Here is a 115,343-nt window from a genome sequence, read left to right on the forward strand (position 1 = left end):
GTTTGCCGTTAAAGTCAAAATGATACAGATGTTTGTAACCATCGCGCTCAGAAGCCCAGATAAAGCCTTGTTCGTTATCGAGAAAATGCAGATCGTCGTGCAGGTTTAGCCAGGTTTTACTACTTTCGCTAAGCAGTACTTTTTGCTGATTGTTGCTTAAATCGACCAACCGCAGCTCCAGTTGCTGCTGGTTACGGCTTTGCCACTGGTAACTTAAATAGCGGGCACTTTTTGTCCACTCTACCCGCGGTAAATAAATATCTTCGTCATCGCCGTGCGACAACCAGTTAACACTGCCGTCTTTCAACGTTACTACGCCCAGCTGAATCTTGGCATTCGCCGTGCCGGTATAAGGATAACGCTGATTAAACAGTTTTATTTCATCGGCATAAATCTCGTTGCGTACCACCTCTGCCACGCCGCTTTCGTCAGTGCGGGTAAAGGCAATTTTACTGTCATCCGGTGCCCACCAATAGCCGGTCATACGGCCCATTTCTTCCTGGGCCACAAATTCCGCCATGCCGTTTTTAATATCGCCGCCACCGTCTGTGGTCAGTTGGGTTTCTTTGCCGCTGGCAATCTCCAGCACAAACAGGTTTTGTGCGCGGATAAAAGCAACATAACGTCCGGTTGGCGAAATCGTCGCATCGGTTTCAAATTCGCTGGTATCGGTCAGCTTTTTTGCGGTTTTGCTGCTTAGTTGGTAGTAGTACAAATCGCCGTTTAACGGAAATAACAGCGCCTCACTGTTTTTCGACCAGCTGTAACTGATAATGCCGGAAGCAAATAACCGCATGCGCTCACGCCTGGCTTTCTCTTCATCAGATAAGGTTTCAGCGCCACTGATTAAACTGTCGGCATCGACCAACAGGCTGTGTTTGCCCTCTTTAATATGGTATTGCCATAAATCCAGCCGGTTGGCATCTTCTGCTTTGCCTTTAAGATACGTAACCCGACTGCCATCCGGCGCCATACTTAACGAGCGCGGTGTGGCGCCACTTAATGCCGGATCAGCAAATAAGCGTTCTAACTCCAGTTGCTTCGCCTCTGCCATACCGCTGCCTCCGAATAGTAAACACAATGTCAGTACAAAACGTGGTAATTTAACGTGCATTATTGTCCCTGCGACTTTGATTTAATTTTGCTTGCCGTTTGTATAATGCTTCAGGCTAAACTGCAAGAAAAAGCCGCTTGCGTTATGCTTAGCTGCGATAAAAAGAGGATTTAACAGATGAAACTGACCGAAGTTACCCATCCGCTGGTAAAGCATAAAATTGGTTTACTGCGCGCCGCTGATATCAGCACCAAGCAGTTTCGCCAACTGGCAGCCGAACTGGGTAGCCTGCTAACCTATGAAGCTACCAAAGATTTAGCGACAGAAACTGTGACTATCGATAGTTGGAGTGGCCCGGTTGAGATTGAGCAAATTCAGGGTAAAAAAGTTACCATAGTGCCGATACTACGCGCTGGCCTGGGAATGCTTGATGGCGTGCTCGAGCTTTTACCCAGTGCCCGCATCAGTGTAGTGGGCATTTACCGCAATGAGCAAACCCTGCAACCGGTGCCCTATTTTCAAAAACTGGCATCGGATCTGGACCAACGCCTGGCAATAGTAGTCGACCCTATGCTGGCTACTGGCGGATCGCTGATTGCCACCATTGACTTGCTAAAACAACACGGCGCCCTGCATATTAAAGCCCTGGTATTGGTAGCCGCGCCCGAAGGTATCGCAGCACTGCGCCAGGCTCATCCTGATGTCGAGCTGTACACAGCGGCCGTTGATCGTTGCCTGAATGAGCACGGTTATATACTGCCAGGCCTGGGTGATGCAGGTGATAAACTGTTTGGTACCAAATAGCAGATGGCTCTTGTCTGAGCTGGCAAAGCGTGGCACTTTAACGCCGTTTTGCCTTTGAAGGAGAGTGCATTGCAATTAGTTCCGTGGTCTTACCATACGTCACTGGGGTTTACCCTGAGAGGATATCGCAGCGAAGCCAGCGGAAAGCCGGTGCTGCATATGCTGCATGGCAATGGTTTTTGCAGCCGGATGTACCAACCTATGCTGCAGCTGTTAGCAGCAGATTATGACTTGTTTTTATCTGATGCCCAAGGCCATGGCGACAGCGATCACGGCGGCGATTTTGTTGGCTGGAATAAGAGCGCGGAACTGGCAGCAAAAGCCTGGCAGGCACACAAAACCTTGTATAAAGAGGTGCCGGTATACGGCGTCGGCCACAGCTTTGGCGGCATTTTAACCGCCCTGATCCATACCTGCAGCCCCAGTCCTTTTTCCGCCGCTATCTTGCTTGATCCGGTGCTGTTTACTCCTGGTATGCTAACAGTGATGGGCACCTTACAGGGTGTACGTTTATACCATAAAAACCCAATGGCCAAAGCCGCGCTGCGCCGGCGTCAGCACTGGCCGGACAGAAACAGCGCACTGAATTATCTTAACAATCGGGGAATGTTTACTAACTGGCATCCCGATGCCCTGGCCGCCTATATTGAGCATGCGCTAAAGCCGTCTGAGCATGGCCTGAGCTTAAAATGTTTACCGCAACGCGAAGCCGATATTTTTGCCTCTTATCCGGCTAAACTGTGGCAACAACTGGCACAGCCATGCCCGCCGGTACATGTGATTTATGGTGATAAAAGTTATGATTTTATCGGCAAATCACTGGGTAAATGGCAAAAACGTAATGCTGCTGTCAGTGTTGAGCAAGTCAGCGGCGGCCATTGCTTTATGCAAGAACATCCACAGTTAGCCGCACAGTATATTCAGCTTGCGGTTAGATCACTGAATTGTCAGTTGAAATAGCTGTTAATGCTCAGCCTGAATTCCGTTATAATAGCGAAAATATTAACCTGGGACCCCAGATGAAAAAGCGCTTATTAGTTACCGCACTACTGTTGTCTGCCTGTAGTCAGTTGCCGTCGGAGCGACCTGCAGACGCTACTCCTGTTGCCGTGAAACCACAGCCTGTCGTGGCATCAGAACCTGAAGAGATAGTAATAGAAAATTCCGATACTGCCGAGTCTGTCGCTACTGATTTTGAACATATTTTTGTCGATAGCGATATGACATTCAGCGGCACCCTGCCCTGTGCCGACTGCCCGGGTATCAGCTATCATATTAACCTGTACCGTGACGGCCGCTTTGAGGTGCGTCAGGAGTATCTGGAGCGTAATCAGGTGAATCTGGTTAAGGGGATCTGGTTACTGGAAAATCGCAGCCTGCATCTGGTGAATCAGCAACAAACTCTGCCCGCATTTCATTTTCTATCTAACCGGCAATTAACTATGCTGGATTTGAGCGGCAAGCCTATCAGTGCTAATCAACAGTATCAGTTGCAACGTGAAGCCGAATTTAAAAAGCTTGATACCCGTCAGGCCATGCTCGGCTTGTATATGCTAAGTAATAATCAGGCAACCTTTACCAGTTGCCGCAGTGGCGACAGTTTAAATGTGGCCAATACCCAGCATCATTTACCGGTAATGCGCCAGTATCAACAGGATGCGCGCTTTAACGGTAATGCCATTATTGCTACGTTAGTAGGCCGCAGAGGCCAGGACGATCAGGCTAATACGCTGTTTATTGATAAATTTGAGCAATTCTGGCCAGGAGCTACCTGCCCGGATCAGATCCAACCCGGCAAAATGCAGGGTATTGTCTGGCGTGCAGAGAAGCTGACAGATCGTTATGTACCGCAACAACTTAATGTCAGGGTAATTTTTGATCAAAATGACCGCTTATATGGTTTTGCCGGCTGCAATAACTTTAATGGTAACTACAAGCAGCGCTCTAATCAGCTAACCGTACAACCGCTGGTTAGCACCCGTAAGTTCTGCGCTGAAAGCAGTGAACTGGAGCAACAGTTTACCCGTTCCTTGCAATCTGCCGATCGCGCCGAAGTAAATGGCGATAAACTACAGCTGTTTAAAAACAACCAGCTTATTTTGCAGTTTAAGCCCGCGGTTAACTAATCGCGGCAATTAATCACTGAATATCAGACATAAAAAAAGCCACCTTACGGTGGCTTTTTTATTGCTGCGTAAATTACGCGGCTAAGGCTTGTTTCGCTTTGCTCACTAAAGCAGTAAAAGCTGCTTTATCGAATACGGCGATGTCAGCTAAAATCTTACGGTCGATTTCAACAGAGGCTTTTTTCAGGCCATCAATGAAACGGCTATAAGATAAACCATTCATACGTGACGCAGCGTTAATACGCGCGATCCACAGTTGACGGAACTGACGCTTACGTTGACGACGGTCACGGTAAGCATATTGGCCTGCTTTAATAACGGCCTGGAAAGCAACACGATAAACACGACTGCGGGCACCGTAGTAACCTTTGGCCTGGTTTAACACCTTCTTATGGCGCGCGCGCGCCGTTACACCACGTTTAACTCTTGGCATGTCAGACTCCTAATTAATTATGCGTATGGCATGCAACGGACTAAGCCCGCGATGTCTACTTTAGCGACTAAGGTTTTTGGACCTAACTGACGCTTACGCTTAGAGGTCTTCTTCGTCAGAATGTGGCGAAGGTGTGATTGCTTACGTTTAAAGCTACCAGAAGCGGTTTTTTTGAAACGCTTCGCAGCACCTTTATTGGTTTTCATCTTTGGCATAGTTAAAAACTCGCATTGTTAAGTTACAACGAATAATAAGGCGTTAACCCCACACCTTGCAGTGCGGGGTTACACTTGAAAGCACCTATTACTTCTTATTTGGGGCCAGCATCATGATCATCTGGCGACCTTCCACCCGTGAAGGGAAAGATTCGCACAAGGCAATGTCTGATAAATCTTCTTTAATCCGATTTAACATATCAATACCAATGTCAAGATGCGCCATTTCACGACCACGATAGCGCAGCGTTACTTTAGCTTTGTCACCCTCTTCAATGAAGCGACGCAGGTTGCGTAGTTTTACCTGGTAATCGCCTTCATCAGTTCCAGGCCGGAATTTTATTTCCTTAATCTGGATCTGTTTTTGCTTCTTCTTCTGCTCTTTAAGAGCTTTACTCTTTTCAAACAGGAACTTACCGTAGTCCATCAACTTACATACTGGCGGTTCGGCTGTCGGGCTAATTTCTACTAAATCATTGCCACTGTCTTCGGCTAATTTAATAGCGTCAGCAATACTTACTACACCCAGTTGCTCACCTTCAACACCAATTAACCGTACCTCTGGCAGGTTAATTTCTTCATTGATCCTGTTAGGACGGTTTGCAGGTAATGTTTTCTTTCCTACTTTAATAGTATGTTCCTCCGAAAATTATTCTTATCGCTTAACTTGGTTTAAACCCGGGTTTTAATTTCTGTTGTCAGCTTTTCTACAAAAGCTGCAACCGACATTTTACCCAAATCTTCACCCTTGCGCGTTCTCAGTGCAATATCACCGGCTTCCATTTCTTTATCACCAACGACAACAAGGTAAGGAATGCGCTTAAGCGTGTGCTCGCGAATTTTAAAGCCTATCTTCTCATTTCTCAAGTCACTTATGACTCTAATACCGTGAGATTTGAAAGTTTTTACTAAATTCTGAACATATTCGGCCTGATTATCGGTAATGTTCATCACTACCACCTGTGTTGGTGCCAACCAGGCAGGAAATAATCCGGCATATTCTTCAATCAGAATACCGATAAAACGTTCAATTGAACCCAAAATGGCGCGGTGGATCATTACTGGTGTTTGCTTTTCGCCACTTTCAGCCACAAAAGTGGCACCTAAACGGCCCGGTAAGGCAAAGTCTAACTGCACAGTACCGCACTGCCAGGCCCGACCTAAACAGTCGTGCAGGGTAAATTCAATTTTAGGGCCGTAAAAGGCGCCTTCGCCGGGTTGCAGGTCATAAGCAATGTCATTGGCTTTTAACGCTTCGGTTAAGCCCTGCTCGGCGCGGTCCCACATTTCGTCGGTACCGATACGCTGTGCCGGCCGGGTCGACAGTTTTACTGCGACGTTTTTAAAGCCAAAGGTGCTGTAGGTATCAAACACCATCTGGATACATTTGGTGACTTCAGCCTGCACCTGATCTTCCGTACAGAAGATGTGCGCATCGTCCTGGGTAAAGCCGCGCACCCGCATTAAACCGTGCAAGCCACCTGATGGCTCGTTACGGTGACAACAACCAAACTCGGCCATCCGTAGCGGTAAATCGCGGTAAGACTTTAAACCCTGGTTGAATATCTGCACATGGCCAGGGCAGTTCATCGGCTTGATGGCGTACTCGCGGTGCTCTGACTGGGTAGTAAACATATTATCGGCATACTTTTCCCAGTGGCCGGATTTTTCCCACAGTACGCGGTCCATCATTAACGGGCCTTTTACTTCGTCGTAGTCGTATTCGCCCAGCTTTTCACGCACAAAACTTTCCAGCTCACGGAAGATAGTCCAGCCGTCGTTGTGCCAGAACACCATGCCCGGTGCTTCTTCCTGCCAGTGGAATAAGCCCAGCGCCTTACCAATTTTACGGTGGTCGCGCTTTTCCGCTTCTTCCAACTGCAGCAAATAAGCCGCAAGTTGCTTTTTATCGGCCCAGGCGGTGCCGTACACGCGCTGTAGCATTTTGTTTTTCGAGTCGCCGCGCCAATAGGCACCGGCCACTTTCATAATTTTAAAGTGCTGGCAAAAACGCATATTCGGCACATGCGGGCCACGGCACATATCAATATATTCTTCGTGGTGGTATAAACCAGGCTGATCGTCTTTACTAACGTTTTGCTCAAGAATTTCCAGCTTGTAGCTCTCGCCACGCGCTTTAAAGGTGTCTACCGCTTCTTGCCAGCTGACCTTTTTCTTAATAACGTCGTATTCGGTTTTCGCCAATTGCTGCATGCGCTGTTCCAGCTTAGCTAAATCGTCGCTGCTAATCGGCTGGTCTAAATCAACGTCGTAGTAAAAGCCGTTATCAATTACCGGACCGATTGCCATTTTGACATTCGGCCACAGCTGCTTAATGGCATGGCCTAATAAGTGCGCGCAGGAGTGGCGGATAATTTCCAGGCCGTCCTGATCTTTACTGGTAATAATGCTTAAAGTTGAGTCTGTGGTGATAGGATCACTGGCATCAACCAACTGGCCATTCACCTTGCCGGCGATGGTGGCTTTGGCTAAGCCCGGGCCGATGTCTTTGGCAACATCCATAACTGAAACAGCATGATCAAAAGCGCGCTGGCTGCCATCTGGCAGAGTAATAACTGGCATGATAAATCCTTATACAGTGGTGGCCCAAACCAAGGGTCACTTGTTTAGTTTTGTTGGGAGAGGCTTTACCACCCTGCACAACCAGTTAATGACTTACACGAAAAGTCATAAGATTGTACCATTGGGGGAAAACGATAAAACAGCCGCTATAGTAGCAGTTGTCAGGATAAGCTTAAAGCGGCCAACTGGAACTAGTCTACAAATATTACCGGCTAAAATTAGCAAACTTGTCCTGTATGCGATGTTGTTGCTGGTTATAAATAACAAAATACTCATCATCCATATCACCAGCACCACTTTTCATGGAGTACGCTTTTTCAATGCTTTTGATGATATCAATAGCAGTTGCCGCGTCACCACTGCGCAGGCAAATCGCATGCTTAATCTCATCAGATACGTTTAATTGGTTAACAAACTCTGTGGGGGTAACACCAAACAAAATATCAACACCAGACAATACAGCCGTGAGAAAGAACTGATTTTGTTTTGCCTCGTCCGCATGCCATAACATCGCCAGCTGCTGTGCGGTGTAAGCTCTGGTTAACACCAAACCGGCAGCCGCGGGGCAGCAGCGATTTAATATTGAAAACATCAAGATCCATTTTCTGGCCAGGTCAAGTCCAAGCCGCATAGTCAGCTCTTTTACTGAGCTAACTTCGCGCGTCTTACGATATAAGGGGCTATTAGCAATACGTAACATGCCCATTACCAGAGCTGGTTCATCGGCAAGCTGTACTGATAACTTATTGATGTCAGGCTCGGCCTGAAATAGATTATTAATCAGCTCAGCTATTTTCAGGGCAGCCGGTGGTACTGTTTTGCCAGTTACCACCTCAGGTCGCGCTAGAAAATAACCTTGAAACAAGCTAAAACCCAAAGCTTTATATTGCTCCAGTTGCTCAGGAGTTTCTACCCGCTCTGCCAGCCAGGTTAACTTATACCCCCGTAAGCGATGCATCTGTGACTTAACTTCGGCAATGCTATGTTGCAGAATATCCACTTTGATAATGTCAGCCAGAGCTATAAGCGGTTCCCAGTCGGCAGTAAACTCAAAATCATCCAATGCAAATCTGAAGCCACGCAGTTTCAGAGCAGCAACACTGGCAACAAACGCCGCATCGGGCGTAATACGTTCAACCAGTTCAATGACGACTTTGTCAGCTTCAAGAGGTAAAAAGCTGCCAGACAACAGAAAGTCAGCACAAACATTAATAAAAACCGGTGCATTATATTGCTCGCTTTGGGCCGAGATACCACTGCACAAGTTGTAAATCAGCTCCGTGGTAGCAAGATTGTCACCCAGCTCCAGCGCGGTAACCCCATTGTCACTGCGATACAATAGTTCAACGGCTACCCTGTTATTATTTCTATCAAATATAGGCTGCGCTGCAAATAAGCTCTGAGTGTCCTGCCCAACACTGACGCCACTACTGCTTTGTTGCCTCATGAACTTCTCCACCTTAGGAATAACACAACAACAGGATATACACTGTTTAGCAAAGTCTCAGATAATATTACCTGTTGCTTAAGTATAGGGGATATAAGACTATCGTCCACTGTCCGCAATAGCACGACAGCACAACGTACACTTATATACTCGCAACATCAGCTATCGATCAGTGATTTTTCTGCTTTATCAGCCATACTTCATATTAAGCGTTTACGGAGGCAGCACATGTGGCAGGCAATTGCTGAACATATTAGTGGCGAATTAGATGCAGACTTTCATATTGAACAAAAAACGCAGTTAACAGGTGGCAGTATCAACCTTGCCTGGCATATCAGCGGCCAGGGGCAGCATTTTTTTGTCAAAATTAATCAGCGTGAGCAATTGGAACAATTTGAAACAGAAGCGCTTAGCTTACAAGCTTTGCAGCAAAGCCACAGTATTAGAGTGCCAAAGCTGATTTGCTCAGGCCAGACGTTGGATAAAGCCTTTCTGGTGCTTGAATATTTACCTCTGAGCGGACAAACCACAACCGGTTGGCATGATTTGGCCCGGCAACTGGCGCAACTGCATAAGCAACATGATCAGGCAATGTATGGTTTTGACTGGGACAATATGCTTGGCAGCACGCCACAACCGAATAAATGGCAGGCAAACTGGAGTAGTTTTTTCTCAGAGCAGCGGCTGGGCTGGATCTTACAGTTGCTACTGGAACAAGGCTTCGGCTTTGGCAATATTGACCAGTTAGTAGAGCAATGCCGCCAACGCCTGCATCATCACCAACCCGCCCCCAGTTTACTGCATGGCGATTTATGGCGCGGTAATGTTGGCTTTACCGGTGATAACGCGACAGTATTTGACCCGGCCTGCTATTTTGGTGACAGAGAAACAGATCTGGCTTATAGCACTTTGTTCGGCCGCTTCCCGGAAGATTTTTATCACAGCTACCAGCGACACTACCCGCTGGATGATGCTTACAGCGATCGTAAAGATCTTTATAATCTGTATCATATACTTAACCATGCTTATTTATTTCGTGGTGCATATCTGGTGCAGGCACAGGAGATGATTAAGCAGTTATTCCACTAAATTTATTGCAACTGGTTATTTTAAAGCCAAAGCAGTACCTGACTTTACGGAAAACTATTTATGCAAATAACCCAGCAACCTGTGGCACTGATCACCGGCAGTGCCAAACGGCTTGGCCGGAAAATGATCGAAACCCTGCACGCTGATGATTACCGGGTAATAATACATTGCAACCATTCACGCTCAGAGGCAGATTCTCTGGCACTACAGCTAAACAAACACCGCCCTGACAGTGCCGCTGTGCTGCAGGCAGACTTACTGGATGAAACCTGCTGGCCAGAGCTGGCAAGGCAAGCGGTGGCGTGCTTTGACCGGTTAGATGTGCTGGTAAACAACGCATCAAGTTTTTACCCTACCCCGGTCGAAGACGCAAATACAGCGCAATGGCAGGATTTATTTGGCTCTAACGTTAAAGCACCGTATTTCTTAAGCCAGGCACTGGCGCCCGAGCTGGCGCGTAATAATGGTGCTATTGTTAATATGGTCGACATTCATGCAAGCAAACCTTTAGCAGGCCACAGTATTTACTGTATGGCAAAAGCTGCACTGTTAATGATGACAAAGTCACTGGCGCTTGAGCTCGCACCGGCGATAAGGGTAAACGGTATAGCGCCTGGTGCTATTTTATGGCCTGGGGAACAATCTATCGTGCTAAAAGAGCAAGATAAAGCAGCGATACTGGAACAAATTCCGTTGCAGCAACTGGGCACTGCAGCAGATATCGCCCAAACGCTGTTATTTCTGCTCAAAGCGCCTTATATCACTGGGCATATTATTACGGTTGACGGCGGACGCAGTTTAAGTGGGGCCAGTAAAGCCTGACCCTGAACAAACAAACCGCCCGGAGGAAGTTGCTATGAGCGTACTGCAAAAAACTGTCAGGTGCCCGTTTTGCGGCCACCCTATGCATTTAAGTGTTGAGGTGACTGACGAAGATCAGGAATACACTGAAGATTGCAGCAACTGCTGCAACCCTATCCATGTGCGGGTACATAAAGACGAGCTGCACCATTCAGTGCAGCTGTTTGTTGATGCAGACGATGAGCAGTATTACTAACCCAGCGTCGCACTAAAACGCTCTGCCATAATACGCTCTACTGTTTGTACTATGGTTTGCGTTTGCTGGTCCAGTTCGATATTCAGCATATCGCCCGGCCGCTTTTGCCCTAAAGTAGTAATGCTGAGCGTTTCGGGGATCAGATACAAACTAAAGCCATCAGCATAGGTTTCGCCCACAGTTAAACTGCAGCCCTCCACTGCGATAAAGCCTTTGCTGAGAATATAACGCATATATTCCGGCGCCAGTGTCAGGCGCATCGCACAGTTATTGATGCTTTTATCCACTGCCGTTATCGTCGCCGTGGTTTGAATATGGCCGGAAACAATATGGCCGCCCAGTTCACTGCCAAAGCTTAACGAACGTTCAAAGTTAACCGCATCGCCCACCTTTAAGCCGCCCAGGTTAGTTTTACTTAAGGTTTCGGCTATTACATCAAAACAAACCCAACCGGCGTTGCTATCAAAATCAGTTACCGTTAAACAAACGCCGTTGATAGCAATACTGGCACCACGGTTTAAGTTTTGCAGGTGTGCAGCGCCCGGCTGCAGGGTTAACTGACGAAATGCCGCTTTGTCGGCAACGGCTGTTAACTCAGCCTTAGTTTGAACTATTCCGGTAAACATAAGCCCTCATTTGTGCTACATTGCGCGCCATTATACGCTGCTGATACAACAAGCTTACTATGTTACCTTTTTCCCGCTTCGAAGCCAGAACCATACTAAAACTTTCCGGCCCCATAGTGCTGGCACAGCTGACACAAACGCTGATGTATTTTGTCGATACCGTCATGGCGGGTCGTTACAGCGCGGTTGATATGGCCGCGATAGCAGTGGCATCCGGTTTATGGTTTCCGGTGGTAATGACAATGCAGGGCCTGTTGCTTGCACTAACGCCAATAGTGGCGCAGTACTACGGCAGCAAACAAACCAAACCGGTCACTCACTTCACCGTGCAGGCAATGTATCTGGCCATGGCTCTGGCCGCCGCCATGTTTGTATTGATGCTGTATGTGAATGTGCCGATTGATCTGCTAAACATGGATGAAACGCTGCGGCAAAAATCGCTCGACTACTTATATTACGTTAGCTTTGGTTTATTTCCAGCTGCGGGTTACATGGTTGTGCGCAGTATGTTTGAAGGTATTGGTAATACCAAAGCCAGCATGTGGATCAGCTTTGTTGGTATTCTGGTGAATATTCCGGCCAACTATGTGTTTATTTACGGCAAGCTTGGCATGCCGGCGCTGGGCGGCGCTGGCTGTGGTATCGCTACGGCGCTGGTGTTTTTTGCTATGTTTATCGCCATTTTAATTTACGGCTGGTTTAGCCGCACCACCAGGCGGTACCGGCTACACCCCGAAAGTTATCGTATTAACGTCAAAGACATCTGGCAAATTGTCTGCATCGGCACGCCTATCGCCTTTTCCATTTTCTTTGAAGTCACCCTGTTTGCCTGTATCCCACTGGCGATAGTACACCTTGGCCCTATTATGGTTGCCGGGCATCAAATTGCACAAAATTACAGTGGTATAGTGTTTATGCTGCCGCTGTCGTTAGGCATGGCCACCACGATCCGTGTTGGCCATCTGGTAGGCCAGCAAAGCATTATGGAGCTGAAAAAAGCCGTATCGACGGCCATCATACTGGCGGTGCTGATGTCATTGGTTATTGCCAGCCTGACTTTTGTCCTGAAAAATAGTATTGCGGCACTGTATTCACCCGACCCTACCGTTATAGCGCTGGCGGCGTCGTTATTAATTCTGGCCTGCTTTTATCAGGTGTCAGACGCCATACAGGTGGTGTCAGCTTGCGCGCTGCGCGGTATGAAAGTAACCAAACCGGTATTTTTTATTACCTTTATTGCTTACTGGCCAATCGGTTTTGGCCTGGGTGCCGTACTGGGGTTAACCAACTGGCTGGTACCGGCAATGGGGGCCCATGGTTTCTGGATTGGTATTATTGTTGGTTTAAGTGTGGCCGCCATATTGTTGGCTATTATCTTAAAACGCACACTGCTTAAGTTAGAACAGCAAGCAGGTTAGAATATGAGGCCCGTTTAGACGATGAAGTTATGGCTGCTACCACTGCTGCTGATTAGCCTTATTGCCTGCTCAGACAATAACGGTACGAAAGCACTGCAAAACTACCAGCAACGTCTAAAAAGAGTGCTGGATATATCACAGAAAGATACCGCACTACCCGACGCTGCGCCCCTGGCAGCACAACGTGATTTAAAACAACCGCTGCCGGATTTACGGCTTGATCTTACCGATGCCTATGCTACACGTCGCTGCAGCCTGGATACCTTAATTGGTGAACGTAATAGCAGTCTGGGCAAAGTATACAGTGCCAGCAAACAGCTAAGTTATGAGCTACGTTTTTTAAGCCAATTGCAACGCTGTCTGGAGCAAAGCTGGGACGACACAACACTGCTAAACCAATTACAGCAGGTGTATCAGCAAAAACAGCTCAGCATTGATATTGCCTTTAATAATATGCTGTTAACCGATGATACGCTGCGCAAAGAACTGCTGGGTAAACGCGAAGCTCTGCCGCTAAAAGCAGCGCCCGGTTTTAGCGAAACCTGGCAAGCTTTAACCGAACTTAACCAGCTGCAGCAGTTTATAGCGCAGCAAAACTGGCAGGCTGCCAGTCAGATTGATATTGAACAACAACTGCAGCTGCTGTATCGCTATAACTTTATTGGCCGGCTGCAATACAGCTTACGTACCGCCAGCCATCAGTTGGCACAGCTTAACCAACTCACCGAAGCCGTTGCGCCAACAGCGCTGTGCCCGCAGCAACGCGACAGCGAGCAGCTACAGATACTTGCTAATATATTTAGCAAATATTTTGTCACTGAAGTACAGCTGTACACCAGCGAGCTAAGCCGCTATCAGCAGCAGTTGTGGCCTTTATTGCAACAGCTGTATCACGATACCGAGCTTAACACCCCGCTCACATTACGCTTTGAAACAACCTATCTGGATATGCGCACCAAGCTAAGCAGTCATGTAAAGTGGTGGCAAGCACTGAACCGCCAATGCCCACTTAACTTAACCGCACAGCAGTAAAGCGCTAATACAAAAGAAATACAGGTATTGCCACAAATGTCAGAGCAGCAATACCTAATTTTTATTTGCTATTTAGCAGTGCATAGTCGAAATCTGGCCAATAACGCTGCAAAATGGCCCGGCTATTTTTAAACGGCAACTCTTCTGCCGTAAGCACCCTGCCATACTTACGCCCGGTAAAATCCAATGGTTTGCCCTGCAAATCAACAGAACCATATTCACGCCAACCGGCATTGACTCCCGGCATAACGGGGTTAGCCAGTGGTTCGTGGTTTACAGGCCCAGCCCAACCTTGTGCACCAATGTGGTTGTCCAGTTGATTATTTAGCATCAGTACGTTGTCCACATACATTTCACGACCGGCACTTCTGGCAATAAAGGTACTGCCAGGGCGGATGCGGTTTCCAGTTGGCCCTGCGGCACTGGTAAAACGGTTATTAATAAAAATAAAACCAGGAGCATCCTCACTGATGGTGCGGGCCTGCAGTATATAGCTGCCTTCTGCGTACTCTGAGCCAGGGTTTTTAACAGAATTGCCAACAGAGCGGATTTCGTTCTGCTCAAACAGGCTTAGGTAGTTTTGTCCCCAAATAAAGTCTACATTGCCGGCAATAAGGCAGCGGTAAAAATACGACAAACCTTTTAACATCAACGTATCTTGCTCGCTGACAAACACGCTGTCGGTCACAATCAGCTTACCATTGCTGTTAAAATACAATGTCTCTGCCTGATTACGCACACCTTCGCGCCGTTGGTGCAGGTTTTTAATACTCAGTTGCTTAAGTACTAACTGTGCCACATCTTCAACCATAAATACGCTGCGCCCACCGGCACTATGCCCGGCCACAATATTAAACCCAAGGCCCAGCCCGCTATTTAGTGAGTCGTAATTAGTAAATTCAATGTGTGACTGCGAAGCACCTGCACCTTCGATGGTTAGGTTTTTAACCCCGTATAGATACAAAGGCTCATGATACACCCCCGCGGCGAGTTTAATTTTTTCTACCTTGTCGCCATCAGCCGCACTCATAACAAAATCCAATGCGCCCTGCAAAGTATTAAAGTCGGCTGAACCATCAGCCGCTACGTGCATTACGGCGTTGGCCGCCGGTGCCGGCTTTACCGAAAAGCGCCAGTCGGCATCGGCTCCTACCCCCAAAAACGGCGCCGTATCGTTATGATAACTAACTAAACCGGCCGACACCCGCACCTGATACTGTTTACCCGGTTCCAGCTTGCCACTGTGTGGTTTGATCAGCAGTGTATTGCCGCTGCTCCAAATCAGGCGGCGGTTTAAAGAACGGTATTTATTGTCGCGCAGGCTGCCAAAAGCATCTATTTCCGGCCCGGCCTTAATTTCATCTACCAGCGCGGTAGGCTTGCCATTTTCTAGCTGATAAATCCTCACGGCGCCGTTATCGGCCAGATTAATATCCTGCTCAAATGTCAGCCGTAATAAAGTATCGGCCGACACGCGGCTGTTACGCGGCGGATAGGCAGAATCAAGTAGAGTTGCAGCGGTTTTAGCCGGAAACTGCAACGCCGGCAGCACCCTGATATGCAGTTGTTTAAAAATATGCGGCTGACTTTTACTTTGCAGTAGCACACTGCCCTGCCCTGGCTGCAAATACTGCAGGATAAAACTGCCATTCTGTGGTAACAGCTTTACGACGCTGGGGCTGAGGTTTTTTAGTACTATATCCTGCGCTGCACCGCCAGATACCTGCCATTGGACAGGCTGGCTTTGCTCATGCTGATAACCAACCAAGGGCTGATTTTCATGTTGCTGTAAATCGATATGTGGTGTGGTTAGCTCACCGTTGCCCACCTGCAGATAATCCAGTTCAAAAGATCGGTTGTAGCTCCAGATACCAGGCTGCTGCAAGCGCGTATCGCCAATGCTGTCATCGCTGAGCAGTAACTCACTGTTCAAATAAACCTTTAGCATGCCACCGCGCCGCTCCAGCCGCAGCAAATACCATTGCCCATCTACATCATCCTGAGCCCCCAGCACAATGGGTAACGCCTTTTCAGCTAATACCTGTACCTTGTTGTCCTGCACAATGCCAAGCTCAAGTTTTGATGTATAAACACTGCTACCCACTTTTAAACCTGCGGCATAATAGCGATCGCTGTTGCTGTCTTTTAGCGTCAGGTAAAGCGTTTCTCTGTCAGTGGTGCTATTGGCATAAGGGCGCAGCAGAACTTCATAGAAAAAGTCATTCATGTCAACGTTATGCAGTGCTTTGGCATCCACCTGAAGCAAATGCCCACCAATACGCCCGGCCTTAAATTGTAAACTGTGCCGCTGCGAATGCACGGTCAGCTTTCCGTTTGGCTGCCCGGCCGGAGCGTCAGTTGCGCTGAAAAATGTCAGGCCGGTGGCTAGTTGCTCAAATGACTGGCAATAACCAGTGCTGCCCTGCTGACATTTATAGTCAGGATATTTATAGTCAGAATAGTGCTGCAGATTTTGTGGTTGCTCTGCACCAACAACAAAGCTACAGCACTGCGCCAGGAAAAAAAATACTAGCAATAGCCTATGTCGCGGTAATACATTTAAGCGAGACGGTTGCTCAGCCATTGAACCTCCATTTAATAACAATAAGATTTGTTATGATTTTTCTAACATTAAAAGTGAACAGAGCTACCTTTGCAGCTCTGTTTAATTTCACTGCCTTAACAACAGGGGTAGCCTTAAAATGTGTAACGTGCTCCGAAGAAGAAATTGCGGCCGGTGTGGTTGTACTCGCGGGTTAAATCCATTGTGCCATCACCGTTACCATAAATACGCTCGTGCTCATCGGTCAGGTTGATCACTTCAAACGTCAATGTTAGATTTTCAGTAACGTTATAAAATGATGAGAAATCAATGTGCGTTGGGCCATATTTCATTTCTGCTAAATGGCCGTTGCCGCCAGGCACACTGAGTATATAGTCGTCACGCATATTTGCTGACAGCCGCAAACCAAACGCATCCTGCTCGTAATAAACGGTAAAGTTATACGAGTTTTCCGATAAGCCGGTCATATCTTCAGCAGTTACCCGGGTGTAATTGGTTACAACACCCAAGTTTGACAACCAACCGGGTAAAAAGCTAAACGGCTGCTGATACACCAGCTCATAGCCCTTAATGACAAAGCCGTCATCAGTGTTCACCGGAATATAATGGGTGTAAGGTACAGTTTGTGGGTCAGAATTATAAGTAGGGCTATACCGCGGATCAGCATAAATAGCGTCGTAGTAGGCCGGGTCTATCAGCTTTTCTACTATATCTGTTGTCAGCGACGACACCACATCTTTGCGAAACACAGTCGCGGATAACAGAGCTTCTTCGGCGAAGTACCATTCAACACCTAAATCAAGATCATTTGATTTGTAGGGGGCTAAATCCGGGTTGCCCATACTCACCGTGCGGGTTTCATAGGTAAAATTTGGATTAGCAATATTCAGCGAGTTTAAGCCAGCCCGCGTCATAGTGCGTGCGGCTGCAAAACGCACCAGCACATCGTCGGTAACTTCCAGCGCCAGATTCATTGACGGCAGAAAGTTGCTGTAATCATTTTTAACTTCTACTTCACTACCGTTCAAATAGCCGGTTGATGTTGTATCTGTTCTCACATAGCGTGCACCAAAATTAGTACGCAGTACCATTTGCGCAATATCAAAGCTAGCAGTAGCTTCGCCATAAGCAGCATAGGTTTTTTCGCCAACTATCCAGGCTGCACCTAGGTTGTCGGTATATTGATGGCTTAACAGATCGCGGTTAGCCGCGCCAAACTCCACGACAGGAAATGGCAGCAGATCACCGTCCAGTCCCTTGCCAAAATCTGAATAGGGGAAGTCTTCAAAGTAGCCCACTGCAGAAACAGGGGTAAAATAATCACCATTGCCGCTGCGATATTCAACACTGCGATCGTTGTAAGCCACGCCGGTTTTAAGCTGAAATGCGGCAAATTCGTAAGTTAAATCAAGACGTGATGTCAGGTTCTCCCGGTTAACATCATGCGAGGTAATAGACGCAGGCCTGATTTCATAGTTCGCTGGGTCATAGTAGTTATAGCCTGAGCCAAAAGATACCGTCGGCACATTAGCATTGGCAGAGAAATCAAAGGAGTATATGTGCGGTACCGACACACTGTAGAGGCGATTCTCCTCCCGGTGGGCATCCGACGTTGCCGATCCCACCATTGCGTCTACCGTCATATTGTCGGTTAAACGGAATTTACCGGATAGAACAAACTGACTAAAATTAGTGTCAGAGTCTTGCTGCCGGCTTTCAATCCAGGATTCAACATTGTCAAAGCTACCGGCAATAACTTGCTTGCCGTCCGGCGATATGGTCAACGCCAGTGGTGTAATGCTACCTGGCGTTAAAAACCATTCCATTGAGTTATAGCTGGTGCGTTGGTTCTCCAGTTTCGAGTGCAGCGCATCAAATGTAATAAGCACATCACTGGATGGCCGGTACTGCAGTGCAGCTGTCATACCAACCCGCTTTTGTTCATTGCCAAAAAAGTCGGCTCTGGGCAAGCGTGGTAACCATAAACAGTTAATTGCCGCCACTGAATTGTCTCCAATCTGACAATCACTTACCGCAGGGGTACCAGTGATCTCAGGTGTGGCAGATGCCGGAAAAGGCTGGTTAGCTAACTGAGGTGTAGTCCACCTTACCGTTCCAAAACCTTCCTGGCGCACTGTGCGCTCTGATGCCGCCACGGAAAACAGTGCACCCAACGTGTTATCTGCAAAGGTATTACTTAGCATTAATGCCACCCGGGGATCATGCTCGCTGCTCAGAGAGTTATAGCCATCCTGCACAGACACCAGCGCTTTAAAACCATCGTAATCGAATGGTTTTGCAGAGTATAAGTCAACAGTACCGGCCATACCGCCTTCTTCAATTGAAGCCCGGCTGGTTTTTTGAATATCAACGCGGTTAAATAATTCCGAAGCAAAAATATTGAAATCGAACGAGCGGCCGCTGTTAATACCACCACCGGAATCTAAACCATCGGTACTGGCGGGTACTTCCATGCCATTTAATGTAGCCCGGGTAAAAGACGGGCCTAAACCACGCAGCGTAATTTGCCGCCCTTCACCGCCTTCGCGCGAAATAGCCACCCCCGGCACACGCTGAATAGCCTCTGCAATATTCAAATCTGGAAACTTGCCCATGTCTTCGGCCAAAATAGATTCTCTGGCGTTAACAGCATTACGTTTTTCGTCCAGCGCCTCATAAAGCGCCCCCCGAAACCCGCTTACCTGAATAACCTCAATGTCAGTACTTTCTGCGTCAGCTGTGTCAACGGCTTGCTGCGCCATAACAGGCAAAGCAGCAAAGGTACCCGCCGCTAACATACAGACAACAATTTTTTTTAACCGCAAGTGTTTTACACTCATTACATCACCCCCTGTTAATTTTTATCTTGGGCACTTCCCCAAAATGCCACCGGTGGCAAAGGCAAGATAGATTACCGCCACCGGTGGCAAAGTTATAGACTAACTAAATTATCAGGTCAACATTTAAACAAATAGCCGGCTAACTATTTTTTAGTTTATAGCTTTGCTGATACAGCTGGCACCATTTTACGCTTTGAGCCAGGTTATCTTGACATGCCCCCCCCCCCCCTACTAAGCCGCAAAGTAATGGCAAGCACTTAACAGCCAATGCCCGGTTAAACTTACCGCCCAGCAGTAAGCCGCTAATACGGTGAAAAATACACCAAACACACTGCCTTAGCAGAAAAACACTTGCCATTGCCCCAACAGCGCAATAACATAGCCGCCGTTGTCTGCCAAGCTACGCGCTGGCTTACAACAAAAAGTGTGCGTCCTTAGCTCAGCTGGTTAGAGCACTACCTTGACATGGTAGGGGTCGGTGGTTCGAGTCCACTAGGACGCACCAACAAATTCAAACAAAAAACGCCCCTCTTTGAGGGGCGTTTTTTGTTATTTATTACATAACCTGCGCCAGGGCCCAGCGTAACAGGCGGGCATATATCCTTTGCCGCAGCCCCTTGGGCTGTGCCAGCCCCATACGGGATAACGCTTCAGGTGCATCAGGGCCGCCGCACAGCAACGCGCCCAGCGCTTGTAATTTTAAGTGTTTCAATCGTCGCAGGCGCTGCAACGCCGCCACCAGCTGTTGTTCCAGCTCAGTAAAATCACTGCCAAAAGGGTAACGGGGTAAGTTGCCTGTCAATCGAAGCGTATTTAAACGGGCCCCAAGGCTTGCAGGGGTATTTGCAGCAGCAGCGGGAATAGTCCAGTTCGCATCCAGTTTACCGGCGGCCACTGCTTTAGTTCTTAGTTTTTGTTGGAAGCGGCCATCACTGATACAAATCAGGGCTTTTATACACTCTTCGTCTGTCGCGCCACGTAAATCCGCAATACCGTATTCGGTAACAACAATATCCCGCAGATGGCGCGGAATAGTGCAATGCGGATATTCCCAGACAATACCGGATGTTAGCTTGCCACCACTTTCGCGGGTACTACGCAGCAGCAGGATCGAGCGACCACCCCGCATGGCATGCGCCATGGCCACAAAGTTGTATTGCCCCCCTACACCGGAGACCAGCTGATGGTCTTTCAGGCCATCAGACGTTGCCGCGCCGGTTAAACTTACCATCATGCAGGTATTGATAAAGCGGGCTTTTTGCCGCTGTAATTTCTCCAACGTTGGGTTGCCACCATATAACTGGTTGATCCGGCCAACCGAGCTCATCCTGAAACGGGGCCACTGCGCTTCAGTCAACTGACGTAACCAGCGATAAAAATCTTCAGAGCCGAGAAAAAATGCCGCGTCTAATAAAGCACCTTTGCCCTGGGCACCGGCGTGTTCAGCAATACGCCCGGCATTGGCCAGGCTCTGCAAGCGCTCGTCGTCGAATACTTCGCGCTTGAGGATCCCGGCTTCATGCAAATGCATAAAGCCATCGAGAAACATTTCACTGGCGCCATACAGCCCGGTGTCAAAGCTGTCATGGCCACCGATAGCATTAACTAGCGCCTGGCCGGGCAACGCCTGGTTAAAATAGCCGCGATAGGCTTCGTTGTTCTGCTGGCGCTGGATCAAACTGTACACCAGAGCATCGCTGAGTGAGCCAATACCAATTTGCAGCGTACCTCCGTCGGCCACCAGCGCGCTGGCGTTCATTCCGACACAGTAATCCTGGGTAGTAACAGGGCTACGGGGCAGCGCAAACAGCGGTTGCTGCGGATCATCGTTGATGATTTGGTGAAAAAAATCCTCGCCAACCAGCGCATCGCCGGCCATAAACGGTAAGTCCGGGTGCACCTGTGCCAATATCAGGCACTTTCTGTCAGGACGATGGCGCAGTTCTTCTGCCAGATCCAAGGTAACATCCGGGTTGCTGCTCAAACTGTACTGCCAGCCTGACTCTGTCGCCCGCCTGGCGACCAGTTGCAAAATCAGATTAACCCCACGGTCGGCCAGATCCCTCGCTACATGGGTGTAGTTACTGGAAACATAGTGGCGCTGAGCATCAGCATTACCCAGCATGCTGCCCGACTGAAAATAAAATTCGGTAACGGTAATATTGGCCGGTAGCTGTTGTGAAGCCAGCGCATCTGCATAGGCCAGCCGTGGATAGTCTTCACCAAAATGTCGTTTAACGAAGGGCTGTAAAAAGCGCTGTTCCAGTTCACTGCCGGCTTTAGGCGGATTAAGTGACAGCGCAGTGAAGATATCCAGCCGGATACTGTTGTCCTGACAGGCCCTATGGTAAAACGCATTGATTAAACGGTTAGGTTTACCCAGGCCCAGTGGCAGGCCAAGAACCACATGATTGCCAATTTGAGCTAAAACCTGATCAACGATATCAGCATAATCATTATTGCTCATTGCTTTAACCCCATCTTCGTATTCTGTACCACAGCATTACTGCACTGTACTACATTGATCAAAAGATTGATTGACCAAACATTGCGTTGCGCCAAAGATTGGGTTAGCCCAAAGCGCCAATAACCAGACACTACCAAACATTAGCAGACAATATTCCCCCCTAGGGGTGCTGTTGATTATTCCCTTGCGTATCGCCTTGTTTATCAAGTGGAATACGATTAATAACGTCGTCATATTGGGTTAAATCGAGAAAGGCGATAACTTCAGTTGCGCGCAGATCCTGCATGCGGAAAATCCAGACAAAACTGTTGTTATAAGGCGCCCCGTCAGCGGCAACCCCTGCGCCATCCCAGTAAACCACAACGTCATTACCATCCGCCCAGATGTCGTTCACTGTTGGCTTAACAAACGAAGAAAGACGTGCTGCAAATGGTGCTACTGCCTGCTTAATAAATACATCGCGGCCCCGGTAAGTACCCGCGGCTGGGCTCGTGCCCTTGATAGTCCAAACCACATCGGGTGACAGCACATCCTGAAAAAATGTCCCGCCACCTTCAGCCCAGTGTTGAAATGCTTGCGCAATAAATTGCCTGTTTCGCTCGGTTATTGCAGCATCAGGCTTAGCTAATGCAAAATCACTGGTTATCAGGGCTAAAACCAACGCCACCGTGGTAATAAAGCGTCTTGGCATTTTCATATCGGTTCTCCTGTTGTTGAATTTCTCTGCTGTTTCTCAATATGTTTTGTGCAAAACACACTTTGGCTCAACGAGAATGGAGAGCGATAGCATAAAAGTCTTAAGTTATTGCATGATTATCTGAGCCGGGCACCTGATTAAGCCCAAACCTATACCTATGTATATCAATTGCATATGGCCGGAAACAAGCTTAGAGGATAAGCTAAGTAAAACACAGTAAATGGAGACAGTGTATGCGATGGGGACAAACAGTAGTTGGTTTGGCAGTGCTCGTAGCAACGGCCTGGGGTTGCCTGGCATTGTGGTTTCAACAACCCTATCAGCTTAGCCTTCTGAATTTGGTGGTACTGGCCGTGTGGGGCCTGCTGGGTGCGATTTCTGCTTTCACGCTTTTTTGGCGTTATCAAGCGCGCTACCGCCGCACTTTACTTGGCGCTTATATGCTGTCGGCGGCGCTGTTACTGGTTTGGTGGCATAACATTACCCCTTCGCACAACCGGGATTGGGCCGATGATGTTGCTTATCTGCTTGAATCTGAAATACAAGGTAACGAGGTCACGTTACACAATGTACGTAATTTCGAATGGCGTACTGAAACTGATTACACAGCGAACTGGGAAACCCGCAGCTACAACTTAAACCAGCTGGTTTCTGCCGATTTGGTTCTGTCCTACTGGATGGGTCCGCATGTTGCGCATACGCTAGTCTCATTTGGTTTTGCCGACGGCCAGCAACTTGTATTTTCGCTGGAGATACGTAAAGAACGCCATGAGTCTTTTTCTGCTATCGGTGGTTTTTTTCGCCAGTTTGAGCAAGTGCTCATTGCCGCAGACGAACGTGACCTGATCCGCACCCGCAGTAATGCCCGGGGCGAAGATGTTTATTTGTATCGCCTTGTCATCCCTCCTGAGCAACTACGCACGCTGTTTCTGGGTTATCTGGAAGCCGGCGAAGGGCTGCGCACCAAACCTGACTTCTACCATACTTTAACCAGCAACTGCACAACAATAGTGTTTGATTTAGCCCGCCACATAGCACCGGGGATCCCCCTGGACTACCGGCTGGTATTATCAGGCCACTTTGCCGAGTATGCGTATGATTTGGGTGCACTGGTACCGGAGCATAGCTATACGCAATTACAGCAACTGGGGCATATCAATACCCGCGCTAAAAGCAGCGATAACAATGATAAACACGACTTTTCCCGACTTATCCGCCTGGGTGTCCCAGGAGCGTCTGTTAACAACATTCCGTGAGTTCAGATTGAAGTTTTGCTTGAAAAAATGCAGTACGTTCAACCACGTTAACCAGCTTTGTCGCCTGACAAGCTGAGCTTTAGCTGCCTGCTGTAGGTTCTGCTGACTTTCAGCGATTTACTGTTCACTAACGTCAGGTTGTACTCTGAATTGATTAACGGTTCGAGCCTGGCGACATGTTGCAGGTTAACAATGGTTGATTTGTGAATACGCAAAAAGCCATCAGGCAACACGTCGTTGATCAGGCTTTTTAATCTGGCCCGCATCACAAAGGTATCATCCCGGGTGTGCACACACATATAGTCGCCGGCGGCATCTATCCATAAAATATCGGCATAGGGGATCAATTGTGCCGGGTGGTGCCCGTCCTGAATCACCAGCTTTTCCTGTTCAATGCGATATGCGCTGCCAGGCTCAGTTTGACGGGCGGTGTCACCATTTAGCAAAATGTCGCGTACTTCCAACATATGCTGTTTGTTGGCCGGGCTATCCAGCCTGGATGACACCCGGGCAATGGCTTCTGCCAAACGCTCTTTTTTTACCGGTTTAAGTAAATAATCCAGCGCCCGTACTTCAAACGCCTTAACGGCATATTGATGAAAAGCCGTAACAAAAATAATCGCCGGGCACGATTCCGGCTGCAGCTGTTTAATCAGCTCAAAGCCTGACTTACCGGGCATTTCAATATCGAGGAAAATTAAATCCGGCGCAGTTGCACTGATTAATGTCATGGCTTCGTCAACACTGCGCGCATGTCCAACGATGCTGATCTGCGAAAATGCCGCCAGCCGAATGGCCAGCCCTTCAATAGCACTGTATTCGTCATCTACCAGCAAGGTTTTCAGCTGCTTCATATAGTGTTCTCTGACAATTCCAGCGGGATTGAAATGTTGATCCAGGCACCACCCTTTTCATCATTGCCCAGCTTAAAACAACTGGCCTGCGGATACATCAGCTGTAGTCTGTCCTGACAGTTTTTCATGCCAATGCCACGCGAGGCCGGCTCTGGCAGATTAAAACCAGTACCGCTATCACTAACACAAATATGTAACCGGCCGTCGTCACAGCTAAAATTAACGGCAATAGCAATATTATTCTTGTTGCCAATACCGTGTTTCAAGGCATTTTCAACCAGCGGCTGCAACAATAGCGATGGCATCAGCGCAGAATTACAGCCTTTGTCTGCACTGATCTGTACATTAAGTTCACTTTGAAAGCGGCACTGCTCAATATCAATATAGGTTTGCAACAGCGTTATTTCTTCTTGTACCGTGATTTTTTCCAGCGGATCGGTATATAAGCTGTAACGCAAAAAATCACAGAGTTTTTCCAGCATAGTTATCGCATTGGCATTGTGCTGCTTCAAAATCAGGGTACAGATAGCATTGATACTGTTAAACATAAAATGCGGGTTCAGCTGGTAGCGCAACATTTTAAGCTGCGACTCTTTTGCCAGATGCAGCGCTTCAGCCGCTTTATGCTTTTGCTCGGCATTATCCAGATAGATTTTTATACCATAGTAACCGGCGGTCCAGGTTGCCAGCATGGTTAACGACGCCGATGTCCAGGTGCCAAAGTCGAACCAGGTCATCTGCTGCCACCAACTGCCATAAAACCACTGCAAGCTATGCCATTTAAACTGGGTCCACAGCAGTGACGCTGCCAGTAAACAGATAATATGCAAGCAAACGCTTACCCCGACCGGTTCCTGCCTGAACCAGGCATATAGCCGCTTTAGCAGCAGAGTAATAAAAAAACCGCAGCAGGTATCCAATAGCAAATGCGGCAGATGAATGCTCCACGGCTCCTGGCCGGGCATTTTAATCATCAGTTCGGTAAGCACAGCGTAGGCTACCCAACCACAATATTGGCATAACCAGAACAGCTGTGTTTTTGATTCTAACTTTATCAAGTTACTTTCACTTCACTATCACTTCACTGCCTTAGGCTTAGCGCTAAATATTGTGCCGGGCCTGTTATTACCCGGCACGATATCACTGTATTTACTGCGCGCAGTCAAGTACCTGTGTGGTTTGCGCCACACTATTCACCAGCGCTATATCCGCCAGCGCCACGCTAAACGGCTGTTTTGTGCTTAGCCGCATGGCATCTTCTGCTACTTGTGGTGCCCCGGCACCTTCGCAATGCAGCGCCAGTGCGATAGTATGCCATTGACCGCGCTCAAGACCAGTTAAAAGCGGCAGCAGCGATTCTGAGCGCAGGCATGAGGACTGCTGACACATCAGCTCTATGCTGACATCTGCAGAGGGTGTTTGATCAAGCCGGATACTCATCTGCATAAATTTACTGTCACCAAGCACCGTTAATGGCTGCGCCGCGGTGTATCTCAGGCTGACTGTGGCGCTTGCACTTGCATTGGCATTGCCACCCTCAGTTTGCCAGACAAACTTACGGCCATCTTCCTGATAAGCCAAATTAACTGACTGCATTGATAAACTTTTACCATCGCCACTCACTGCAGCAGACGCATTAACCGTTTTTTGCCCTGTTGTACTGTCTGATAATGCCCAGCTCAGGCCATCGGCCAGATTTCTGACAAACAGCGGCAGCTGCTCGCCACGGTTTTGTTTTGCCGCTGCGCGGGTAACTTCTGAAAATTGCGCCAGCCTGGTGTTGTCGGCATAGGTAAGGCCGTAGCCATAAGCAAACAACGGTTCATACTGCGCATCTTTGATATTAAGCAGGTACTGATCATCATACTTCGGCCAGGAGAAACTGAGCTTACCGCTAAAGTCATGCTGTATATTGCCCTTGCTGTCGGTCAACAACACATCAGCAATACCCTGCCCTTCAGAGCCCGGTAACCAGGCTGCCACAAAGGCCTCAGAGGCATTAAGCTCTTTATTTACCCACAACGGCCGGCCGCTTAAAAACACCGTTACCACAGGAATATTCTGCTGCTTTAAGCGTTGCAGCAGCGCTAAATCGCGTTTGTTGCCATGCTGATATTCCAGTAGCTGAATATCGCCAAACCACTCGGCATAGGGCTCTTCGCCAATAACCACTATGGCAATATCGGGCTTGCTGCTGTATTGCCCCTCTTTACTCAGTTCTACCGTACCGCCGGCGGCTTCAATTTGCTGGCGTAAGCCGGCGTAAACTGATGTGGCATTGGGAAAATCAGCATTGGTGTTATCAGTACCCTGCCAGGACACGCTCCAGCCACCGGCCTGTTTGGCAATATTGTCGGCGCCGTCACCGGCAATCAGTACCCGGCTTTTTGGCGAAATGGGCAGAATGTTGTCGTTGTTCTTCAGCAGCACCAGCGATTTTCTTACCGCTTCTCTGGCCAACTCACGGTGTTCCGGCGCATTAAACCACTCTGGCTTTAACGATTCCGGCCGCGTTGAGGGTTTACCACGCTTAAATACGCCCCAACGTATTTTGGCGCGCAAAAACCGCCGTACCGCATCATCCAGCCTTGTTGTTGCAATAACACCGTCTTTTACCTGCTGTACGGTATTGTGGTAAAAGGCTTCAAAGTGCTCCGGCACCATCATTACGTCTACGCCGGCATTAAAGGCCGCGGCGCATTGTTCTAAATCGCAGCCATCAACAAATTTATGCGCGTTCCAGTCACTGATGACAAAGCCATCAAAGCCCATTTGCTGTTTCAATACTTTGGTCAGCAGGTAGTGATCACCATGCACCCGCTTGCCGTTCCAGCTGTTAAAGGATGCCATCACCGACTGCACCCCGCTACTTATCGCCGTGTAGTAACCGGCAGCATGAATATCACGCAGGCTTTGCTCATCGGCCAGCGTATCGCCACGGTCAAGGCCGTTTTCGGTGCCACCATCGCCGATAAAGTGCTTGGCGGTAGCAATACGGTGGTAAAAGCTTAAAAAATCATCGCCAATATCGCCTTGCACCCCGGTTACCATCGGCCCGGCATAGGCCGCGACGACTTCAGGATCTTCAGCGTAACTTTCATAGGTGCGGCCCCAGCGATCATCTCTTACCACTGCAACGGTAGGGGCAAACATCCACTCAATACCGGTTGCCGCCACTTCTTTGGCTGTAGCCCGGCCAATGCGGTGAATTAAATCAGCATCTCTGGCGGCTCCCAGGCCAATATTGTGCGGAAACAGCGTAGCGCCAAACACATTGCTGTGGCCATGCATAGCATCGGTGCCCCAGATGGTTGGAATGCTGCTGCCATCTTCGCTGCTGTCGAGCGAGGCGGCATACATTTCATCGGCATACTTTAGCCAGGTTTTGGCATCGGCCTGCTTTTGGCCATAGGGTGCAGTGTTACCACCATTAAGATAAGAGCCAAAGCCGTACTTGCGCATTTGGGCAACACTCAGATAGCCAATTTCCGGCTGGACTATTTGTGCCACTTTCTGCTCTACGCTCATATTTGCCAGCAAGACATCCAGCTGTTGCTCTGTCGCCGCATCGGTTTTTAACGCCGTGCCGGCCTTTGGCCAGCTAACTTTAGCTGTATCTGCGGCTGCATCTGCAGAGAGCCCGCTTAGCGGAAACAGCAGCGAGCCTAACAAAAATGTTTTGCGAAGCACTGCATCTGATAGTGAAAACATAACGGGTTCCTTCGTCTGCACAGACCACGCAATAAAATTGCCGCGGCAGACACTTGCTGTTTAATAGGGAATATATTCAATGAAGTCGTAATAGGCCCAGGCGTTACCGCCAAAGTACTGGCCGGGAAAGTAAAAGCCGTCTTGCGAGTTGTCACCGTGCCAGTGGTTAAGCATAATTTTGGTGTTATCTACCGGCCAGGCATAAGCCGGTATTTCATCAGCTGCCAGATAACCATCACCATTATCTTTATAAACCGTCCGGATAGTTTGCTCATTACCCGCAGCATCAAATACATACCAGCGAATTTGGTTTTCACGCCAGTCAAAGCCTATTGTCAGCAGGTCTTGCTGAATATTCAGTCCGTACTGGCCAAGATCGATGTCCTGCTCCCAACTTTGATAGGTACCGCCCTGTGGCTGGTAAATTACGTTGGTATGCACCACATTGCCAAGCGAGGGCAGAAACTCGATATCAATTTCCTGCCAGGCCCGGCCGGGCGCATCCCACCAGGAGGTATAGGTAAAAATTGATGCGACAGTACCGGGGGTATTACCGGTTTTCAGTGCGCCCTGCACTTTGCCGTAACCGTAACTGCTGCGGCTTTGCAGCTCTGAGCAACTGCCCTGGCTTAGTGCCAGCGTAATGCCATGCGAGCTGGGTGAAACCATGCCGGGTGTAAAGGTACAACCAAAAGGCGAGCCATTACTGCCCGTTCTGGCAGACCAGATACCGCTGTTAAAGCCCCAGCTAAAGTCGTCTTTAAAGTAGCCGGCGTGGGCCGACGTCGTGCTAACAAAACAAAAAGCAGCACAGATGAGGTTGGTAGTGTTTTTCATCATGATGTCCTGTCTGTTGTGGGATAGAGCGCCCGCACCGAAAACGTGCTGATGCGGGCGCAGTATTACAGAAGGCCGCGGCTAGAAATTAAAACCGGCACGGATGCCGTAGTAACGTGGCATACCAAAGCTGCCTTTGTTGATGCCTTTGCCGGTGTTATTCCAGTACTGCACCATTTCATCAGTAGCATTATTAACAAACACTTCGGCGTACCAGGCCTGGCTTTGCGGTTCATATTTTAATGACGCATTAACCATGGTATAGGCGTCACGTTTATCGGTAATGTACTGCGCCGCTTCATCGCTTACCGCGAAGTCCATGTCATCCAGATGTTTATCCAGGTTCCAGATGGTAGTGTAAGACTTATCTTTCCAGCTCAGATTAAACCAGCTGTGTACATAGCCAAAGCGGCCTAAATCAAAGCTGTGGGTATAGCTGATATTAGCGGTAAAGCGTGGCGTCATGGCCAGATCATTGCCTTTGAGGTTAGTAGTCAGCTGGGTATTTTCCGGGTCTATCGAGTCTTCATACGACAAGCCAAACAGGTATTCCGGGTCGTAATCCCACTTGGTGATCCAATCGTCGGTAACACGGGCATGGGTCCAGGTGGCATAACCGGTAATACGGCCATTCTGGTATGGCTTCCAGTCAAACTCAAACTCAATGCCCTTAATGGTAGAGCCCGGCACGTTTTGCGTGTAATAGGCAATAACCGGCTGGTTTTGGAAATCCAGCACCGGCATGCCGTTTTCATCAAGAATGGGCGCGCCGTTTTCGTCTTCAACGGGCGATAAACGCTCGACATTGCCGATTGAACCGACTGAGGCATACTGCATATCGGTATAGTCGGTGTAGAAAAACGCTGCTTGCAGATTTAGCGAGTTATTCAGGAAGCTTGATTTGGCACCAAACTCTAACGTCAGCACTTTTTCCGGATCAAACTGAGTTTCAAACCGGCTTACCTCACCGGTTCTGTCGTTTACCACTTCAAATACATCACCGATACCGCCGGCTTTAAAGCCTGACGCCAGATAGCTGTACAACATGGTGTCCTGGCTCAGGTTATAATCCAGGCCAATTCTGAAGTCGTGGTTACGCCACTGGCCTTTATTATCGTTTTCAAAGTACGAGGCATACAGCGCCGGATCATTAAAATAATCCACCGGTAACTCATTAAGTACAGTGCGGTTTAACCAGCCCGGCGCACAGCCATCGGCATTCGAGCAGCGATAAGTGCGGCCGCCTTTGTCTTGCTTGGTCTCATGGCTGTAACGGTAGCCAAAGGTGGCATGCAAGTCAGCAGTAATATTGTAAGTTGCCTGGCCAAACAGCGCATAAGCTGTGGTAGAGCGGTCTGGCTGATCCCAGAATGCTTTGTCATCCATCGGGTTATCGTAATAACCCAGTGTTGTCGTCTTCTCATAGAAGTAATTCACGCCGGTTATCCAGACCAGGTCGCCAAATTCGTCAGACTGCAGCTGAATTTCTGTCGAGTAAGATGTCGCACCGGTACCTTTGAGGAAATAGATAGCGCCATCCCAGGGGTCAAGGCCGGTTTCACTGTCCTGGGCAGACGATCTGTCCATGTCCTCATAGCCCACCTGCCACACCAGGCTTAATTCATCATTAATGCTGTAGTTCAGTGTATTGCGCAGATAGGTGATATCCAGGTTCAGTTCACCCGGTACGTTAACCACTGCCTGATAGGTATTGTCGCTGGGTAAAAACGACGAACAATCACCGCCATATTCAGCCGGCCGGCCGCGTAGCTGATCGCAGTTAACCAAGTCGAGCGTGCCGGCACTGTTGTTCACATATTGCTGAAACACGGTATGGTTGCTAAAAAGCCCGTGTGCCGGTTGCCACAGCGTGCTGATGCGAAACGAGTGCTCGTTAGCATTATTATAAAAATCTGCTTTATCGGCTGGTGTCAAAGCACGCACCCGCTGCGCCTCCGGATCGGTGCCGGCACCGTCTATCCACCAGTTTTCCCGCTGTGTCACGGTAGAGCCAATGCCCTGGTAAGAGTCTTCAGAAATCACCGGCGCGTTTAGCACATCCTCGCTAAGGCGGCGTATGTCGTACTGGTTTGGATCCCAGTAACCTTCCAGGTAAGAGTCACGTTTTAAGCCTTTTGCCGCAATACGCACAGCAAATTCGTCATTTAGCGGAATATTAATAAAACCGCCGAGGTTTTTGCTGTTAAATCTGCCCGCTTCAGCATTAATATTGCCAGCAAAACCAGTGAAATCAGGCTTGGCTGAAATAACATTAATACTGCCAACGGTTGAGTTGCGGCCAAATAAGGTGCCCTGCGGCCCGCGTAGCGCCTCAACCCTTTCAACGTCGTACATCAGTGCCAGCGCGCCCTGCATCCGCGGCGAGTAAATGCCATCTAAATGCACGCCAACAGCCGGGTCGCCCAGCTCGGTAATATTGGTAGAGCGCACACCCCGCATAGAAATAACCGGCGCTGCCTGATCTGTTGCAGTTGAAATATCAAGCCCCGGCACTAAATCGGCAATATCTTTTACGTTATTAACCCCGCTTTGCCTAAGCTGCGCTTCACTTAGCGCGGATATCGCCACAGGCGTTTCCATCAATCTGGTTTTACGCTTGGTAGCCGTAACCGAAATCACTTCAATTGCGGTGTCATTTTTTGCTGATGCTTGTTTTACTGCATCATCCGAAGCCTGTTCAGTTTCCTGTGCAGCCAGCGGCAATGAAAAAGCCATTACAATGGCCATGGTTATAGTATTAAGCTTTAGCATGTCTTATCCTCCCCGGATCTACTTAGTTTTTTGCAGGCACAACTACCCTGCTGTTGTTATTTTTTAAGCACTTTAGTCGGGGTATCTAAGAGAAGGCTATATCATTTCGGTAAAGCGAACTGCTGGTAATACAACACGATATTTCTGCTATCAGAGGGCGTAGTTCTGGTGCAATAAGACGCAGCAATAAACCAATAATTTCAGCCGGCTGATAGCAACTGCAGTAAATTAAATTGAGCCGCGATGTTACACCGGCTCAAGCACCTCATAATGGATTGGCTTGTATTTAAAATTGTTAGACTGCCCGGCAGAACACGCGGTTAAGCCGACGATCAAATCCATTTTTGCGGTAAAGATGGTGTAGTCGCCGGCTGTACTTTTCGGTGGCAGTACTGTAATGCGGCCGTCGGCGGCGATGCCTACATGCATAAAGGTATTAAACGTGGTGCCAATAACATGTTCAGGAATGCCAAAATCGGCAAAAGCGTTGGCTAAGTTGCCATAACAACCCGGCACCGCTGCTTCATCAGGATAAAAATGCCTGAACGTAGCTTTACTGCACGGCGTTAACAGAAAATCATGGCTTTGCACTGTGTCTTCGGTAATTTCAAACATCACATTGCTGAAATTCGAATATAACTTGCTGCCACTGCGAAACTGCACGGATTCGTTATAGTCCAGTGACCGACCGGAGGACAGGTATTCGTGAAAATCATGCTGGTTAAAGCAATACAGATCGGCAACTTGCTCGCCAAGCGGATCTATCACTTTTAATAGTTGGCCCGCCTTCATGGTAAAGGCGACACCGCTGCGCGGTGGTATTACATTAGTCATTATTATTCCTTACGGTAAAAGGACATTGCCATTCTTTTGCCACCGCCCTGCCACTGTACTGACGCGCTTCAGACTCGTCGCCATGGTCGGCCAATGCGGTATTTAACTTGCCGCAAAACACGGTATCGTTTTTGCGGATTTTATTTTTCATACTGTCAAACTTGTTTTCATCTTTAAGACGCTGAAACTGGCTGTGTAAATTAAACACCATAGCCGGGTAGCGAAACTTTCTCGAGCGGCGATTGCTGTATGGGTTTAAACCGACGATAAAGAAGCCTTCTCCACCGAGACTAAAGCTAAAGTCTGGATCAGCAGGACTATTGCTAACCCGCGCATCCCAAGCGTATTTTTCGCAGTCTTTGTCATGCAGCGCCTGCAACCGCGTCCACAACGCACGTTCAAACCCTGCTTCACTGCCCACCTCACAATCGGTGAATACCGCTACAAAACTGAAAAACATCTGTTTCTGCCGATGGTAACGCGCAATGAAATCATATAGCCGTTCCAGCAACAACGGGTCTTCGCTATCGTCGTAGATATTCTGAAAACTATGCAGCTCGATCCGGCCTTTATTATGCGCAATCCTTGCCCCGACACAGGGATAAGCCGCCCTGTTCATAAATTCGTTAAAACTGCTCATCACCTTTAAATCTGCGGACATTCAATAACCTCCGGATGGTAGTAATACCCAAACGCGTTGCGCGGCGCATCAGTAGGGACTCTTAAATTCATTAATACTTAAATTCATTAATACTTAAGCGAAATCTGTACCAGACGAAGAACGAGCGGTTATTTGTTGCCGGTAAGGTTATTTTGCGGTTTAGCAGCAATAACTTAAAAGCCGGCGGGGTTACGAAAACAGCGAGCATATCGCGGCTTTTGCACAGCGATAAAGGGTAAATTGTTCATGGACTTTGTAAGTTTTTCTTGCACACCGGTATAAAGATTTTGCCCCTGGTTTGCTGCGCCAGCGAGCGGCGCAGTCGGCAGTTTGCTACAGTGTCTTTTTTACGGCTAACTGCTTATACTTGCCCCCCTTTGGTGCAATTACCGGATTTAGCTTTGCAAACTAAAGTAAAACAGCTGTTTAGCGCCATGTTGGCACAACTTGGCCTGATAAAACGCGACAGCCAGCGGTTATCGGCTATCCCGCTAACCGAACGGCTAAAAGTGGCGTTATCTGCTTTTATGGCGTTATTTATCGTGACCTGGATCAGCCTGCAACTGGCCGGCACCGGCGCCGATATAGTGTTGCTGGCGTCGATGGGAGCCTCAGCGGTGTTGCTGTTCGGCTTACCCAACAGCCCGCTGGCTAAGCCATGGTCTTTTGCCGGCGGTCATCTTATCTCTGCCACTGTGGGGCTTATTTGCTCGCATCTGTTTACCGATTTAGCCCTGATGGCTGCAGTAACTATCGGCATAGTGCTGTTTGTGATGTATATCTTTGAATGTATGCATCCGCCTGGCGGAGCCACTGCGCTGGTACCGGTAATAGCGTCTACTGAGCAGGTGTTAGGCTATGATTTTTTGTTGTACCCGGTGGCGCTGAATGTATTTGTGCTGCTGGCGGTAGCGTTGTTGTTGCAAAAATTCTGGTTAAAGCGCGACGTGCAAAAACCGGCAAAACACTTTGATCCGCTGCATTTACATCAGGATCAATCCCCACTGAAGCGGCTGGGCCTGCAACCGGAGGACTTACTCAGCGCGTTAAACAGTTTTAATACGGTTGTGGATATCAGCGAGCAGGATTTAGAGCAGTTGTATCATCAGGCACAACTGCATGCTTACAAACGTAAAAGCGGCGAGATCCGCTGTGGCGATATTATGTCGCGCGACTTGCTCACCATTGGCCCCAACAGCGCCGTGGCTGCCGCCTGGCAGTTGCTGCGCAAGCACAACATCAGCATGCTGCCGGTAACTGATCCCCAACAGCAACTGCTGGGTGTGGTATCAACAACTGATTTTCTGAAAAACCTGCAGGTACCACATTACTGGGGGATGCTGCGTCATGTTAATCAGCTGCTGTTGAAAAACCGCCACAATAAACAATACAAACGCAAAGTAGCGGAGATTATGCTGACTAAGATAAGCGTGGCGCATGAAGACGACCATATCGCCGCACTGGTGCCAATGCTGTCAGATCAGGGCCTGCACCATATTCCGGTACTGAATACGCAGCAACAACTGGTGGGAGTAATAACCCAATCTGATCTTATCGCTGCGCTGTTTAACAGCAAGCTGAGCTGATGCACCTACACCATTATTACCCCCCTCTTGCAGTACAGCATCATTTTTTATTCTGCGGCTTTACCAGCGACAGCTGGTAAACGTCGTGGCGCCTGTCGCGCATGGTATGCACACTGCCATGGCTGTGCAGCTCTTTTAATAAATCGATATTCACATCTACTATCAACAGCATTTCTGAGTTAGGCGTCGCTTCAGCTTTAATACCAGTAGTAGGAAAGGCAAAGTCTGACGGCGTAAACAGTGCCGACTGCGCATACTGAATATCCATATTATTTACCCGCGCCAGGTTACCCACAGCGCCGGCAATGGCAACATAACATTCGTTCTCTATCGCCCGCGCCATAGCGCAGTGGCGCACCCTGGTATAACCGTTTTGCGTGTCGGTTAAAAACGGCACAAACAGAATATTCATGCCCTGATCGGATAACAACCTGGCGTATTCGGGGAATTCAACATCGTAGCAAATCATAATGCCGATTTTGCCGCAGTCAGTATCAAATACCTCAACCTTATTACCACCACTCATGGCCCAGTTGCGTTTCTCTGCCGGGGTAACATGCACTTTGTCGTACTGCTCCCAGGTGCCGTCGCGGCGGCATAGAAAGCCACTGTTATATAGCTTGCCATCAACCAGATACGGCATACTGCCGGTGATAATATTTATGTTATAGGCAATGGCATACTCTACAAATTTATCGCGGATAGCTTCAGTATATTTTGCCAACTGGCGGATACTTTCAGTGACACTTAAATGGTTGTAATGCGCCATTAACGGTGCCGCAAACAGCTCGGGAAACAAAATAAAATCGCTTTTGTAATCCGATACCGCATCGACAAAAAATTCCATGTGTTCAAATAGTTGCTCAATGCCAGCCATGCTGCGCATTTGCCACTGCACCAAACCTAAGCGCACTTCTGCCTTAGGCGCATTAATCAGTTTTACTGATTTGGTGTAGTAAATATTGGCCCACTCCAGCAAGGTGGCATATTCCTGTGATTCGATATCACCGCGTAAATAGCCTTTAAGCAACTTGCGCACATGAAAACCGTTAGCCAGCTGAAAACTCAGCACCGGATCATGTACCTCTTTGCCTTTAACCTTTTCAATATATTGCTTAGCACTGAGCGTGCCTGCGTGCTGGTTATAGTTTGGCATGCGGCCACCAGCCATAATGGCGCGTAAATTCAGGTTTTCGCACAGCTCTTTGCGAGCATCGTACAAGCGGCGCGCCAAACGCAGACCGCGATACTCAGGGTGAATAAACACCTCAATGCCGTATAACACATCGCCGTTAGGATCATGGTTTTTAAAGGAAAAACCGGTAACAATCTGTTCGTAGGTGTGTTCATCACTAAATTTGCTGTAATCGATAATCAGCGAAAAAGCACAGCCGACTACTTTGCCGTCGACACACACGCAAAGCTGGCCATCAGGGAATTTAGTCAGCAGTGTATCTACCACTGGTGCTGTCCAGCTTAGTAAAGGGCCAGCCTGATAAACCTGCTCAGACGCTTCGCGCAGTTCAGTCATATCCTCACGGGTAAGGTGGCGCACTTCAACATGATTGGCTTCCATAAGCTCTCCTGTAATTACTGTGTTGTATTAAGGGTAACACAACCTGATGCAACACGGTTGTATTCACAGCCGGGGCCCGCTGCAACAGCAGTTACTGCAACCCGAACTCGCGGCTATCAGCGCCATGTCGCGTTAAGCCTTAAGCCTTAAGCCTCTTAGCGACAGCTCAGTCAGTAATCAGTTGCAAGTAAGCATTAGCGGCTTTAACAGCGCGCCCCACCCGGCCGAAACCCTGGTGCAGCTAACACTGGCAGGTCAGCCGCTGCAGGCATTGCTAACTAAACAATCGGTTGAGCGGCTGGGTCTACAAATTGGGCAGCCGGTATATGCGCAGATAAAGGCGGTGGCGCTGGATTAATAACCAACAATGCAGCGTTATATCCCCCGATACGCCTCACTTTTCCGAATCAGGCGCCCCTGCAATCGCTTTAGCCGCTATAAGTGAATTGGCGACATTGTTTACAGGGCGTCTAAAGCAGGCTCTGATCTGGCGTTTACTGCGCCAATAGTTTAAGTAACCGCTCTTTTCGGGCCAGGTAAACGTCATAGCCATCATAGCCCTGCGCCGATAACGCGAGCGCTTTGTTGACCTGTGCGAGTGACTCTTCGTACCGCTCGCTCTGCTCGTAGCCATAAGCCAGACCGTTGTAGGCGTCTGGTTTGTCGGGATAGAGCGTTATGCCGTATTCAAACAGCTTAATAGCTTGTTCAAGATTGCCGGTATTGACGAAGTGGTAACCCAGCTCCCGTACCAGCCATTCCGGCGGCGAAGTTTGTTCGCCATATTGCTGCGACAGCCGCTTGTAATAATCTGCAATAGAGCGGGTGTCGCCGGTATAGGCGCGTAGCGGCATGCGTAATGGTAAGAACAGATTATGATATGCATTAAAAATGCCGGCAACTGATGTTAAGCCATGTGGCACAGTGTCGAACTCATCACTGATAAAGGTTAAGCCCTTGGGCGTATTGGACGACATGAAGTGTTGTAAATCGTCATAGCGCTGTCGCATAAAGCCGCTTTCTTCACCAATGTTCATATATAAATAGTTGTCTAAGGCTTTTGTGTTAGCCATAAAGGCTTTTGTGCTTTTTGCCGTTGCGCCGTTATTCCACCAAACGGCTGCACTGTAGGCTAAATGCGCCTGAAAAAGCTCTGGCTTGGTTTGCAGAGCATAAAGTACGAATACGCCGCCGGCGGACGCCCCGGCAATAACTTTAAAGTCATGAGTACGGTATTTTTTGTCCACGAAAGGGATAAGTTCGTTTTCTATAAAAGTTAAGAACTTTGGCGCTCCCCCGCCGATACCGATCGGGCCCTGTGGCTCTTGATTAACGGTTGGAAATAAATCTCTCTGCCTGTCGGTATTTTCAATTGCAACAATGATCACCTCAGGCGCAGCGCTTGCGTCTTGCAGCCTTTCTAAAACCGCCGTAATAAGCGGGATATTGCCTTTACCATCAAGCCGATAGATCACCGGATACTTTTTGTTGGGCGTGGAAGCATAGCTTTTGGGAAGTTGTACTGTAATGGTTCGGCTCTCGTTGAGCACGGCAGAGTGCAGTGTCTCTGTCAGCAATGTGTAGTCACCACTGGCACCTGACACCTGCTGCGCAAAAACAGATGGCGCCATCACTGAAAAAACGATAAACACAGCGATGCTTTTGGCAATATTCCTTTTTTTCATTATTTTTCCATTTATTTCAATATTTTTCATAACGTTAGCATACAAGCATATATATTGAAATGCTGAGTGATTCAGACCTCTGCGCGTCAGTAACCGGCAGCGCTTGCTGATCCTGCGCAATGCTATCCCACAAATCTTCAACCAATTGCACACGTCGCTACAACTGTACATCACGCAGCGCCAGGTTAAGCGCGATGGCGCCATCAAACAGCTGCCAGCGTTTGGCTGGGTTAAGCCAGATTTTCAGCTTTAGCGGCCAACAGGCAAATAGTAGCCTGCAATGAGTGGAAAAAAATCAGGCGCTGGACAAAGAAATCCGCTAATCCGCAATTTCGTCATAACCCGCGCCAAGAAATTGCACAAAGCAGAAGCCGTGGCCAAAGGGGTCTGCCATTGGTGCCAACTTGCCCCAGTTTTGCGTTACGATTGGTTTCTCCAGCCGGGCGCCGGCATCAACCGCTTGCTCAACACTGGCTTCAATGTCTTCTACCACGAAGTCCAGATGCACCGGTGTCCAATGTCGCTGGTAGTCCCGCAGTTGTGGCAATGTATCTACCGCGGCTGTGCCGGCGGCTTTGACCAGTAAATAAATGGGCGCCGAACTGCCAAGCATTTCTATGCCAAAACTGCCGAAGCGACGGCCAATGCGCAGGTCGAATGCCGCAATATAGAAACGCTCTGCACGCTCAAGATCATCAACATCGATGTTTACCAGCATATTCATGGTCTTGTTACCGGATTTGCTTCAAGCTCAATTAAAGTATATTGCAACTTTGGGCAGCGAACAGCTTGATAGTATTAATCCCCGACATTGCGCCCGCCATGCGCTTGGTCTAAATCACTGCAGCGCCAGGTTAAACGCGATACCACCAAGCACAATGGCGATGGCGCCATCAAACAACTGCCAGCGTTTGGCCGAGTTAAGCCAGATTTTCAGCTTTGGAGCCAAAGCTGTCAGCGAGGAAAACCACACTAATGAAGCGATACAGGCGCCGGCCATAAACCACAGTGGTGCCGCTTGCTGGTTTGCCACCCCGCCGATTAAAAATACCGTGTCCAGATACACATGCGGGTTTAATAACGTAATGGCCAGTGCCGTTAGCGCGGTTTTGCTGCTGCTCATTAACTGAGTGCCGGTATCGGTTTGCAAGCCTTTGCCACCGGCCCATGCGCGACTGCCCGCCTGCCATGCCAACCACAACAGCAACGCTACACCCAGCCAAGTAAGCAGCGGCACCAGCGGCGGTACCAGTTGCTGCATTTGCTGCACGGCAAATACGCCGAGCACAATCAGCAGGCAATCACAGACAATACATACTGCGGCGATTACCAGCCGGTTTGCCCCGGCCATGCTTTGGCTGAGTACCCAGATATTTTGCGCGCCAATGGCGACAATTAAACTTAACCCTACACCAAACCCTAATAAAAACGTCATGCTGCTAACTCAAATGGTAAAACCTGGTGCAGAACATACCCTTTAACACTATTATTAATCCAACGAATTATTTTATATATAGATGAATTTAATTAATGATTGATTATCGTTTATTGCAGGCGCTTTGTGCCGTAGTAGAACAAGGTGGCTTTGAGCGCGCGGCAAAACTGCTGTGCCTGACGCAGTCGGCGGTTAGCCACCGTATTAAGCAGCTTGAAGCCATTGCCGGCCAGCCGGTATTGCTGCGCACGACGCCACCTGTTGCCACACCTGCCGGACAACGGCTGCTGAATCACCTGCAGCAGGTACGGCAAATGGAAGCCTCGCTGGGGCTGGAAGCTACCAGTGTTACTACAGTAAGATTGGCGGTAAATGCCGACTCACTGGCAACCTGGCTGCCACAAGCACTGGTTATGCCGGACTACCCGCAGCTGTGTTTTGATTTTGTAGTGGAGGATCAATCAGTCGGTTTAAAACGGATGAAGCAAGGCGATGTTATGGCGTGTCTATGTGCCAGCAGCCAGGCGGTAAACGGTGCTAAGGTGCAGGCACTGGGTGCAATACGTTACCGCGCCGTGGCCAGCCCTGATTTTATCCGCCGCTACCGCTTAGAGCAGGACGTGCTGACACAACTGCCGCAGGCGCCGTGTTTGGTGTTTAATCAGGATGATCAACTACAGCATCAGTACCTACAGCATATTTGCGGTAAACCACCGCAACAAACGCATTTATGCCCGTCGTCAGAAGGTTTTTTACGCGCCACTCTGGCAGGGCTGGGTTTTGGCCTGCTGCCGGAGCTGCAAATGCAGCCTTATCTGGAAAATAAGCAGTTGGTTGATTTAACGCCAAACTATCACCTGGATACGCCGCTGTACTGGCACTACTGGCAAAGCGAAAGCCCGTTAATGGCACAGTTGCGCCAGCAAATTACTGCCACTGCGCAACAACAACTGTATTGTGTTAGTTAAACAAACCGAGTTAGCCAAACAGGCTGGCAGCAATGGGCTTATGTTGCTTATTGCTGCCGCTCATTTTCCAGACTGTGCCAAACCCGCAAAATGATAATTGCGCTGCTATGCAGCGAATAGCGCACCACATAGTTGCCAAACACCATATCACGCAATGAATCTGGCACCGGTGCCATTGTGACCGGTACGCCGATGGCGGGAAAATCGGCTAATAACTTAATTTTGGCGACTAACTCAGCGGCAATCCGGCGCGCTGCAGCAGGGTTATGCTCTGCAATAAACTGCCGCAGCCGCTTGAGATCTTCCACTGCTTCAACGGTGTAAACCAGTTTCACTTCGTTAGATCCGGTGCGTCCTGCTCGTATTCCGTACCCCAGCTATCCAGCCAGTTATGCACCTCGCCGGCATCGACTACTTTCCCATCGGCCGCCGACGCCATTGCAGCCAGGGTTTGCTGCCAGCGAGCCTGCTCGCTGTGCTGTTTGGCAATATATTGCGCCAGGGCTTCGTTAATAACCCAACCTTTGCTGCGCTGCAGCTTGCTGGCAATGGCTTCCAGCTGTTGCTCTACTTCAGCTTGCAACCGCACCGTGGTAACACTCATGGCAATACCTCTGACTAACTACAATGTATTACAGTATAGTCAGCCAAACTACAGCAAGCAATTTAACACTTAAAACCACCTGGATCGCTTACCGGCTATTTCACTTCGCGCCTTCTGAAGGTTAATCAGCGGCGGCTTTGGGCGCACTGAAAGCTTTGCTGTAAAAGCCGGACGGGTCGAAACAACACACCCGCCGCTTGCCGTCTGCCAGCATGTTACAGGCATCACTGACCCGCTTTGCTCTGGTTTTCGCCTGTTTGGCTGAGGTTATCCAGTGGATCCAATCCAGCCGGGCAATGGTGGTGGTATCATGCCAGACTGCGCTGGCTTCAGCTGAAGCGGCCAGAGCCTGCTGCAAATCGGCGGGTAGCTCAGGTTCAGGCTCTTGCTCTACCGCCTTAATATCAAAGTTGGCAACACTGCCAATATCGGCGCCAGCAGCGTTAAGCAACTTATCATTTAAAGCTAACCAATGGCTTAGCTGGCCATCCGGCTCTAACGTGGCCTGAAATGCCACGCCGTTGAAATGGCCTGTTACCGTGGTTCTGCCCCTTCTGGGCAGTTTTTCACTGGCTTCTTTAGGCAGCACTACAAAAGCCTGTAACAGAGCATCTCCCGGCTGCGCCGGACTAAGCACGGTTGCAATAAACTCAGAGTAGGTGTCATTTGAAATCATGGTCAGTCCGGGGCCTTATTGTTGATTTTCTGCCAGCCGAGCTGCGGCGATATCGGCCAGTTTGCTATCCAGCGTTGCCCGGCTTAGCCACTGGCCCCGCACCATTACGCCGGCGGGCTGATATAGCACCGATAAATCCTGCAAGGGGTTACCGTCAACCAGCAGTAAATCGGCACGCTGGCCGCTTTTTACCTGACCAAAGCGGTCTTTATCGGCAAAATACTCGCCTACCAGCACGGTGCCGCTGCGTAAAATGTCGTAGTTACTGATGCCCGCTGCCGCCATTTGGGGTATTTCACGGCGCAGTGACAGGCCGGGTACACTATATAACTGCGGCGCGTCGGTGCCCATTAAGATAGTGACACCAGCCTCATTTAACGCCCGCAGTAAACGTTGGCGGTTTTGCGCATGCAACGCAGCAGTGTCGCCACTGTAATAAGCCCCGCCCGGTTGTTGCACATAACGTTGCCAGCCGGAGATTACCCGCGCCGGCATATATTTCAGTTCATCATAGCTTTGCAAGTGCGCCGGATCAGAGGCGCCGATAATGGTTTGCCACAGCGCCTGAGTAGGCACTACGGCCACATTGTTGCTTTTTGTCAGCGCTACCAGCGGTGCCATATCGGCGGCCGTCAGCTCTTTATCAAAACCGCCCAGTGCTGCCATATAACCATCCAGATGATCAATGGTGCGGCTACCAAGCAAAATAGCCTGCTCAATGCCTACGTCTTCCGGCACATGGCCGGCAAAGTCGATGCCTTGCTGTTTCGCCTCACCGGCTATGGTCTGATAGTGCTCCAGGCTTAAACCCGGATGAATTTTCAGTAAATCCCAGCCCTGTTGCTTGTGCTGGCGTACCCGCTCGCGCGCTTGTTCTGCTGATGTTACCGTATGCTGATTAAAGCTGGGTCCGGCCAGGTACAGCGTTGGCCCCAGCCGTTTACCACTGGCGATATCGTCTTTTAACAGCAATTGCTTATCATGCCCCAGCATACCGCGCACTGTGGTAACGCCACCGGCCAGATACAGCGTTAACACATCATCTAAATAACGTGCCGGTGTGCCGCTAAAATCTGCCAACGGCGGCACATGGCCGTGCATTTCTGCCAGGCCCGGCATCAGGTAACGGCCCGCGCCGTCAATTACCGTAGCACCTTCCGGCAGCGCCAGTTCAGCCGCCGGCCCCACAGCAATAATACGATCGCCCTGTACCAGCACGCGCTGATTGCGTAGTACCTGGTCGGAGTCCATCGGTAACACATGCACCTGATCAAACACCGTAACAGCGGAATCGGCCGACTGCTTTTGCTGCGCCAGCAGCCAGCTGTACAAATCCTCACCGGCGTAAACCTGGCGCCAGGCGTCATGTTCAGCTTGCTCTAACATACTAAAACGCACATTGCTGTGGCCCAGTTGGCGCAAGGTTTCAATACCGGGGTAAAAGTAGTTTTTATTCACGGCAGAATCACGCCCCGCAGCAAACACCCACAGCGGCGTTTTAGCCCGGGCAATTGGCGGCATTAAATCCGGATGGCCCCAACCGACCACCGGCGCCACGGCGGCGAATAACTGCGGGTGCTGACTGGCCATAAACCAGCTGCCAAAACCGCCATAACTAATGCCGGTTAAATACAACCGGCTGGCATCGGTATTGTAGTTCGCCTGCACATTTTGCAGCATTGCCAACACATCCTGCTCTGCCCGCTCCCAGCCGTCGGGCAACAGCGGTGGTACTGTGCTCATATCGCTCACTGGCTCAGCCGGTGCAATGGGTTTGGCGGAGGGAAACATGTCAGGGCGTGGCGGCACGCCATCAGTTAAGCGTTTGGGAATATCAGCAGCCGAGCGGTTAGCTATATAAGACAACTTACCCATATCAAACATCTGCAATTGCGGCACAACGATAATAAACGGCAGATCACGCTTTTGCACCCAGGCTTCATACAAAGGGCCATGAACTAAAGTGTAATCCAGCTCGTCCAGGCCATTACCCCGCTCGCCATTGCCGTGCAAAAACAGCATTACCGGCCATTTTTTGCCACTGTTTTGCTGGTAACCTTTTGGCAAGTAAACAAAATACTGCCGTTTTGTATTGTCGATGCTGCTTTGATAATCCAGCCGCAACAGTTGCGCAGCCGTGTTTGCTTGTGCTGAAGTACTGTCGCTGCTAACGCAAGCCGCCAGCAGCAATACCGTTAACACCACTAAAGATACGAATATACCAAACTGCTTTTTCATCTGTGCCCCCCCCCAATAGAAAAAAGTGCTTTAGCTTACTGTATCATCGGCCAGCCATCTGTGCAGCGCGTTTTTCCATTTCCGCTCCAGACACCTTGATAACATATATCTGACAGAATAGTCGTGAACCTTAAACAGCCCCCAGCTCACTGGAAGTTAACTTTAGGTAAGCTGAAATTAAAAGCGGTTTTAGTATAGTTAGCGTTCAGCGGCTTGGTTTAGCGGTAGTTTCTAGTCAATTAAAATGCCTAAAGTATGGTACAGATAGACATGCTGATGCTGCAGCTTAGGGTTAAACTCAAAGTCCCACAGTGCTTTACCAGGATCAAAATACTGCGCTACCGGCATGGTGTCGGTGCCATCAATATAGCGCATAAAAAAAGCCTGATAATCTAAACCACTACCGGCCTTTATCACCGCGATTATATCCGTATTATTGTACAGTTTTATATTGCGGGGATAATGCTGATACAGCCAGCGCATAACCGTGTCTAGGCTATGTTTGTTGGCCGTTTTACTGCGAATATCATAATCCAGCAGCATGGCTGCTACCCAACCGCCGTGATACAGCAAAAAATAGTTATCAAGTTTTGACTGGTTGTCTTTGCCGGCATCACGCAGTGACAACTTTCCCAGTCCTTTTGCGCTGTGATAAAACCCGATTGGCTGCGCCGCTATTGCCAGCGCGTCACGCTTTGAGATATAGCCCAGTTGTGTAGCAGCTTTAAAGGCATAAAACTCAGCGAAACCTTCATTAAACCAGTGCTCGCGGCCATCCTGATAACGGAACGATTCAGCACTCCATAAATGAAATATCTCGTGCAAAAACAGTGTTTGCCAGTTGTGAATACCAAACATCAGGCCATCAGACCAGGTTAGCAGCAGTAACTTCGGGTCGGCCTCACCGGACAGGTGTTTGCCATGACGAATGCGCACGGTGATATCGGTGTAGGGCTTACCGGTCAGATCTCTTGGATATCCGGCAAACAGTTGCTGATAGTAGCGAATACCGTCCGTGATAACTGCGGTAAACTCCCGCTGCTTTGCTAAAGACTGCGCATCAGCAAACTCATAGTGCAGAGTAATATCTCCGGTTTGCACTGCTTGATGACTAAAAACACCGGTCTCGCCTGCAAATGCAGTGCTGGCTGCAATAAGCAAAGCGGCTGCCAGTAGCTGATAGGCTCTGAACATACATATTTCCTTGTCTAAGTTAAACGTTAACCAGCTAAGCTTTAGCTAAAGTGCCGTTTGTACTGGCCGGGCGTGCAGCCAAAGGCAGAATTAAATAAGCGGATCAGGCTACGCGGTTCGTTAATACCCACCGCATTACAAATACGCTGCAGACTGTAGCCGTCGCAGAGCAACAGGCTGCGGGCTTTGTCCAACCGCAGTTGTTGCAAATACTGCACCGGTGCCATAGCAAAACGGGCGCGAAACACACGGCGAAACTGGCGCTCACTCAGCGCCACCTGCACCGCCATATCGGCTACAGTAAGCGGTTGCGCTAAGTTTTCCAGCAGCCAGTGCTGTAGTTGAATAAAGCGCTGTTCGGCGCTGTGCTGAATTTTTAACGGGCTGGCATATTGTGATTGGTCACCACTGCGACGCAGGTACATAACTAACTCTTGCGCTACGGCCTGAGCAATTGCCACGCCCAGATCCTGCTCAATTACCGCCAGACATAAATCAATACCCGCGGTCATACCACCGGAGGAATAAAATTTTCCGGCGTTAACATACAACGCTGCGGCACTGACCTGTACCTTGGGATACTTTGCTTGTAAATCAGCGGCGAAACGCCAATGCGTTGCCAACGGCAGGCCATCCAGCAGGCCACTGTGCGCCAGCAGATAGGCACCGGTGCAGATAGACAAAATCTTATCCGCTGTGGACGCACGCTGCTGTAACCAGCGAATAAACTGCGGATTACTACTCAATACTCTGGCGCCGGCGCCACCGGGGATCACCAGATAATCCAGTGTCGGACAGTTATCCAACGTGTAGCCAGCACTAAGCTGCAAACCATTTTCGGCACTGATACTGTCGCGGCTGAGCCCAACGGTAAGCAGTTGGTAGTATGGTACGCGCCCGACGGTGATCAGCTCCTGATTAGCCTGACCAAAACAATCCAGTGCGCCGGCAAGGTCCAGCGCCTGAATATCCGGGTAAATAACAATGCCGATAGTAACCATAGTGCCCTCTGTAGTACTGATTCTGACTTACTGTAACAAACTTCATTGCGACCGAAAGGACATTAAATTCACCATTTCGGCCAAAATTGTAAAGTAAGTAGCTAAGCACTAGCGGCAATCACGCTTCGCAAGCGTATCCGCAAACCGCAGATTTTCAGTAAGCCAGCGCAGGTATTCAGTGTCTACCGTGCACTAATAGGCCTATACTGCAGCACACTATAATGTAAATGCAGGTTTGCATGTCTGATCCGATCATTCCGCCGCAACTCACCACTGTGCTGCGCCAGCAAGCTGAACAACAACTCAGAACAGGCACGGCGCAGTTAAGCAATGCTTTTACAGCAAGTAGTGACGCGCTGGGCGTGCTGTACCGGCTTAGTAGTGTGGCCAGCACTGCCGCTGACGGCCTGAAACTACTGCATGAATTACAAATTCATCAGGTAGAGCTGGATTTACAGTTAGAGCAACTGAAACACAACGAACTTGAGTACAGCCATGAACTTGCCTGTTATCGCCAGTTCTTTGATCTGGCACCGACAGGCTGCTTAATTCTCAGCCTTGACGGCATTATTACCCACTGCAATGCCGCAGCAATCCGCTTATTTGATGATGCAAAAGACTATCAGCCCGGGCAGCAACCCCAGCAGCTTTGCGGCCGCCCACTGCTGTCAATGTTTAGCGCCACATGCCAGCCTATGCTTAGCGCCGCTCTGGCCCGGGTACAGCGTAACCAACAAAGCGCTACGCTGATTGTCAGTACAGACGTGACAGTAGTAGAAACACGCACCTTGCACCTGAGCGCGCAGCTAAGCCAGGATCATAACGCTATATTGATTATGCTAACGTGAACACAGCCAGCACGGCCGCAGCCGGTGCCGTCCCCAAGACCATAGTCGGCATTGGCGCTTCCGCCGGGGGATTACAGGCGCTGGAACAGTTTTTATCTCATACACCTACGGATTCCGGGCTGGCGTGGATAGTAGTACAACATCTGGACCCGACACAAAAAGCCATGCTGGCAGAGCTGTTGCAACGCTCAACCAGCATGAAAGTGCAACAGGCGGCACAAGGCATGCCGCTGCGCGCAGATCAAGTCTATGTGATCCCGCCCAATACCGAGCTCCGGGTACATAATGGCGTAATGAATCTGACAACACCACAACAGGCGCGCGGTTTACGCCTGCCGGTCAATATCTTGTTCCAGTCACTTGCCGGTACATTCGTTTCCCCCCTTATCAACCCTCGCCAAGGAGCATCCGGTGGCCATTAATAAAACACCTTCATCCCAGGCTGACAACCTGCAAAGTGCTGCAGATCAGGTGCTGCTGCAAGTTTATGCCCCTGCGGCGGTAGTGCTGAACAATAGCGGCGACATTGTTTACATCAGCGGGCGTACCGGTAAATACCTGGAGCCGGCAGCGGGCAAAGCCAACTGGAACTTCCATGCCATGGTACGTGAAGGGCTACGCTCACCGCTGGCTGTCGCACTGCAACAGGCGGCATTGCAGCCTGCAGAAACCAAAGGTACGCCATTGCAATTACACCATTTACCCCTGTCAACCGGCGACAATGCCATGCTGGTGGATGTAACAGTGCAGGCACTGCGGGAACCGGCGCCACTACAAGGTATGACAATGATCGTGTTTCGCGATGTTAGCGCTACCGGTGCTAAAGATGCGCCCAGCGGCATCGATTTTTCTCTGGCAGCAGTGCAGCAACAGTATCTTGATGAAATTCAGGCGTTACGCGAAGAAACCCGCACCTCCAAAGAAGAGCTGCAATCTAGCAATGAAGAGTTGCAATCGACCAATGAAGAGCTGCAGTCAACCAATGAAGAGCTGACCACATCGAAAGAAGAAATGCAGTCGATGAATGAAGAGCTGCAAACCATTAATACTGAATTACAAACCAAACTGGACGACCTGGCCCTGGCGCAAAGCGATCTGCAAAATACGCTTAACAGTGTCGAAATTGCGATTTTGTTTTTAGATCAGCAATTAAACGTGCGCCGCTATACCGATCGTGCGGCAAATATTATCAATCTGCGTGAAAGCGATTTAGGCCGGCCACTAAGCGACTTAACCAGCAGCCTGCGGTACCCATCCTTGCATGACGATGCGCTCGATACCCTGCGCACGCTGAAATTCTGTGAAAAACAAATTCCCACCACCGACGGGCGCTGGTTTTCGGTACGCATTATGCCGTACCGGCGGCTGGATAATGTTATAGACGGCGTGGTTATTACATTGGTTGATATCAGTGCCACCAAAAAGCTTGAGGCAGCGCTGCGCAAGCAGTCAGCAAACCCGGCTGCACCAAAAAGGCAATAATAAAACCCCGGCACGGATACGACAGCTTAGCTGCCAGCTTTCAACGCAATACAATCTATCGGGCACACAGCGCAGTTTCACTTTTAATTGATAACATGCACCCGGCGCCAAAAGTACCTCTTTATCCTGCTTGTCCCGCAACTCGCCCACCAGCAATTGTTGGCCCACACTATGGCTGGTGTCATAGTTTTGCGTGTCCTGTGGTTTATGCCGGCGTAAAGTGCAGGCGCCCTGCGCCTGCCAGAACTTTACTGCCGCCCAGTTCACCGTATTGGTCTGCACCGATAAATGCAGTGCTATATGCGGAAACTGCTGCTTTAGCAGATAAACCACCCCGGGATCAGACACAATATTGATCTGACGCAAAGCACTGCTAGTCTGGTTTTAAAAAAACAGCAAGCTAAGTATTACGCCTATAAAAAAACCGGCGTATAACGCCGGCTTTTTGTACTGCCAGATTCTATTGACCGAACAACAGATCGTCTACATTTAACGAAGGCTCACCATTGTAATAACGCACCGAATCGCCTTGCTGTTGGTTATCAACAAACTCTTCAATCTGCAGCAGACTACCATCTTCCTTGAAACTGTAGCTTTTACCCTGCAGCCTGCCTTGATTGTCATACTGCATCTGTGCCAGCACATGGCCATTGGCTGAAAACGCCTGCCAAGTCCCCACCTCATGCCCGGCTTTATAGCTGCCATGCCATAACTTAACCGAACCATAGCTGTACTCATCCTGCAGTTGCCAGGCGCCTTCGCGCTGGCCATTAACATATCGGCCTTTAGCTTGTAGTTCACGGCTATAGCCAAGGCGCAGATACTCACCATGCAACTTAGCATTTTTAAAGTGCTGCAGCAGTATTACCGTACCATCGGCGGCAACCTCTGTTTGCTTACCATCCTGCTGCCCTTGCTGGTCAAACTGCTCAGTAAGCGTGCTATTGCTGGTTTTTGTTATCCATTTACCCACCTTGATACCCTGCCGGTATTGGCCGCTGATAAAGTTGCTGCCACCTTCAGCATCGACAGTATCTTCGCGATAAACGCCGTGTTTTTTACCGTCAACATAGTGAGCGCGCTGCACACTGCCATTCCAGCCGGTGCTAATATAAAGCCCTTGATACTGCCCCTTAAGCGATTCCTCGCGTTCGGTCAGTTCACCGGCCGAATTAAAACTTTCACGTAAGCTAAAATCTTTTGTGGTGTCGTGCTGATACTTGTAGCTTAGCTTGCCTGCAGCGTCAAAACGCTGCTCAATGGTAACCTTGTCATTGTCTTGATACTGCGTATCGGTTTGCGTAGTTATGTTGCCGCTGCTATCAAATTTAATGCTTTGTATTTCACGCCCGGCATTATCAAATTGTTGTTTCTCAACTAATATTTCCGGGCCGCTAAAATGCTGTTGCAGCCCTACCTGTTTGCCATGTTGATAGTTTTTAACTGAACTTAATACCCCTTCGGCCTGATAGTTCCGCTCTTCCCCGTGCAACTTGTCATCAAGATAGTTTTGCTGATAAATCAGCCAGCCGTCTTTACTCCAATACAACCGCTCACCCTGGCGTTTGCCGGCAACCATATTCACCTTTTGCTCTGGTTGGCCGTTATCGTAGTAGCTCTCTATCAGCCCTTCCAGACCATTTACACCGTAAGTTTTGCGCGATGCCAATTTGCCATTGTCGTAAAAGCTTTCTTCCACGCCAAGCTCTGCGCCATTAACATAGTACTCGTGACGATGCAGTTTGCCATTTTGATGATAGGTTTTCTGCTCACCGTCAAGCTGGCCGTGTTTATAGAGATATTCTCCTTTTAACGTGCCGTCTTCCCTGTAATGCAGATGTGCGCCATGATAATTGCCAGCTGCATCGCTGTTGCCTTTGCGCGACAATTGACCCGTATCATAGAAAAACTCAAAATAGCCTACAATATTGTGCCCGGCTAAATCAGGCCCGTTAAGGCTGCCGGTAAAGAACGGTTTATCTGTCGACAGGTAAAATAACTGCAGCGGCCAGACGCCGTTTTGCTCAGTAGCAGGTTGGGTAATGTAGTACATCGCCTCGCCGGGTTCATCGCTTGGCTGCCATTGTTGGTTCAGCGATATGCGCTCAGCCGACAGGTTAAACGATAACAACAGCGCCGCTATTATTAATAGTGGTTTCATCGTTGAGCTCCCTAAGGTAAGGCCGGAAAGTGGTGTTGCCATTGCTTATTAACCGGCGCCCCAGTGGCTGTCATGTGTTCAATACGCGCCGTCCGGCCCGCTATCGCTAACCAGTGTCCATTCTGTAACACCTGCTGCAACGACTGCTGATAGTAATCGTCCTGGTTGATGTCGTCTGTAGACAGAGGCGCCAACGCTTTATCCTGAGCATTTAAAAAGCGGTAGCGCTGGACAAAATCTGCCACACTCTGCGTAGTATCAACGCCCGGCAGTTGCCGGATATCAATTAGCCAGCTTTGCTCTGGCTGGTAATCCACTGTTTGCCATTGTGGCGTGCCGGCGCAGGTTAAATTACTGGTCACACTAATATCGTAAAAATAACGGCGTATACCATCAGCAGTACTAAGTTGGTAGCTGACAGATTTATCCGGCGCGCCATTGAAATTATTACCGATGTTAACCCGGCTCCATAGCAATTTATGGCCGTTTACCTCAGGAGCATCAACAATGCTAATTGTACAAAGCGCAGCCTGTTCAGCAGTTAACTGCAGGCTTAAACCATATTTATCGACGATTTGTGGCTCAACTAAAGCGGGAGCTGTTTCAGTTATTCCCTCTGCATTGTCATAATAACCGCCATACATATCCTCACTGTAAAGCAGTCGCTGACGTGCCGGCGGATAGGCCACATTCGCCGCATATTTCGCTTCCGGAATAAAGCGGATATCTTTGCTAAACACCGTGCTGTCAGACATAGAATTAACATACAAAGTAAGGCTTGGCGGTTCGGCGCTAAAGGTAAACTGCGTAACACTTTGGTATTGATCAGACGATGCCAGCGCCAGCATATTTTGCTCAGCTGCGCTAAGCCAGTCCGGCCCATCGTTATGCGGGTTCATCAGTTGCACCATTGCACCTTCGGCACCGTCATAGCGCCGGTGTAACCAGTGTTTATTACCACTGCTGGCTTTAAGCTGATAAGTAAATGGCTGGCCCGGCACCGGCGATAATTCCAGCTGTAAATCTTCATATTTCAAACTTACTGTTTTAGCCGGATCAGGTGCCAGGCTAAGCTGCACCAGTTTAGCGGCCGAGTAATGCGCTGTCGCTCTGAATTCTGCAACCTGCTCCAGCAGCTGTGCCGGTGCATTCCAACCCGTAAGCAGACTTTGCCGCTCGGACTTATAAAAACCATCCTGGTCCGGATAACTTAAACCACCAATATCACTCAGTTGCAGCGGAATCTCGCTGCCATCAGCATTATGGGCGCTGACATTAGTTAAGCGAAACTCACCTTCAGGTAAAAAACCCGAAAAATCATGCTGATAAACCAAATTTAATTGGTTATCTTGCTGATAAAAATAACCGGCATCAAGCGGAAATACGGCGTCTTGTGTTAGTGGTTTGTTAGCATCACTGATTACCAGCTCTGGCTGTTTTTCATACTCGAAAGCCGGAAAGTCATAATCAAAATTAAAACGCCGGGTAATATCACCCAACTGCCGCTTAAGCGGTAACATAATCACATTACTGCGCACAGTACCGTTATAGCCATAACGCTCAAAAGGCGCTTCGATAACCAGCGCCAGTTGCTCTAACCAGCCACGCTCACGCTCCAGTAACATGTGACCATAAAACCGGCTTTCTGCCTGGCTGCTTTCCACCTTAGCCAGCAGCTGTGTATCGGTTACCTGCAATACGGTCAGGGTAGCATCAGCTTGCCCCTGATAAGCCGGCAACTTTACTTTAGCGCCAACCTTAGCCGGTATGCTGCTGAGAAAAGCCGATGAGCTGAACAGCTTTTTCATTTCCTGCTCCAGCTCTGCACCACGCTCCGCCAGCAGCGCCTGCCATACCGGCTTATTCAATGCGCTAAAATCGGTTACGCTGCCACTGTTTAAATTAGCCGTAAACTCAAACCCTTGCGAAAAAATGGCGTGCATTTCAGGGTTACGCTCAGCCGCACGGGTACTACTGATACCGCTGCCCTGACCTTCACGCATTTGCAGATAATCAATGTGTACTTCAAACCGGCTTTCAGGACCGGTATCAATAACTTTGTAACGCAGCAGTTGGTGCGAAGTTGTATTAAGTGTTTCAGTGCGCCGGCCTGTATCTACCGTTATTTTTGCCGTGCTGTATACCTGATAGCTGCGCTCCTCGCCCTTTTCAGGCTTAAACTCAACATCAGTATCAACAAAAGAGCAGGCTGATAAAACACAGCAAGCGAAGGCGCTAACGAGGTACTTCATGGTGTTCCTATTACTTTACTCAAACAACAAAACGGCACAGTTTAACCGTTAAAGCACTGTAAATAAAATGCTTTATACGGTTAATTGCTGCGCCGTGTACACTTGGGTAACGTTATGGCTATATTTTGTGCTTACGCTGCTGGTATACAAGCAGTGCAACAGCCGCTACCAGCAACAGTAACTGCGCCGCCAGCCCTTGCACGGTAGGATAAATACCCAACCAGCTTATGGTGGGCAGTTGAAGCGGGCTTATTGGCATAGTGCCGGCTTCCTGCAAGGCAACAACACCTTTACCCACCATCACCACAGCAAGCACTATCATCAGCACGGCGGTACTGCCAAAGAAGGTTTTTAACGGCAACTTCAGCGCAAATTTAAACATGGCGACACCCAATACTGAAAGCGCCACTAACGCCGCTACAATACCGGCGATAAAACTGGACTGGTGCACCGCCCCGCCCTGTAGCCACAAGGACTGATAAAACAAGATTGTTTCAAATACTTCGCGGTAAACCGCTAAAAACACCACCAGCCCAAGGCCAAAGTAAGCACCGGATTTAAGCGCTTTATTTACCTGTTGGCCAATAAACTGCTGCCACTGCGCTGCGGAAGTTTTGCTGTGCATCCAAAACCCCATATAAAACAGAATAGCTGCAGCAGTTAATGCGGTATAACCTTCGGTAAGTTCGCGCGAAGCGCCGGATATAGTGATAACAAAACTGGCTACCACCCAGGTTACTGCCCCCAACGCCAGCGCAGCCACCCAACCAACATGTACCGAGCGCTTTAACCGTGGTTGTTGTGTTTTTACTGCCACGCTGTATATGGCTGCAACAACCAGCAAGGCCTCCAGCCCTTCGCGCAGTAAAATAAGCAGTGCCAGTAAAAATACATTAAAAGGCGCTAATTCGGTTTCATCCAGTGCTTGCTGTGCTTGTTGCAGCTGCTGCTGTATTTCGCTGATCTCCGCCTGTAGTACCGCAGTTGCAGCCTGCTGTTTAATTAACTGGCGTAGCTGCAGCATACGCTGTTCAATCTGGTCTTTTAGCGTGCTGTCTACCGCGGCAAGATTGTTTTCTGCCAGTTCAAAACCATCGAGATATGCCGATACAGCAAGATCGTAAGCCTGCGTATAGTGCTGCTGTTGTAAAAGTGCGGGTAGTAAATCCAGCTTGTCGTGGGCTATCTGCAACGGCGATGCATCGGCAGCATTAAAAAATTGCTCTGGATGCTGGCGAAATAATGCCATTAACGCGCCACCAAGCTCTGTGTATTGCTGTGCAACATCGTGTGGGGTAGCGGTTAACAAGTGCCCAATTGCAGTTTTGCTGACAAGCACCGATGGCACGGCTTTAGCCGGTTTGGCCTCGCTGGCACCTATGTCAGCCTTGCTGGCAAGAGCACCGACATAAAACGCCAGATCCCAGCGGCTTTGCTCATCCAGATGCGAAAAGGCCACCATACCGGTATCGGCCACACCCAGGCTAATAGTGTTAAACAGACCGAATAAACTGCGGGCATTATAACGCTCAGTGTCATGAAAATCGGTTGGCGTCGGGTCCAGTGCTGTACCTGCCGGGCCATCGCCGTGGCCGTTATCACCGTGACAAGCCGCACAGTTTTGCTGATACAAAGCTTTACCACGAATGCGGTCTGGCGCTTGCTGTGGCAGTGCAATGGCGGGCATGGCAGCAATAACCGCTTTGCGCATAGTAGCGGTTAATTGCTGAATGTCAGCTTCATCGGCATGTGCCGCCACCAGTTGCTGCAGCAAAATGGCCTGTTGTTGTAACTCATGTTGCTCCGGCGGCAACTGGGCCGGGATCAGGCTGGCAAATTCCTGCATTTCAGCAAACTCGGCGGCGTTTACTACCTGCCCTTGCTGTACAGCCTCTTTGTAATCGGCGCCAATATATTCAATTAATTGGATCAGCTTGTCAGACGCCTGCCCAGGCAAGGTAACGAGCAATAAACACAACAACAGCAGTTTCTTCATGATACAACCAACAACTTAAAGGGAATGATTCGCATTATACTCGCTTTATTTGCTGCTATGATACCCAACACTGCCAACCGCCGTAAGAAACGTGCCTTTTACCGTTTAGCCTTAGCCGCCTTAGTTCATTTGCCCGCAACAGGCTTTTATGAGTATGCTGTAGCCAAAGTGCTACCGTCGGAGAAACAGTATGATTTTACTTAGCTATTTTGAACCTGAAACCAACAACTGGCGTGAATGCACCTTAACTCAGCTACCGACAAATTTACCGGCCGAAGCCCGCTTATGGATAAACCTGAACAACGCCAGCCAGGAAGAACAGCTGCAAGTTATGCAGCGTTTTGCCATAGGCCCCACCCTGGCTGAAGATTTCAGCCGGGAGCGTCATCCGCCTAAACTGGAAGCGCAAACCGACTTTACTTTACTGATTATGCGTGGCTATGCCGATACTGATTTTAGCGAATACAGTGGCAGCGCTCAGGTTAACTTGTTGTATTCAAAGCAAGTATTAATAAGCCGCATCCACTGCCACAATCCGCAGTTGCTAAAGCAACTTGAACCACAACTTAGCAGCGGCACCAACGCCACTATTGCCGATTGGGTAAAGCAGCTAACGTTAGCCGTGTCGGCAAGTTATCTGGAAAAACTGATTAACTTTGAAGATGAACAGAGCGACTTGGAAGATGTTATGCTGCACCGTGGTAATGATGAGCATATGGCGCGCATAATGCGTTACCGCTCGGTGCTGCGCAAAATTAATCGTAACCTGGCCTATCAGAAAGACATTTTTTCTGACGCTTTATATGAAGACCAAAACCCGCTGCTGCGCCATTTTAACAGCGCGGATATTCGCGACTTCTACGAAAAATTTGAACGGCTGCACAGTATGACGGATATGTACTACGATCAGCTCAGCGATCTGGTGGAAGGTTATTTATCTACCACCTCGCACCAGATTAACGAACGGATGAAAGTATTAACCATTGTCAGCACTATTTTCATCCCTCTGACATTTATTGCTGGCATATACGGCATGAACTTTATCAATATGCCTGAGCTGCAAATGATGGATGGCTATTTTATTGTGCTGATTGCTATGGCAATAGGCGGCATCGCAGGGCTGACATGGTTTAAGATACGCGGCTGGTGGTAACACCACCACGGGCTAGGGAGTTGTAAATGGCTGAAAACCAACCGCTGGATATTGAAGAAATAGTACGCGACAGCTTTAACGAAGATGAAGCGGAACACCTGACCGGAAAGCTAAGCCAGCTGGAGCCGGAAGAAATTGCTATTGCGCTGGAAGCCATGCCGGTAGAGCAGCGGGTCAGCACCTGGCTAAGCCTGCACCCGGATGATCAGATAGCAGCACTGACCTATATGCGGGTAGACGCCCGCGACAATATTTTTAAACAGTTAGATGAAGCGCAGCTACGCAGCCTGGTTGAGGGCATGGAAGTTGATGATCTGATCGAGCTGCTTGATGAGCTGCCGCAACGGATTTACGACTACGCCTGCTCACGCCTTGATGAAAGCCAGCGCCGCTGGCTGGATACTGCATTGGCCTATGATGAAGACCAATGTGGCCGTTATGCTGATCACGATATGTTGATCATCAATAAAAATGCCAAAGTACGCGATGCTATCCGGCTGTTTCGCCAGTTGGCAGAAGACGCCGAATACCACGATGCACTGTTTGTGGTAGACCGCACCGGCCGCTACGCCGGCCTGGTTCATGCTACTCAGCTACTCGGCCTTGGCAGTCACTTACCGATTGAAACCGTTATTGATAACGAAGCACCGATAGTCGAAGGTGAAATGGAGTTGGATCAGGGCTCAGATATTGTTTCACGCTCTGGCTATACTGCGCTGGCGGTTATTGACGACGAAGGCAAATTACTTGGCCGCCTATCTATTGGTGAAGCGCTGGAGAACGTGCGCCGCAGCCTGGAAAGCCAGTTTATGCACACCGCCGGTTTAGACGAAGAAGAAGACTTATTCGCCCCTATTTTTGGCAGCGCCAAGCGCCGCGCGCTGTGGTTGGGTATAAACCTGCTAACCGCATTTTTAGCGGCCTGGACCATAGGCCTGTTTGAGGCCACCTTACAGCAGGTCGTGGCATTGGCGGTTTTAATGCCAATAGTGGCCAGCATGGGCGGTATTGCCGGCAGCCAGACACTGACACTGATTATCCGCGGCCTGGCACTGGAGCAAATTACACCTAAAACCTATATGACATTGCTGCGCAAAGAGCTGGGGGTCGGAGCCATTAACGGAGTGCTGTGGGCGCTGGTGATAGCCGCTATTACTTATTTGTGGTTTGGTGACTGGATTATCGGCGGCATTATCGGTATGGCGATAGTGATTAATATCGTGGTCGCAGCCATCGCTGGGGTGCTGATCCCTATCTGGCTGGAAAAACTGGATATCGATCCGGCCTTGTCAGGCTCCGTAATACTGACCACAGTAACTGATGTGATCGGCTTTTTCGCCTTTCTCGGTTTAGGCTCACTGTTTTTGCTCTCCTAGATAGGCTGAGCAGGAGCGTTGCACTAAAGCAGAAAAGCAACAAAATTATTTTGCCCAAACAGCAGTATTATTGCTGCCTGAAGGCGCAGACACTTTTACAATAGCGACTGATCTTACCTCTTATTGGAGAGCGCATGAAAATTGCGATTTTATCGCGCAATGCTGAACTGTATTCCACCAAACGTCTGGTGGAAGCAGCAACAAACCGTGGCCATCAGGTGCAGGTAATCGATCCGCTTACCTGTTATATGAACGTTAACCGCACCAATTCTTCTATTCATCATAAAGGCCAGGTGTTGGAAGACTTTGACGCCGTGATCCCGCGCATTGGCGCCTCTATTACCTTTTACGGCACGGCTGTACTGCGCCAGTTTGAAATGATGGGTGTTTACAGCTTAAACGAATCTGTTGCCATCAGCCGCGCTCGCGACAAATTGCGTAGCCTGCAGTTATTAGCACGCCAGGGTATCGGTCTGCCGGTTACCGGTTTTGCCGATAAACCGGGCGATATTCCCGACCTTATTGAAATGGTAGGTGGCGCACCTTTGGTGATCAAACTGCTTGAAGGTACTCAGGGCATTGGCGTAGTGCTGGCTGAAACCCGCACCGCAGCAGAAAGCGTGATAGAAGCCTTTATGGGCTTAAATGCCAATATACTGGTGCAGGAGTATATCCGCGAAGCCAATGGCGCCGATATTCGCTGCTTTGTTGTCGGTAATAAAGTAGTCGCCGCAATGAAACGTCAGGCTAAAGCCGGTGAGTTTCGCTCAAACCTGCACCGCGGCGGCACAGCATCGGCCATACGGCTAAGCAAAGAAGAACGCAGCACAGCTATTCGGGCAGCGAAAACTATGGGCTTAAATGTCGCCGGCGTAGATTTGCTGCGCTCTAACCATGGCCCGGTAGTGATGGAAGTAAACAGCTCACCGGGGCTTGAAGGCATTGAGGCTGCTACCAGCAAAGATATTGCTGATATCAGTATTGCCTTTTTGGAACAAAAAGTGGCCAGCCATAAAACCAGGCGCAAACTTAACACCAAAGGAACCGGCTAATGCAAAATGGCACAAGAGCACCTTTTATACTGGGCAACAGTAATATTCCGCCGGGCAGCCGCGCTGTAGTGGATATACCCTTTGGCAAGCTGTATACCCACACCGAACTAAACATTGGTGCTCATGTGATCCACGGCCGCAAAGACGGCCCGGTATTGCTGGTAACCGCGGCCCTGCACGGCGATGAAATTAACGGCGTGGAAATATGCCGCCGCCTGCTAAAACTGCCGCGACTGAATCAGCTTAAAGGTACGCTTATTATAGTGCCGATAGTAAACACCTATGGCTTTGTGCAGCAATCGCGCTATTTGCCCGATCGGCGCGATTTAAACCGCAGCTTTCCCGGTAGCGAAAAAGGCTCACTCGGCAGCCGGATGGCATTTCAGTTTACCGATAAAATATTAAAAAACTGTACTCATGCCATTGACCTGCACACCGGCGCTATTCACCGCTCTAACCTGCCGCAGGTGCGAGCCAGCGCCAAAGATAAAGTGGCACTGCGAATGGCTGAAGTGTTTAACGCGCCCATTATTATTAAAGCGGCCAGCCGCGACGGTACTATGCGTGGCACGGCCAATAATTTAGGCATTCCGCTTTTGCTCTATGAAGCAGGTGAAGCGCTGCGCTTTGACGAGCAATCGATTAATGTCGGCGTGCGCGGTATTTTAAATGTGATGACCGATTTGGGTATGCTCAGGGCCATGCGGAAAAAGCCGACCACCAAATCGTTATTTTCTAAAAAGAGCAGCTGGGTGCGGGCCGAGCACGACGGCATAGCACGCTACTATGTGGGCCTGGGCCAAACAGTAAAAACCGGCGATGTGCTGGCGCATATCTATTCACCCTACTCAGATTTTGAAGTGGCAGTGCCGGCCAGCTTTGACGGCATTGTTATTGGCCGTAACAACCTGCCACTGGTAAACGAAGGTGAAGCGCTGTTTCATGTCGCTGAAGTCAGCTCGCTTGATGAGGCAGAAAAAACGCTGGATGCCATTAATGACGAAGTAGACAACGCCATGCCACCGGTACTGGGTGAAGAATACGGTGTGGTATAACCCACTACTGCTTTTGTGATACCACGTCGTAACGTTTCAGCTCAGGCAGGCGCTGTTGTAATTGTTTTTCAATTTCATCCAGTTCCTGCATGCGTTGGCAAAATAATGCCGATTTTTCTTCCAGCTCTACCGCTTTGGCATCCAACCCCAGATTAATTTTGTCTACCATTTGGCCAACTGACTGCCAATCCTGATTATCTGAACGCTCAAAGTTACTATCTGAGTGGCGCAAGGCATCGCGCAATGCGCCCCATACCGCGCCAACCGTATGGCGGGCCAGGTTATCCAGTTGGGGTTTTAATTCGTCATGAAGAAAATAATCCAGCTCATTCAGGCTCTGCGGCGCCAGATAGAAGTGATCGTTACTGCGCACAAAGCGCGACATCCACTGAAAGGTAGTTTCCCGCACCAGTTCGCGCCATTCAGCCTGCTGCGCCTGGCTGCCAATACCGCTAAACATAGCTTCAATGCTGGATAATCCCAGCTCCACACCGTCTACCGCTATACTAACAATTTCGGGCACAAAACGGCGTAAACCCTGGCTGTACTGCGCCAGCAATAAGGTGTCGTCTTCTTCCAGTGTAACCCATTCACCACGAACAAACAGCTGATGATCAGCGTTTATCTGCACATGGGTGCGGTTGTTTTGCATAATACGGATCTGATCAGGCGAGATAATAATACCGTGCGCAAATGCCATATTGCACTCATCTGCCGATAACAGCGGCGCAAACAACAGTATAAAAATAAAGAGAAAACGCTTCACTGATAATTTACCCGGTCACTTCGTCAGACAAAGCCTACGTTAGCACAGCAAAAAACACATTACCCTGCATCGCAGGGCAGTTGCCACCTGTCGAAAATGCAGCCTGGTGTATATTACCAGGTCTGTATTAATAGAAAGGTTCTATCGACACACTGCCGTCTACCAGCAGTATTTTTGACGGGCCGTATTCGCGGCGGCTGCGGATAATATCTTTGTCAAAATGCACCTCAACCGCAGAAAAAATCTGCTGATGCGCCACAATAAGTGCCTGCTCCAGTTTCTCTTTGCGTTGTACTTCCAGTGCTTTAACATCGTCAATTAATGCCAGTGCCACGGTTCTGTGATCATCAAATTCCCCCTGTAACTCCTGGCGGCGTAATTCTATCTGGGCATTACCTTCAATTTTCTTCAACTTTTCCAGTTGTTCGCGAATATCCAGCATATCTTTTTTCGCTGCAGCAATACTGGTGCGCAGTACGTCTTGTTTTTCCACTATCGGGTCGGTCAGCCGGTTCAGCTCAATATAAATATTGCTGCTGGAGGGCGCACCAAGGTTACCTGTATGAATACCGTAGTCGAGATAATAATAGCCGCCGATAACCTTACCGTTAGGGTTGTCTTCAGGGCCGGCATACACTTTGGCGGCAGACACCGCACAGTGCATTATTTGCTTTTTAACGTAGATATTGCCGTTAGCATTTAAGCGGGCATACTGGGCAATATTGCACTCTATATCACCCTGCGCTTTTAGCTCAGTGCTGTATTCAGTGTCTTTTTCTGCAGTGGCTATCTGATGGCCAATAATAGCGCCGCCAATTTTGATATCACCGCCGGCTTCTATCAGACTACCTTCAACAAAGCCTTTTACAAAAATATTGCCACCGGCGATAACTTTCATACTTTCAGTCACATCGCCGTTAATCACAACTGAACCGCGAAAAATAATATGTCCGGTTGCCAGATCAACATTCTTTACGGTAAACACCTCATCAACGGTAGCACCGTTTTCGATTACCCGGGGTAAACCATCACGCGCGGCCAGCAATAAATCGGTATCCTCTGCCGATAGCTCACTGCCCTCGCCCAAATTCCATTCCACAACCTGCCCCGGTGTAGCGGGCAGTAGGTTGCCGGTAACGGTCATACCATCTACCCCGGCAGTAGGCGGATGCCGGCGCATTAAAGGTTCGGCAGCACGAATAGACGGAATAACACCAAAGTCGCGTAAGTCGGCTTTTTCTTCAGACTGCAGTAAGGGTTTGTTGCGCCGGCTTTCCATATCGGGGATCAATGCTTCAAAGCGGGAGTTAATCCCCTGCACGACCTGACGGCCACGCGCTATAACCAATTTTACTTTGCTGCCTGGATCGGCTTTACTGGCATGAGTTACCAGCTTAATGATGTGCTCTTTACTAAAACCAAATACCACCCCGGCTTCCTGCGCAGCTTTAACCAGCATATTGGCCGACATCGGTGGCCCGCCCCAGGCCGAGGTAATAATAGCGGCTGCTGACATTTTGTCTTCGCTGATATCAAACTTAAGCTCTGCAGGGCGCATGTCGGCAATACGGTACGTTAATGGCGCACCTTCTGCTTGCAGCTTGTCTTTGATTTTTTGCTGAATTTGCTGATATTCCACCAGCAGGTTGGTGAGTTGATCCTGAATCAAAAAACAACGGCCATAGCCGGCTTCCTGTAACTGAGCGTTAACGTCCTGCGCCGTCAGCGCATTCAGAGTTACAGGCACGGTTATCTTTATACTACTATTGTGCTCGGTAAATTGCATATGGCTTCACACTTCAGGTTACTGCACGAAAGCTAGTCTAATGAAGCAAATAACCGGCCTTAACACAAGCCCTTTTGGCAACGCAGGGCTTAGTTGTGGCTAATACATCAGATATAGTTTTCCTGATGGATACGGATAAACAAATCTGTACCCGCTTTACTGTAATCAATTTTATATTCTTTGTTATTAATAGCCTGGACGAAAAGTAAGGTTTTCACTTCGCTAAAAACGTCTGAACTTGATATATCAACCACTTCCATATAGCGGTCTTTTGCATCAGCTTTATTAGCCGGTACCGTTTCACTGAAAACTTTCACGCCATGGCGTGTCACGATAACAACCGGGTCGTTATCATCATTCACCACAACAAGGTCAAGCTTTTTATTTTTATGTATCAATGTGTTGCGACCACTAACTAAAAATGCTTTTTCGTAAGTATTCATTCATTGCCCTGCACAATATCTGGTAATGACAATATTATGATACAGTCAGTACCTAGTGTCTAGGTTACTGTATTCTGGATAAATTGTAACCTTGCCTGATTAATCTGCTTACACAGGTTAAGCGCATCTGCTTCGCTAAGTTCAACAGGCACAAAAATATCAAAGCCGGTAGCATCAACCAAACGCTGCATCCGGTGCGCAAAAGCCGCTTTAATACCGTTATATTGCTGTTGGGCTGTACTGTAGTTTTCGCCTTCAGCCAATAACTCACTGGCACACTGCCCGCTATTACAGCCTTGCCTTATGGCTTCTACATACAAGGCGCGTTGCTCTGTCATAATGCGTACAGCCAGCCGCAGTGGTAAGCCTTGTAAAAAGTTATCGTAATCGGTCAGTTTAAAGGCAATATAACTAAGTTTTTTTTGCTCAAGCTGCGGTACACCGCTGTATAAAAAACTGTTCCAGGGCAAAAACCAACTGCCGCGCCGGTGAAAATAACGTAAACCTTTTTCGTCGTACTGCAAAAAGTAGGCAGGCTCTGACAATTTGGCCCAACCAGCAAAAAGCCCCAGCGCAGCCATAACAAATGCCAGTGCATGCAGTACATTAAGTTGCTCCACCCAAAGTAAGCTGAGCAACAGTAACAGCAATACGGCGCCACTGCCTAACATCAATGCTGCACCACCCCGGCTGGCACCACCCTGAATTTGATTCAGCTGCATGTTGATCACCTCCGCTGCCGCTAATTATGGCCACTATGGCAGGCTTTGCCGCTTAGTTCAGCAGATATTGTTGAATTAAACCGCAATTGTACCCCGCTTAATCGACCAACGCCGCTACGACTGCGATAACGAGTAATCTAAACCTCTCTTTCTTCCATACAATAAGGCAGAAATTATTATTAAGCTGTTATCCGGGGTTATTGTGGCAAAATTACATTCAAAATTAATTTGGGTGATTCTCATCGCTCTGCTGGTATTTGTAGGCTATTTGTACTGGATACCCAGCCAGAAAGTGGATGCGCGTCGCGATGCCGCTGTCGTAGCTGTAACTACCGCTAAAGTAGAAACCAAGCCAATGATCCGCAGCGTAAATTCGTTGGGTACCGGTATTTCTAACCATTCTATTCAGTTAATTTCGCCCACCAGCGACTTTGTCACTGAGCTGAATATTCGTGAAGGTAAAGCGATTAGACAAGGCGAAGTGATTGCCCGTTTACATGATGTGGAAGAGCGCGCGCGCGTAACCGAGCTGGAAGGCATACTGGAAGATCAAAAGCGCCAGTTAGACCGGCTGAAAAACCTGGCAACCACTCAGGCCACTGCGCAATCGATGCTGGATGAGCAACAAACCCGGGTCAATACTACACTGGCACAACTGGATATTGCCAAAGCCCAGTTAGCGGAAATGACTATCCGCGCGCCTTTTAATGGTCACCTTGGCCTGCGCCAGGTTAGTGTTGGTGCTTATATTAATAGTGGCACTGTTATTACCACACTGGATGACTTAAATACCCTGCGCGTTGCCTTTAGCGTTGCCGAGCATTATCTGGCTGATATCAGTGTTGGTATGCCTTTAACCGTAACTAATGCCGCTTATGGCAATATCACCTTTAACGGTAAAGTCAGTGCGATTGATACGCGGCTTGACCCGGTTACCCGCACTGTCACAGTACACGGCGCTTTACCTAATGAAGATTTACGTTTGCGCCCCGGCATGCTGCTGCATGTAAAGCTGGAGCTGGACAACCGCGTGGCGATGCAAATTTCAGAAAAAGCCCTGGTGCCGCAGCAGCAAAAACAGTTTGTTTATAAAGTTGATGCAGACAGCAAGGTGACTCAGGTTGAAGTCACCACCGGGCAGCGTGTGCCAGGCTGGGTAGAAATACTGGGTGGGCTGAAAGAAGGCGATGAAGTGGTAGTTGAGGGTATTCAGAAACTGCGCTCAGGCATTACCATTAACCGGGTTGGAGGCTGATATGCTGCTGTCCGATTTGTCGGTTAAAAGGCCGGTATTTGCCACTGTTGTAAACCTGCTGCTGGTCGTATTTGGTATTGTCTGTTTTACCATGCTGCCGCTGCGCGAATACCCGGATATTGACACGCCTATTGTCAGTATCAGCACTAACTACCCTGGCGCCTCAGCCGAAATTGTTGAATCTAAAATTACCCAGTTACTTGAAGATCGCATCAGCGGGGTTGAAGGCATAAAGAATATTAACTCGGTCAGCCGCAATGGCCGCTCGAATATTTCTATTGAGTTTGCCGTTGAACGCGACATAGATTCTGCCGCCAACGACGTACGCGACCGGGTGTCACGCGCGTTAAACAACCTGCCGGATCAGGCCGACCCACCTGAAGTATCTAAAGCCAGTGACGATGAAGATACTATTGCCTGGTTTGTATTAAACAGCGAAACCATGACCTCGCTGGAGCTGACCGATTACGCCGACCGCTACATTGTCGAGCGTTTTTCAGTAGTGGACGGCGTAGCCCGTTTGCAACTGGGCGGTGCACGTGATTACGCCATGCGTATCTGGCTTGACCGGGATGCCATGGCGTCTCGCGGCGTAACGGTACAGGACATTGAAAACGTATTACGGGCAGAAAACGTAGAACTGCCGGCCGGTAATATAAAATCTACCGATCGCGATTTTACTGTGCGCGTCGTGCGCACCTACAAATCACAGGACGATTTTCGCAAGCTGGTCATTAAACGCGGCGCTAATAATTATCTGGTACGGCTGGGCGAGGTGGCCGATGTACTGCTAACGGCAGAGAACGAAGAAAGCGAGTTTCGCGGCGACGGTAAAAACCTGCTTGGTATCGGTATTATTAAGCAGTCAAAAGCCAATACGCTGGAAGTGGTGCAGGCTGCCCGGGCAGAGATGGAGCGAATTAAGCCTACCCTGCCTGACGGTACCACCATTGAGCCGGGTTACGATTCTTCACTGTTTATTGCCGAGTCGATCAAAGAAGTTTACAACACTCTGGCCATCGCGATGGCGCTGGTTATTGTAGTGATATTTCTGTTTTTAGGTAATATCCGCGCAACCTTTATTCCGGCCATTACCGTGCCAGTATCGCTGGTAGCGGCGGTTACCGTATTGTTTGCACTGGATTTTTCGGTCAACCTGCTTACCCTGCTGGCCATGGTATTAGCCATCGGTCTGGTGGTAGATGACTCTATTGTGGTACTGGAAAACATTTACCGCCGTATTGAGCAAGGCGAGCATCCGCTGCTGGCCTCTTATCGCGGCGCACGCGAGGTTGGTTTTGCCGTTATTGCCACTACGCTGGTACTTATTTCGGTGTTTGTGCCGCTGGTGTTTATGCAAGGCCAGTTGGGTAAACTCTTTACCGAGTTTGCGCTGGCGATTGCTGCTGCGGTGGCGTTTTCCAGTGTTACCGCGCTTACGTTATCGCCCATGCTATGCAGTAAATTACTGACGCACCAAAAACGTGAAAGCAAACTGGGCCTTTGGCTGCATGCTGCCTTTCATAAACTGGAAAATGCCTACCGGCGCCAATTGGATGTTGTTTGCGCTACACGCTGGCCAGTGATCGTCGTGGTTGTGCTGTGCTTTTTAGCCAGTTATATGTTGGTAAAACTGTTACCCAGCGAACTGGCGCCAACAGAAGATCGCGGTACTTTCTTTGTCATGATGAGCCCGGCTGAAGGTGCCAGTTATGCCAGCAATAGCCGTAATATGCGGCTTATTGAAGACGTATTGATGCCCTACTACCATGACGGCGAATTTAACCGCTTACTGGTACGGGTGCCTGGCTGGGGTAACAGTGGCGGTATTGCCATAGTCGGCACTGAAAACTGGCATAACGGTAAACGCCGCACGCAGGACTTAATGGGCGAAGTGGGCACCAAGCTGAACGACATACCCGATGTACGTGCTTTCACCTTTATGCGCAGCGGCCTGGGTGGCGGCGGTGGCGGTGGCCGGCCAATTCAGTTTGTATTGCAGGGTAATACCTATGAAGAGCTGGCACGTTGGCGCGACATTGTGATCAGTAAAGCGGCGGAGAACCCTAATATTCTGATGCTGGATCACGACTATAAAGAAACTGTGCCGCAGATACTGGTAGAAATTGACACCGAGCGCGCCGGCGATTTGGGTATTTCTGTCGGTGCCATTGGCCGGTCGCTGGAAGCTATGCTGGGCGGTCGCCGGGTCACCACCTTCTTAGATCGCGGTAAAGAATACGATGTCATTATTGAAGGCCTGGATGACGATTTCAGCTCACCGGGCAGTATCAGCAATGTGTACCTGCGCTCGGATACGTCAAGCGAGCTAATCCCGCTGGATAACCTGGTAACATTGCGTGAAGAAGCCACGTCATCCAGCCTGAACCGTTACAACCGGATGCGGGCCATTACGTTAACCGCCAGTATGGCACCGGGCTACAGCCTGGGTGAAGCGCTGGAATATCTGGAGAACGTAGTTAAAACAGAAATTCAGGACACCGTTGGTATTGATTACAAAGGCGAATCGCTGCTGTATCAGGAAAGCGGCAGCTCTACCCTGATGGTATTTATTCTGGCCCTGCTGATCACCTATCTGGTGCTGGCTGCGCAGTTTGAAAGCTTTGTGCATCCGCTGGTTATTATGATCACCGTTCCGCTTGGGTTAGTTGGCGCCTTGTCCGGCTTGTATTTCAGTGGCATGACACTGAATATCTACAGCCAGATTGGCCTGGTAATGCTGATAGGCCTGGTAGCGAAAAACGGTATTCTGATTGTTGAATTTGCCAACCAGTTGCGCGATGCCGGCGTGGAATTTGTTGCCGCCATTCAACAAGCGGCAGCACAGCGGCTACGCCCTATTGTGATGACAGCTTTTACCACCGCAATGAGCAGTATACCGCTGATAGTAGCATCAGGCCCCGGCTCAGAAAGCCGGATGGTAATAGGTATGGTTATTTTCGCCGGGGTATCGCTGGCAACACTGATGACCATCTATGTTGTACCGGTAATGTATATAGCGTTAGCGCGAAATACCGGCTCACCTAAACGGCTTGAACATAAACTACAGCAGTTGGAAAAAGAAGCACCAGACGAACATGCGGCAGATGAGGTGCACCCCAGCTGATCACAGCCGCAAGCCCGGAGTGTTGACTAATAAACCGGTTGTTAACTAAAGAAAAACGCCCCGCAGGTTTAAACTGCGGGGCGTTTTTTTAGCAACAGCACTTTTCCCTACGGCGCCACTTAGCTGCAGTATTGTGTTGTTAATCAGAGTGCATCGGTGCTCTCGCCTTCTTTATCTACCGGCGGCGGTGGCAGCATATCTTCACGGCTTATGCCCAGAATCTCGGCAATAGCGCTGGCCACATAAATAGACGAGTAAGTACCTACCGCAATACCAAACAGCAATGCGGTGGCAAAGCCGTGTATTAACGCTCCGCCCATATAAAACAGCACTATTAACACTAAAACAGTGGTTAAAGAGGTAATAACAGTACGGTTTAGCGTAGAGGTAATCGCATCGTTGATGGTTTGGGCTACTGTTGCTTCACGCAATTTGCGAAAACTTTCACGGATACGGTCAAATACTACAATGGTGTCATTAATCGAGTAACCTATCAGCGCCAGTATCGCTGCCAGCACCGTTAAATCAAACTCCAGCTGCAATACTGAGAATAGCCCCAGCGTTAAAATAACGTCATGTGCCAGTGCTGCTACTGCCCCCACCGATAAACGCCATTCAAAACGCATGGCAACATAGGCCAGAATGCCCAGCAGTGCCATCAGCATGGCCAGCCCGCCATCTTGCTTTAGCTCTTCGCCGACACTGGGCCCGACAAACTCAACCCGGCGCATGGTTACCGCCTCAGCCTGTTGGCTGTTCAGTGCCTGCAACACCGTGTCGCCCACCACAGCCTGGGCAATATCGGCGCGTAGCGGAATGCGGATCAGCACATCGCGGCTGGTGCCAAATAGCTGCACCACCGCATCTTCATAGCCGGCGTTAGTCAGCGTTTGCCTTACAGCCACTAAATCGGCCGGTTTGGCAAAGCCTACCTCAATTACAGTACCACCGGTAAAATCCAGCCCCCAGTTAATGCCGTTAATAGCAATAGAAGTAAAAGAGCCTAATACCAACGCAGCTGACAACACAACCGCCGCCCATTTTAACCGCATAAAATTTAGCGGTTTGGCAAAGTTAAATATCTGCATGCTGGGCTCCTTATATCGGCAGTGACTGCACGCGGCGGCCACCCCAAATTAAATTTACTAATAAACGGGTGCCGACTACCGCCGTAAAAATCGACGTTAAAATGCCTATCGCCAGCGTTACCGCAAAGCCTTTTACCGGCCCGGTACCAATACCAAACAACACCAGTGCTACCAGTAAGGTGGTAATGTTAGAGTCGGCAATGGTAGCAAAGGCCCGGTCATAGCCATGGTGAATAGCTTGCTGCACTGAGCGCCCCTCCAATAGCTCTTCGCGGATACGCTCAAATATCAGTACGTTGGCATCTACCGCCATACCCACCGTAAGCACAATACCCGCCATACCCGGCAAGGTTAACGTAGCACCGGGGATCAGCGACATCATGCCCACCAGCAGCACCAGGTTGGCCACCAGCGCGATATTGGCTACCATGCCAAACGCCTTGTAGTACACCGCCATAAACAACAGCACAGCAGCCATACCCCACTGAATAGCCGTTATGCCCAGCTCAATGTTTTCTTTACCTAAACTTGGGCCTATGGTGCGCTCTTCAATAATTTGCACGGGCGCAATTAAAGCACCGGCCCGCAGTAAAGTAGCCAGATTTTGCGCCTCGGCTGGCGAGTTAATACCGGTAATCACAAAATCACGGCCTAAACGGGCCTGGATGGTAGCGTCGTTAATGACTTCCTGTTGTTTAATCAGTACCGGGTTGCCGTCAGCGCCTATTTCAGTGCCAGGCTTATACTCGATAAACACTGATGCCATACGCCGGCCTATTGCGTTTTTGGTACCCGCCGACAGCAAGGTTCCGCCTTTGGCATCCAGCTTGATATTGACCTGCGGCTGGCTGTATTCGTCATAGCCAGAGCTGGCACCGGTAATATGATCGCCGGTAAGCATAATACGCTTTTCCAGCAGTACCGGGCGGCCATCGCGGCTGTAATACAGTTCTGAATTAGGTGGCACCCGGCCTTCCAGCGCCGAGCCTAAATCGCCTTCAGTGTCTACCAGACGAAACTCCAGTGATGCCGTAGCCCCCAGAATTTCTTTGGCCTGAGCCGTGTCTTGCACCCCGGGTAACTGTACCACGATGCGATCAGCCCCCTGGCGCTGCACTAATGGCTCGGCCACACCAATTTCATTTACCCGGTTACGGATAATGGTGATGTTTTGTTCCAGTGCATATTCACGGATTTCTTTTAAACGGATTTCGCTAATGCCTACCAGCAAGGTCAGGTTGTCGCTGCTGGTAGTAAACACCAGTTCGCGATCGCGCTTTTTTAATGCCGCTTCAGCGGCTACCACATCTTCAGTGCTGCGAAAACTTACCTGCACCTGGGCACTGTCAATATCGGCCTGCACATTGCGATAGCGAAGTTTATCTTCACGCAAATCAGCCCGGAAGGTTTGCACCATGTCGTTCAGGTTTTTATCCAGTGCGGCTTTCATATCCACCGCCAGCAAAAAGTGCACGCCACCGCGCAAGTCCAGGCCTAAGTTCATTGGTGTGGCACCAATGGCGGTTAACCAGCCGGGTGTAGCCGGTGCCAGGTTAAGTGCCGTAACAAAGTTTGCCCCCAGTTGCTGGTTGGCAATTTCACGCGCCTGCAGTTGATCTTCAGTGCTGTTAAAACGGGCCAGAATTTGGCCCTCTGCCAATACCACCGATTTGGCCGAAATATTGGCTGAGCGGAAACTTTGCTCCAATTGCAAGCGGGTTTCTTCAGCTACAGTACCGCCACGGGTAGCGCTGATATTCAGTGCCGGATCTTCCGGGTATAAGTTGGGTAACGCATACACCAGTGCCAGCAATAACATGCCAATCACCAGCACATAGCGCCAGATAGGGTTTTTATTTAACATCAGTTTATCCTTAGCTTTGTTGCTACAGCCACAGCTCTAATTCATGATGTTGGTGAGTTCATGATGTTAGTCAGCGGCTGCCAGGCACTCTGCACCAACCCGTTAAGGTGCTTAATAGATAAAAAAGCAGAGTGCGGTATTTAACCGGCGTTAGCACAAAACATGCAAAACTAACCTGCAAAGGTATAAGTTGTGGTGTGTTTAGTGTGCCGGGTTAAGCATTAACTTAAGGAAAATTGTGGCGGGGCTCTGGCCTGTTGGGGGGTAACAATTACGGCATAGTGCGCCGCGGATATCACTACGGCAGCTACACCGGTTAAACTAAAAACTGCGCTACGTTTTGCCGGTAATAACGCATACTGAGGCTGGTCGTCTTTATCCTGCGGGGTATTTAACGTGTGCTGATGCAGTGAAGGGTTTACTGCATGAAACTGAGAGTCTGCCAGCGGCGATAAGCGTGCATCGTGCACAGCAAAGGCTTGCGGCGTACACAATAAGCTTAAATAAAACAGTATGGCAAAACTACTTAGCCAGCGCATAACACCTCATCTTACCCCGGTACGCAGCCGTTTTTTAGCACTGCGTGCGCGCATAATGGGCCCTAATTCTTTACAGCACAAGCGTTGGCAGCAGAAAATTTGCTAACACGCGTCTTAAATTACCTTAGAATAGCGCTGCTGACCCTGGCTTAAATAAGCGTCAAAGCAGGCGCAAATGCTGCGTACCCATAACCGCCCTGCTGCGGTTACCTGAATCCGCTCGGCATAGACTTCAACCAGGCCATCTTCCATAAACGGCTGCAGGCGCTCAAGTGCCTGGGCAAAGTATTGCCAAAAACCATGCAAGCGCCACTGGCGGCTAAATGTTTCCACGTCCAGTTCAAAGTGGCAGATTAACTGGCTGATCAAAGCTGCCCGTAGTTTATCGTCATCGCTTAAGCTAAAACCGCGTTCAACCGGCAACTGGCTGGCAGCAATAGCCGCATAATATGCAGGTAATTCTTTACTATTTTGCCACAGCACACCATTTACCTGGCTGATACTGGACACGCCAAGGCCAATCAGAGCATTTTGCCCGGCCGTAGTATAGCCCTGAAAATTGCGCTGCAGCTTACCGGCAAGTTGCGCTTTGGCTAATGCATCATTTGGCCTGGCAAAGTGGTCCATGCCAATAAACTGATAACCGGCCGCCACAAAGGCTTTAATGGCCATACTTTGCAACTGCAGTTTAAGCGCTGCATTTGGCAGGCTGGCATTTTCCAGCTTGCGCTGGGCGGCAAAACGCTCGGGCAAATGGGCGTAGCTAAATAATGAAATGCGGTCTGGTTGCAGCCGGATAATCTGCTCCAGCGTGCTGGCAAAACTGTCTGGCTGCTGAAACGGCAAGCCATATACCAGATCAAGATTAACCGAGCTAAACCCCAGCTGGCGGCTAAGCTGTACCTGATGGCAGATAAGTGCGGTGTCCTGCACCCGGTTAATAGCAATTTGCACTTTCTCATCTAAATCCTGCACGCCAAAACTTACCCGGTTAAAGCCCAGTGCGCGCAAATGTGCCAGCTTACTGTCACTGCAACTGCGTGGGTCAATTTCAATGCTGATTTCTGCATCCGGCATTATCGTAAAGTGGCGATGCAACAGCGCCATTAAGCGGCTAAGTTGTACTTCAGTTAAAAAAGTTGGCGTGCCACCGCCCAAATGCAGCTGAATAATCTGTTTTTGCGCCAGCAATGGCTGGTACAACGCCATCTCCTCTGCCAACGCATCAAGATAGCTATCGGCTTTATGCTGATGCCGGGTTACCACCTTATTGCAACCGCAGTAGTAGCACAGCTTATGGCAAAACGGGATATGGATATAAAGGCTCAGCTCATCCGGGCTTTGGCTGATGGCGGTTTGGATCTGTGTTTGATCAAAATCGGCTTTTAGCGCCAGCGCGGTTGGGTAAGAGGTATAACGCGGGCCGTTAATATTATACTTGCTGATTAACTTTGGGTCCCAGTTGCTGACGGACATTTTAACCTCTTTAACACTGCTGGCGATCGACTGACAGCCATGATAAACCCCGGCGTGTCAGCTGATATTGATCTGCCTCAGGCTTGGTTTAACTATAACTGCGCAAGCGCAATAATATTTATCAGCATCTCTGGTAACAGCGGGTAAAAGGACTTATTGTATTTGCTTGTTAAGGCCGCGTTCAGCTTTGCCACTCAACGGCAGTCAACAACCGCTACAGCCGCCTTATAAACACCGGAGCAGATATGGGATCGCTACTTAGCAAATACTGGCCGCTTGCCGTCGCTACGCTAGTTGGAAGCGTGTTATCGCAAAATGCTCTGGCACAAGACCCCGTGTCCCCCTACCAGAACTGGGCTGAGGTAGTGCGCAGCAAGCCTTATGCTGAAAGCCGGGGCGTCTATGACAATGTGATGAATGTACGGCGCTGGATCCTTACCCGCTCAGGTCATTGCACCGAGCGCAATCGCCATCTGTTGTTTGATATGCGCGGAAACTTTCTGCAGTTTATTGACGATGCCGCAGACTCTTTGCAAACTCAGTTAATTCTGAATCAAACCAGTCAGGGCATGGCACAACAAGGCCAGGTTCATGCCTGGGTAGAGGGCAATAGCCAAACCCTTGGCTACCCTTTTGCCATTCGTTGTCACCAGCCCTATGTAGATTTACCTCTGGCCATATCGCGCTATCTGGGGGAGCGCCCGGACGGCCGCTTATCTGGAAACTGGGATGGCATTAAGGTGGGCACGCCTAACAATCAAGCCTCATTGCATGACACCCTGCGCTTGGTGCACGCCCGCCGGGTGCAGCAGAAGCGCATCAGTCTGCCCGACGACTTACTTTCAGATCTGGCCGGCATGTTAATTATCGAAAGTGGTGGCGTGCGCGAAGCTCACTCGAAAGCCAATGCCAGAGGGATCCTGCAACTGACATCACAGGCACTGAAAGATTGCAAAGTACCTAAGAATAAACAACTGCACCGTATTGCTCAGGTAGATTGCGCGCTATGGCTGTTTGAACGTAATCACCGGATGCTACAGCCGGTATTTCTGACACGCTTTGGCCATTTGCCACAGGAAAAGCAGGATCATATTTACCGGCTGTTGCTGATCCAGGCTTATCATGGCGGCCCTGGCCGCGTAAGATCGCTGCTGACAGACGACGAATTCAGCAAACCGGCTGCTTATTTTGCCGAACACCACCAGGATTTTAGTGCCGGCGATATTGCCTTTGGCATGGTATTTCATAACCTGGGTCGCAATCGCCTGGGTTTCGCCTCGCTGTATTACACTGCCGATATCCGCATTGCGCTGCAGCAGTTGGAGTCCAGGCAGAGCGCCCGCCTCGCTCTGGGGCGCCCAGCCAAAACGCTGACGCCGCCCGGAACAAACCAGCTCAGCGGCAAGCTGTAACAACTTGCGCCGCCTACTCGCCAAGACGTGTTATTTACGCTTTGTTACGCGATTTATCGGCCAGACGCTTGATAGCAGCTTCATCAAGACGGGCATGCCTTACTGACTCAGAAATACATGCGCCGACGTTTTCGTAAAAGCGCTTGCCCTGCTCATTGTCTTGCGCCACGATCCAATCTATGCGGCCACAGCCTGCTTCTTCAGCGACGTTACACAATGCCGACAACAGTGCTTCGCCAATACCTTTACTTCGATACTGTGGGTAAATATATAAGTCATCAAGCCAGATCCCTGGCTTCGCGATAAAGGTAGAGTAGATACTGTAGTAGGTTGCAATTCCAATGACTTGGTCTGCCTCAACCACAACCAATGCGTGTGCTTTTGGAGCCGGTGAAAAAAAAGCTTCTTTAATATCGCTTTCTTTCGCCCGCAACGTGTCGGCACAGCCGTCAAATTCCGCTTTCGCCCGTATAATGTTAAGTATCTGATTAGTATCAGCACTAACCGCTTGTCTTATACTAAAAATGATAAATTCTCCTTACGTGCAATAATTACGCCCAATTACACCATCTTTGGCCGGTTTTACTCTTGCCTTGTCACACCATATAAGCGACAAAATCGGTTACACCAACGTCGTGGCCAAGCTGGTGCAATAGCGTGGTTAGCTGGCCGCGGTGATGGGTTTGGTGGTTAAACATATGCGCTATTGCCACCCAGCCAGGATGTTCGCGCAACTGGCCCTGCGAATTACTGTATTTCATTGTGCTGGCAAGCTGTGTATCGGTTAACTCATCAGCAAAGTGGGTTATCACCTTGTCGGTGGCCAGCCTCTGCGTGCTAAGCTCGCTGAAATCTGCATATAACTCATCGCGCAGTGATGCAAACTGCTGCACCAGCTGCGCCGTTTGCAAAGACGCCATGGCAGGAAAGGCGTTGGCAAAGCGGCCAAGCCAGATACGATCGGCCAGCAGAATATGATTAAGTGTGCCGTGAATGGAGCAAAAAAACGCGCCTAGATCTTTTTTACGCTCGTTGTCACTTAAATCTGCCACCAGTGTGAACAACCGGGCATTAAACTCACGGTTATATTTGGCAAAGCCCTGCATTTGGGCCTGATGGGATCCCATTATTTAGCCTCCTTTACCTGTTCTTCCAGCCGTATTACTTGTCTGAACCACAGACACTACAAGCCGGGTCTTTATTTAAACTAAACTGCCGCCACTGGCCGCTTAAGGCATCAAACAACTGTAACTTGCCGTATAGCGGCGTGCCGACACCGGCGATTATTTTTACAGCTTCCAGCGCTTGCATAGCACCGATTACGCCTACTACCGGGCTTAAAATACCAGCTTCCATACAGGTGAGTTGCTGCTCGCCAAACAGCTGGCTTAAACAGTGATAACAGGCGCCGTCGCCTTGCATACTAAAGCTGGCAACCTGGCCTTCAAAGCGGATGGCAGCACCGGATACCAACGGCACTTTGGCATTAACACAAGCAGCGTTAATAGCGTTGCGGGTGGCTAAATTATCAGTGCAATCGAGCACCAGCGAATATTGCGGCACTAATTTCGCTAAGTCTGCTGTGCTTAAACGCTGCTGCAGTGCAGTAATAGTGGTATCGGAGTTTAACTGGCGCAAACTTGCCTCGGCTTGCTGCACTTTTCTGTGGCCTATATCAGCTTCGCGGTACAGTATTTGCCGCTGTAAGTTGCTGCTATCGATAGTGTCATGGTCTGCCAGTGTAATATTGCCAATACCACTGGCCACCAGATAAGGCGCTGCGGCGCAGCCAAGCCCCCCCATGCCCACCACCAGCACTGAAGCACCAAGTAGCGCCTCCTGGCCGTCAATATCCAGTTGCGGTAACATTAAATGCCGGCTGTAACGCATAGCCTGTGCGGTAGTCAGCTCTTTAGCCAAGGCTTACTCCTGGTGTTAATTTAGTAACTGCAGCTCGGCCAGCTGCTTATATAACGGGCTTGATAACAACAGTTGTTGGTGGGTGCCGCTGGCAATCAGCCTGCCATGTTCCAGCAATAGGATGCGGTCGGCGTTAAGTACTGTGGCCAGCCGGTGGGCGATAATCAGCGTAGTTTTACCCTGCATTAAATTATCCAGCGCCTGTTGCACGTGTTGCTCGCTTACCGCATCCAGTGAACTGGTGGCTTCATCCAGCAACAACACGGGTCTGTCAGCCAAAATAGCCCGGGCAATAGCAATGCGCTGCTTTTGACCGCCGGACAACCGCACGCCGCGTTCACCTAATTGTGTGGCATAGCCATCACTAAACTCAGCAATAAAACCATCTGCCCGTGCGGCAATGCAAGCGTTTATGACTTCTTGCTCAGTGGCATCGGGCCTGCCGTAACGCACGTTTTCCAGCACTGAACTGGCAAAAATAACCGACTCTTGCGGTACCAGAGCAAACTGGGCGCGCAGCTGGGTTAAATCCAATTGGCTGATATCAGTGCCATCGAGCAATATCTGCCCGGTTGTGGGCTGGTAAAACCGCTGTAATAGCTGAAACAAAGTCGTTTTACCGGCCCCACTTGGCCCTACCAGCGCAATACGTTCACCGGGTTTAATGTCGATATTAAGCTGTTGCAGCACCGTTTTATCTGCCACCTGCGGATAAGCAAAACTCAGCTGGCGCAGGCTAAGAGCGCCTGCTACCGGTAAACTAAGTGCTATCGGCAACACCGGCGAGGCTATTTCAACCGGTGCCGTTGCCAGTTCAATTAAGCGCTCTGTGGCGCCCGCTGCACGCTGAATATCGCCGGTTACTTCACTGATTGTTGCTGCGCTGCCTGCCACCATCACGGCATAAAACATAAAAGCGGTCAGTTCACCGGCACTGACAACACCGGCCATCACATCGCGCGCGCCTACCCAGCTGATCAGCACCATAGCGGTAATACTCAGCAGCATTACGGCAGCGATCAGTAGAGCACGGTAGAAGATACGCTGTTTGGCTGACTGCATTACCTGTTCAATTCTGTCGGCGAACAATTGTTTATCACGTGGCTCATGGCCATAAGACTGCACGGTATGAATTTCATGCAGGCTTTCATCAACATAGGCACCCACATCAGCTAAGCGGTCCTGGCTGACACGGGATAATTTACGCACCCTGCGGCCCAACACAATAATCGGCAGTAATACCAGCGGTACCGCCAGCAATACTAATCCGGTCATTTTGAAGCTGGTTAGTGCCATCATAAGCAAACCGCCAATGGCCGTAACTGTAGCCCGCAGCGCCATCGACAGGCTGGATCCCACCACACTTTGCAGCAAAGTGGTATCGGCAGTAAAACGTGAAATAACCTCACCGGTGCGCATTTCACCATAGAATGATGGCGATAACTTCAGCATATGCTGGTACACGCGGTTGCGGATATCAGCACTTACCCGCTCACCCAGCCAGGTCATCAAATAAAAACGGCAGAATACCGCCGCCGAAGACAACATACATAGCAGCAAAATACCCAGCGTGATCTGATTTAGCCGGGTGTGGTTATTGGCAACAAACCCATCGTCTACCAACAGGCGCACGCCCTGCCCCAGCGCCAGCCAGCTAAGTGAGCCAACCAGTAAAAACAATATGGCCAGCAATACCCTATTACGATAAGGCTTTAAAAAGCCGCCAACCCAAGGCAATACTGCCACTACAGGCGCAGTCAATTAGTCACCTGCGCATTGATATCTACAACGCCAGCCAGCGAAAACTGCAACATATTAACCCCTTTTTTTGTTAGCCCTGCTAAGGCCATAATGACTGTGCGACAACGGTAGCAACTAAAACGCCGGCTCCACTAAGCTGAATTAATGAGCCGGTTCAGCCGGCTGATACCAGTCTGTCCAACTGCGGGTAACAACAAAAACAGCATAGCTGGCAAACTCTGCGGTTAACTTGCTATAAAAGTCAAAGTTGGTCAGGTTTACCGTCAGCAGGCAATTTAAACCGCAGTTTACCTGGCGAAACGTCTGGCTGGAGGTGGCAACAACCTGGCTGCTAAAACCATGATGTTGTGTCAATTGTTTTACCCGCCAGGCGTGAAAATCGCTGGTAACAATATAATCCGGTTTTAATTGTCTGGCCGCTAAGCTGTTAAATTCTTTATAGGTATTATCACCGCCATAAAAGCAGTCTACCGCAACATTATCAGCCACACTGAGCAGGTAATCGACGTAAGGTTTGCAGTATTGGGTGGTCATAATAACGCTGCCGCCATCCGGCAACAGTTGTGTCAGCTGCTGCAGCCGTGATTTAGCACACGCCGGTAATGCCGTTTCAGAACCACCACAGCCCAGCAGCACCACACTGCTGTTTGCTGCCATACTGTAGCTGCTGGTATGGCCGCCATACCAGTGCCTTACCTGGTTTGCCACAAAGCTGTTACCGGCCAGATAATAAAACGCCAGCAGCAACCATAAACCTTTTTTGCGGTACACAATACACGCCAGTAACAGGCCATACAGCATAAGGTTATGCGGAAACATAAAGGGTTCAAGAACATCTTTCATCTTTACTCCTTGTCTGATGCTGGTGTACCAGTAACGCATTACACAGTGCCCACGGTAGCCACAACATACCGGACGTTAAAATGTGTCCGGCCACGGACGATACCAGCAACAGCAGCAAGTTCAATAGTAACAGGCTGCGCCCTGCGCCACAGGCCCTGCGCTGCCAGCTGCTGCGGAAAAATACAGCAAAACACAGTACAAACGCCAGCACGCCAGCCAATCCGTGAAATACCAGCAAGTCAAACCAATCCAGCTCGGCAAAATATTTTTTCAGATATAGCGCTACCCCACCCTGGCCCACACCCAGCATACGTTGCCAGTCGGTATAGTGCTCGGCAGTGGTTTGCCAGATACGCCCGGCGTAGTAATCGCGGGATGACAGCAAAATACCGCTGATGCCACGCTGCTGATAAACAAAATTCAGTTTGTCGTATATCCCCAGCAGCTTTAACAGGCTTTCGCCGTTAAACAGCACCGCCAACAACACCACACTCACGGTTAACAATAACACGTACACGATCTTGCGCTGTCGTTGCCAAAAACTAAGCGGTTGCATTAGTAACGGAATAAGCAGCACCAGCAGCAGCACACCAAATAAACCGGTTTTAGTCAGCAGTAGTAAGGCGATAACCAGAGCGGTAGCGCTGATGCCCCAGTACGCCAGTTTATGCTGCGGCCAGCAAAGCACCAGCAAAGCACAACTTAGCACCAGCAGCACGGCCGACAATTCATTGGTGGAGTAAAAAAAGCCTTTAATACCTAAAAAAGACTGCGCTACGCCGTCAAGCGGCTGATAGGCGGTAAAACCAAACCCTGCCAAACCGGCCATAGCATTTAGCAGCAGCACCAAAGCACTAATAATCAGTGTATGTTTAAACAACAGTTGCGCGGTTGCAGGTAAGCGTTGCTGCAAAGACACTAAATAAGCAAAAGCCAGCAGCGGGCTTAACACTTTAATAGCCAGCTGAATATCGACCAGCCACCAGCGCTGCGCTAAAACCGGCCACTGCAGTGCCGGCCCCAACAGCATTAATAACAATAACAGCAGCAGGCCCAGCACAAGCTTAGGTTGCTGCACCAGCAAAGCTAAGGTCATTAACAGCAGTAATAACAGCTTGTAAAACACCGACAAGCCATAGCTGACACCATGTAACTGCAGCAAAGCACCATTAATGCAATCTACCAGCAAAAACAGCGGGATAAGCCAGCACAGTAGTTTATCGCTGCGCTGCTGCAACGGTGAAGTTAGCGTAGCAAGCGACATTATTTTTTAAATAGTCCGGCCAGGCCTTTACTGAATACTTTAATACGCCAGCGGCTGAGCGCACCCAGCTTGTGTTTAAGGTAATAGCGCCATTTTAGTTTTACCAGGCCGTAACGACAGCTGCTGATAAGCTCGAGTAATGTTAACGGAATTTGCTCCATGCTCTGGCGGTAAAACATCTGGTTTTGCAAGTTGCGCTCGCTCATATGTACCCGGTGCTTGGCAACAAATTGTTTATGCGCGTCCAACCGTTTGGGAGAGTTGGTAATACGGCCCAGTTCATGGCCCACATTAACTTTGTAGCTGGCATCAGCAATACGCAGTGCCGGGCCATAAGCCTGCACTACCCGCACCCACATATCATAATCCTGAAACGCCGCCAGACCGATGTCAAACCCACCCAGTTCCAGCATACGCTCGCGCCGCACCAGAGCCTGATTAGATAAGGTGTGCAAATCCAGCAGCTCTGGCAAAGCCACGACACTGCGACTGGCAAACAGCTTTTTCTGCACTGTGCCGTAGTCCCAGATATAGCCGGAGCTGACACAGCTGTATTTGTCGTCATAAGCGTTATACAGGCTGCTTAAGCGCTGTGGTAAAAACTCGTCATCATCGTCAATACCGGTAACAAAATCGCCTTTGGCTTCTGATATTGCCCGGTTGCGAGCCGCGCAGGCGCCCTGGCCCTTACTTTGGCGAAAAAACCTTATGCGTTCATCATTAATATATTTGTTCGTCAGCACATGCCAGGTGTCGTCGGTTGAGGCATCGTCTACCACCAGCAACTCTATATTGCTGTAGTCCTGTGCCAACACCGACTCAATTGCACGCATAGCCATGCTCACCCGGTTAAAGGTAGGCATATAAACACTGATTAGTGGTAACTGCTGTTGTTTTTCCATCTTAACTCCATCCCGGATGTTAAATTTTACCTGTCCAATACCACCAGACATACCGCAGCAGCCCTAACTGGCGGCCAATACGGCTAGGCTGTGACAACAAACGGTAAGCCCATTCTAAATTCAGCTTACACCAAAGCTCTGGTGCACGTTTTACATTGCCGGTAAACACATCATAAGTGCCGCCAACGCCCATATAAAAACAATCCGGGTGCTGCGCCCGGATACGCTGGATCAATAACTCCTGCTTGGGCGATCCCATCGCAATACTGACAATACGGGCGCCACTTTGCTTTATTTGCTCAATAAGTACGGCTTCATCTTTAAAATAACCGTCTACCGCCCCTACCAGGTTAACCTGTTGTGCGCGCAGTTTATCAGCCGTTTGCTGGTTTACCTCAGGCTTGGCGCCAACAATAAACACCGGCACTTTATATTGTGCAGCGCGCAGCATCAGGTTTTGCCACAGCTCACAGCCTGGAATTCGCTGCACGTTTTTTTTCAACCGTTTGCGCATTACCTTAACTACACCGATACCATCGGCATAACGAATATCCGCACCGCTGATCACCGCTTCAATTTGCGGGTTACGCATGGCTGTCAGTACTTTTTCCGGATTAATAGCAATAGCTGAACCGGCATACACGCTGCCGTCTTCACGCACAATAAACTCAAGTAACTGCTGCATATCAGCAAATGAGGACACCTGTACCGGCCCTACTTTTACCTGGGGGATCTGTTGGCGCAACACCGCTGCACTGGCTTCAGTCATAATAAGATTTCCTGATAAAGCTGTTGTAATTCATTTACCACCTGGCCCAGCAAATACTGCTCAGCAGTGGCGCGGGCCTGTTGCTGCATACGCTGATACTCTGCCGGGCTTTGCTGCCACATGCGCTCAATAGCGTGGGTAAACGCCACCACAAGCTGTTGCTCTGTTTCTTGCTGGCTGATAAGAATACCATTGCTGAGCGCTTTTATCTGCTCGCTGGCGCCATCTGTTTGGGTGGCGATTACCGGCGTATAACATGCCATGGCTTCTGCCATCACTAACCCAAAAGCTTCATGGCGTGACAAACTAACAAAACATCGGGCCTGGCTGTATAACTGTTTTAGTGCCAGGCTGTCTTTAGGCCCCACCACCAGCACATTCGGAAACTGCCTTGCCGCCGATTGCAGTTTATCCAACCAGGGGCCAGAGCCGGCGATTACCACTTTTTTGTCACTGATGGCTGGCAGCAATGCCAACAGGCGGTCCATACCTTTGTTGTGATCCAGGCTACCAACGTACAATATATCTATGGTTTTTTGCTGCCAGCTGAATGGCTCAACCTGACGAAATAACTCACTGATACCCGCCGGCAATACCACAGCGTGCTTAGTTGGCAGCGTAAAATGCTGTGCCAGCGCCTTACTGGCAAAAATCCATTGATCGACCTTACGCGCGCACCAGCGGTAGGCTTTACCCGGCGGCTGATACTTATAAATATCACTGCCATGGCAGGTCACCACAATTTTCACTTTGCGGTTTCGCACCGCTTTATACAATAACGCCAGCCAAATAGTGGGATAAAAGAAATGCACATGCACTATATCAAAACGGCGGCGGGTAAGAATAAAACGCCAGATAAAATCCAGCAGAAAAACGGGGTATTTCAATAATTTGTTCAGCAAAGAGTCACTGTGCCAACGCATATAATGATAAGCAGGATGAAACGCAGCCAGTGCCCACACCTGATTATGCACAAATTTACCCTGAAACGGTGATGACGGCTTAGGCCCCATGTTACTGATAATTAAAATGTTGCTGTTAGCTGCTTGCACGCTTAAATTTCATCCTGACAGTCACACTGACTGTGTACAATACTTGTTGTCTGGCCAGAAAACACTTAGTTTATAAGACATTGCTGGCCACGCCGAAAACGGCATAGTAATAACGGATTTTAGCTGACGCCTGGCTGAATAACTATAACCCTGAGCGCAAACCGGAAAGTTAAATGCCTGAACATATTAGCCTTTATCTCGCTGCCTTTATCACATCCTGTGTGGCTATTGCCTTTTTATACCCATTGTCTGTCCGCGTTGGTCTGGTCGATATTCCGCGCGGCCGCAAACAACATCAGGGTGCCGTACCGCTGATTGGCGGTATAGCCACTTACTGTGGTTTAAGCCTGGCGCTGCTGTTATTTGCCGACAGCAGCATAGAGCCCATTTATTATCTGCTGTGCAGTGGCACCATAGTGCTGTTGGGGGTATTTGATGATTACCTCGATTTAAGCGTAAAACTGCGTCTGGCTATCCAGACCCTGGTGGGGCTTGCCATGACATATAGCCTGAATTTGCATCTGGGTAGCTTAGGCGACTTGTTTGGCTTAGGTGTGGTAGAACTTGGTGTGCTGGGTATTCCGGTTACGCTGATTGCTGTAATCGCCGCCATTAATGCGTTTAACATGACCGACGGCATCGACGGCCTGGCCGGCATGCTTAGCATGGTCAGTTTTGTCACTATCGCTATTTTTATGTCGTTGTGGGGCCAGCAACTGCATGCCACTATGGCGCTGGTGGTGGTGCTGGCGATGCTGCCTTACCTGGCATGTAACCTTAATTTGGTGCCCGGGCGGCGTATTTTTATGGGCGATGCCGGCAGTATGTTAATTGGCCTGAGCGTAATTTGGCTGCTAATTATTGGCACCCAAAGCGAAAGCGCCAGCTTTCGCCCGGTAACAGCATTGTGGATTATTGCTATACCCCTGATGGACATGATTGCCATTATGGTGCGGCGTATCCGTAAAGGGCAGTCACCGTTTCAGGCAGACCGGGAGCACTTGCACCATATATCACTGCGGTTAGGCTTAAGCTCGCGCGAGTCACTGGCGTTAATTACCTCTTTAGCCTGTATTTTTGCCTGTATTGGTATTATCGGCGAATACCTGCTGGTGCCGGATCTGGTTATGTTGCTGTTATTTTTAGCCGTGTTTGGTGCTTATTTGTATAGCCTGCAAAATATTTGGCGTATTATTTCGCACTTTCGCCAGAAACGGCTGCAAAGCCGCCAGCCCAGGATAGTGAAGTAGCCAGGTAATTAAGGACTGCAAGTAGTGAACATAATTAAAAAAATCCTGATGGCGCGCGCCACAGCTATGCTGGGTGACAAACTGGTAAAGCTGGCTGCCGGCGCCATATTAACAATATTTGTCGCCCGTATGCTGGGCGCCAGTGAACTGGGCATCTATTCTATTGTTATGGCCTGGAGCGCGTTTTTAGTGCCACTAACCAGCATGGGATTGAACAATATCGTTGTACGCCAGATGGTGAAACACGACAACAGCCACGACGCCATGACCATGCTATACAGCGCCATCAGCATCCGGTTAGCGCTGGGTTTATTAGGCGGCAGCCTGATGCTGCTGGCGTTTTATCTGTTATACCCCAGCATGTTTGAGGGTAACACCGCTATAGCCATTCCCACCCTGTTTATGTTGCAGGCATTTTTTGGCTTTTTACTGTTTGAGTTTTACCTGAATTACCAGGGTACTTTTCGTAGTGTCGCCTACATAAAATCAGCTATTTCACTGCTTAGCTTTGGTGCCAAGCTGGCGCTGCTATACAGTGGTTTTGGCATTGCCAGCCTGCTGCTGCTGACCGGTATCGAATTTTTTGTCGTGGGTATAGCGCAATACCTTGTTTACCGGCGTAAACATCAGCCATTTAAAGAAAACGAAGCTCGCTGGCCGGGCTATCACCCGCGCTGGTTTAATCTGGCGCAGGCAAAACAGCTGCTAAAGCGCTCGTCCTGGTTGTGGTTGTCAGGCATTGTGTCGGTGATTTATCTGAAAATTGATATCGTCATGATAGGTTCAATTGCGGGTACCGAGCAGGCCGGCATTTACGCCGCGGCCAGCCGTTTATCTGAGCTGTGGTATGTGTTTCCGGCTACGCTGGCAGCGCGTTACTACCCTGATATGCTCAAGGCTCATAAGCAGGGCTGGCCACATTATTTTGTTAAACTGCGCCGTTTTGCCATCATGTTTTTTGCCGCGGCCTTTAGCATAGCGGTAATTATGTCGCTATCTGCGCCATGGATTATCAGCCTGCTATTTGGTGAAAACTTCTCTGCGGCAGTAGAAGTTTTGCGTATTCATATCTGGGCCGGCTGCTTTATTTTTGTCCGTTATCTTATCAGCCAGCATCTGGTGATTACCGAGCAAGAGCCGCTGTCGCTGTTAAGCCATGGTATTGGCGCTGTGCTGAATGTTGGCCTGAATTTATGGTTAATTCCAAAAATGGGTATAGTCGGCGCCGCCTGGGCAACACTGATTTCTTACGCCTATGCATCGTTCTTTTTCCTGTTTTTATCTTCCAGCACCCGTAAGCAACTGTGGCAATTAGTTACCACACGTCGCGCTGACATTAATTAGAAGGTTTTTCTATGAGCAAACCACTTTTCGTTGAAATTAAAGGTGTGCAGTTTCGCAACAAAGGCGCTTATTTAATGCTGCTGGCCAGCCTTGAAGGCTTAAAAGGCATCGCCCGGCCGGTAGAGCTGGTGTTATCACCCGGCCCTAACCTGCCCTACCCCGAGCGCGCCCGTTTAGGTGCCTGGCAAAAACTGTCATTTCGCCGCGGCGGTCTGGATTTAACGCCAATGATCGGCAAATTGCCCGGCGCGGTGCAGCGGCTGTTTAACCGCTACGGCATGGTAAGCGAAAAACAAATTGATTTAGTGCTCGAAGCCAGCGGCTTTGCCTATGGCGATCAGTGGCCACTGCGCTTTTTACAAAACACCGCCAAAGAAGTTGTGCGTTTTGCCAAAGCCGGTAAACCCTTTGTGTTTATGCCGCAAGCCTTTGGCCCGTTTAAAACCGAAGACAGCAAAGCCGCTATGCGCGATATTATTAACCATGCCCGGCTGATTTTTGTCCGTGATCCGGTATCCTTGCAGCATTTACAAAGCTGCGTGCCTAACCTGCCAGACTCTGTAGTATTAACACCGGATTTTACTGTCGGTTTAACAGCACGGCCTAATGATGAAATCCCGGTGATTAATGGCCCTTACGCCGCCCTTATACCAAACAATAAGGTGGTATCTAAGTTTAACCATGCCGGAGCTGAACAACTACGCAACGATTACATTACCGCCTTTGCCGCTGCTGCCAATACCCTGGCCAGCACCGGTATGCAGTGTGTGTTGGTAAATCACGAAGGTAAAGAAGATGCCGAGCTTTGCGAGGCAATAGCCGCAAAAGCACCGTGTCAGATAGTGCAAATTGAAGATCCGCTGGCGGTAAAAGCCTTTATCGGTAAAGCCGAACTGGCAATAAGCTCGCGTTTTCACGGCGCGGTAAATGCCCTTAGCCAGGGTGTACCCTGCATCGCCACCAGTTGGAGCCACAAATACCACGCCATGATGACCGATTTTGGCATGGGCGACTACTGCGTAGCTGAGCTTAGCGAACAAAACCTGCTGGACGCACTGGAGCAACTGCTGGACAACAAAACCGCTTTAGCTGCAGAGGTAAAACAAAAAGCCGCTGCGCTAAAACAGCAAAATGCTGCTATGTGGCAACGGCTGTATCAGGCAATTAGTTAGCGTTATCCCCTTATTGCCGGCAGCTAAGCTGCTGTCGGCAAAAGCGTATTTTACCCCCCCCCGCTAAATACTCCTACTGTCTGCATTGCCCAGTGTCAGTTCCGCTGCAAATTACACCAAACACAAATGATAATTGATCTTATTTGCATTAATGTTATTATGAGCATAATTTAATACAAAATAAGAAAGAGATATAAATAAATTATGCGCATAACCTTAGTGAATTCACGCAGTTTGTTGTTATCAGCTTTGGCGATAGCTGTACTTTCTGGATGTGGCGGCAGCGGCAGCAGCAATACGGCACCTTTTTTCAGTAGTGAGTCTTACAACTTTTCCGGTAACGAAGACAGCGTAATTTCTGGCCAGGTACAAGCCACAGATAATGATGGCGACATCCTCGACTATACTGTCGCCTCTACCGCCAGCCACGGTCAGTTTTCTATCTCAGCGAATGGCAATTTTACCTACACGCCAAACCAGGACTACTACGGCGATGATCAGGTAACTATTAGCGCCAGCGACGGCTACCTAAGCGCTAACACTACGATTAATTTTGCTATCGTGAGTGTTAACGACGCGCCGGTTCTGCTGCGAACCGATATTACCAGTGCAGAAAATGGTGTCATGGTTGGGCAAATTGTAGTGTCCGATGCCGACAACGACACTATCACTTACAGTGTTGTGCAGGATACAGAATATGGCTTACTGGATTTAAACAGCCAAAGCGGTGAGTTTACCTACACCCCATTCAACCTGACGCAAATTGATGACGCTTTCGTGGTTGGATTTACCGACGGCCACGTTGAAGCACCAATTACTGCGCAAATTCAGTTATTGCCGTTATTTGTTACTAACGCCGATAAGCTTAACTATTACTACACATCAGCGTTTTCTCACCTTAAAAAAGCAGAAGATATTGTTGCGACAATAAACGATGGTGTTGCCATAAACGAACTGCAGTCTGATTTAGCCTCAGGTTATTTATTATCCGGCTTTATCGACAAGGCCGATGAATTACTAGCCAATATAGATGCACTTGATGCGCAGGCAGCGGCATATAGAAATGCGGCAGACACCGCAATCGCCATCAATATGCCAGATTTAGCCTTTAGCTATTTGCAGCAGGCTCAGCAGTACTTTAATCAATTTATTGCCGAAAAAGGTATTGAAAACCTGACAATAGCAGATAACAGGGTTCTGCTGGGTTATCTTCGCAGGTATCTACTATTAGGTAAGCAAGACGCCGCTACTGCCTTGTCAGAAGTACTACTAAGTAATGGCAATCAGATAGTACAACCAATATATACCAACAATTATGGCCATATCCTCACAGCGTACAATGAACTGGCGGGCGATTTAATTACAGAATATCAGGCGCAGCAAAACCCGCAACAACTGGATAACATTCTGGCGGTGTTAAACAACTTTGCCCTGCTGGCTGAGCAAACCGGCTATCAGGAAACCCGATCTGTAAGGCGGTACCAGTTAAGAGCTTTTCAACTGACTAACGTTGCCAGACATTACGAAAGTATTAACCAGACAGATAAAGCCCGTGAATACGTTGCCAAAGCAATATCTGTTTATTCAGCGGTAAATTATGATCCTCAGTACAGCTTCCCGGCTATGGAGTACGCCGAAAACTCGCTGTCAGTTTCCACGTCAAGCCGGGCATCGTTAATTACGTTGGCCGGGCTATTCGAGGCGCTATATCCTGCTGTTGACAACGTCGCCGTACAATTACTACTAAGCCAAACTGACAACGACAGCAGTGAATACGTGAGGGCGCAGCGCGAAATAGCACGCTTTAATATTTTTAATGCTATTGTCGCCGGTCAGGATACAGGCACCATTATCGCAAATGCAAAAGCGGAATTTTCCGGTGAGATAAGCGCATTATATGATGCTATAGCCAGAGACACAGGTAACGACGTTAGTGTCGCCACCAAACTATTCCGCAATGGCCAGAACGAAACCGCGCTTAAGGTACTGGATGATGCCTTAGTCATTCTGCAATCCAACGAGCGTTACTCTGAAAAGGGTACCGCAACCTATATGTCAGGGAACTATGGTTGTTACAATCTGGCCAGCCACTATAAGCAGTTTGGTGGTAACTTGGTTACAGTACTGCAGCAGTGCCAAAATATTGTAGATCAATACTTTGATGCAAACCTTGGCACGGCCGTAACACTGCAAACCGTAGCAGCATACCGCGATTTAATATCAACTTATGGCCTGTTAAACGATGCCTCAGTACAAGAGCAGCAAAACCTGGCCATAACAATGCTGCAAAACAACATCGAACGCTTTGAAGATGTCGACCAGAAGATTAATTACTATATGGTTAATATTGCTGACCTGGCGGCGTTAGGTTTATATGATGCCGCCGCCAGCTTTTTCGACCAGGCGCTAGCATTAATTGATGCCCGCCTTGATGACACAGTGCTTCAATCGTCTGAGCTAAAAACACTGGCAGACAGGCTGGCGACTAATGTTGGTAACCGCTACGCCGCAGACGAGACGGACACAGCAAGGCATTATGTCAATTATATTCGCGCCTTGCGTATGGCTGCCGCAACAGAAGAAAACTATCAGCAAAAGCTGGATACTATTTACTCGAAACTAAAACAGCGCGCAGTAAGAATTAATGCGCTGGCAAAGAACTATTCAGTTAACGAGCAACAATCGCTGCACAGCTCTTTGCTTAACCTGAACTTGTCTGCCGACTTAATTGCAGAAGCTCACGCTATAGTTGACGACACAAACACCGCAGCGGCTGAGAAAATTACGTATCTTAAAGCCATTGGTACCCACCACAGTTTACTGGACCACTTCCCGGCAACTGATGTCGCCAATGTTGATAGCGACAGTGATGGCCAACCCAACTTCTTCCTGTTGCATAAAACTGCAGAAGAAATTGCCGCAAGCGGTCTGGTCGCTGATACCGACTCTGACGGTGATGGTACTGCCGATACAGACGATAAGTTCCCACTTGACCCAACACGCTCGTAACCACTGACACAGCGCCGATGTTAAGATCGGCGCTCAGGGCTTTTAACATGCAATCTATTTTATTTCCCATCGTACTTATTGGTGCTCCGTTTGCGTTGCACGCTACAGAGCCAGTGACACAGGCAACCAAAAACACAGGCTGCCCGCAGCAACCCTGCAACACCAGCGCTTCGGCCATCGAACACATAGAAGTAAAAGGCCGTTATATCGGGCCGGAAGTACCTGAAATTGAGGGCCGCTATCACCTGAACAGAGAGTTTATTGAACGCGCACCGAAAACCACCGGCGATATCAATGAGTTGGTTGCGTTAATGCCCGGCGTGCAATTATCTGAAAGTGCGCTTTCGATAGGCGAATTACAGGAAATAAGAGCCAAAGAGTTATCTATCTCGGGTGGACAACCCTGGCAGACCGGCTTTTTTATGGATGGCATTAATTACAATAACCGGATAGACCCCGCCAGTTACTCAAATAATCTGCACTCTTTTAATGATGTTCGCGGCGGGCCTCAGGCTTTTACTGTGAATAGCCAGATTGTTGAATCAATTGACGTTTACGATAGTAATATTCCGGCGCAGTACGGTGATTTCTCTGGTGGTGTCGTTGCTGTTAAGTCGCGCTCAGCCAACGATTTTCACAAAAATACCTTTGGCGTTAACTACCGCACTACGCGCAGCAGCTGGGGTGATTACCATTTAATAAACGGCGATCTGACAGACGATCTAGCCAACCAGATCCCCGAGTTCACCAAAAACAGCTATGGCATGCAAGGAGTTTATCGCTTTAACCGCAAACATGCACTGATGTTCAATGCCAATTATCTGCAAAGCACCATCAGTGATATTTCTTTATCAGAGCTGGTACAGACCAAACGTAAAAGCACCAACGCAATGCTGAAGTATTCTATGCGCGACATCTGGCTGGATGAGCTGGATTTATCTTTTACCTACGCCCCCTATGAAGATCACAACCTGCTAAAGAATGTCAGAAACAGCAATCTGGTTGTTGATGGCGGAGGCTTTACCTCTAACTTACGTTTTAGCGAAGGGCTATCTTTCGCCACTCTTAGCGGCAAGCTTGGTTTTAGCCGCAGCGAAAACAGTCGCCAGGCCCCACCCCACTATTATGTGTGGCTGCAAACCCGTGGCAAAGATTGGGGCAGGCTTGATCCCGCCAACACAGGTACCGGCGCCAACCAAACAATGGTATCCCGCGAAGGCGGCTACGGCTCGCTGGAAAAAATTCAGACAAACTATACCTTCGACAGCGATTTGAACTTCGACACGGTAAAGTGGCTTGGTTTGGAACATCAGCTAAAAGCCGGTATCAATGCGCAATTGGAAAGCACCGAGCGCCTGCGTAAAACACCAAGTTATAGCTACAGCTCGGCCAGGCAGCATTCCAGCAACAGCGCACCGCTGAACTGTAACGGCTACACGCTGGACTGCGTAGAACTTGGTTTTTACCGGCCTCTGGCTGAGCTGGAGCAAGAACTTGGCGGGCCGGTTGATTTTTCCAACCCGGAACACGTCGTGCTGTATCAGGCTAATATTGCAGCCAGCCCGCAGTATTTTGAATCCAGAATTGTTTACCCGCAAGAGAACATTGACGAGCAACTATTTAAAACTGCGCTGTATGTTACCGATCATCTTAGCCTTGGCCGGCTGACGCTAAACCTGGGCTTACGCTACAGCACTGATAACTTCTTTAAAAATCATGATATAGCGCCGCGCTTCAGTGCAGGCTACGATGTATTTGGCAGTAATAACACCTTAATTACGTTTGGCGCCAACCGCTACTTCGACGCCGGTTTATTAACCTATAAGGTACGCGAAGCGCAGGTACCCTACCGCACCGAGTACCGGCCTATTCGCAACGGTATGCTGCAAGCCTGGCTCCCCTCGTCAGCAGACAGCGACCTGCGTTACCGCTATGAGAACGTAAAAACGCCTTACAACGATGAAATAACGCTGGGTTTAAAACAGGCGACGGACTGGTTTGGCACCTTTTCGATAAAAGCCGTAAAACGCTGGAAAAAGGATCAACTGGCATCTGCCGGTTTACCTGTGCTTAGCAGCGACGGCTACCGCTATTCCTATCAGGACAATTCCGGCTCGGGCTACAGCAACCGGCTGTCGTTAGCCTGGAGTATTAAACTGGCACAACACAGCTTGTGGGCCAACACCAGCTTTAGCAAAAACTACAGTAACAACAACAGCTACGAAGACAGCATTGATACAGTGCCGATGGACGAGCTGGTTATGTACGACGGCGAACTGATAACCAAAGCCTCGCTGGACAGGCTTAATACTAACTTTGGCCGCCCGACGATAATTAATTTCGGCTGGTCAACAGACTGGACAGATAATTTAGATACCAGCATTAGTGGCACCTACACCCAAAGCTATGAAACAGCCGTGCATACCGGCGGTTATCAGGCAACAGGTGAAATAAGCAGGCTGTGCCCAGAGTGCGAATCTTCATCGGTAACAGTTCCGGTTTATCAGAAAGTCAACCTGGCTTCAAAAACCATGTTTAATCTTGCACTGCGTTACCATGTAAACAGCGACTTACTGGGCAACTTTAAGCTGACAGCCGATATCAGCAATGTGTTTAACCGCCGTACCTATCTCATCATGCCGCAAAGCAGTGGTATCGAAACCGGCAGGCAATTCTGGCTTGGTATAGCCTACGACTACTGATCTTATGCGTATAACTACTATGACCTTGCTTTACACCCGCTACCTTGTACTGTTAGTGCTGGTTTTGCCGCTAAAGGCAGAACAAACAGATTTACGGCAACAGTACGGCCAGCACCCGGCAAATTGGCCTCAGCCGTCTTTGCAACCGGGTATAGCACTGGCAGAGCTGCAGCCTCTGCCTGAGCGACCTGCATTAACGGTAGAAAATCAGGCTAAAATTGCGCTGGGCCAGCAGTTATTTAACGACCCTATATTATCACGCGATAACAGCACCAGTTGCGCCAGTTGTCATCATGCTGACAAAGTATTCAGCGATGGCCTACGCACTGCAACAGGCGTCGGCCAGCAACAAGGTAAACGCAATACCCCAGCTATTTTTGCATTAGAACTATGGCAAAGTTTCTTTTGGGATGGGCGCACAGCAACAGCGTTAGAGCAAGCATTACAGCCGATTGAAAACCCGATAGAAATGGATTTACCACTTGCAACAGCGTTGGAACGTCTGAATGCCGATACACAATACCGGCAGCGATTTGCTGCGGTATTTGGCCAAAGCCCTGTTACCCGCGAACAGCTGGCACAAGCACTGGTTGCTTTTCAGCTACAGCTAACCGTTCCGCAAACAAGTTTTGACCGCTTTTTGCAAGCCAGTTATCAGCTGGATAAACAGCAAAGTATACAAAGCGCGACACAAGAGCTAAACGACCAACAACTGCTAGGGTTGCATTTATTCCGTACCAAAGCAGGTTGCCTGAACTGCCATAATGGCCCACTGCTGAGTGATAACCAATTCCATGTTACCGGCCTCCACTATATGGGCCGGGCGTTTGAAGATCTGGGGCGCTACGAAGCAACCAGCAACCCCGCCGATGCAGGTAAATTCAGAACGCCCTCACTACGAGCAGTTACCCATACCGGCCCCTGGATGCACAATGGTCTATTTACTCAATTTGACGGCATTATTGCGCTTTACAACGCAGGCGGAGCCCGGCCTAAACCCCGTTCAGATCTGAAACATCCAGAATTGTTTCCTCAAACATCCACTTTACTTACCCCCTTAAAGCTAAGTAAAAGTGAACAGCAAGCATTGATAGCCTTCCTGGAAATCCTGTAATGGAATCAATAATTCATCGCCACAAACAGCGGCACTTTTAAGGTGTTATCAACCTTTTCTGGGCCGCCACACATTTCGTCATAAGCTGACTGATGTACTAAGTACGCCTGGTATATAGTGCAGCGGTCCAAAGCCTGTTTTACCTGCTCAACACTGCTAAAGCGCTGCGGTTTGTTTTCATTATCGACTAAAAATGCTTTGCGGCCGCCGTAATCTGCCTCGGCCAGATAGACCCCCATTTCGAAAGAATGAATAGTCAGCTCGTTTATCCGTACATCCTGGTGGTTTAAATGTTCTGCACGATGGTAAGGCATAATGTTGCTCCGTTTTATGCTGGCTTTTGTACTACGGACAAAGCAGTGCGGTGGATTAGCACCGCGATATAACGGTTTTTCCGGCAACACTTTACTCCGGTTAACAACATACTCTAGTATGCGTTAACTGCCTGCTTAATATGCGATAACCATGGACGCCAGTTTCTTCCGTTGTAAACAAATTTTAATTATTGACGATTGCGCCCCCGTCAGAGCGTCCATCAAAGCTATGGCGCAGCAAATTGGCTTTGAATCTATTCATCTGGCGCGTGACGCCAACGAAGCCATAGCCAAATGCCATGAGCTACCGTTTGATTTTATTCTGTGCGATTTCAACCTGGGAGACGGCAAGGACGGCTATCAGGTGTTTGAAACCTTAAAAGCGCAGCAGTTACTGGCACCGCTAAATTGTTTTTTAATGGTCAGCGCCGAGAATCAGCGGCAAATTGTGCACGGCATGATTGAGCTGCAGCCAGACGACTATCTGCTTAAACCATTTTCTTACCAGCAGTTGGAAGAACGGATTGTTCGCGCCATCACCAACCGTATTGCCCTGCGTAAAATTTATGTTCACCTGTTTGAAAATGACTCTAAAAATGCCATTGCTGAGTGCGACAAAGCCATTACCAGCAAGCCAGAGTTTGCTATTGCGGCTATGCGGATCAAAGGTGAACTGCTGATAAAGCTGCGGCTATTTGCTCAGGCAGAGCAGTTTTATCTGCAGATAATGCAGCAATATAAAAAAGCGGCCTGGGCCAGGCTTGGTTATGCGCTGGCCTGCTTTTATCAGGAGCGCTGGGATGACACAGAATTGCAACTGGCCGATCTTACCCAGTTTGATGAAACTAAAGTAGAAGCGCTCGACTGGCTGTCGCGGCTATATGTAAAGTATCGCCGCTTTCAGATTGCCCACAACACCTTATACGAAGCCGTGCTGTTATCGCCGAAAAATATCACCCGGCAAAAAACTCTGGCCAATCTGGCTTCTATCGTTGGCGACAAACTGGCCGCCGCGCGTATTAACGCCAAAATCGTTATAGCAGCACGCCACTCGGTAAACGATATTGCTGACAACTACCTTAACCAGGCAAGAGCACTGGTAGACGCCGCTTATTGCGGCAACGTGCTGGAGCGCGCGGTAACCGTAAATAATGCCGCCAGAATAGTCGATCATCTGGCAAAACGCTTTGATATTGCCAAACTTAAAGCTGAAATTACCGTACTGCGTTGCCGTTTTCTGGCTGCCAAAGGTGAACTGGCCGATGCCAAGCAGTTAATTGCTGAGGTGCCGGTCTCGCACAAAACCAATATGAGTATCGACAGCTGCCTTGATGCCGCCAAAGCCTACTTTGAGCTGGGCGATCTCTACGCCAGTCAAAGCTATATCGACAAGTTGCAGCATATTCTGGACCGGGACGACTTTCTGACAGAAACCCAGCGCATTATGCTGGAAATGGAGCAATCCCGGCATGAAGAACTCAAAGCCAAGCTCAAAATTATCAACGCCGAAGCGGCCGAGGCCTATCAGCGGGAAAATTATGATCAGGCGTTCGAGCGCTTTGCCGAAACCTTCGATTACATGCCAACCAACCCCACCATTGCCTTAAACCTGATGCAAACCATGACCAAAGGTGCCAGGTTAATACCACTCACGCAGCGCTATATTCGCGCCTCGGTAAAACTACTGGCCAAAAGCGAATTAGACGAGGAAATGGCAGCCCGTTTTAAGCGTTATTTGATCCAGCTAAAAGAAATGCACCCTGAGCTTATACCCAGGCGCAGGCCAAAAGAGCGCGAAGTGTTGTAAACAGAAAATGTTGTAAGACAGCTTAATTTAGCACTACGCCTAGCTAAATATCGGTAACACATCTTGCACGGCTACCCAGCTAAGCGCAGCCAGATTAACCAGCACGGTAAGCCAGAAAACGGTAAGAAAGGCGCGCTTTTTTGATTTATGCCGTAAATAGCTTTGCGCCAGCAAAGCACCGGGCCAGCCCCCAATTAGTGATAACAACTGTAAATTAGCTTCCGGTATACGCCAGAGGCCAGCCTGAGCCTTGCGCTTGTCCAGCCAGTAGCTGATAAAGGTAAACAGACTAATAACGGTGTAGGCGACGATAACGTATAGCGATAACCTTCCCAAAGAGAACGCTACTGCAAGCGCCAGACTAAAAACCGTTATCAGTAATAACGGCCATCGGGTGATTTTCCTTTTTACCCGCATGGCAGCGTTAATCTGCCTTAATCGTCGCTTGCCAGTTTACCGCCTGCCATTGGCGGTTTTTACGCACAAAAGTACCACTATTTAAATAGCGCTTGGTTTCATTAGCTGATTTACCCACCAGCACAAAGGCCACCACTGCGGTATCGCCGTATTGCATAATGCGCACATCTTCGCTGCTATACACCGTATCAATGTCGCCTGCTTTTAACATGCCGCGGCTGGTTACGCCTTGCATCAGTTCAGCCTTGCCAAAGCGGGTGCCGCCAGAGCTGGTGTAAATAAGCTCGTCAGCCCAGTATTTATTGTGAATAGCCGCATCGTTGCGGGTGGCGCCGTCTAAAAATTCGCTTAGCAGTGCAGTAAGTTCGGCTTTGTCATCGGCCAGGGTTGGCATAGTACAAAACAGCAGTGATATAACAATTAGTATTTTTCCCATCAGAGGTTCCAAGATGTTGTTTTTGCTTGCTTCAGAGTAACAATTTCAGCCACTAACGCAATATATAAAGCATATCTGCCAATTAAACTATTGACCTTAAGTTAAGTTGAGCTTTTACAGTGCCTGTGGTTTGCAACAAGCGCTTAGCTTAGTGCTTTTTAATCTGCTTATTTCAGGAGTTTTCGATGAGTTCAGCCGCACCACCAGCCCGCTGGTTTGATATTGGTTTAACCGCTGCCGCACCATTAATTTGGGGCAGCACTTATCTGGTTACCACAGAGTTTCTACCGCCCGATGTACCACTATTATCTGCTACGCTGCGCACATTGCCGGTTGGCTTACTCATGTTGCTGTGTCTGCGCCAACTGCCGGCTAAAGGCTGGTGGGGCAAAATTTTTCTGTTAGGCATGCTGAATATCGGCATCTTTCAGGCGCTGCTGTTTGTGGCTGCCTATCGTTTACCCGGTGGCGTGGCAGCAACGGTTGGTGCCATTCAACCGCTGGTGGTGGTACTGCTGGGCTGGGCAGTGCTGAATACCAAAACCAGCATGCTAAGCTGGATAGCCGCACTGTGTGGTTTAGCCGGCGTCGCCATGCTGGTGTTGGGGCCAGCAGCGAAACTGGATTTTATCGGCGTAGCCGCCGCTGCTACAGGCGCTTTTGCCATGGCTTGTGGCACCTTACTGACAAAAAAATGGCTACCGCCAGCCAGCGCTATGGTATTAACCAGTTGGCAGCTAACGGCCGGAGGCCTGTTTTTATTACCGTTGGCTCTGCTGTTTGAAACCTTGCCGGCCCAACTTAGCCTGGCTAATGTTTTCGGCTATATCTGGCTGGGCTTAATCGGCACCGGTTTAACTTATGTTTTTTGGCTGCGCGGGGTAATGAAAATGCCGGCAGCCGCCGTAACTACCCTTAGCCTGCTTAGCCCGCTAAGTGCTACCGTGCTGGGCGCACTGGTGCTGCAACAAAAACCAACACTGCTGCAAAGTGCCGGTATGGCGCTGGTATTACTTGGAGTGTGGCTGGGGCAGCGCACCACTGTTATAGTGCCAGCTTCTGCCCAAGCGAAGCTTAAAGTAAGCAGCTGAGAATAAAAAAGGCGCCGCGGCGCCTTTCCTGCTCGTATCGGATGTGAAATTAAATTTATCTTAATTTTGCCAGAGGATCCTGCCAGCGGCTCAAAACACGCAAGATAAGCAGTGTATCTGCTGTTACCCGGTAATAAATGCAGTGCGAACGGTGCACGATACGGCGCACGCCAGTTCTGATATCACTGCAGTCTTTACCTAACAACGGCTGTGTACACAGTAAATCAAAAATTGTCAGCAGTTGCTGATAGTAAATGTACGCTTGATACTCACCGAATTCAGCCAGGGTAAAATCGGCGATAACAGCTAAATCTTCTTTCGACTGTGCCGAAAGCTGTAATGTCAGCACTTACTTTTATGCCGCATTAACGCTGCCTCCCAAATATCCAGCGGGGATGATTCGCTGACACCTGACGCCAAAGCCTGATCCAATATATCGCCCAGCTCAGCCTCAGCCTGTCGGCGCATCTGATCCTGCCTGACCAAATGCCGGATATATTCAGAGTCGTTACCAAACTGGCCGGACGCCACCTGAGCTTTAACCCACTCGTCTTGCTGTGGCGTTAAGGTAATGGTTTTACGTTGCATAACATACCTCCACTAACAGTATGAATTTATCATACGGTCTGCTAGCGGATCCGGCAACAAAAAAGGCGCCGCGGCGCCTTTGTTCATCTCACTAGCCGGCAGCTTACATGCTGATACCGCCATCGATTTCCACTACCCGGCCGGTGAAAAAGTCGTTTTCAAAAATGTATTTGGCGGTATGAGCAATTTCGCTGGCTTCGCCTAAGCGCCCTACCGGCTTCATTTTCTCCAAGCGGTCGCGTGCTTCAGGTTTCATTGCATCGGTCATGGCGGTGCGGATCACACCCGGTGCTATGGCACCCACGCGAATACCAAAACGGCCCAGCTCACGTGCCCAGGTTACGGTCATCGCCACCACGCCGGCTTTAGAGGCTGCATAGTTGGTTTGGCCCATATTGCCGCCACGGGCGACGCTGGACATATTAATAATTACGCCCTTGGTACCACGTTTAACCATCACTGCAGCCGCTTCACGGCCACACAGAAATACACCGGTTAAATTCACGTCAATAACCGACTGGAACTGTGCCAACGACATTTTGCTTTGCAGCTCGCCGTCTTTGTATTTCAGCAATAAGCCGTCGCGCAAAATACCGGCATTATTAATCAGGCCGTCAATGCCGTTAAAATCGCTGTCGATTTGGCCAAAGGTTTCTTCAACCTGCTGTTCATTCGCTACGTTGGCAATGTAGGTGTGCACTGTGGTTGTAGCGCCCAGTTCGGCTTTGGCGGCGGCTAACTGGTCGGCATTCATATCAATTAACGCCAGTTTGGCGCCTTCATTGGCGCACATGCGAGCCATTTCCAGGCCTAAGCCTTGCGCTCCGCCAGTGATAACGATGGTTTTGTTTTTCAGGTTCATTTTTCTACCTTAATTTACAAGTATTGTTCTGCACCGACAGCCGCTGCGTACATTTTTCGTCGGACACGCCGTAAATACATCCCTGTAGGCTCCTCTTTTTCATCCCTGAAAAAGACGGTCCGCCAAAAAAATACATCCGCGTCTGCCTTTGAAGTAACGACCAGCTGCGTAAAAACGCAGTAGTAGCGGATACGGATGTACTTTTTTCTGAGACCGTTGGAGGCCATGGATGGCCGGAATCGAGCCCCATGGACGGTTTATGGCGTGTCTCAGAAAAAATGTACGCAGTAGCCGCGTGACTTCACTACTTAACCAATTACTTCTTTTCAAACAGCTTAAAAATGCTGGAAAAATCCAGTTTGCCATTGCCAGCCCGCTGGTGTGCCACGTATAAGCTGCGTGCCAGTGCGCCCATTGGCGTGCTGCTTTGGCTGTGCAATGCAGCTTCCAGTGCCAGACCTAAATCTTTTGCCATCAAATCAACCATAAAGCCGCCCTGATAACCATTGGATGATGGCACATTTGGCATTACTTCCGGGCACGGATTGTACAGCTCCAGCGTCCAGTTACGGCCTGAGCTTTTCAGCATAATATCTGACAGCACTTTTGGATCCAGGCCGTTATCCACGCCCATCTGCAGCGCTTCTGAGGTGCCGACCATCAGGATACTTAACAGCATATTGTTGCAGATTTTCGCGACCTGGCCTGCACCCACTGCACCTGCGTGAAACAGGTTTTTACCCATATTACCGAGCACAGTTTTCGCACGCTCAAAATGCGCCGCATCGCCGCCAACAATAAAAGTTAAGGTACCGGCTTTCGCGCCACCGACACCACCGGAAACCGGTGCATCAATAAAGGCAATACCTTGTGCAGCTAAACCTGCGCCCACTTTGCGGGCGCTGTCGGCGTCTATGGTAGAGCAATCAATAACCAGCGCTTCTTTGCTGATATTGCCGGCAATGCCCTGTTCACCTAAATATAAACCGATGACATGCTTACCGGCCGGCAGCATAGAGATAACAAACTCCGCACCTGTTACGGCTTCTGCTGCTGTAGCAGCAACGGCTGCGCCTTCAGCTTTTACTTGCGACAGCGCCGCAGCCGATAAATCAAAGGCAGTAACCGCGTGCCCGGCTTTCACCAGATTAATGGCCATAGGGCCACCCATATTGCCTAACCCTATAAATGCAACCTTAGCCATGTTTGCTCCTAATCAGTTATCCGGTTGACCCAGTTCGCGCAGCGGGTGCTCGTTAGCATGCCACGGCGAGCGGAACAGCTCATCGATGACGCTTTGCGGTACATCGCTCACCGTTTTATATTGCCAATTCGGCGTTAAATCTTTATCCATTAACAGTGCGCGCACGCCTTCTGTAAACTCGCCAAGCTTGCCGCACTGCACACTTAAACCCAGCTCCAGCCGGAAGCTGTCGGCCAGTATTTTGCTTTGACCCAGTTTTAACAACTCAAACACGATATGTGCTGTAATCGGGCTGCCGTACGCCAGCGACTCTTTGGCTTTTTGCAGCCATTTGTCCTCGCCTTGCATGGCGTTAACGTTGGCAATAACAGCAGGCAAACTCTCCAGGTTCGCCAGCGTTTCAATGGCGCCCTGATGTGGCCGGATATTACTCAGCGGCATCTGAGTACGGCACTGATCTTCTTCGCTACGCAGCACATCGCTGAGTTTTTGATGATTAAGGGCAACGGTATCTCCCCACTTTACTGTTAGCAGCTTTTCCAACAGCGCAGCTTTACGCTCATGCAGTAAGAAGTTATCGGCCAGACCAATAAATTTGGCATCGGCAGCGTTAATTGAGGCACCGGTTAAACCTAAAAACAGGCCACAACCGGCTGGCATACGGTTTAAAAACCAGCTGGCGCCAACATCCGGATACAGGCCAATGGCCATCTCCGGCATCGCGATACGGCTGGTAACCGTAACCACACGGTGTGAAGCACCGGCCATTAAGCCTAAACCGCCGCCCATTACTATGCCATTACCCCATACCAACACCGGCTTGCCAAAGGTATGGATTAAATAATCCAGTGTGTATTCTTTAGTGAAGAATTCTTCGACATAAGGCGCATATTCGCTGGGTTTATCCAGCATGGCTTTGTATAAATCACGAATATCGCCACCGGCACAAAAGGCTTTATCGCCTGCGCCCTGCAGCAATACCATGCTGATGCTGTTGTCCGCCTGCCAGGCTTGCAGCTGCGGCAGTAAAGACTCCACCATCGGCAAGCTAAGGGCATTCAGCGACTTTTCTGAATTCAGAGTAGCAACGCCGATTTTTTTACCGTTGTGTGCGCTCAGCTGCTGATACAGCACCACGTCATTTGCGCCGCTCATTAGCCATTCACCCAGTTGGCTTTACGTTTTTCTAAAAACGCCTGCACCCCTTCTACCTGATCTTTAGTATCAAACAGGCCAACAAACAGCTCGCGCTCAAGCGGCAGTGCGCTTTGCATGGTGCCGCTGCGGCCTTGCTGAATAAGCTTTTTACAAGCAGTAACCGATGACGGGCTTTGTTCGGCCACTTTATCAGCCATCGCCATTGCAGTTTCCAGTGCCATACCGGTAGCTACCACTTCTTCCACTAAACCAATTTGCAGCGCTTTTTCTGCGCCTAAACGCTCACCGCATAAAATCATCCGCTTGGCCCAACCCTCGCCTACCAGCCAGGCCAGGTTTTGCGTGCCACCGGCACAAGGTAATAAGCCGACTTTGGCTTCAGGCAGCGCCATTTGCGCTTGTTGCTCGGCAATACGGATATCACAGGCCAGCGCTACCTCTAAACCGCCGCCCATGGCATAGCCGTTAATGGCGGCAATAGACACGCCGCTAAACGCACTTAAGGTTTCAAAGGCTTCGCCGAAAATACGCGCCATATCACTGGCCACGGCTTTATCGCCATCGGCAAACAGTTTTAAATCCGCGCCGGCTGAGAAAAATTTATCGCCCTCGCCGGTGATCACCAGCGCGTAGATATTTTTGTCTTCATCCAGGCTTTTTACTGCGTTACGCAATTGCGTTAAGGTGTCGCGCGTCCAGGTATTGGCCGGCGGGTTAGACATGGTAATAAGCGCCGTGTGGCCGCGTTTTTCGAGTTTTAGTTGAGCCATTGTTGTCTCCTGCTTTGGGCGATGGAATTAGCGCTATCGCTACAACGGGCTTATTCACACCGACACGCCGTAAACCCATCCCTGGGGGCTCGTCTCAGCCCGTCCGGGGCTTCAACGGTCGGTTTAGAACAAGCCCGCCTGCGCTACATCAGCCTTTTAAAATCATTATCCCAAAGATCGATTACAGAATGTCACCAGCAGCTTCATCCAGTAAACGCCGGCCGATAATCAGCCGCATAATTTCGTTGGTGCCTTCCAAAATCTGATGCACGCGCACATCACGGAAATGCCGCTCCAACGGGTATTCTTTAATGTAGCCATAACCGCCGTGTAACTGCAGCGCCTGGTCACAGACCTGGAAACCGACATCGGTAGCAAACCGCTTAGCCATAGCGCAATAGGCTGTGGCCTCACCGTCTTTTTGGTCCAGCTTAAACGCGGCTAAGCGTACTAACTGACGTGCGGCAACTAACTCGGTGGCCATATCCGCCAGCTTAAACTGCAGTGCCTGAAATGCCGCCAATGGCTTACCAAACTGCTGCCGCTCCAACATATAGTTGCGCGCGGTATTTAATGCCTGCTGCGCGGTACCAATAGAGCAAGTGGCAATATTAATACGACCGCCGTCTAAGCCTTTCATGGCAAAGCCAAAACCTTCGCCTTCATTGCCCAGCAGGTAATGCGCAGGAATGCGCACATCTTCAAACGTAATCAGCCTGGTTGGCTGTGCGTTCCAGCCCATTTTCTCTTCGGCTTTGCCGTAAATAACACCTTTGGCATCGGCAGGTACAATAAAGGCCGAAATGCCTTTTGGCCCGGCTTCGCCGGTGCGCGCCATTACCACCAAAACTTCGGTTTCACCGGCACCGGAGATAAACATCTTCGAGCCGTTTAATACGTATTCGTTGCCGTCTTTTTTTGCACTGGTGCGCAGACTGGCAGCATCTGAGCCGGAGCCTGGCTCGGTTAAGCAATAAGATGCCAGCTGCTGGCCTGTTACTAAATGCTCCATCCACTGTGCTTTAGCGTCACTTGTACCCCAGTTAGCTATCATCCAGGTGGCCATATTGTGAATGGTCAGCATGGCTGTGGTGGCGGTACAACCCATCGACAGCTGTTCGAAAATAATGGACGAATCTAACCGTGATAGCCCCATGCCGCCGTCTTCTTCTGGCGTATACAATGAGCAAAAGCCCAGTTCGCCGGCTTTTTGAATTACGTCTTTAGGAAAGTGATGCTCACGATCCCACTGCGCTGCGTGTGGCGCCAGTTCTTGTTCAGCAAACTGTTTGGCCACATCGACAAAGGCTTGTTGATCTTCTGTTAAATTGAAATTCATCTGTTTGGACCTTACCGCTTAACCAATCGCTACGCTTTCAGGGGATTTAAACGCTCGCCCGTTCGGCTCTCCCAGCCTCACTTCTGATCGCTCGCTAATTAATTCCCCTTACGCTGCGCTTGTTCCGATTAGTAATTTACTCAGGACTTGCAGGCGGGCGGAACCGGAACAACTAAGCAGACGATCAAGAGCGAATTTGGGAGAAATTCGCGGGGCTGCGTGTTGTTACGGTGGAAGCGCCGCACTACAAATGCACTTTAATCTGACTTAACGTAAGTTAATCGACATATTCGGGCCAGACACCGGAATATCGTCGTCAAACCAGCGCGCGGTAATGGTTTTCGTCTCAGTATAAAAACGCACCGCCTGCTTACCGTAAGCATGCTGATCGCCGTAGAACGAACCTTTCCAGCCCGTGAATGAGAAGAACGGCAGAGGCACCGGAATAGGAATGTTAATACCTACCTGGCCTACTTCCACTTCATGCTGATACTTACGCGCAGCTGCGCCGCTGGCGGTAAAGATAGAAGTACCGTTACCGTACGGGCTGTCATTTACTACTTTTAATGCTTCAGCCAGCGAGCCAACCTGCATGGTGGTTAGTACCGGGCCGAAAATTTCCTGTTTATAAATTTCCATATCGGTAGTCACATTACTAAACACAGTGGGGCCTACCCAGTTACCGTTCGGGTAGCCTTCAACTTTGCAGTCTGAACCATCCAGCACGCAGGTGGCGCCTTCTTTTTTACCCTGCTCAATTAACGATAACACCCGGGCACGCGCCTGCGGGCTAATTTGCGGGCCATAAGCAGCATTCTGGTCGGTGTATACACCAGGACGTACTTTGCCAATCGCAGCGGCCACTTCGGGGATCCAATCTGCTGCAGCACCAACAAATACCGCTACTGATATTGCCATACAACGCTGACCGGCAGCGCCTACGGAAGCACCCACCAGGGCATTAACCACCTGCTGCTTATTGGCATCCGGCATAATAACCATATGGTTTTTCGCACCGGCAAAGGCCTGTACGCGTTTTAAATTGTCGGTACCGGTTTTGTAAATGTATTGGCCCACATTCACTGAACCAACAAACGAAATAGCTTTAATATCCGGGTGATGCAGTATCGCATCAACCTGCTCTTTGGCGCCATGCACTACCTGCAGCACGCCTTTTGGCGCACCGGCTTTAACAAACAGCTCGGCAATTTTGTTTACCGTCATCGGATCTTGCTCTGACGGTTTTAAAATAAAGGTGTTACCACAAGCAATGGCCATCGGGAACATCCACAGCGGGATCATCGCCGGGAAGTTAAACGGCGTAATACCGGCGCAAACACCCAGCGGCTGAATGTAGCTGTAGGTGTCGATGCTGCGAGCCACGTTTTCTACCGTTTCGCCCATCATTAATGACGGAATGTTAGCAGCCTGTTCAACCACCTCGATACCACGCCAGACATCGCCTTTGGCGTCTTCTACCGTTTTACCCAATTCGCGGCAGATAATGTCGGCAATTTCACCCTGGTGTTCTTTTAACAGGTGCGCAAAGCGCATCATTAAACGGGCGCGCTCTGATACCGGAACTTCTTTCCACGTTAAAAAAGCCGCTTTTGCCGACTCGATAGCGCGTTCCATTTCTGCCGGTGTGGCACACGCCACCTGAGCAATCACGTCTTGTGTTGCCGGGTTGGTAACAGCGATAAGTTTGTCACCTGTTGGTGCGACAAACTCGCCGTCGATAAAATGCTTAACCTGTTGTGTCATGTTGCTTCTCCCGATTGTTTGGGTATGCCGCCGGCCTGTTATGTGTGTAATTGCGCCGGCTGCTTTAAATGTTTGTTACAGTACTTCTACGGCCAGCGCCACAGCTTCACCGCCACCGATACACAGTGACGCTACGCCTTTGCTTAAACCGCGGTTGCGCAGCGCATGAATAAGGGTAACCAGAATACGCGCGCCTGAAGCACCGATAGGATGGCCCAGCGCACAGGCGCCGCCGTTTACGTTTACTTTGCTCTCATCCAGGCCCAGCTCGTTAATCGCCAGCATGGTTACCATGGCAAAGGCTTCGTTAATTTCCCACAGGTCGACTTGTTCTTTGTCCCAACCGGCTTTTTGCAATACTTTTTGCATCGCGCCAACCGGCGCTACAGTAAACAGCGCAGGTTCCATCGAGTTGGTTGCATGCGCCACTACGCGCGCTAAAGGCTTAGCACCCTGTGCTTTGGCATCGCTTTCGCGCATCAGCACCAGTGCCGCAGCGCCGTCTGAAATAGAGCTGGAGTTAGCCGCAGTAATGGTGCCGTCTTTGGCAAAAGCCGGGCGCAGAGTTGGAATTTTGTCGATTTTGGCATTGCCCGGTTGCTCATCTACCGCAAAGGTCATTTCACCTTTACGGGTTTGAAAAGTTACCGGAGTAATTTCGTTTTTAAACGCACCGCTGGCAATCGCCTGCTGCGCACGGGTAGTGGATTGCACCGCGAAGGCGTCCATCTGCTCACGGCTGATGCCTTTCTCATCGGCTGTCCCCTGCGCAAAACAGCCCATGGCTTTACCGTCGTAGGCGTTTTCCAGGCCGTCCAGCATCATATGATCTTTAATTTCGCCATGGCCCATACGGTAACCACCGCGAGCTTTTGGCAGCAGGTACGGTGCATTGCTCATCGACTCCATACCACCGGCCACGACCACATCAGCGCTGCCGGCTTTTAACAGGTCGCTGGCCAGCATTACCGCCTTTAAGCCTGAGCCGCATACTTTATTAATGGTAGTGGCGCCCGCGGATAACGGTAAGCCGGCTTTTAATGTCGCCTGGCGTGCCGGTGCCTGGCCTAAACCGGCCGGCAGCACGTTACCCATAATCACTTCACTGACCTTATCACCACCGATACCAGCCTGCTCCAATGCCGCTTTAATCGCCGTGGCGCCCAACACAGTCGCATCAACGTCGGTTAAGCCGCCCATAAAGCCGCCCATAGCGGTGCGTGTAGCAGCAACGATTACAATATTGTCGGTAGCCATAAAGATCTCCAAAAAAGCTGTCGGCTAAAAAGATGTTCCAGAGCCTACACCAAATTTACGTTTACGCCAACGTCAACCACCTAACACTGTGGTAGTGTGCCTCGCTTTTGGTTCAGCAAAGTGTACAGTCTGACCAGTACAAACTGGCATTTTAGCTTTACAAACAAGGCAAAAATAGCCGTTTTGCCAACTTAGCGCCAAGCTACCAGCTTTACCTTTACGTAAACTTCACTTATATTGACTGCGTTTTCGGGGAAGGCGGATATGACAGAAAAAGAAGAAAAAACATATAGCATCAGCGAACTGGCCAAGGAGTTTGATATTACTACCCGTAGTATCCGCTTTTATGAAGATCAGGGGCTGATCTCGCCTTTACGAAACGGCCAATCCCGTATTTACAGCAAGCGCGACCGGGTGCGGTTAAAGCTGATATTACGCGGCAAACGCCTCGGTTTTAGCCTGGCCGAAACTGGCCAGCTGTTTGAACTGTACGACGCAGATAAAAGCAGCGTCACCCAATTAAATACCATGCTGAAGCTGATAGAGCTGAAAAAAGCCGAGCTGCACCAGCAATTGGACGATATCAAAGTTGTGCTAATGGAGCTGGTAACGGTAGAAAAACGTTGCCGCGACACCTTAGCCGACGCCAAACAACATAAAACCGCTTAAGCGGTCAGAAGACATAGCAAACGGGGATCTACAATGATTAGCAGTTATAAAGGGCTTAATTTCGATTTAGGTGAAACGGTAGATATGATTCGTGAGCAGGTTAACGCCTTCGCCCGCGATGAAATCGCGCCGCGCGCTGCCCATATTGACGAAAAAAATGAGTTCCCGAATGAGCTGTGGCGCAAATTCGGCGATTTAGGCCTGCTGGGCATTACCGTAGATGAAAAGTACGGCGGCTCTGGCTTAGGTTACTTAGAACACGTAGTTGCACTGGAAGAAATCAGCCGCGCGTCAGCATCGGTTGGCTTATCGTACGGTGCGCACTCTAACCTGTGTGTAAACCAGATTTTCCGCAACGGCTCCGAAGCACAGAAGCTAAAGTATCTACCGAAATTGTGCTCGGGTGAGCATATCGGTGCGCTGGCGATGAGTGAGCCTAATGCCGGTTCAGATGTGGTTAGCATGAAGCTACGCGCTGAGAAGCAAGGCGATAAATACATTTTAAACGGCAATAAAATGTGGATCACTAATGGCCCGGATGCACACACTTATGTGATTTACGCCAAAACAGATATCAACGCCGGCTCTAAGGGCATTACAGCCTTTATTGTTGAGCGCGGCACCAAAGGCTTTAGCACGGCGCAAAAACTGGACAAGCTGGGTATGCGCGGCTCGAACACCTGTGAGCTGGTGTTTGAAGATTGCGAAGTCCCGGCAGAAAACGTACTGGGGCAGATTGGCGGCGGCGTTAAAGTACTTATGAGCGGTCTGGACTATGAGCGTGTAGTACTGGCAGCCGGCCCGCTCGGCATTATGCAAGCCTGTATGGACGTGGTAGTGCCATATATCCATGACCGTAAGCAGTTTGGCCAGGCTATCGGTGAATTCCAACTGGTGCAGGGCAAACTGGCCGATATGTACACCCAAATGAATGCAGCGAAATCATACGTTTATACAGTAGCTAAAGCTTGTGACCGTGGTGAAACCACGCGTAAAGATGCGGCAGCGGTAATTCTGTACTCAGCGGAGCTGGCGACCAAGATGGCACTGGATGCAATCCAGTTACTCGGCGGTAATGGCTACATTAATGAGTACCCTACCGGGCGCCTACTGCGTGATGCCAAGCTATACGAAATTGGGGCCGGCACCTCGGAAATCCGCCGTATGCTGATTGGCCGGGAATTGTTTACTGAATCTAACTAGCATAAACAGCACTTCAGACCGGACTACGGTGTAAGCCTGTGCTTCCACCGTAACAACACGCAGACCCGCGAATTTCTGCCAAATTCGCTCTTGATCGTCGGCTTAGTTGTTCCGGTTCCGCGCCGGTCGGATACTCCGGCGAGTGTTTGAAATACGGACGAGGCGAAGCGCGGAGCAGATTTAACTTAGCGAGCGATCAAGAGCGAGGATGGGAGATCCGAGCGGGCGAGCGTGTTAAATGTGCGGAAGCAGCGAAGCCGTTGGCTCTCACTTGTGGCACAAAAGGTAACTTAAGTGACCAGAATTACCTCAAAAATCAACCCTCGCGCTGAGGACTTCCAGAAAAATGCCGTCGCCATGCAGGCCGTGGTCGATGATCTGAACAGTAAAGTACAGCAAATTAAACTCGGTGGCGGCGAAGCGTTAATTGCCCGCCATACCGCCCGTGGCAAACTCTTTGTGCGTGATCGTATTCAAAAACTATTGGATCCGGGCTCACCGTTTTTAGAAGTTGGTCAGTTTGCCGGCTGGGAATGCTACGACGACTATGTGCCCAGTGCCGGAGTCGTCGCGGGTATTGGCCGCGTTAGCGGTGTCGAGTGCATGATTGTCGCCAACGACGCCACGGTAAAAGGCGGTACTTACTACCCGCTAACGGTAAAAAAACACCTGCGCGCACAAGAGATAGCCGAGCGCTGTCACCTGCCGTGTATTTATCTGGTCGACTCCGGCGGCGCTAACCTGCCGCGCCAGGACGATGTATTCCCAGACAAGCTGCACTTTGGCCGTATTTTCTTTAATCAGGCGAATATGTCAGCCAAAGGCATACCGCAAATTGCCGTGGTAATGGGCCTGTGCACCGCTGGCGGCGCCTATGTGCCGGCCATGGCTGACGAAAGCATTATCGTAAAAGAGCAAGGCACTATCTTTTTAGCCGGCCCGCCGCTGGTTAAAGCCGCGACCGGTGAAGAAGTATCCGCAGAAGAGCTGGGCGGTGCCGATGTGCATTGTAAAATCTCCGGTGTGGCCGATCACTATGCATTAAATGACGAGCACGCACTGCAACTTGCCCGTAACGCAGTAAGCCGCTTAAATCGCCCTGCCCCGCAAGCGATGGATATTAAGCCGACCCAAGAGCCGCTGTATGACGCCAAAGAGCTGTACGGCATAGTCGGCACAGATTTACGTAAGCCGTTTGATGTAAAAGAAGTGATTGCCCGCATTGTCGACGGCTCTGACTTTGATGAATTTAAGCAATACTACGGCGCAACCTTAGTCTGCGGCTTTGCGCGTATCTTCGGCTATCCGGTGGGCATTGTCGCCAATAACGGCATTCTGTTTTCAGAATCGGCGCAAAAAGGCGCGCACTTTATTGAGCTGTGTGCCCAGCGCAAAATTCCGCTGCTATTTTTGCAAAACATTACCGGCTTTATGGTAGGTAAAAAGTACGAAGCCGAAGGCATCGCCAAGCACGGCGCAAAAATGGTGATGGCTGTAAGCTGTGCTAAAGTGCCGAAATTTACCGTGCTTATTGGTGGTAGCTACGGTGCCGGCAACTACGGTATGTGCGGCCGCGCCTATGACCCTACCATGATGTGGATGTGGCCCAATGCCCGTATTTCAGTAATGGGCGGCGAGCAAGCTGCCGGTGTAATGGCACAGGTAACGAAAGATGGCCTGGCGCGTAAAGGTGAAACCCTGTCTTCGGAAGCCGAAAAAGCGCTGAAACAGCCGATCATTGAGCAGTATGAAAAACAGGGCCATCCGTATTATGCCAGCGGCCGGTTGTGGGATGACGGTATTATCGACCCGGCACAAACGCGGATGACGGTAGGCCTGGCGCTAGCCGCCGCGCTGAATGCACCGATTGAAGAGAGCCGTTTTGGCGTGTTCAGGATGTAATTACGGGGTATAAACACGCAAATGCTGCGTCCATTTTTTCTGCGACACGCCGTAAACCGTCCATGGGGCTCGATTCCGGCCATCCATGGCCTCCAACGGTCGCTGAAAAAAGGACATCCGCACTTGCTGGTTCAACGGTAAAGGCAAGCGCGCAGCACACTTTGACCAGAACCGTGTTTTTCAGGGACGAAAAACAGGAGCCTACATGGATGTATTTACGGCGTGTTCTGGCAAAGTTGTGCGGAGTGATTGCCGGTTGAATACACACATTTATTGAACGGAAAGTAAAAACTTTCGGAGAAAATATGACCCAGGTATACACAGAAGTCAGTATCGACCAACGCGGCGTAGCCACCTTAACGCTCAACCGGCCACAAGTGCATAACGCCTTTGACGATGCCATGATAGCCGAGCTTATCGCCGTGCTGAAAGACTTAGCCAATAACGATGAAGTGCGGGTATTGGTGCTGGCTGCCAACGGCAAAAACTTCTCTGCAGGTGCCGATTTAAACTGGATGCGCTCGATGGCGCAAAAAGATTATCAGCAGAACTTAAACGACGCCGCAGAACTTGCCACCCTAATGCACAGGTTGGATAAATTCCCTAAACCTACAATCGCATTAATTAAAGGCGCGGCCTTTGGCGGCGCTTTAGGTTTAGTCGCCTGCTGTGATATCGCTATTGCCGAAGAGAACGCCAGCTTTTGCTTAAGCGAAGTGCGCATAGGTTTAATACCGGCCGTGATCAGCCCTTATGTCATGCGCGCCATTGGCGAGCGTGAAAGCCGGCGTTATTTCTTAACCGCCGAGCGCTTTATGGCGCCAAAAGCCAAACAACTCGGTTTGCTGCATGAAGTGGTAGGCGATGGTGAATTAGCCGACAGCGCAGAGACATTTATCAACACCCTGCTGCAAAACAGCCCTGCGGCGTTAACTGCTGCAAAATCGCTGATCCATAATATTTATAACCGCAAGATCAGCAATAACGTAATAGCCCATACCGAGCAAACGATTGCTGAAATCCGGGTATCACCTGAGGGGCAGGAAGGCCTAAGCGCATTCTTAGAAAAACGTAAACCGGCCTGGCTCGGCAAGGAAGACGCATAATGTTTCGTAAAATACTTATCGCCAACCGCGGCGAAATTGCCTGCCGCGTTATCGACACCGCACATAAGCTCGGCATCCGCTGCGTGGCGGTGTATTCCGAAGCCGACGCCAATGCCCGCCATGTACGCATGGCAGACGAAGCTTACTTGTTAGGCCCGGCACCAAGCAAAGATTCTTACCTGCGCGCGGACAAAATTATCGCTATTGCTAAACAAAGCGGTGCAGAAGCCATTCACCCGGGATATGGCTTTTTGTCAGAAAACGAAAGCTTTGCCAAAGCCTGTGATGAGGCCGGAGTGGTATTTATCGGCCCGCCGGTGGGTGCTATTACCGCTATGGGCTCAAAAAGCGCGGCAAAAGACATTATGGCCAAAGCCGGTGTGCCGCTGGTGCCTGGCTATCATGGCGACGATCAAAGCGATGCGCTACTAAGCACAGAATCAGAGCGTATCGGCTACCCGCAACTGCTAAAAGCTGCTTATGGCGGCGGCGGTAAAGGCATGCGTGTGGTATGGAAAAAAGAAGAGTTCGTTGATGCCTTAGCCAGCGCGAGGCGTGAAGCCAAAGCCGGCTTCGGCAATGACAAAATGCTGATCGAGCGCTATTTAACCAAGCCGCGCCATATTGAAATTCAGGTATTTGCCGACAACCACGGCAATGCGGTGTATCTGGCCGAGCGCGATTGCTCAATCCAACGCCGCCACCAGAAAGTGATTGAAGAAGCGCCCGCCCCCAATTTCAGCAGCGAACAGCGAAAAGCCATGGGCGAAGCCGCGGTAAAGGCGGCCAAGGCCATAGATTATCGCGGCGCAGGCACTGTAGAGTTTCTGTTTGATGAAGACGGCTCCTTCTACTTTATGGAAATGAACACCCGGCTGCAGGTAGAACACCCTGTTACCGAGATGATCACCGGCCAGGATTTAGTAAAATGGCAGCTGCTGGTTGCCGCCGGCGAGACACTGCCGCTGGCGCAGGACGATATTCAGCTGGATGGCCACGCCATAGAAGTGCGGGTGTATGCTGAAGACCCGGACAACGATTTCCTGCCGCAAACCGGCAAGCTGACCTATTTGCGCCAGCCCGAGGCCAACCGCCATATTCGGGTAGATACCGGCGTGGTGGAAAACGATGAAGTGTCACCTTTCTATGATCCAATGATCGCCAAGCTAATCGTCTGGGATGAAAGCCGCGACCGCGCTATCGCCCGCATGTTACGTGCGCTGGACGATTACCGTATTGCCGGCGTTACCACCAACTTAGGCTTTTTAACCAGCCTCACCGAACACCCGGCGTTTAAAGCCGCCGAGCTTGATACCAACTTCATTAATCAGCACCACGACTCGTTATTTGCTCCGGCTAATAAAGAAAATAATCAGGCGCTGGTATTAGCCACGTTGTTTATTTTACAGCAACAAAAAGCACCGCAAACACATGGCAGCAGTTTCAGCCCCTGGCAGTTCAGCCATGGCTGGCGGATGAACGAAACACCGACTGTCGAAATTGCCCTGCAACACGGCGAGCACAAAACGCTGTTGAAAGTGCAGCAACTGCAGCAGCATTATGTAATTGATGTTGAAGGCCAGCAGCTTTGCTGCACAGCAGAGCTAAACGGCGATGAGCTTAGCGCCGTACTGGGCGAGCATCGCACTAAGGTGCGGGTAAGCCGCTATGCTGACACCTTCAATGGCGACACAATCAGCGTGTTTATTAAGCATCAGCGTTATGATTTTATCTACCAGACCGAAGTAACCACTGAAGTGGAAGGCGCCGATCACGCCGGCAGCTTAACGGCCCCGATGAACGGCACTATCGTTGCGGTCATGGCCAAAGCCGGCAGCACTGTTAATGCCGGTGATACGCTGGTAATTATGGAAGCGATGAAAATGGAATACAGCATTAAAGCGCCGAAAAACGGTGTGGTAAATGAAGTATTTTACGCCGCCGGCGATCTGGTAAAAGACGGCGCCGAGCTGGTTGATTTTAGCCCGGAGGAAGCATGAGCTTACCAAAAAGTGTACGCCTTGTTGAAGTAGGCCCACGCGATGGCCTGCAAAACGAAGCTGCGGTATCAGCAGTAGATAAAATCGCGCTAATTAATATGCTAACGGCCGCAGGCCATAGCTATATTGAAAGCGGCGCCTTTGTCTCGCCCAAGTGGGTGCCGCAAATGGCGGACTCTGCTGACGTATTCGCCGGCATTGAACACAAAGCCGGCGTCACCTACGCCGCACTTACGCCAAATTTAAAAGGCTATGAAGCGGCCAAAGCGGCTAATGTCACTGAAGTGGCAATTTTTGCCGCCGCATCAGAAGCCTTTAGCCAGAAAAACATTAACTGCACTATCGCTGAGAGCCTGACGCGCTTTGCGCCGCTGGTTGAAGCGGCCAGAGCCGATGGTATTAAGGTGCGCGGCTATGTGTCTTGTGTGGTCGGCTGCCCGTATCAGGGTGATGTTGCGCCTACCGAAGTAGCATTGGTCGCCAAAGCCCTGTTAGAGATGGGCTGCTACGAAATTTCACTGGGCGATACCATAGGCGTGGGCACGCCGGATAAAGTCAATGCGATGCTGGATGCGGTGCTATCTATGGTGCCGGTAGATAAGCTGGCAGTGCATTTTCACGATACTTACGGCCAGGCGTTAACCAATATATACGTGGCGCTAAACCGCGGCATTGCGGTGATTGATAGCGCTGTAGCAGGCCTTGGTGGCTGCCCTTACGCTGCCGGTGCGTCAGGCAATGTTGCCACTGAAGATGTGGTGTATTTACTTAACGGCCTTGGCATTTCACACGGCATCGATTTAACTGCGCTGGCCAAAGCCGGCTGGTTTATTACCGATAAACTGGGGAAGCAGCCTAGTTCTAAAGTAGGATTGGCGCTTAGGGCCAAGTGCACTCAAACTGGTAGTTAGTTAACAGCAACAACTAAGGTTCTTCGAACACGGTAATCACTCCGTACAACTTTGCCGGCACACGCCGTAAATACGTCCCTGTAGGCTCCTGTTTTTCATCCATGAAAAACACGGTTCCGGTCAAAGTTTACTGCGCGCTTACCTCGGCACTGATGCCAGCGGATGCGGATGTGATTTTTTCAGCAGCCGCGCAGTCGAAGAGCAGTTCGCAACAGATAGTTCAGCAAAGAACAGAGGACAACAAATGGCAGGGTTTAATAAAGTCGTACATAGCTACGAAGACGCCATGGCAGGCCTGCAGGACGGCATGACCGTTATTGCCGGTGGCTTTGGCTTATGCGGCATTCCGGAAGGCTTAATTGCCCAAATCAAAAAAATGAAAACCAAAGATCTCACCGTGGTATCAAACAACTGCGGTGTTGACGGCTTTGGTTTAGGTATTTTGTTGGAAGATCGACAAATCAAAAAAATGGTTGCCTCTTACGTGGGCGAAAACGCCCTGTTTGAAAAACAACTGCTGAGCGGCGAGCTGGAAGTAGAACTGACACCACAAGGCACTCTGGCCGAGAAAATGCGCGCCGGTGGTGCAGGAATACCGGCGTTTTTTACTGCAACAGGCTACGGTACACCAGTAGCTGAAGGTAAAGAAACCCGTGAAATTGATGGCCGCCATTATGTACTGGAACCTGCCATTACCGGTGACTTTGCCATAGTGCGAGCCTGGAAAGCCGACCGTTACGGCAACCTGGTGTTTCGCCACACGTCGATGAACTTCAACCCGATGGCGGCCACCGCCGGTAAAATTACCGTGGCTGAAGTAGAAGAGATAGTCGAGCCGGGTGAGCTGGAACCATCACAAATTCACACCCCCGGTATTTATGTGCAGCGCGTGATCAAAGGCAACTTTGAAAAACGCATTGAACGTCGTATGGTCCGTCAAGGTTAAGGAGGCAACAATGGCTTTATCTCGTGAACAGGTTGCCATGCGCGTGGCGCAAGAGCTACAAGACGGCTACTACGTTAACTTAGGCATTGGTATTCCAACGCTGGTGGCCAACTATGTGCCAGCCGGCATTGAAGTAATGCTGCAATCAGAAAACGGTTTGCTGGGCATGGGCCCCTACCCGACTGAAGATGAAATTGATGCCGATATGATTAACGCCGGTAAAGAAACTGTCACAGCTATCAAGGGCGCGGCTATATTCAGCTCGGCTGAAAGCTTTGCCATGATCCGCGGCGGCCATGTCGATT

At 49.6% G+C, this 115,343-nt stretch carries 98 protein-coding genes, 1 tRNA gene and 2 pseudogenes (2 of these 101 cut by a window edge); 39 read left to right on the forward strand and 62 right to left on the reverse strand.

The features are described from left to right. A protein-coding gene (locus MJX74_RS07040; RefSeq protein ID WP_240222029.1) for a S9 family peptidase crosses the window boundary here: on the reverse strand, positions 1-1,114 show its 5' portion. The gene continues 1,106 nt to the left of window position 1, outside the view; 1,114 of the gene's 2,220 nt are visible here — the first part of the coding sequence; its start codon is at positions 1,112-1,114; the stop codon falls past the left edge of the window. Between the two features lie 117 nt (positions 1,115-1,231). Between MJX74_RS07040 and upp the strand changes: the two genes are divergently transcribed. The 3 genes from upp (at position 1,232) to MJX74_RS07055 (ending at position 3,984) form a co-directional block, all read left to right on the forward strand. Then, positions 1,232-1,858 carry a uracil phosphoribosyltransferase gene (upp, locus tag MJX74_RS07045; RefSeq protein WP_240222031.1) on the forward strand — a complete coding sequence of 209 codons (627 nt, stop codon included), beginning with the start codon at positions 1,232-1,234 and terminating at the stop codon, positions 1,856-1,858. A 69-nt stretch (positions 1,859-1,927) separates the two neighbouring features. After that, the gene (locus MJX74_RS07050) at positions 1,928-2,818 is read left to right on the forward strand and encodes an alpha/beta hydrolase (RefSeq protein WP_240222033.1); all 891 of its coding nucleotides are present in this window, start codon (positions 1,928-1,930) and stop codon (positions 2,816-2,818) included. 59 nt (positions 2,819-2,877) lie between these two features. After that, positions 2,878-3,984 (forward strand): META domain-containing protein, encoded by a 1,107-nt coding sequence (locus MJX74_RS07055; RefSeq protein ID WP_240222035.1) that lies wholly within the window; start codon positions 2,878-2,880, stop codon positions 3,982-3,984. Between the two features lie 73 nt (positions 3,985-4,057). Here MJX74_RS07055 and rplT read toward each other — a convergent pair whose 3' ends face one another. The 5 genes from rplT to MJX74_RS07080 all read right to left on the reverse strand — a co-directional run bounded on the left by rplT (position 4,058) and on the right by MJX74_RS07080 (position 8,662). After that, positions 4,058-4,417 carry a 50S ribosomal protein L20 gene (rplT, locus tag MJX74_RS07060; protein ID WP_068235207.1) on the reverse strand — a complete coding sequence of 120 codons (360 nt, stop codon included), beginning with the start codon at positions 4,415-4,417 and terminating at the stop codon, positions 4,058-4,060. A 17-nt stretch (positions 4,418-4,434) separates the two neighbouring features. Then, the gene (gene rpmI / locus MJX74_RS07065) at positions 4,435-4,632 is read right to left on the reverse strand and encodes a 50S ribosomal protein L35 (protein ID WP_027672243.1); all 198 of its coding nucleotides are present in this window, start codon (positions 4,630-4,632) and stop codon (positions 4,435-4,437) included. A gap of 88 nt (positions 4,633-4,720) precedes the next feature. Next, positions 4,721-5,263, reverse strand: a complete 543-nt coding sequence (gene infC / locus MJX74_RS07070) for a translation initiation factor IF-3 (protein WP_082694788.1) — start codon at positions 5,261-5,263, stop codon at positions 4,721-4,723. Between the two features lie 41 nt (positions 5,264-5,304). Beyond that, positions 5,305-7,215: a threonine--tRNA ligase gene (thrS, locus tag MJX74_RS07075; protein WP_240222037.1), complete on the reverse strand. Its 1,911-nt coding sequence runs from the start codon at positions 7,213-7,215 to the stop codon at positions 5,305-5,307. A gap of 205 nt (positions 7,216-7,420) precedes the next feature. Further along, on the reverse strand, positions 7,421-8,662 hold the full coding sequence (locus MJX74_RS07080) for an EAL and HDOD domain-containing protein (RefSeq protein ID WP_240222039.1): 1,242 nt from the start codon (positions 8,660-8,662) through the stop codon (positions 7,421-7,423). 228 nt (positions 8,663-8,890) lie between these two features. Between MJX74_RS07080 and MJX74_RS07085 the strand changes: the two genes are divergently transcribed. The 3 genes from MJX74_RS07085 to MJX74_RS07095 are packed head-to-tail and all read left to right on the forward strand — an operon-like array spanning position 8,891 to position 10,808. Further along, positions 8,891-9,751 carry a fructosamine kinase family protein gene (locus tag MJX74_RS07085; protein WP_240222041.1) on the forward strand — a complete coding sequence of 287 codons (861 nt, stop codon included), beginning with the start codon at positions 8,891-8,893 and terminating at the stop codon, positions 9,749-9,751. 60 nt (positions 9,752-9,811) lie between these two features. Further along, positions 9,812-10,573, forward strand: coding sequence for a pteridine reductase (locus MJX74_RS07090; protein ID WP_240222042.1), 762 nt, complete (start codon positions 9,812-9,814; stop codon positions 10,571-10,573). A 34-nt stretch (positions 10,574-10,607) separates the two neighbouring features. Then, positions 10,608-10,808: a CPXCG motif-containing cysteine-rich protein gene (locus tag MJX74_RS07095; protein ID WP_240222044.1), complete on the forward strand. Its 201-nt coding sequence runs from the start codon at positions 10,608-10,610 to the stop codon at positions 10,806-10,808. Here MJX74_RS07095 and MJX74_RS07100 read toward each other — a convergent pair. Further along, a complete protein-coding gene (locus tag MJX74_RS07100; protein WP_240222045.1) occupies positions 10,805-11,434 on the reverse strand; it encodes a riboflavin synthase subunit alpha in 630 nt (209 codons plus the stop codon). The genes MJX74_RS07095 and MJX74_RS07100 overlap by 4 nt on opposite strands. 59 nt (positions 11,435-11,493) lie before the next feature. Between MJX74_RS07100 and MJX74_RS07105 the strand changes: the two genes are divergently transcribed. Then, positions 11,494-12,852 (forward strand): MATE family efflux transporter, encoded by a 1,359-nt coding sequence (locus MJX74_RS07105; RefSeq protein ID WP_240222047.1) that lies wholly within the window; start codon positions 11,494-11,496, stop codon positions 12,850-12,852. A gap of 21 nt (positions 12,853-12,873) precedes the next feature. Further along, entirely contained in the window at positions 12,874-13,884 is a 1,011-nt protein-coding gene (locus MJX74_RS07110) for a DUF3080 family protein (protein WP_240222049.1), read from the forward strand. A 61-nt stretch (positions 13,885-13,945) separates the two neighbouring features. Here the strand turns inward: MJX74_RS07110 and MJX74_RS07115 are convergent, their stop codons facing one another. Together MJX74_RS07115 and MJX74_RS07120 are read right to left on the reverse strand one after the other, a co-directional pair. Then, complete coding sequence (locus tag MJX74_RS07115) at positions 13,946-16,468, reverse strand: pectinesterase family protein (RefSeq protein ID WP_240222050.1); 2,523 nt, start codon at positions 16,466-16,468, stop codon at positions 13,946-13,948. Between the two features lie 113 nt (positions 16,469-16,581). Then, positions 16,582-19,287: a TonB-dependent receptor gene (locus tag MJX74_RS07120; protein WP_240222051.1), complete on the reverse strand. Its 2,706-nt coding sequence runs from the start codon at positions 19,285-19,287 to the stop codon at positions 16,582-16,584. 428 nt (positions 19,288-19,715) lie between these two features. Here MJX74_RS07120 and MJX74_RS07125 point away from each other — a divergent pair. Beyond that, a tRNA-Val gene (locus tag MJX74_RS07125) sits at positions 19,716-19,792 on the forward strand. A gap of 51 nt (positions 19,793-19,843) precedes the next feature. Here the strand turns inward: MJX74_RS07125 and MJX74_RS07130 are convergent. Both MJX74_RS07130 and MJX74_RS07135 read right to left on the reverse strand, forming a co-directional pair. Continuing rightward, positions 19,844-21,754: an acetyl-CoA hydrolase/transferase C-terminal domain-containing protein gene (locus tag MJX74_RS07130; RefSeq protein ID WP_240222053.1), complete on the reverse strand. Its 1,911-nt coding sequence runs from the start codon at positions 21,752-21,754 to the stop codon at positions 19,844-19,846. 160 nt (positions 21,755-21,914) lie between these two features. Continuing rightward, positions 21,915-22,451, reverse strand: a complete 537-nt coding sequence (locus tag MJX74_RS07135; protein ID WP_240222055.1) for a nuclear transport factor 2 family protein — start codon at positions 22,449-22,451, stop codon at positions 21,915-21,917. A gap of 233 nt (positions 22,452-22,684) precedes the next feature. Here MJX74_RS07135 and MJX74_RS07140 point away from each other — a divergent pair, with 233 nt between their 5' ends. Continuing rightward, complete coding sequence (locus MJX74_RS07140; protein ID WP_240222057.1) at positions 22,685-23,707, forward strand: Lnb N-terminal periplasmic domain-containing protein; 1,023 nt, start codon at positions 22,685-22,687, stop codon at positions 23,705-23,707. Positions 23,708-23,754: 47 nt separating this feature from the next. On the opposite strand, the gene MJX74_RS07145 is transcribed toward MJX74_RS07140, so the two are convergent. The 7 genes from MJX74_RS07145 to gntA all read right to left on the reverse strand — a co-directional run bounded on the left by MJX74_RS07145 (position 23,755) and on the right by gntA (position 33,376). Next, positions 23,755-24,561 (reverse strand): LytR/AlgR family response regulator transcription factor, encoded by an 807-nt coding sequence (locus MJX74_RS07145; protein WP_240222060.1) that lies wholly within the window; start codon positions 24,559-24,561, stop codon positions 23,755-23,757. After that, positions 24,558-25,619 carry a sensor histidine kinase gene (locus tag MJX74_RS07150; protein ID WP_240222062.1) on the reverse strand — a complete coding sequence of 354 codons (1,062 nt, stop codon included), beginning with the start codon at positions 25,617-25,619 and terminating at the stop codon, positions 24,558-24,560. The genes MJX74_RS07145 and MJX74_RS07150 overlap by 4 nt, the downstream gene beginning before the upstream one ends. Positions 25,620-25,710: 91 nt before the next feature. After that, positions 25,711-28,272, reverse strand: a complete 2,562-nt coding sequence (locus MJX74_RS07155; RefSeq protein WP_240222064.1) for a glycoside hydrolase family 3 protein — start codon at positions 28,270-28,272, stop codon at positions 25,711-25,713. Between the two features lie 60 nt (positions 28,273-28,332). Further along, positions 28,333-29,109, reverse strand: a complete 777-nt coding sequence (locus MJX74_RS07160; protein WP_240222066.1) for a family 16 glycosylhydrolase — start codon at positions 29,107-29,109, stop codon at positions 28,333-28,335. Positions 29,110-29,190: 81 nt separating this feature from the next. After that, positions 29,191-31,881, reverse strand: coding sequence for a TonB-dependent receptor (locus MJX74_RS07165; RefSeq protein ID WP_240222067.1), 2,691 nt, complete (start codon positions 31,879-31,881; stop codon positions 29,191-29,193). Positions 31,882-32,127: 246 nt separating this feature from the next. Beyond that, on the reverse strand, positions 32,128-32,715 hold the full coding sequence (locus MJX74_RS07170; protein ID WP_240222068.1) for a DUF1989 domain-containing protein: 588 nt from the start codon (positions 32,713-32,715) through the stop codon (positions 32,128-32,130). Continuing rightward, positions 32,708-33,376 carry a guanitoxin biosynthesis heme-dependent pre-guanitoxin N-hydroxylase GntA gene (gene gntA / locus MJX74_RS07175; RefSeq protein ID WP_240222069.1) on the reverse strand — a complete coding sequence of 223 codons (669 nt, stop codon included), beginning with the start codon at positions 33,374-33,376 and terminating at the stop codon, positions 32,708-32,710. Before gntA ends, MJX74_RS07170 begins: the two co-directional genes overlap by 8 nt. A gap of 401 nt (positions 33,377-33,777) precedes the next feature. Here gntA and MJX74_RS07180 point away from each other — a divergent pair, with 401 nt between their 5' ends. Beyond that, positions 33,778-34,962 carry an HPP family protein gene (locus MJX74_RS07180; protein WP_240222070.1) on the forward strand — a complete coding sequence of 395 codons (1,185 nt, stop codon included), beginning with the start codon at positions 33,778-33,780 and terminating at the stop codon, positions 34,960-34,962. Between the two features lie 40 nt (positions 34,963-35,002). Here the strand turns inward: MJX74_RS07180 and MJX74_RS07185 are convergent, their stop codons facing one another. Further along, positions 35,003-36,538 (reverse strand): bifunctional GNAT family N-acetyltransferase/carbon-nitrogen hydrolase family protein, encoded by a 1,536-nt coding sequence (locus MJX74_RS07185; protein WP_240222071.1) that lies wholly within the window; start codon positions 36,536-36,538, stop codon positions 35,003-35,005. 175 nt (positions 36,539-36,713) lie between these two features. Between MJX74_RS07185 and MJX74_RS07190 the strand changes: the two are divergent. Continuing rightward, positions 36,714-36,896, forward strand: a pseudogene (locus tag MJX74_RS07190) (TOBE domain-containing protein); the annotation flags it as partial. 136 nt (positions 36,897-37,032) lie between these two features. Here the strand turns inward: MJX74_RS07190 and MJX74_RS07195 are convergent. The 4 genes from MJX74_RS07195 to MJX74_RS07205 all read right to left on the reverse strand — a co-directional run bounded on the left by MJX74_RS07195 (position 37,033) and on the right by MJX74_RS07205 (position 39,658). Next, positions 37,033-38,253 (reverse strand): alpha/beta hydrolase-fold protein, encoded by a 1,221-nt coding sequence (locus MJX74_RS07195; RefSeq protein WP_240222075.1) that lies wholly within the window; start codon positions 38,251-38,253, stop codon positions 37,033-37,035. Between the two features lie 4 nt (positions 38,254-38,257). Continuing rightward, complete coding sequence (locus MJX74_RS21925; protein WP_420851385.1) at positions 38,258-38,374, reverse strand: addiction module protein; 117 nt, start codon at positions 38,372-38,374, stop codon at positions 38,258-38,260. 168 nt (positions 38,375-38,542) lie between these two features. Continuing rightward, positions 38,543-38,947, reverse strand: coding sequence for a VOC family protein (locus MJX74_RS07200; RefSeq protein WP_240222077.1), 405 nt, complete (start codon positions 38,945-38,947; stop codon positions 38,543-38,545). Between the two features lie 114 nt (positions 38,948-39,061). Next, positions 39,062-39,658 carry a LysE/ArgO family amino acid transporter gene (locus tag MJX74_RS07205; protein WP_240222079.1) on the reverse strand — a complete coding sequence of 199 codons (597 nt, stop codon included), beginning with the start codon at positions 39,656-39,658 and terminating at the stop codon, positions 39,062-39,064. Positions 39,659-39,753: 95 nt separating this feature from the next. On the opposite strand from MJX74_RS07205, the gene MJX74_RS07210 reads away from it, so the two are divergent. Further along, positions 39,754-40,626, forward strand: a complete 873-nt coding sequence (locus tag MJX74_RS07210) for a LysR family transcriptional regulator ArgP (RefSeq protein ID WP_240222082.1) — start codon at positions 39,754-39,756, stop codon at positions 40,624-40,626. A 47-nt stretch (positions 40,627-40,673) separates the two neighbouring features. Here the strand turns inward: MJX74_RS07210 and MJX74_RS07215 are convergent, their stop codons facing one another. The 6 genes from MJX74_RS07215 to MJX74_RS07240 form a co-directional block, all read right to left on the reverse strand. After that, positions 40,674-40,961, reverse strand: a complete 288-nt coding sequence (locus MJX74_RS07215) for a type II toxin-antitoxin system RelE/ParE family toxin (protein ID WP_240222084.1) — start codon at positions 40,959-40,961, stop codon at positions 40,674-40,676. Beyond that, positions 40,958-41,230 carry a CopG family ribbon-helix-helix protein gene (locus MJX74_RS07220; RefSeq protein WP_240222086.1) on the reverse strand — a complete coding sequence of 91 codons (273 nt, stop codon included), beginning with the start codon at positions 41,228-41,230 and terminating at the stop codon, positions 40,958-40,960. The genes MJX74_RS07215 and MJX74_RS07220 overlap by 4 nt, the downstream gene beginning before the upstream one ends. A 121-nt stretch (positions 41,231-41,351) precedes the next feature. Next, positions 41,352-41,906: a YdeI/OmpD-associated family protein gene (locus MJX74_RS07225; protein ID WP_240222088.1), complete on the reverse strand. Its 555-nt coding sequence runs from the start codon at positions 41,904-41,906 to the stop codon at positions 41,352-41,354. Between the two features lie 15 nt (positions 41,907-41,921). After that, positions 41,922-44,144, reverse strand: coding sequence for an amidohydrolase family protein (locus tag MJX74_RS07230; RefSeq protein ID WP_240222091.1), 2,223 nt, complete (start codon positions 44,142-44,144; stop codon positions 41,922-41,924). Between the two features lie 231 nt (positions 44,145-44,375). After that, positions 44,376-45,338 carry a M61 metallopeptidase family protein gene (locus MJX74_RS07235; RefSeq protein WP_240222093.1) on the reverse strand — a complete coding sequence of 321 codons (963 nt, stop codon included), beginning with the start codon at positions 45,336-45,338 and terminating at the stop codon, positions 44,376-44,378. A 41-nt stretch (positions 45,339-45,379) separates the two neighbouring features. Beyond that, positions 45,380-46,339 (reverse strand): GlxA family transcriptional regulator, encoded by a 960-nt coding sequence (locus MJX74_RS07240; RefSeq protein ID WP_240222095.1) that lies wholly within the window; start codon positions 46,337-46,339, stop codon positions 45,380-45,382. A 239-nt stretch (positions 46,340-46,578) separates the two neighbouring features. On the opposite strand from MJX74_RS07240, the gene MJX74_RS07245 reads away from it, so the two are divergent. The 3 genes and pseudogenes from MJX74_RS07245 to MJX74_RS07250 form a co-directional block, all read left to right on the forward strand. Continuing rightward, the gene (locus MJX74_RS07245; protein ID WP_240222098.1) at positions 46,579-47,187 is read left to right on the forward strand and encodes a PAS domain-containing protein; all 609 of its coding nucleotides are present in this window, start codon (positions 46,579-46,581) and stop codon (positions 47,185-47,187) included. Beyond that, on the forward strand, positions 47,184-47,609 hold the full coding sequence (locus tag MJX74_RS21930) for a chemotaxis protein CheB (RefSeq protein WP_420851386.1): 426 nt from the start codon (positions 47,184-47,186) through the stop codon (positions 47,607-47,609). Before MJX74_RS07245 ends, MJX74_RS21930 begins: the two co-directional genes overlap by 4 nt. Then, a pseudogene (locus MJX74_RS07250) lies at positions 47,554-48,669 on the forward strand (PAS domain-containing protein); the annotation flags it as partial. The gene MJX74_RS21930 and the pseudogene MJX74_RS07250, both read left to right, overlap by 56 nt. On the opposite strand, the gene MJX74_RS07255 reads toward MJX74_RS07250, so the two are convergent. The 4 genes from MJX74_RS07255 to MJX74_RS07270 all read right to left on the reverse strand — a co-directional run bounded on the left by MJX74_RS07255 (position 48,637) and on the right by MJX74_RS07270 (position 55,078). Beyond that, positions 48,637-49,017, reverse strand: coding sequence for a U32 family peptidase (locus MJX74_RS07255; protein WP_240222101.1), 381 nt, complete (start codon positions 49,015-49,017; stop codon positions 48,637-48,639). The pseudogene MJX74_RS07250 and the gene MJX74_RS07255 sit on opposite strands and share 33 nt — an antisense overlap. Positions 49,018-49,129: 112 nt before the next feature. Next, positions 49,130-50,830 carry a toxin-antitoxin system YwqK family antitoxin gene (locus MJX74_RS07260; RefSeq protein WP_240222103.1) on the reverse strand — a complete coding sequence of 567 codons (1,701 nt, stop codon included), beginning with the start codon at positions 50,828-50,830 and terminating at the stop codon, positions 49,130-49,132. An 11-nt stretch (positions 50,831-50,841) separates the two neighbouring features. Continuing rightward, complete coding sequence (locus MJX74_RS07265) at positions 50,842-53,082, reverse strand: hypothetical protein (protein WP_240222105.1); 2,241 nt, start codon at positions 53,080-53,082, stop codon at positions 50,842-50,844. Positions 53,083-53,200: 118 nt separating this feature from the next. Then, the gene (locus tag MJX74_RS07270) at positions 53,201-55,078 is read right to left on the reverse strand and encodes an FTR1 family protein (protein WP_240222108.1); all 1,878 of its coding nucleotides are present in this window, start codon (positions 55,076-55,078) and stop codon (positions 53,201-53,203) included. Positions 55,079-55,268: 190 nt separating this feature from the next. Here MJX74_RS07270 and MJX74_RS07275 point away from each other — a divergent pair, with 190 nt between their 5' ends. The 4 genes from MJX74_RS07275 (at position 55,269) to MJX74_RS07290 (ending at position 59,714) form a co-directional block, all read left to right on the forward strand. Continuing rightward, positions 55,269-56,231, forward strand: a complete 963-nt coding sequence (locus MJX74_RS07275; RefSeq protein ID WP_240222109.1) for a magnesium transporter CorA family protein — start codon at positions 55,269-55,271, stop codon at positions 56,229-56,231. Between the two features lie 26 nt (positions 56,232-56,257). Further along, the gene (mgtE, locus tag MJX74_RS07280) at positions 56,258-57,607 is read left to right on the forward strand and encodes a magnesium transporter (RefSeq protein ID WP_240222110.1); all 1,350 of its coding nucleotides are present in this window, start codon (positions 56,258-56,260) and stop codon (positions 57,605-57,607) included. A gap of 134 nt (positions 57,608-57,741) precedes the next feature. After that, the gene (gene rimK / locus MJX74_RS07285) at positions 57,742-58,659 is read left to right on the forward strand and encodes a 30S ribosomal protein S6--L-glutamate ligase (RefSeq protein WP_068235066.1); all 918 of its coding nucleotides are present in this window, start codon (positions 57,742-57,744) and stop codon (positions 58,657-58,659) included. Then, entirely contained in the window at positions 58,659-59,714 is a 1,056-nt protein-coding gene (locus MJX74_RS07290) for a succinylglutamate desuccinylase/aspartoacylase family protein (protein WP_068235063.1), read from the forward strand. The genes rimK and MJX74_RS07290 overlap by 1 nt, the downstream gene beginning before the upstream one ends. A gap of 4 nt (positions 59,715-59,718) precedes the next feature. Here the strand turns inward: MJX74_RS07290 and MJX74_RS07295 are convergent, their stop codons facing one another. From MJX74_RS07295 to MJX74_RS07310, 4 genes are all read right to left on the reverse strand, one after another. Further along, positions 59,719-60,414 carry a DUF2884 family protein gene (locus MJX74_RS07295; RefSeq protein WP_068235914.1) on the reverse strand — a complete coding sequence of 232 codons (696 nt, stop codon included), beginning with the start codon at positions 60,412-60,414 and terminating at the stop codon, positions 59,719-59,721. A gap of 193 nt (positions 60,415-60,607) precedes the next feature. Further along, positions 60,608-62,227 carry a DUF342 domain-containing protein gene (locus tag MJX74_RS07300; RefSeq protein ID WP_240222111.1) on the reverse strand — a complete coding sequence of 540 codons (1,620 nt, stop codon included), beginning with the start codon at positions 62,225-62,227 and terminating at the stop codon, positions 60,608-60,610. Positions 62,228-62,373: 146 nt separating this feature from the next. Continuing rightward, the gene (locus tag MJX74_RS07305) at positions 62,374-62,709 is read right to left on the reverse strand and encodes a hypothetical protein (protein ID WP_240222112.1); all 336 of its coding nucleotides are present in this window, start codon (positions 62,707-62,709) and stop codon (positions 62,374-62,376) included. Between the two features lie 59 nt (positions 62,710-62,768). Then, entirely contained in the window at positions 62,769-63,431 is a 663-nt protein-coding gene (locus MJX74_RS07310; protein ID WP_240222113.1) for a DUF2982 domain-containing protein, read from the reverse strand. A gap of 202 nt (positions 63,432-63,633) precedes the next feature. On the opposite strand from MJX74_RS07310, the gene MJX74_RS07315 reads away from it, so the two are divergent. Next, positions 63,634-64,686 (forward strand): efflux RND transporter periplasmic adaptor subunit, encoded by a 1,053-nt coding sequence (locus MJX74_RS07315; protein ID WP_240222114.1) that lies wholly within the window; start codon positions 63,634-63,636, stop codon positions 64,684-64,686. 1 nt (position 64,687) lies between these two features. Then, positions 64,688-67,813: an efflux RND transporter permease subunit gene (locus tag MJX74_RS07320; RefSeq protein ID WP_240222115.1), complete on the forward strand. Its 3,126-nt coding sequence runs from the start codon at positions 64,688-64,690 to the stop codon at positions 67,811-67,813. A gap of 143 nt (positions 67,814-67,956) precedes the next feature. Here MJX74_RS07320 and secF read toward each other — a convergent pair whose 3' ends face one another. From secF to hemN, 4 genes are all read right to left on the reverse strand, one after another. Then, complete coding sequence (secF, locus tag MJX74_RS07325) at positions 67,957-68,901, reverse strand: protein translocase subunit SecF (protein WP_240222117.1); 945 nt, start codon at positions 68,899-68,901, stop codon at positions 67,957-67,959. Between the two features lie 10 nt (positions 68,902-68,911). Continuing rightward, positions 68,912-70,765 (reverse strand): protein translocase subunit SecD, encoded by a 1,854-nt coding sequence (secD, locus tag MJX74_RS07330; RefSeq protein ID WP_240222119.1) that lies wholly within the window; start codon positions 70,763-70,765, stop codon positions 68,912-68,914. 221 nt (positions 70,766-70,986) lie between these two features. After that, positions 70,987-71,304 carry a hypothetical protein gene (locus MJX74_RS07335; protein WP_240222120.1) on the reverse strand — a complete coding sequence of 106 codons (318 nt, stop codon included), beginning with the start codon at positions 71,302-71,304 and terminating at the stop codon, positions 70,987-70,989. A gap of 114 nt (positions 71,305-71,418) precedes the next feature. Next, the gene (hemN, locus tag MJX74_RS07340; protein WP_240222121.1) at positions 71,419-72,780 is read right to left on the reverse strand and encodes an oxygen-independent coproporphyrinogen III oxidase; all 1,362 of its coding nucleotides are present in this window, start codon (positions 72,778-72,780) and stop codon (positions 71,419-71,421) included. 245 nt (positions 72,781-73,025) lie between these two features. Between hemN and MJX74_RS07345 the strand changes: the two genes are divergently transcribed. Then, on the forward strand, positions 73,026-74,192 hold the full coding sequence (locus MJX74_RS07345) for a transglycosylase SLT domain-containing protein (RefSeq protein WP_240222122.1): 1,167 nt from the start codon (positions 73,026-73,028) through the stop codon (positions 74,190-74,192). A gap of 34 nt (positions 74,193-74,226) precedes the next feature. On the opposite strand, the gene MJX74_RS07350 is transcribed toward MJX74_RS07345, so the two are convergent. The 9 genes from MJX74_RS07350 to MJX74_RS07390 form a co-directional block, all read right to left on the reverse strand. Further along, positions 74,227-74,721, reverse strand: coding sequence for a GNAT family N-acetyltransferase (locus MJX74_RS07350; RefSeq protein ID WP_338052266.1), 495 nt, complete (start codon positions 74,719-74,721; stop codon positions 74,227-74,229). Between the two features lie 67 nt (positions 74,722-74,788). Further along, positions 74,789-75,319, reverse strand: a complete 531-nt coding sequence (locus MJX74_RS07355) for a DinB family protein (RefSeq protein ID WP_240222123.1) — start codon at positions 75,317-75,319, stop codon at positions 74,789-74,791. Between the two features lie 34 nt (positions 75,320-75,353). Next, positions 75,354-76,112 carry a HesA/MoeB/ThiF family protein gene (locus MJX74_RS07360; protein WP_275692699.1) on the reverse strand — a complete coding sequence of 253 codons (759 nt, stop codon included), beginning with the start codon at positions 76,110-76,112 and terminating at the stop codon, positions 75,354-75,356. 15 nt (positions 76,113-76,127) lie between these two features. After that, the gene (locus MJX74_RS07365) at positions 76,128-77,873 is read right to left on the reverse strand and encodes an ABC transporter transmembrane domain-containing protein (RefSeq protein ID WP_240222124.1); all 1,746 of its coding nucleotides are present in this window, start codon (positions 77,871-77,873) and stop codon (positions 76,128-76,130) included. A 141-nt stretch (positions 77,874-78,014) separates the two neighbouring features. Next, positions 78,015-78,716, reverse strand: a complete 702-nt coding sequence (locus tag MJX74_RS07370) for a hypothetical protein (protein ID WP_240222125.1) — start codon at positions 78,714-78,716, stop codon at positions 78,015-78,017. Further along, positions 78,700-79,980, reverse strand: coding sequence for an O-antigen ligase family protein (locus tag MJX74_RS07375; RefSeq protein WP_240222127.1), 1,281 nt, complete (start codon positions 79,978-79,980; stop codon positions 78,700-78,702). The genes MJX74_RS07370 and MJX74_RS07375 overlap by 17 nt, the downstream gene beginning before the upstream one ends. Continuing rightward, positions 79,980-80,882: a glycosyltransferase gene (locus tag MJX74_RS07380; RefSeq protein ID WP_240222128.1), complete on the reverse strand. Its 903-nt coding sequence runs from the start codon at positions 80,880-80,882 to the stop codon at positions 79,980-79,982. Before MJX74_RS07380 ends, MJX74_RS07375 begins: the two co-directional genes overlap by 1 nt. A gap of 19 nt (positions 80,883-80,901) precedes the next feature. After that, complete coding sequence (locus tag MJX74_RS07385; RefSeq protein WP_240222129.1) at positions 80,902-81,651, reverse strand: WecB/TagA/CpsF family glycosyltransferase; 750 nt, start codon at positions 81,649-81,651, stop codon at positions 80,902-80,904. Next, entirely contained in the window at positions 81,648-82,703 is a 1,056-nt protein-coding gene (locus MJX74_RS07390) for a glycosyltransferase family 4 protein (protein ID WP_240222130.1), read from the reverse strand. The genes MJX74_RS07385 and MJX74_RS07390 overlap by 4 nt, the downstream gene beginning before the upstream one ends. Positions 82,704-82,876: 173 nt before the next feature. Between MJX74_RS07390 and wecA the strand changes: the two genes are divergently transcribed. From wecA to MJX74_RS07420, 6 genes are all read left to right on the forward strand, one after another. Further along, positions 82,877-83,953, forward strand: coding sequence for a UDP-N-acetylglucosamine--undecaprenyl-phosphate N-acetylglucosaminephosphotransferase (gene wecA / locus MJX74_RS07395; protein WP_240222131.1), 1,077 nt, complete (start codon positions 82,877-82,879; stop codon positions 83,951-83,953). 24 nt (positions 83,954-83,977) lie between these two features. Beyond that, positions 83,978-85,297, forward strand: a complete 1,320-nt coding sequence (locus tag MJX74_RS07400; RefSeq protein WP_240222132.1) for a flippase — start codon at positions 83,978-83,980, stop codon at positions 85,295-85,297. 11 nt (positions 85,298-85,308) lie between these two features. Further along, a complete protein-coding gene (locus MJX74_RS07405) occupies positions 85,309-86,469 on the forward strand; it encodes a polysaccharide pyruvyl transferase family protein (RefSeq protein ID WP_240222133.1) in 1,161 nt (386 codons plus the stop codon). Between the two features lie 204 nt (positions 86,470-86,673). Next, a complete protein-coding gene (locus MJX74_RS07410) occupies positions 86,674-89,478 on the forward strand; it encodes a cadherin-like domain-containing protein (protein WP_240222134.1) in 2,805 nt (934 codons plus the stop codon). 47 nt (positions 89,479-89,525) lie between these two features. Continuing rightward, positions 89,526-92,180 (forward strand): TonB-dependent receptor plug domain-containing protein, encoded by a 2,655-nt coding sequence (locus MJX74_RS07415; protein ID WP_240222136.1) that lies wholly within the window; start codon positions 89,526-89,528, stop codon positions 92,178-92,180. 4 nt (positions 92,181-92,184) lie between these two features. Further along, on the forward strand, positions 92,185-93,294 hold the full coding sequence (locus MJX74_RS07420; RefSeq protein WP_240222138.1) for a cytochrome-c peroxidase: 1,110 nt from the start codon (positions 92,185-92,187) through the stop codon (positions 93,292-93,294). 5 nt (positions 93,295-93,299) lie between these two features. Here MJX74_RS07420 and MJX74_RS07425 read toward each other — a convergent pair whose 3' ends face one another. Then, positions 93,300-93,608: a DUF6482 family protein gene (locus MJX74_RS07425; protein ID WP_240222140.1), complete on the reverse strand. Its 309-nt coding sequence runs from the start codon at positions 93,606-93,608 to the stop codon at positions 93,300-93,302. Between the two features lie 151 nt (positions 93,609-93,759). On the opposite strand from MJX74_RS07425, the gene MJX74_RS07430 reads away from it, so the two are divergent. After that, positions 93,760-95,415: a response regulator gene (locus MJX74_RS07430; RefSeq protein ID WP_275692700.1), complete on the forward strand. Its 1,656-nt coding sequence runs from the start codon at positions 93,760-93,762 to the stop codon at positions 95,413-95,415. Between the two features lie 39 nt (positions 95,416-95,454). Here the strand turns inward: MJX74_RS07430 and MJX74_RS07435 are convergent, their stop codons facing one another. Together MJX74_RS07435 and MJX74_RS07440 are read right to left on the reverse strand one after the other, a co-directional pair. Beyond that, positions 95,455-95,751, reverse strand: coding sequence for a DUF1294 domain-containing protein (locus tag MJX74_RS07435; RefSeq protein ID WP_240222144.1), 297 nt, complete (start codon positions 95,749-95,751; stop codon positions 95,455-95,457). Between the two features lie 88 nt (positions 95,752-95,839). Continuing rightward, entirely contained in the window at positions 95,840-96,268 is a 429-nt protein-coding gene (locus MJX74_RS07440; RefSeq protein ID WP_240222147.1) for a nuclear transport factor 2 family protein, read from the reverse strand. A 185-nt stretch (positions 96,269-96,453) separates the two neighbouring features. Between MJX74_RS07440 and MJX74_RS07445 the strand changes: the two genes are divergently transcribed. Beyond that, positions 96,454-97,359 carry an EamA family transporter gene (locus tag MJX74_RS07445; protein ID WP_240222148.1) on the forward strand — a complete coding sequence of 302 codons (906 nt, stop codon included), beginning with the start codon at positions 96,454-96,456 and terminating at the stop codon, positions 97,357-97,359. 55 nt (positions 97,360-97,414) lie between these two features. On the opposite strand, the gene MJX74_RS07450 is transcribed toward MJX74_RS07445, so the two are convergent. From MJX74_RS07450 to MJX74_RS07490, 9 genes are all read right to left on the reverse strand, one after another. After that, positions 97,415-97,708 (reverse strand): type II toxin-antitoxin system RelE/ParE family toxin, encoded by a 294-nt coding sequence (locus tag MJX74_RS07450; RefSeq protein ID WP_240222149.1) that lies wholly within the window; start codon positions 97,706-97,708, stop codon positions 97,415-97,417. Next, a complete protein-coding gene (locus MJX74_RS07455) occupies positions 97,702-97,947 on the reverse strand; it encodes a type II toxin-antitoxin system ParD family antitoxin (protein WP_240222150.1) in 246 nt (81 codons plus the stop codon). The genes MJX74_RS07450 and MJX74_RS07455 overlap by 7 nt, the downstream gene beginning before the upstream one ends. A gap of 103 nt (positions 97,948-98,050) precedes the next feature. Further along, positions 98,051-98,809, reverse strand: a complete 759-nt coding sequence (locus MJX74_RS07460; protein ID WP_240222151.1) for an SDR family oxidoreductase — start codon at positions 98,807-98,809, stop codon at positions 98,051-98,053. Positions 98,810-99,125: 316 nt separating this feature from the next. After that, on the reverse strand, positions 99,126-100,013 hold the full coding sequence (gene mmsB, locus MJX74_RS07465; protein ID WP_240222152.1) for a 3-hydroxyisobutyrate dehydrogenase: 888 nt from the start codon (positions 100,011-100,013) through the stop codon (positions 99,126-99,128). A 12-nt stretch (positions 100,014-100,025) separates the two neighbouring features. Then, a complete protein-coding gene (locus tag MJX74_RS07470; protein WP_240222153.1) occupies positions 100,026-101,168 on the reverse strand; it encodes an enoyl-CoA hydratase/isomerase family protein in 1,143 nt (380 codons plus the stop codon). Next, entirely contained in the window at positions 101,168-101,941 is a 774-nt protein-coding gene (locus tag MJX74_RS07475; protein ID WP_240222154.1) for an enoyl-CoA hydratase, read from the reverse strand. Before MJX74_RS07475 ends, MJX74_RS07470 begins: the two co-directional genes overlap by 1 nt. 181 nt (positions 101,942-102,122) lie before the next feature. Next, positions 102,123-103,280 (reverse strand): acyl-CoA dehydrogenase family protein, encoded by a 1,158-nt coding sequence (locus MJX74_RS07480; protein WP_240222156.1) that lies wholly within the window; start codon positions 103,278-103,280, stop codon positions 102,123-102,125. A gap of 267 nt (positions 103,281-103,547) precedes the next feature. Continuing rightward, positions 103,548-105,044: a CoA-acylating methylmalonate-semialdehyde dehydrogenase gene (locus MJX74_RS07485; protein ID WP_240222158.1), complete on the reverse strand. Its 1,497-nt coding sequence runs from the start codon at positions 105,042-105,044 to the stop codon at positions 103,548-103,550. A 75-nt stretch (positions 105,045-105,119) separates the two neighbouring features. Then, the gene (locus MJX74_RS07490) at positions 105,120-106,301 is read right to left on the reverse strand and encodes a thiolase family protein (RefSeq protein ID WP_240222160.1); all 1,182 of its coding nucleotides are present in this window, start codon (positions 106,299-106,301) and stop codon (positions 105,120-105,122) included. A 264-nt stretch (positions 106,302-106,565) separates the two neighbouring features. Between MJX74_RS07490 and MJX74_RS07495 the strand changes: the two genes are divergently transcribed. From MJX74_RS07495 to MJX74_RS07530, 8 genes are all read left to right on the forward strand, one after another. Next, a complete protein-coding gene (locus MJX74_RS07495) occupies positions 106,566-106,970 on the forward strand; it encodes a MerR family transcriptional regulator (RefSeq protein ID WP_240222162.1) in 405 nt (134 codons plus the stop codon). Positions 106,971-107,003: 33 nt separating this feature from the next. Continuing rightward, a complete protein-coding gene (locus MJX74_RS07500; protein ID WP_240222164.1) occupies positions 107,004-108,173 on the forward strand; it encodes an isovaleryl-CoA dehydrogenase in 1,170 nt (389 codons plus the stop codon). 294 nt (positions 108,174-108,467) lie between these two features. Continuing rightward, the gene (locus tag MJX74_RS07505) at positions 108,468-110,075 is read left to right on the forward strand and encodes a carboxyl transferase domain-containing protein (protein WP_240222166.1); all 1,608 of its coding nucleotides are present in this window, start codon (positions 108,468-108,470) and stop codon (positions 110,073-110,075) included. A gap of 305 nt (positions 110,076-110,380) precedes the next feature. Beyond that, positions 110,381-111,181: an enoyl-CoA hydratase/isomerase family protein gene (locus tag MJX74_RS07510; protein ID WP_240222168.1), complete on the forward strand. Its 801-nt coding sequence runs from the start codon at positions 110,381-110,383 to the stop codon at positions 111,179-111,181. After that, a complete protein-coding gene (locus MJX74_RS07515) occupies positions 111,181-113,181 on the forward strand; it encodes an acetyl/propionyl/methylcrotonyl-CoA carboxylase subunit alpha (RefSeq protein ID WP_240222170.1) in 2,001 nt (666 codons plus the stop codon). The genes MJX74_RS07510 and MJX74_RS07515 overlap by 1 nt, the downstream gene beginning before the upstream one ends. Next, positions 113,178-114,092: a hydroxymethylglutaryl-CoA lyase gene (locus MJX74_RS07520; RefSeq protein WP_240222172.1), complete on the forward strand. Its 915-nt coding sequence runs from the start codon at positions 113,178-113,180 to the stop codon at positions 114,090-114,092. The genes MJX74_RS07515 and MJX74_RS07520 overlap by 4 nt, the downstream gene beginning before the upstream one ends. A 244-nt stretch (positions 114,093-114,336) precedes the next feature. Further along, complete coding sequence (locus MJX74_RS07525) at positions 114,337-115,038, forward strand: CoA transferase subunit A (protein ID WP_173500440.1); 702 nt, start codon at positions 114,337-114,339, stop codon at positions 115,036-115,038. 10 nt (positions 115,039-115,048) lie between these two features. Beyond that, positions 115,049-115,343: the start of a CoA transferase subunit B gene (locus MJX74_RS07530; protein WP_240222174.1), read on the forward strand. Its footprint extends 365 nt past the window's final position; the window shows 295 of its 660 coding nt (coding positions 1-295); it begins with the start codon at positions 115,049-115,051; the stop codon falls past the right edge of the window.

Origin of the sequence: Rheinheimera hassiensis, from assembly GCF_022436675.1 — a bacterium.
GTDB classification, from domain to species: domain Bacteria; phylum Pseudomonadota; class Gammaproteobacteria; order Enterobacterales; family Alteromonadaceae; genus Alishewanella; species Alishewanella hassiensis.

Excerpts from the sequence above, each read along its gene's own strand:
- MJX74_RS07080 (WP_240222039.1), bottom strand. The coding sequence starts at position 8,662 with ATGAGGCAACAAAGCAGTAGTGGCGTCAGTGTTGGGCAGGACACTCAG.
- MJX74_RS07495 (WP_240222162.1), top strand. The coding sequence starts at position 106,566 with ATGACAGAAAAAGAAGAAAAAACATATAGCATCAGCGAACTGGCCAAG.
- MJX74_RS07120 (WP_240222051.1), bottom strand. The coding sequence starts at position 19,287 with ATGAGTGTAAAACACTTGCGGTTAAAAAAAATTGTTGTCTGTATGTTA.
- MJX74_RS07305 (WP_240222112.1), bottom strand. The coding sequence starts at position 62,709 with ATGAATACTTACGAAAAAGCATTTTTAGTTAGTGGTCGCAACACATTG.
- thrS (WP_240222037.1), bottom strand. The coding sequence starts at position 7,215 with ATGCCAGTTATTACTCTGCCAGATGGCAGCCAGCGCGCTTTTGATCAT.
- MJX74_RS07375 (WP_240222127.1), bottom strand. The coding sequence starts at position 79,980 with ATGTCGCTTGCTACGCTAACTTCACCGTTGCAGCAGCGCAGCGATAAA.
- MJX74_RS07455 (WP_240222150.1), bottom strand. The coding sequence starts at position 97,947 with ATGCAACGTAAAACCATTACCTTAACGCCACAGCAAGACGAGTGGGTT.
- MJX74_RS07090 (WP_240222042.1), top strand. The coding sequence starts at position 9,812 with ATGCAAATAACCCAGCAACCTGTGGCACTGATCACCGGCAGTGCCAAA.
- MJX74_RS07115 (WP_240222050.1), bottom strand. The coding sequence starts at position 16,468 with ATGGCTGAGCAACCGTCTCGCTTAAATGTATTACCGCGACATAGGCTA.
- MJX74_RS07345 (WP_240222122.1), top strand. The coding sequence starts at position 73,026 with ATGGGATCGCTACTTAGCAAATACTGGCCGCTTGCCGTCGCTACGCTA.
- secD (WP_240222119.1), bottom strand. The coding sequence starts at position 70,765 with ATGTTAAATAAAAACCCTATCTGGCGCTATGTGCTGGTGATTGGCATG.
- MJX74_RS07515 (WP_240222170.1), top strand. The coding sequence starts at position 111,181 with ATGTTTCGTAAAATACTTATCGCCAACCGCGGCGAAATTGCCTGCCGC.
- MJX74_RS07140 (WP_240222057.1), top strand. The coding sequence starts at position 22,685 with ATGCGATGGGGACAAACAGTAGTTGGTTTGGCAGTGCTCGTAGCAACG.
- secF (WP_240222117.1), bottom strand. The coding sequence starts at position 68,901 with ATGCAGATATTTAACTTTGCCAAACCGCTAAATTTTATGCGGTTAAAA.
- MJX74_RS07170 (WP_240222068.1), bottom strand. The coding sequence starts at position 32,715 with ATGACTAATGTAATACCACCGCGCAGCGGTGTCGCCTTTACCATGAAG.
- MJX74_RS07440 (WP_240222147.1), bottom strand. The coding sequence starts at position 96,268 with ATGGGAAAAATACTAATTGTTATATCACTGCTGTTTTGTACTATGCCA.
- MJX74_RS07320 (WP_240222115.1), top strand. The coding sequence starts at position 64,688 with ATGCTGCTGTCCGATTTGTCGGTTAAAAGGCCGGTATTTGCCACTGTT.
- rimK (WP_068235066.1), top strand. The coding sequence starts at position 57,742 with ATGAAAATTGCGATTTTATCGCGCAATGCTGAACTGTATTCCACCAAA.
- rpmI (WP_027672243.1), bottom strand. The coding sequence starts at position 4,632 with ATGCCAAAGATGAAAACCAATAAAGGTGCTGCGAAGCGTTTCAAAAAA.
- MJX74_RS07165 (WP_240222067.1), bottom strand. The coding sequence starts at position 31,881 with ATGCTAAAGCTTAATACTATAACCATGGCCATTGTAATGGCTTTTTCA.
- MJX74_RS07055 (WP_240222035.1), top strand. The coding sequence starts at position 2,878 with ATGAAAAAGCGCTTATTAGTTACCGCACTACTGTTGTCTGCCTGTAGT.
- MJX74_RS07310 (WP_240222113.1), bottom strand. The coding sequence starts at position 63,431 with ATGCAGCTGAATCAAATTCAGGGTGGTGCCAGCCGGGGTGGTGCAGCA.
- MJX74_RS07200 (WP_240222077.1), bottom strand. The coding sequence starts at position 38,947 with ATGAATATGCTGGTAAACATCGATGTTGATGATCTTGAGCGTGCAGAG.
- MJX74_RS07235 (WP_240222093.1), bottom strand. The coding sequence starts at position 45,338 with ATGTTCAGAGCCTATCAGCTACTGGCAGCCGCTTTGCTTATTGCAGCC.
- MJX74_RS07430 (WP_275692700.1), top strand. The coding sequence starts at position 93,760 with ATGGACGCCAGTTTCTTCCGTTGTAAACAAATTTTAATTATTGACGAT.
- MJX74_RS07230 (WP_240222091.1), bottom strand. The coding sequence starts at position 44,144 with ATGAAAAAGCAGTTTGGTATATTCGTATCTTTAGTGGTGTTAACGGTA.
- MJX74_RS07270 (WP_240222108.1), bottom strand. The coding sequence starts at position 55,078 with ATGAAGAAACTGCTGTTGTTGTGTTTATTGCTCGTTACCTTGCCTGGG.
- MJX74_RS07490 (WP_240222160.1), bottom strand. The coding sequence starts at position 106,301 with ATGGCTACCGACAATATTGTAATCGTTGCTGCTACACGCACCGCTATG.
- MJX74_RS07135 (WP_240222055.1), bottom strand. The coding sequence starts at position 22,451 with ATGAAAATGCCAAGACGCTTTATTACCACGGTGGCGTTGGTTTTAGCC.
- MJX74_RS07410 (WP_240222134.1), top strand. The coding sequence starts at position 86,674 with ATGCGCATAACCTTAGTGAATTCACGCAGTTTGTTGTTATCAGCTTTG.
- MJX74_RS07160 (WP_240222066.1), bottom strand. The coding sequence starts at position 29,109 with ATGAAAAACACTACCAACCTCATCTGTGCTGCTTTTTGTTTTGTTAGC.
- mmsB (WP_240222152.1), bottom strand. The coding sequence starts at position 100,013 with ATGGCTAAGGTTGCATTTATAGGGTTAGGCAATATGGGTGGCCCTATG.
- MJX74_RS07265 (WP_240222105.1), bottom strand. The coding sequence starts at position 53,082 with ATGAAGTACCTCGTTAGCGCCTTCGCTTGCTGTGTTTTATCAGCCTGC.
- MJX74_RS07295 (WP_068235914.1), bottom strand. The coding sequence starts at position 60,414 with ATGGCATTTGCGCACGGTATTATTATCTCGCCTGATCAGATCCGTATT.
- MJX74_RS07385 (WP_240222129.1), bottom strand. The coding sequence starts at position 81,651 with ATGACTGAAGCCAGTGCAGCGGTGTTGCGCCAACAGATCCCCCAGGTA.
- MJX74_RS07380 (WP_240222128.1), bottom strand. The coding sequence starts at position 80,882 with ATGGAAAAACAACAGCAGTTACCACTAATCAGTGTTTATATGCCTACC.
- wecA (WP_240222131.1), top strand. The coding sequence starts at position 82,877 with ATGCCTGAACATATTAGCCTTTATCTCGCTGCCTTTATCACATCCTGT.
- MJX74_RS07425 (WP_240222140.1), bottom strand. The coding sequence starts at position 93,608 with ATGCCTTACCATCGTGCAGAACATTTAAACCACCAGGATGTACGGATA.
- MJX74_RS07105 (WP_240222047.1), top strand. The coding sequence starts at position 11,494 with ATGTTACCTTTTTCCCGCTTCGAAGCCAGAACCATACTAAAACTTTCC.
- MJX74_RS07130 (WP_240222053.1), bottom strand. The coding sequence starts at position 21,754 with ATGAGCAATAATGATTATGCTGATATCGTTGATCAGGTTTTAGCTCAA.
- MJX74_RS07420 (WP_240222138.1), top strand. The coding sequence starts at position 92,185 with ATGCGTATAACTACTATGACCTTGCTTTACACCCGCTACCTTGTACTG.
- MJX74_RS07510 (WP_240222168.1), top strand. The coding sequence starts at position 110,381 with ATGACCCAGGTATACACAGAAGTCAGTATCGACCAACGCGGCGTAGCC.
- MJX74_RS07480 (WP_240222156.1), bottom strand. The coding sequence starts at position 103,280 with ATGAATTTCAATTTAACAGAAGATCAACAAGCCTTTGTCGATGTGGCC.
- MJX74_RS07260 (WP_240222103.1), bottom strand. The coding sequence starts at position 50,830 with ATGAAACCACTATTAATAATAGCGGCGCTGTTGTTATCGTTTAACCTG.
- MJX74_RS07415 (WP_240222136.1), top strand. The coding sequence starts at position 89,526 with ATGCAATCTATTTTATTTCCCATCGTACTTATTGGTGCTCCGTTTGCG.
- MJX74_RS07520 (WP_240222172.1), top strand. The coding sequence starts at position 113,178 with ATGAGCTTACCAAAAAGTGTACGCCTTGTTGAAGTAGGCCCACGCGAT.
- MJX74_RS07500 (WP_240222164.1), top strand. The coding sequence starts at position 107,004 with ATGATTAGCAGTTATAAAGGGCTTAATTTCGATTTAGGTGAAACGGTA.
- MJX74_RS07185 (WP_240222071.1), bottom strand. The coding sequence starts at position 36,538 with ATGGAAGCCAATCATGTTGAAGTGCGCCACCTTACCCGTGAGGATATG.
- MJX74_RS07240 (WP_240222095.1), bottom strand. The coding sequence starts at position 46,339 with ATGGTTACTATCGGCATTGTTATTTACCCGGATATTCAGGCGCTGGAC.
- MJX74_RS07275 (WP_240222109.1), top strand. The coding sequence starts at position 55,269 with ATGATTTTACTTAGCTATTTTGAACCTGAAACCAACAACTGGCGTGAA.
- MJX74_RS07110 (WP_240222049.1), top strand. The coding sequence starts at position 12,874 with ATGAAGTTATGGCTGCTACCACTGCTGCTGATTAGCCTTATTGCCTGC.
- MJX74_RS07485 (WP_240222158.1), bottom strand. The coding sequence starts at position 105,044 with ATGACACAACAGGTTAAGCATTTTATCGACGGCGAGTTTGTCGCACCA.
- MJX74_RS07145 (WP_240222060.1), bottom strand. The coding sequence starts at position 24,561 with ATGAAGCAGCTGAAAACCTTGCTGGTAGATGACGAATACAGTGCTATT.
- MJX74_RS07335 (WP_240222120.1), bottom strand. The coding sequence starts at position 71,304 with ATGCGCTGGCTAAGTAGTTTTGCCATACTGTTTTATTTAAGCTTATTG.
- MJX74_RS07085 (WP_240222041.1), top strand. The coding sequence starts at position 8,891 with ATGTGGCAGGCAATTGCTGAACATATTAGTGGCGAATTAGATGCAGAC.
- MJX74_RS07205 (WP_240222079.1), bottom strand. The coding sequence starts at position 39,658 with ATGACGTTTTTATTAGGGTTTGGTGTAGGGTTAAGTTTAATTGTCGCC.
- MJX74_RS07525 (WP_173500440.1), top strand. The coding sequence starts at position 114,337 with ATGGCAGGGTTTAATAAAGTCGTACATAGCTACGAAGACGCCATGGCA.
- upp (WP_240222031.1), top strand. The coding sequence starts at position 1,232 with ATGAAACTGACCGAAGTTACCCATCCGCTGGTAAAGCATAAAATTGGT.
- MJX74_RS07220 (WP_240222086.1), bottom strand. The coding sequence starts at position 41,230 with ATGAGTGTTACCACGGTGCGGTTGCAAGCTGAAGTAGAGCAACAGCTG.
- MJX74_RS07155 (WP_240222064.1), bottom strand. The coding sequence starts at position 28,272 with ATGTTTTCACTATCAGATGCAGTGCTTCGCAAAACATTTTTGTTAGGC.
- rplT (WP_068235207.1), bottom strand. The coding sequence starts at position 4,417 with ATGCCAAGAGTTAAACGTGGTGTAACGGCGCGCGCGCGCCATAAGAAG.
- MJX74_RS07460 (WP_240222151.1), bottom strand. The coding sequence starts at position 98,809 with ATGAACCTGAAAAACAAAACCATCGTTATCACTGGCGGAGCGCAAGGC.
- MJX74_RS07475 (WP_240222154.1), bottom strand. The coding sequence starts at position 101,941 with ATGGCTCAACTAAAACTCGAAAAACGCGGCCACACGGCGCTTATTACC.
- MJX74_RS07210 (WP_240222082.1), top strand. The coding sequence starts at position 39,754 with ATGATTGATTATCGTTTATTGCAGGCGCTTTGTGCCGTAGTAGAACAA.
- MJX74_RS07290 (WP_068235063.1), top strand. The coding sequence starts at position 58,659 with ATGCAAAATGGCACAAGAGCACCTTTTATACTGGGCAACAGTAATATT.
- MJX74_RS07100 (WP_240222045.1), bottom strand. The coding sequence starts at position 11,434 with ATGTTTACCGGAATAGTTCAAACTAAGGCTGAGTTAACAGCCGTTGCC.
- mgtE (WP_240222110.1), top strand. The coding sequence starts at position 56,258 with ATGGCTGAAAACCAACCGCTGGATATTGAAGAAATAGTACGCGACAGC.
- MJX74_RS07470 (WP_240222153.1), bottom strand. The coding sequence starts at position 101,168 with ATGAGCGGCGCAAATGACGTGGTGCTGTATCAGCAGCTGAGCGCACAC.
- MJX74_RS07445 (WP_240222148.1), top strand. The coding sequence starts at position 96,454 with ATGAGTTCAGCCGCACCACCAGCCCGCTGGTTTGATATTGGTTTAACC.
- MJX74_RS07355 (WP_240222123.1), bottom strand. The coding sequence starts at position 75,319 with ATGGGATCCCATCAGGCCCAAATGCAGGGCTTTGCCAAATATAACCGT.
- MJX74_RS07245 (WP_240222098.1), top strand. The coding sequence starts at position 46,579 with ATGTCTGATCCGATCATTCCGCCGCAACTCACCACTGTGCTGCGCCAG.
- MJX74_RS07405 (WP_240222133.1), top strand. The coding sequence starts at position 85,309 with ATGAGCAAACCACTTTTCGTTGAAATTAAAGGTGTGCAGTTTCGCAAC.
- MJX74_RS07370 (WP_240222125.1), bottom strand. The coding sequence starts at position 78,716 with ATGAAAGATGTTCTTGAACCCTTTATGTTTCCGCATAACCTTATGCTG.
- MJX74_RS07195 (WP_240222075.1), bottom strand. The coding sequence starts at position 38,253 with ATGAAAAATATTGAAATAAATGGAAAAATAATGAAAAAAAGGAATATT.
- hemN (WP_240222121.1), bottom strand. The coding sequence starts at position 72,780 with ATGTCCGTCAGCAACTGGGACCCAAAGTTAATCAGCAAGTATAATATT.
- MJX74_RS07225 (WP_240222088.1), bottom strand. The coding sequence starts at position 41,906 with ATGATTTCAAATGACACCTACTCTGAGTTTATTGCAACCGTGCTTAGT.
- MJX74_RS07095 (WP_240222044.1), top strand. The coding sequence starts at position 10,608 with ATGAGCGTACTGCAAAAAACTGTCAGGTGCCCGTTTTGCGGCCACCCT.
- gntA (WP_240222069.1), bottom strand. The coding sequence starts at position 33,376 with ATGTCCGCAGATTTAAAGGTGATGAGCAGTTTTAACGAATTTATGAAC.